Source organism: Paractinoplanes ovalisporus, assembly GCF_016834655.1.
GTDB lineage: Bacteria > Actinomycetota > Actinomycetes > Mycobacteriales > Micromonosporaceae > Actinoplanes > Actinoplanes ovalisporus.
This window is the reverse complement of sequence record NZ_JAENHP010000009.1, coordinates 1-115,343: the sequence shown is the minus strand read 5'-3', so window position 1 is coordinate 115,343 and position 115,343 is coordinate 1. Positions and strand designations below refer to the sequence as shown.

At 70.4% G+C, this 115,343-nt stretch carries 99 protein-coding genes, 1 tRNA gene and 1 riboswitch (1 of these 101 running past the window's edge); of the genes, 44 read left to right on the top strand and 56 right to left on the bottom strand.

Going from position 1 to position 115,343, the window contains the following annotated elements:
• Positions 1-1,127, top strand: the 3' portion of a protein-coding gene (locus JIG36_RS26380) for a class I SAM-dependent methyltransferase (RefSeq protein WP_203379096.1). It extends 160 nt beyond the left edge of the window; only the last 1,127 of its 1,287 coding nucleotides appear in the window; its start codon lies off the left edge, out of view; its stop codon occupies positions 1,125-1,127.
• Between the two features lie 245 nt (positions 1,128-1,372).
• Here JIG36_RS26380 and JIG36_RS26375 read toward each other — a convergent pair whose 3' ends face one another.
• From JIG36_RS26375 to JIG36_RS26360, 4 genes are all read right to left on the bottom strand, one after another.
• Positions 1,373-2,413: a DUF8832 domain-containing protein gene (locus JIG36_RS26375; protein ID WP_236048282.1), complete on the bottom strand. Its 1,041-nt coding sequence runs from the start codon at positions 2,411-2,413 to the stop codon at positions 1,373-1,375.
• A complete protein-coding gene (locus JIG36_RS26370) occupies positions 2,406-2,618 on the bottom strand; it encodes a heavy-metal-associated domain-containing protein (RefSeq protein ID WP_203379095.1) in 213 nt (70 codons plus the stop codon). The genes JIG36_RS26375 and JIG36_RS26370 overlap by 8 nt, the downstream gene beginning before the upstream one ends.
• Before the next feature lie 55 nt (positions 2,619-2,673).
• On the bottom strand, positions 2,674-2,979 hold the full coding sequence (locus JIG36_RS26365; RefSeq protein WP_184953800.1) for a metal-sensitive transcriptional regulator: 306 nt from the start codon (positions 2,977-2,979) through the stop codon (positions 2,674-2,676).
• A 163-nt stretch (positions 2,980-3,142) separates the two neighbouring features.
• Positions 3,143-5,302 (bottom strand): RecQ family ATP-dependent DNA helicase, encoded by a 2,160-nt coding sequence (locus JIG36_RS26360; protein ID WP_307872922.1) that lies wholly within the window; start codon positions 5,300-5,302, stop codon positions 3,143-3,145.
• A gap of 148 nt (positions 5,303-5,450) precedes the next feature.
• Here JIG36_RS26360 and JIG36_RS52215 point away from each other — a divergent pair, with 148 nt between their 5' ends.
• Entirely contained in the window at positions 5,451-6,335 is an 885-nt protein-coding gene (locus JIG36_RS52215; protein ID WP_236048281.1) for a hypothetical protein, read from the top strand.
• A 190-nt stretch (positions 6,336-6,525) separates the two neighbouring features.
• Here JIG36_RS52215 and JIG36_RS26350 read toward each other — a convergent pair whose 3' ends face one another.
• Positions 6,526-7,251, bottom strand: a complete 726-nt coding sequence (locus JIG36_RS26350) for an SDR family NAD(P)-dependent oxidoreductase (protein ID WP_203379094.1) — start codon at positions 7,249-7,251, stop codon at positions 6,526-6,528.
• 250 nt (positions 7,252-7,501) lie between these two features.
• Entirely contained in the window at positions 7,502-9,013 is a 1,512-nt protein-coding gene (locus JIG36_RS26345; protein WP_203379093.1) for an MFS transporter, read from the bottom strand.
• Positions 9,014-9,289: 276 nt separating this feature from the next.
• On the opposite strand from JIG36_RS26345, the gene JIG36_RS26340 reads away from it, so the two are divergent.
• Entirely contained in the window at positions 9,290-11,071 is a 1,782-nt protein-coding gene (locus tag JIG36_RS26340; RefSeq protein ID WP_203379092.1) for a serine/threonine-protein kinase, read from the top strand.
• On the opposite strand, the gene JIG36_RS26335 is transcribed toward JIG36_RS26340, so the two are convergent.
• The 8 genes from JIG36_RS26335 to JIG36_RS26300 all read right to left on the bottom strand — a co-directional run bounded on the left by JIG36_RS26335 (position 11,038) and on the right by JIG36_RS26300 (position 18,907).
• Positions 11,038-12,540, bottom strand: a complete 1,503-nt coding sequence (locus tag JIG36_RS26335) for a fused MFS/spermidine synthase (protein ID WP_203379091.1) — start codon at positions 12,538-12,540, stop codon at positions 11,038-11,040. The two genes, JIG36_RS26340 and JIG36_RS26335, sit on opposite strands and share 34 nt — an antisense overlap.
• 38 nt (positions 12,541-12,578) lie before the next feature.
• The gene (locus JIG36_RS26330; protein ID WP_236048316.1) at positions 12,579-13,526 is read right to left on the bottom strand and encodes a VldE C-terminal domain-containing protein; all 948 of its coding nucleotides are present in this window, start codon (positions 13,524-13,526) and stop codon (positions 12,579-12,581) included.
• 130 nt (positions 13,527-13,656) lie between these two features.
• Positions 13,657-14,382 carry an SDR family NAD(P)-dependent oxidoreductase gene (locus tag JIG36_RS26325; RefSeq protein WP_268919707.1) on the bottom strand — a complete coding sequence of 242 codons (726 nt, stop codon included), beginning with the start codon at positions 14,380-14,382 and terminating at the stop codon, positions 13,657-13,659.
• 47 nt (positions 14,383-14,429) lie between these two features.
• Positions 14,430-15,245: an inositol monophosphatase family protein gene (locus JIG36_RS26320; protein WP_203379088.1), complete on the bottom strand. Its 816-nt coding sequence runs from the start codon at positions 15,243-15,245 to the stop codon at positions 14,430-14,432.
• Positions 15,238-15,693: a response regulator gene (locus JIG36_RS26315; protein ID WP_203379087.1), complete on the bottom strand. Its 456-nt coding sequence runs from the start codon at positions 15,691-15,693 to the stop codon at positions 15,238-15,240. The genes JIG36_RS26320 and JIG36_RS26315 overlap by 8 nt, the downstream gene beginning before the upstream one ends.
• A complete protein-coding gene (locus tag JIG36_RS26310; protein WP_203379086.1) occupies positions 15,690-17,297 on the bottom strand; it encodes a sensor histidine kinase in 1,608 nt (535 codons plus the stop codon). Before JIG36_RS26310 ends, JIG36_RS26315 begins: the two co-directional genes overlap by 4 nt.
• Positions 17,294-18,496 (bottom strand): PP2C family protein-serine/threonine phosphatase, encoded by a 1,203-nt coding sequence (locus tag JIG36_RS26305; protein WP_203379085.1) that lies wholly within the window; start codon positions 18,494-18,496, stop codon positions 17,294-17,296. The genes JIG36_RS26310 and JIG36_RS26305 overlap by 4 nt, the downstream gene beginning before the upstream one ends.
• A 75-nt stretch (positions 18,497-18,571) precedes the next feature.
• Positions 18,572-18,907 (bottom strand): hypothetical protein, encoded by a 336-nt coding sequence (locus tag JIG36_RS26300; protein ID WP_203379084.1) that lies wholly within the window; start codon positions 18,905-18,907, stop codon positions 18,572-18,574.
• A 75-nt stretch (positions 18,908-18,982) separates the two neighbouring features.
• Here JIG36_RS26300 and JIG36_RS26295 point away from each other — a divergent pair, with 75 nt between their 5' ends.
• Entirely contained in the window at positions 18,983-21,340 is a 2,358-nt protein-coding gene (locus tag JIG36_RS26295; protein WP_203379083.1) for a M28 family peptidase, read from the top strand.
• A complete protein-coding gene (locus JIG36_RS26290; RefSeq protein WP_203379082.1) occupies positions 21,337-21,861 on the top strand; it encodes a GNAT family N-acetyltransferase in 525 nt (174 codons plus the stop codon). The genes JIG36_RS26295 and JIG36_RS26290 overlap by 4 nt, the downstream gene beginning before the upstream one ends.
• On the opposite strand, the gene JIG36_RS26285 is transcribed toward JIG36_RS26290, so the two are convergent.
• Both JIG36_RS26285 and JIG36_RS26280 read right to left on the bottom strand, forming a co-directional pair.
• The gene (locus JIG36_RS26285) at positions 21,858-22,142 is read right to left on the bottom strand and encodes a Smr/MutS family protein (RefSeq protein ID WP_127499863.1); all 285 of its coding nucleotides are present in this window, start codon (positions 22,140-22,142) and stop codon (positions 21,858-21,860) included. The genes JIG36_RS26290 and JIG36_RS26285 overlap by 4 nt on opposite strands.
• Positions 22,143-22,152: 10 nt before the next feature.
• Entirely contained in the window at positions 22,153-22,524 is a 372-nt protein-coding gene (locus tag JIG36_RS26280) for a tetratricopeptide repeat protein (protein ID WP_203379081.1), read from the bottom strand.
• Positions 22,525-22,661: 137 nt separating this feature from the next.
• Here JIG36_RS26280 and JIG36_RS26275 point away from each other — a divergent pair, with 137 nt between their 5' ends.
• On the top strand, positions 22,662-24,839 hold the full coding sequence (locus tag JIG36_RS26275) for a hypothetical protein (RefSeq protein WP_203379080.1): 2,178 nt from the start codon (positions 22,662-22,664) through the stop codon (positions 24,837-24,839).
• Here the strand turns inward: JIG36_RS26275 and JIG36_RS26270 are convergent.
• Together JIG36_RS26270 and JIG36_RS26265 are read right to left on the bottom strand one after the other, a co-directional pair.
• Complete coding sequence (locus JIG36_RS26270; protein ID WP_203379079.1) at positions 24,823-25,134, bottom strand: RCC1 domain-containing protein; 312 nt, start codon at positions 25,132-25,134, stop codon at positions 24,823-24,825. The genes JIG36_RS26275 and JIG36_RS26270 overlap by 17 nt on opposite strands.
• 18 nt (positions 25,135-25,152) lie before the next feature.
• Positions 25,153-25,395 carry a hypothetical protein gene (locus JIG36_RS26265; protein ID WP_203379078.1) on the bottom strand — a complete coding sequence of 81 codons (243 nt, stop codon included), beginning with the start codon at positions 25,393-25,395 and terminating at the stop codon, positions 25,153-25,155.
• Positions 25,396-25,654: 259 nt separating this feature from the next.
• Here JIG36_RS26265 and JIG36_RS26260 point away from each other — a divergent pair, with 259 nt between their 5' ends.
• The 5 genes from JIG36_RS26260 to JIG36_RS26240 all read left to right on the top strand — a co-directional run bounded on the left by JIG36_RS26260 (position 25,655) and on the right by JIG36_RS26240 (position 33,176).
• Entirely contained in the window at positions 25,655-26,392 is a 738-nt protein-coding gene (locus JIG36_RS26260) for a response regulator transcription factor (protein WP_203379077.1), read from the top strand.
• A 1-nt stretch (position 26,393) separates the two neighbouring features.
• Positions 26,394-27,926, top strand: a complete 1,533-nt coding sequence (locus tag JIG36_RS26255) for a sensor histidine kinase (RefSeq protein ID WP_236048279.1) — start codon at positions 26,394-26,396, stop codon at positions 27,924-27,926.
• 184 nt (positions 27,927-28,110) lie between these two features.
• Positions 28,111-29,178: a 3-deoxy-7-phosphoheptulonate synthase gene (locus JIG36_RS26250; protein WP_307872921.1), complete on the top strand. Its 1,068-nt coding sequence runs from the start codon at positions 28,111-28,113 to the stop codon at positions 29,176-29,178.
• A gap of 277 nt (positions 29,179-29,455) precedes the next feature.
• Entirely contained in the window at positions 29,456-31,654 is a 2,199-nt protein-coding gene (locus tag JIG36_RS26245) for an ArnT family glycosyltransferase (protein WP_203379074.1), read from the top strand.
• Between the two features lie 289 nt (positions 31,655-31,943).
• A complete protein-coding gene (locus tag JIG36_RS26240) occupies positions 31,944-33,176 on the top strand; it encodes a bifunctional glycosyltransferase family 2/GtrA family protein (protein WP_203379073.1) in 1,233 nt (410 codons plus the stop codon).
• Between the two features lie 551 nt (positions 33,177-33,727).
• Here the strand turns inward: JIG36_RS26240 and JIG36_RS26235 are convergent.
• The 3 genes from JIG36_RS26235 to JIG36_RS26225 form a co-directional block, all read right to left on the bottom strand.
• Positions 33,728-34,039 (bottom strand): DUF3040 domain-containing protein, encoded by a 312-nt coding sequence (locus JIG36_RS26235; protein ID WP_203379072.1) that lies wholly within the window; start codon positions 34,037-34,039, stop codon positions 33,728-33,730.
• Between the two features lie 399 nt (positions 34,040-34,438).
• A complete protein-coding gene (locus tag JIG36_RS26230; RefSeq protein WP_203379289.1) occupies positions 34,439-35,509 on the bottom strand; it encodes a winged helix DNA-binding domain-containing protein in 1,071 nt (356 codons plus the stop codon).
• A gap of 44 nt (positions 35,510-35,553) precedes the next feature.
• Positions 35,554-36,162 carry a GNAT family N-acetyltransferase gene (locus JIG36_RS26225; RefSeq protein ID WP_203379071.1) on the bottom strand — a complete coding sequence of 203 codons (609 nt, stop codon included), beginning with the start codon at positions 36,160-36,162 and terminating at the stop codon, positions 35,554-35,556.
• Positions 36,163-36,367: 205 nt separating this feature from the next.
• Here JIG36_RS26225 and JIG36_RS26220 point away from each other — a divergent pair, with 205 nt between their 5' ends.
• Entirely contained in the window at positions 36,368-37,003 is a 636-nt protein-coding gene (locus JIG36_RS26220) for a TetR/AcrR family transcriptional regulator (protein ID WP_307872920.1), read from the top strand.
• A gap of 79 nt (positions 37,004-37,082) precedes the next feature.
• Here the strand turns inward: JIG36_RS26220 and JIG36_RS26215 are convergent, their stop codons facing one another.
• On the bottom strand, positions 37,083-38,321 hold the full coding sequence (locus tag JIG36_RS26215) for a saccharopine dehydrogenase family protein (RefSeq protein WP_203379069.1): 1,239 nt from the start codon (positions 38,319-38,321) through the stop codon (positions 37,083-37,085).
• Between the two features lie 162 nt (positions 38,322-38,483).
• Positions 38,484-38,633, top strand: a riboswitch (cyclic di-AMP (ydaO/yuaA leader).
• Position 38,634: 1 nt separating this feature from the next.
• Between JIG36_RS26215 and JIG36_RS26210 the strand changes: the two genes are divergently transcribed.
• A complete protein-coding gene (locus JIG36_RS26210; protein WP_203379068.1) occupies positions 38,635-39,291 on the top strand; it encodes a LysM peptidoglycan-binding domain-containing protein in 657 nt (218 codons plus the stop codon).
• Positions 39,292-39,300: 9 nt separating this feature from the next.
• On the opposite strand, the gene JIG36_RS26205 is transcribed toward JIG36_RS26210, so the two are convergent.
• From JIG36_RS26205 to JIG36_RS26190, 4 genes are all read right to left on the bottom strand, one after another.
• The gene (locus JIG36_RS26205; protein ID WP_203379067.1) at positions 39,301-39,975 is read right to left on the bottom strand and encodes an FAD-binding oxidoreductase; all 675 of its coding nucleotides are present in this window, start codon (positions 39,973-39,975) and stop codon (positions 39,301-39,303) included.
• Positions 39,976-40,082: 107 nt separating this feature from the next.
• Complete coding sequence (locus JIG36_RS26200) at positions 40,083-41,276, bottom strand: NAD(P)/FAD-dependent oxidoreductase (RefSeq protein ID WP_203379066.1); 1,194 nt, start codon at positions 41,274-41,276, stop codon at positions 40,083-40,085.
• A gap of 4 nt (positions 41,277-41,280) precedes the next feature.
• Positions 41,281-42,285 carry a zinc-dependent alcohol dehydrogenase gene (locus tag JIG36_RS26195; RefSeq protein WP_203379065.1) on the bottom strand — a complete coding sequence of 335 codons (1,005 nt, stop codon included), beginning with the start codon at positions 42,283-42,285 and terminating at the stop codon, positions 41,281-41,283.
• 105 nt (positions 42,286-42,390) lie between these two features.
• Positions 42,391-42,951, bottom strand: coding sequence for a TetR/AcrR family transcriptional regulator (locus JIG36_RS26190; protein ID WP_203379064.1), 561 nt, complete (start codon positions 42,949-42,951; stop codon positions 42,391-42,393).
• A gap of 221 nt (positions 42,952-43,172) precedes the next feature.
• On the opposite strand from JIG36_RS26190, the gene JIG36_RS26185 reads away from it, so the two are divergent.
• Complete coding sequence (locus tag JIG36_RS26185; RefSeq protein WP_203379063.1) at positions 43,173-43,718, top strand: class I SAM-dependent methyltransferase; 546 nt, start codon at positions 43,173-43,175, stop codon at positions 43,716-43,718.
• 13 nt (positions 43,719-43,731) lie between these two features.
• On the opposite strand, the gene JIG36_RS26180 is transcribed toward JIG36_RS26185, so the two are convergent.
• On the bottom strand, positions 43,732-44,670 hold the full coding sequence (locus JIG36_RS26180) for an alpha/beta hydrolase family protein (protein ID WP_203379062.1): 939 nt from the start codon (positions 44,668-44,670) through the stop codon (positions 43,732-43,734).
• 134 nt (positions 44,671-44,804) lie between these two features.
• On the opposite strand from JIG36_RS26180, the gene JIG36_RS26175 reads away from it, so the two are divergent.
• Positions 44,805-45,185, top strand: coding sequence for a MerR family transcriptional regulator (locus tag JIG36_RS26175; protein ID WP_203379061.1), 381 nt, complete (start codon positions 44,805-44,807; stop codon positions 45,183-45,185).
• A gap of 27 nt (positions 45,186-45,212) precedes the next feature.
• Here JIG36_RS26175 and JIG36_RS26170 read toward each other — a convergent pair whose 3' ends face one another.
• Positions 45,213-46,403 (bottom strand): MFS transporter, encoded by a 1,191-nt coding sequence (locus JIG36_RS26170; RefSeq protein ID WP_236048278.1) that lies wholly within the window; start codon positions 46,401-46,403, stop codon positions 45,213-45,215.
• A gap of 99 nt (positions 46,404-46,502) precedes the next feature.
• Between JIG36_RS26170 and JIG36_RS26165 the strand changes: the two genes are divergently transcribed.
• Entirely contained in the window at positions 46,503-48,416 is a 1,914-nt protein-coding gene (locus JIG36_RS26165) for an NHL repeat-containing protein (RefSeq protein ID WP_203379060.1), read from the top strand.
• On the opposite strand, the gene JIG36_RS26160 is transcribed toward JIG36_RS26165, so the two are convergent.
• Positions 48,406-49,077 carry a TetR/AcrR family transcriptional regulator gene (locus JIG36_RS26160; RefSeq protein ID WP_307872919.1) on the bottom strand — a complete coding sequence of 224 codons (672 nt, stop codon included), beginning with the start codon at positions 49,075-49,077 and terminating at the stop codon, positions 48,406-48,408. The genes JIG36_RS26165 and JIG36_RS26160 overlap by 11 nt on opposite strands.
• A 90-nt stretch (positions 49,078-49,167) precedes the next feature.
• Here JIG36_RS26160 and JIG36_RS26155 point away from each other — a divergent pair, with 90 nt between their 5' ends.
• Positions 49,168-50,604, top strand: coding sequence for an MFS transporter (locus JIG36_RS26155; RefSeq protein ID WP_307872918.1), 1,437 nt, complete (start codon positions 49,168-49,170; stop codon positions 50,602-50,604).
• A 144-nt stretch (positions 50,605-50,748) separates the two neighbouring features.
• On the opposite strand, the gene JIG36_RS26150 is transcribed toward JIG36_RS26155, so the two are convergent.
• Positions 50,749-52,743, bottom strand: coding sequence for an AfsR/SARP family transcriptional regulator (locus JIG36_RS26150; protein WP_203379058.1), 1,995 nt, complete (start codon positions 52,741-52,743; stop codon positions 50,749-50,751).
• 122 nt (positions 52,744-52,865) lie between these two features.
• Between JIG36_RS26150 and JIG36_RS26145 the strand changes: the two genes are divergently transcribed.
• Entirely contained in the window at positions 52,866-54,230 is a 1,365-nt protein-coding gene (locus JIG36_RS26145) for an FAD-binding oxidoreductase (protein ID WP_203379057.1), read from the top strand.
• Positions 54,231-54,239: 9 nt separating this feature from the next.
• Positions 54,240-54,545 (top strand): Rdx family protein, encoded by a 306-nt coding sequence (locus tag JIG36_RS26140; protein ID WP_203379056.1) that lies wholly within the window; start codon positions 54,240-54,242, stop codon positions 54,543-54,545.
• A 109-nt stretch (positions 54,546-54,654) separates the two neighbouring features.
• On the opposite strand, the gene JIG36_RS26135 is transcribed toward JIG36_RS26140, so the two are convergent.
• From JIG36_RS26135 to JIG36_RS26085, 11 genes are all read right to left on the bottom strand, one after another.
• Positions 54,655-55,395, bottom strand: a complete 741-nt coding sequence (locus tag JIG36_RS26135; RefSeq protein WP_203379055.1) for a DinB family protein — start codon at positions 55,393-55,395, stop codon at positions 54,655-54,657.
• Between the two features lie 28 nt (positions 55,396-55,423).
• Positions 55,424-56,242, bottom strand: a complete 819-nt coding sequence (locus JIG36_RS26130; RefSeq protein WP_236048307.1) for an ABC transporter ATP-binding protein — start codon at positions 56,240-56,242, stop codon at positions 55,424-55,426.
• Positions 56,239-57,270 (bottom strand): FecCD family ABC transporter permease, encoded by a 1,032-nt coding sequence (locus JIG36_RS26125; protein ID WP_203379054.1) that lies wholly within the window; start codon positions 57,268-57,270, stop codon positions 56,239-56,241. Before JIG36_RS26125 ends, JIG36_RS26130 begins: the two co-directional genes overlap by 4 nt.
• Positions 57,267-58,286 carry a FecCD family ABC transporter permease gene (locus tag JIG36_RS26120; protein WP_203379053.1) on the bottom strand — a complete coding sequence of 340 codons (1,020 nt, stop codon included), beginning with the start codon at positions 58,284-58,286 and terminating at the stop codon, positions 57,267-57,269. Before JIG36_RS26120 ends, JIG36_RS26125 begins: the two co-directional genes overlap by 4 nt.
• Before the next feature lie 6 nt (positions 58,287-58,292).
• The gene (locus JIG36_RS26115) at positions 58,293-59,303 is read right to left on the bottom strand and encodes an iron-siderophore ABC transporter substrate-binding protein (protein ID WP_203379052.1); all 1,011 of its coding nucleotides are present in this window, start codon (positions 59,301-59,303) and stop codon (positions 58,293-58,295) included.
• A gap of 74 nt (positions 59,304-59,377) precedes the next feature.
• Complete coding sequence (locus JIG36_RS26110; protein WP_203379051.1) at positions 59,378-60,769, bottom strand: M14 family zinc carboxypeptidase; 1,392 nt, start codon at positions 60,767-60,769, stop codon at positions 59,378-59,380.
• 43 nt (positions 60,770-60,812) lie between these two features.
• The gene (locus JIG36_RS26105; RefSeq protein WP_203379050.1) at positions 60,813-62,966 is read right to left on the bottom strand and encodes an ABC transporter permease; all 2,154 of its coding nucleotides are present in this window, start codon (positions 62,964-62,966) and stop codon (positions 60,813-60,815) included.
• Positions 62,967-62,970: 4 nt separating this feature from the next.
• Entirely contained in the window at positions 62,971-63,705 is a 735-nt protein-coding gene (locus JIG36_RS26100) for an ABC transporter ATP-binding protein (RefSeq protein ID WP_203379049.1), read from the bottom strand.
• A 112-nt stretch (positions 63,706-63,817) separates the two neighbouring features.
• Positions 63,818-64,462, bottom strand: a complete 645-nt coding sequence (locus JIG36_RS26095; protein WP_203379048.1) for a response regulator — start codon at positions 64,460-64,462, stop codon at positions 63,818-63,820.
• Positions 64,450-65,649, bottom strand: coding sequence for a sensor histidine kinase (locus JIG36_RS26090; RefSeq protein WP_203379047.1), 1,200 nt, complete (start codon positions 65,647-65,649; stop codon positions 64,450-64,452). The genes JIG36_RS26095 and JIG36_RS26090 overlap by 13 nt, the downstream gene beginning before the upstream one ends.
• A gap of 6 nt (positions 65,650-65,655) precedes the next feature.
• Positions 65,656-66,999, bottom strand: coding sequence for a DedA family protein (locus tag JIG36_RS26085; RefSeq protein ID WP_203379046.1), 1,344 nt, complete (start codon positions 66,997-66,999; stop codon positions 65,656-65,658).
• Between the two features lie 128 nt (positions 67,000-67,127).
• On the opposite strand from JIG36_RS26085, the gene JIG36_RS26080 reads away from it, so the two are divergent.
• Complete coding sequence (locus tag JIG36_RS26080) at positions 67,128-67,724, top strand: copper resistance CopC family protein (RefSeq protein WP_203379045.1); 597 nt, start codon at positions 67,128-67,130, stop codon at positions 67,722-67,724.
• Positions 67,725-67,742: 18 nt separating this feature from the next.
• On the top strand, positions 67,743-68,849 hold the full coding sequence (locus JIG36_RS26075; RefSeq protein WP_203379044.1) for a Gfo/Idh/MocA family protein: 1,107 nt from the start codon (positions 67,743-67,745) through the stop codon (positions 68,847-68,849).
• 123 nt (positions 68,850-68,972) lie between these two features.
• Here JIG36_RS26075 and JIG36_RS26070 read toward each other — a convergent pair whose 3' ends face one another.
• Complete coding sequence (locus JIG36_RS26070; protein WP_203379043.1) at positions 68,973-69,413, bottom strand: SRPBCC family protein; 441 nt, start codon at positions 69,411-69,413, stop codon at positions 68,973-68,975.
• 106 nt (positions 69,414-69,519) lie between these two features.
• On the opposite strand from JIG36_RS26070, the gene JIG36_RS26065 reads away from it, so the two are divergent.
• The 3 genes from JIG36_RS26065 (at position 69,520) to JIG36_RS26055 (ending at position 72,734) form a co-directional block, all read left to right on the top strand.
• The gene (locus JIG36_RS26065) at positions 69,520-70,239 is read left to right on the top strand and encodes a hypothetical protein (protein WP_236048277.1); all 720 of its coding nucleotides are present in this window, start codon (positions 69,520-69,522) and stop codon (positions 70,237-70,239) included.
• Between the two features lie 114 nt (positions 70,240-70,353).
• Positions 70,354-72,069 carry a sensor histidine kinase gene (locus JIG36_RS26060; RefSeq protein ID WP_203379041.1) on the top strand — a complete coding sequence of 572 codons (1,716 nt, stop codon included), beginning with the start codon at positions 70,354-70,356 and terminating at the stop codon, positions 72,067-72,069.
• Positions 72,060-72,734: a response regulator transcription factor gene (locus tag JIG36_RS26055; RefSeq protein WP_203379040.1), complete on the top strand. Its 675-nt coding sequence runs from the start codon at positions 72,060-72,062 to the stop codon at positions 72,732-72,734. The genes JIG36_RS26060 and JIG36_RS26055 overlap by 10 nt, the downstream gene beginning before the upstream one ends.
• Here JIG36_RS26055 and JIG36_RS26050 read toward each other — a convergent pair.
• Positions 72,691-74,517, bottom strand: a complete 1,827-nt coding sequence (locus tag JIG36_RS26050) for a sensor histidine kinase (RefSeq protein WP_203379039.1) — start codon at positions 74,515-74,517, stop codon at positions 72,691-72,693. The two genes, JIG36_RS26055 and JIG36_RS26050, sit on opposite strands and share 44 nt — an antisense overlap.
• A 233-nt stretch (positions 74,518-74,750) precedes the next feature.
• Here JIG36_RS26050 and JIG36_RS26045 point away from each other — a divergent pair, with 233 nt between their 5' ends.
• Entirely contained in the window at positions 74,751-75,533 is a 783-nt protein-coding gene (locus JIG36_RS26045; RefSeq protein WP_203379038.1) for a polysaccharide lyase family 7 protein, read from the top strand.
• Here JIG36_RS26045 and JIG36_RS26040 read toward each other — a convergent pair.
• Together JIG36_RS26040 and JIG36_RS26035 are read right to left on the bottom strand one after the other, a co-directional pair.
• On the bottom strand, positions 75,465-76,106 hold the full coding sequence (locus tag JIG36_RS26040) for a uridine kinase family protein (protein ID WP_203379037.1): 642 nt from the start codon (positions 76,104-76,106) through the stop codon (positions 75,465-75,467). The genes JIG36_RS26045 and JIG36_RS26040 overlap by 69 nt on opposite strands.
• Before the next feature lie 41 nt (positions 76,107-76,147).
• Positions 76,148-77,008, bottom strand: coding sequence for an LLM class flavin-dependent oxidoreductase (locus JIG36_RS26035; protein ID WP_203379036.1), 861 nt, complete (start codon positions 77,006-77,008; stop codon positions 76,148-76,150).
• A gap of 103 nt (positions 77,009-77,111) precedes the next feature.
• On the opposite strand from JIG36_RS26035, the gene JIG36_RS26030 reads away from it, so the two are divergent.
• Positions 77,112-77,939 (top strand): LysR family transcriptional regulator, encoded by an 828-nt coding sequence (locus JIG36_RS26030; RefSeq protein WP_203379035.1) that lies wholly within the window; start codon positions 77,112-77,114, stop codon positions 77,937-77,939.
• Between the two features lie 102 nt (positions 77,940-78,041).
• Positions 78,042-78,623 (top strand): hypothetical protein, encoded by a 582-nt coding sequence (locus JIG36_RS26025; RefSeq protein ID WP_203379034.1) that lies wholly within the window; start codon positions 78,042-78,044, stop codon positions 78,621-78,623.
• A gap of 32 nt (positions 78,624-78,655) precedes the next feature.
• Here JIG36_RS26025 and JIG36_RS26020 read toward each other — a convergent pair whose 3' ends face one another.
• The 3 genes from JIG36_RS26020 to JIG36_RS26010 are packed head-to-tail and all read right to left on the bottom strand — an operon-like array spanning position 78,656 to position 81,527.
• Positions 78,656-79,819 (bottom strand): ABC transporter permease, encoded by a 1,164-nt coding sequence (locus tag JIG36_RS26020; protein WP_203379033.1) that lies wholly within the window; start codon positions 79,817-79,819, stop codon positions 78,656-78,658.
• A complete protein-coding gene (locus tag JIG36_RS26015) occupies positions 79,816-80,448 on the bottom strand; it encodes an ABC transporter ATP-binding protein (protein ID WP_203379285.1) in 633 nt (210 codons plus the stop codon). Before JIG36_RS26015 ends, JIG36_RS26020 begins: the two co-directional genes overlap by 4 nt.
• A gap of 26 nt (positions 80,449-80,474) precedes the next feature.
• Positions 80,475-81,527 (bottom strand): peptidoglycan-binding protein, encoded by a 1,053-nt coding sequence (locus tag JIG36_RS26010; RefSeq protein ID WP_203379032.1) that lies wholly within the window; start codon positions 81,525-81,527, stop codon positions 80,475-80,477.
• A gap of 92 nt (positions 81,528-81,619) precedes the next feature.
• Between JIG36_RS26010 and JIG36_RS26005 the strand changes: the two genes are divergently transcribed.
• From JIG36_RS26005 to JIG36_RS25995, 3 genes are read left to right on the top strand one after another with little or no spacing between them, the layout of a single operon-like run.
• Positions 81,620-82,309: a response regulator gene (locus JIG36_RS26005; RefSeq protein ID WP_203379031.1), complete on the top strand. Its 690-nt coding sequence runs from the start codon at positions 81,620-81,622 to the stop codon at positions 82,307-82,309.
• The gene (locus JIG36_RS26000; protein ID WP_307872917.1) at positions 82,306-84,093 is read left to right on the top strand and encodes a sensor histidine kinase; all 1,788 of its coding nucleotides are present in this window, start codon (positions 82,306-82,308) and stop codon (positions 84,091-84,093) included. Before JIG36_RS26005 ends, JIG36_RS26000 begins: the two co-directional genes overlap by 4 nt.
• Positions 84,094-84,128: 35 nt before the next feature.
• Positions 84,129-84,797, top strand: coding sequence for a hypothetical protein (locus JIG36_RS25995; protein ID WP_203379030.1), 669 nt, complete (start codon positions 84,129-84,131; stop codon positions 84,795-84,797).
• On the opposite strand, the gene JIG36_RS25990 is transcribed toward JIG36_RS25995, so the two are convergent.
• Complete coding sequence (locus JIG36_RS25990; protein WP_203379029.1) at positions 84,787-88,281, bottom strand: ATP-binding protein; 3,495 nt, start codon at positions 88,279-88,281, stop codon at positions 84,787-84,789. The two genes, JIG36_RS25995 and JIG36_RS25990, sit on opposite strands and share 11 nt — an antisense overlap.
• A gap of 177 nt (positions 88,282-88,458) precedes the next feature.
• A complete protein-coding gene (locus JIG36_RS25985) occupies positions 88,459-89,064 on the bottom strand; it encodes a TetR/AcrR family transcriptional regulator (RefSeq protein ID WP_307872916.1) in 606 nt (201 codons plus the stop codon).
• A gap of 61 nt (positions 89,065-89,125) precedes the next feature.
• Here JIG36_RS25985 and JIG36_RS25980 point away from each other — a divergent pair, with 61 nt between their 5' ends.
• Positions 89,126-90,439, top strand: coding sequence for an ABC transporter transmembrane domain-containing protein (locus tag JIG36_RS25980; protein ID WP_236048276.1), 1,314 nt, complete (start codon positions 89,126-89,128; stop codon positions 90,437-90,439).
• Positions 90,433-90,843 (top strand): ATP-binding cassette domain-containing protein, encoded by a 411-nt coding sequence (locus JIG36_RS52210; protein ID WP_369076883.1) that lies wholly within the window; start codon positions 90,433-90,435, stop codon positions 90,841-90,843. The genes JIG36_RS25980 and JIG36_RS52210 overlap by 7 nt, the downstream gene beginning before the upstream one ends.
• Here JIG36_RS52210 and JIG36_RS25975 read toward each other — a convergent pair.
• A complete protein-coding gene (locus JIG36_RS25975; protein WP_203379027.1) occupies positions 90,783-92,954 on the bottom strand; it encodes a hypothetical protein in 2,172 nt (723 codons plus the stop codon). The two genes, JIG36_RS52210 and JIG36_RS25975, sit on opposite strands and share 61 nt — an antisense overlap.
• Before the next feature lie 217 nt (positions 92,955-93,171).
• On the opposite strand from JIG36_RS25975, the gene JIG36_RS25970 reads away from it, so the two are divergent.
• The 4 genes from JIG36_RS25970 to JIG36_RS25955 all read left to right on the top strand — a co-directional run bounded on the left by JIG36_RS25970 (position 93,172) and on the right by JIG36_RS25955 (position 100,548).
• On the top strand, positions 93,172-94,713 hold the full coding sequence (locus JIG36_RS25970) for a DEAD/DEAH box helicase (protein ID WP_203379026.1): 1,542 nt from the start codon (positions 93,172-93,174) through the stop codon (positions 94,711-94,713).
• 29 nt (positions 94,714-94,742) lie between these two features.
• Positions 94,743-97,505, top strand: coding sequence for an FtsX-like permease family protein (locus tag JIG36_RS25965; RefSeq protein ID WP_203379025.1), 2,763 nt, complete (start codon positions 94,743-94,745; stop codon positions 97,503-97,505).
• Positions 97,495-98,304 carry an ATP-binding cassette domain-containing protein gene (locus tag JIG36_RS25960; protein WP_203379024.1) on the top strand — a complete coding sequence of 270 codons (810 nt, stop codon included), beginning with the start codon at positions 97,495-97,497 and terminating at the stop codon, positions 98,302-98,304. Before JIG36_RS25965 ends, JIG36_RS25960 begins: the two co-directional genes overlap by 11 nt.
• 135 nt (positions 98,305-98,439) lie before the next feature.
• Positions 98,440-100,548 carry an AIPR family protein gene (locus JIG36_RS25955; RefSeq protein WP_203379023.1) on the top strand — a complete coding sequence of 703 codons (2,109 nt, stop codon included), beginning with the start codon at positions 98,440-98,442 and terminating at the stop codon, positions 100,546-100,548.
• Between the two features lie 68 nt (positions 100,549-100,616).
• On the opposite strand, the gene JIG36_RS25950 is transcribed toward JIG36_RS25955, so the two are convergent.
• The 3 genes from JIG36_RS25950 to JIG36_RS25940 all read right to left on the bottom strand — a co-directional run bounded on the left by JIG36_RS25950 (position 100,617) and on the right by JIG36_RS25940 (position 104,978).
• Positions 100,617-101,546 (bottom strand): restriction endonuclease subunit S domain-containing protein, encoded by a 930-nt coding sequence (locus tag JIG36_RS25950; RefSeq protein WP_203379022.1) that lies wholly within the window; start codon positions 101,544-101,546, stop codon positions 100,617-100,619.
• Between the two features lie 43 nt (positions 101,547-101,589).
• A complete protein-coding gene (locus tag JIG36_RS54195; protein WP_203379021.1) occupies positions 101,590-103,194 on the bottom strand; it encodes an HsdM family class I SAM-dependent methyltransferase in 1,605 nt (534 codons plus the stop codon).
• 167 nt (positions 103,195-103,361) lie between these two features.
• Entirely contained in the window at positions 103,362-104,978 is a 1,617-nt protein-coding gene (locus JIG36_RS25940) for a chitinase (RefSeq protein WP_236048275.1), read from the bottom strand.
• 339 nt (positions 104,979-105,317) lie between these two features.
• Here JIG36_RS25940 and JIG36_RS25935 point away from each other — a divergent pair, with 339 nt between their 5' ends.
• From JIG36_RS25935 to JIG36_RS52200, 6 genes are all read left to right on the top strand, one after another.
• A complete protein-coding gene (locus JIG36_RS25935; protein ID WP_307872915.1) occupies positions 105,318-108,200 on the top strand; it encodes an EAL domain-containing protein in 2,883 nt (960 codons plus the stop codon).
• Between the two features lie 190 nt (positions 108,201-108,390).
• Positions 108,391-108,846 (top strand): hypothetical protein, encoded by a 456-nt coding sequence (locus JIG36_RS25930; protein WP_203379019.1) that lies wholly within the window; start codon positions 108,391-108,393, stop codon positions 108,844-108,846.
• A 94-nt stretch (positions 108,847-108,940) separates the two neighbouring features.
• Positions 108,941-109,402, top strand: a complete 462-nt coding sequence (locus JIG36_RS25925) for a DUF8821 family protein (protein WP_203379018.1) — start codon at positions 108,941-108,943, stop codon at positions 109,400-109,402.
• Positions 109,403-109,867: 465 nt separating this feature from the next.
• Complete coding sequence (locus JIG36_RS25920) at positions 109,868-110,725, top strand: helix-turn-helix domain-containing protein (RefSeq protein WP_203379017.1); 858 nt, start codon at positions 109,868-109,870, stop codon at positions 110,723-110,725.
• Positions 110,722-110,922: a DUF397 domain-containing protein gene (locus JIG36_RS25915; RefSeq protein WP_203379016.1), complete on the top strand. Its 201-nt coding sequence runs from the start codon at positions 110,722-110,724 to the stop codon at positions 110,920-110,922. The genes JIG36_RS25920 and JIG36_RS25915 overlap by 4 nt, the downstream gene beginning before the upstream one ends.
• A 390-nt stretch (positions 110,923-111,312) precedes the next feature.
• On the top strand, positions 111,313-111,531 hold the full coding sequence (locus tag JIG36_RS52200; protein WP_236048274.1) for a hypothetical protein: 219 nt from the start codon (positions 111,313-111,315) through the stop codon (positions 111,529-111,531).
• A gap of 31 nt (positions 111,532-111,562) precedes the next feature.
• On the opposite strand, the gene JIG36_RS25905 is transcribed toward JIG36_RS52200, so the two are convergent.
• A complete protein-coding gene (locus JIG36_RS25905) occupies positions 111,563-113,911 on the bottom strand; it encodes a DEAD/DEAH box helicase (protein WP_203379015.1) in 2,349 nt (782 codons plus the stop codon).
• 60 nt (positions 113,912-113,971) lie between these two features.
• On the opposite strand from JIG36_RS25905, the gene JIG36_RS25900 reads away from it, so the two are divergent.
• Positions 113,972-114,409, top strand: a complete 438-nt coding sequence (locus tag JIG36_RS25900) for a calcium-binding protein (RefSeq protein WP_236048273.1) — start codon at positions 113,972-113,974, stop codon at positions 114,407-114,409.
• Positions 114,410-114,931: 522 nt separating this feature from the next.
• Positions 114,932-115,004: transfer RNA gene (locus JIG36_RS25895), tRNA-Arg, on the top strand.
• Positions 115,005-115,055: 51 nt separating this feature from the next.
• On the opposite strand, the gene JIG36_RS25890 is transcribed toward JIG36_RS25895, so the two are convergent.
• Positions 115,056-115,343: hypothetical protein (locus tag JIG36_RS25890; RefSeq protein ID WP_438870760.1), on the bottom strand; the 288-nt coding region annotated here is incomplete at its 5' end.

Below are 115,343 nucleotides of genomic sequence, written 5' to 3'. Positions count from 1 at the left end.
AGATCGTGACGAACGACGGGGTTCGGCCCTATACCCGGAACGTCGCTTCCGGAGGGGAGGCGTCGGCGGCGGTGGATGAGCTGCTGGCCGAGCCGTTCGCGAACTGGCACGTGGAGACCGGTGCCGTGACGCTGCAACTCCGCGTAACCAAGAAGGGTGACGCTCAGGTGCACCGGGCGGCTGCTGCCCCCGCCGTTGTGCCGTCCGCCGCGCCCTCGTCCTCCCCTGTCGGCGCGTCTTCGTCTTCGTCCGCCGGTCGCGCGTCTTCTGGCGGCGCGTCCTCGTCCGCCGTCGGCGCGTCTCCGTCCGCTTTCGCCGCGTCTTCACCCTCGCTTGATCCCTCTTTGCCGGCGCTGGGCCATGATCGGCAGAAGCAGTGGCTGCTCGATCCGGGTGACCCGCTCTTCCGGGTGATCGGCGGCAACGCGGCCAAGCGACGCCAGATCGACGCCTTCCTGCGGGCGCTGGCCGCCACGCTGCCCAAGACGCTGCCGCCGACGCTGCGGGTGGTCGACCTGGGCTGCGGAAACGCATACCTGACGTTCGCCGCCTACCGCTACCTGGCCGGGCGGGGCGCGTCGGTGCGGGTCGTGGGGGTCGACGTCCGCGAGGACCAGCGCGTACGCAACACGGCCGTCGCCACCGAGCTGGGCTGCGCCGAAGAGGTGACGTTCGTCGCAGGCACGATCGAGGACGCCGAACTGCCCTTCGCCCCCGACCTGGTGCTCGCGCTGCACGCCTGCGACACCGCCACCGACCAGGCGCTGGCCCGCGCCGTGGAGTGGAAGGCCGAGTGGGTGCTGGCCGCGCCCTGCTGCCACCACGACATCGCGGCCCAGCTCAAGGGCCGTCCCGCCCCCGCCCCGTTCGGCGAGCTGACCCGCCACGCGATCATGCGGGAGCGTTTCGCCGACGTCCTGACCGACTCCTTGCGGGCCGCGCTGCTGCGCCTGAACGGTTACAAGGTCGAGGTCGTCGAGTTCATCGACTCGGCCCACACCCCACGCAACCTGCTGCTGCGCTCACGCCGCACAGCCACACCCCCCACCGAGGCCCAACGAGCCGACTACGAGGCTCTGACCTCGGAGTGGGGCGTGACGCCGGCTCTGGAGAAGATGCTGACCTAGCTGCTCGCGCCTAGCTGCTCGCGCCTAGCTGCTCGCGCAGCGCGAGACCCGCTGAGCCCGCATCTACGCGGGAAACCCACCCCCGCGCGCGCGACCCCTCGTCCACACGGCGGGCGCTCCCTCGCGCGGAACCCAGCCCCACTCGGAGACTGGCTCACACGGGAACCCCACCACCCACTTGGGAATTCGCACGCACGGAAGGCGCCCCTCACGCGAAACCCCACGCACGCAACTCGCGGTGCGGATTACTCGATGCGAGCGGTCCATGCGGCGGTGTGGACCTGGCCGGCCACCTGGAAGTCGAAGAACATGCGGTAGGTGCCGCTGCTGGGCGCCGTCAGCCAGAACTTCACCTTGCCGTCGACAAGGGTCGCCTCCGGGTGGACGTGCACGTAGGCGAGGTCGCCCTCACGCATCACGACCAGGTGGCCGAACGCGCCCAGGTAGGGGTCGAGCTTCGCGATCTTGCCGTCCGCACCGGTGACCGTCACCAGCAGGGGCTGGGTGGCCTGGGTGTTCGGCGTCCCCTCGTAGGAGACCGTGAACCCGCTCGGTTTGTCGGTCCGCCCCGGCGCGGGCAGGGCCTGCGGCGCGTAGTTGCCGGCCACGGTCAGATCCCCGCCGAGCGTGGTCGCAAGCTGCTGCCCACCGACGATCGCGGTGAAGTCGGCGATCATGCGATAGATCCCCGGCTCGGCCAGCGTGAGGTCGATCCCCCACGTGCCGTCCGCGCTCATGGTCGGGTGCAGATGCTGAAAACCGGTCAGATCCCTCCGTACGACGATGAGGTGCAGAGGCTTGTCGTGCACCACCGCGTACGTGGTGATCGGCGCCCCGCCCGCCCCCGCAACCCGGAAACTGAGTCGTTGCGCGCGCCCGGCCGTGAAGGTGGTCTGCTCCGGAACCAGCGTGAGCCCGCCCGAACTGAGCGACAACCCACCGACCGCGGCCCCCATGGGCATGGTGGTGCCGCTCTGCGTGGCCGCCCCCGCCGAGTCGTGCGAATGCGGCTGGCTCTCGTCCATGACCATGCCCGGCATGGCCGCACCACTGGAGGTCGCCCCCACCGGAGGCGCCGAAGCCGAGGCCGTCGAGTTGTTCAACCGCCCAAGCCCGTACCCCGCGAACAGAACAACAACGAGCACAGCCCCGAACGCAGCCAGCCGAAACCCGGCCTTGTCCCCCACCGGCGCTTCCGCCGCGGTCGTCAACTTCTCCGGGTCTTCCCCATCCACGCCCGCGTCGGCCGGCTGGGCGTGGTCGTCGCGGGGTGGCTCGTCAGGCATTCGCGAGCTCGTAGCCGGCCTCGTCCACCGCCGCGCGCACGGCTTCGTCCTCGAGCGGGGCCTCACTGGTCACGGTCACCGCACCCGACGCGAGATCAACCTGCACGGCGCCCACGCCCGGAAGCGCGGACAGCTCGCCGGTCACCGCTTGCACGCAGTGCCCGCAGGTCATGCCGGTCACGGTGTAGGTGCTGGTCACAGCCATGGCAGAAGCCTTTCAGGACGGTACTGGCAACGACGAACCGCAGGCGCGGCCACCGTCAGGAGCGAACAAGCCGGGCAATCGCGTCCGACGCCTCTTTGACCTTCGCGGTCGGATCCCCCGCACGCGCCGCGTCAACCACGCAGTGGGCCAGGTGATCCTCGAGCAGCCCGACCGCCACCGCCTGCAGCGCACTCTTGGCCGCCGAGATCTGCGTCAGAACGTCAATGCAGTACGTGTCCTCGTCGACCATCCGCTGAAGCCCGCGGATCTGCCCCTCAATACGCCGGAGGCGCCCAAGCAGAGCCGCCTTGTCCCCCGAATACCCATGCGGACCATGCTGCGGCGTCGACTCATCGGACATGTCGCCAGCATACCCCCTCCCCGTATATCGCCCACCCCCACCCACCACGCCCGCATCGAATACCACCCGGCGCTGCTCAAACGCGCCGCTGAGCGGCCGGTGCCCAAGCTGACCCTCCTACCAGCGGCTCGTTGTTGCACGGGGGACGCGCGGGGGTGGCTGGTCAGCCGGCGACTGCCAAGGCCAGCGGCAGCACCCCCTCGGCGCCGGCCTGGCGCAGGGCTCGGCCGGCCAGCGTCATGGTCCAGCCGGAGTCGACCAGGTCGTCGACCAGCAGGACCGGGCCGGAAAGGGCTGGCAGCTCGGCGGCCACGGCGGGCGGGACCGTGAACGCGTCGTGCAGCGCGCGAACCCTCTGGGCACTGTTGCCGCGGCCCTCGGCTTCGGCGCTGGGGGCGGCCTGGACCGTGCCGAGCAGGGGCAGGCGGCCGACCTGGGCGATGTGGGCGGCCAGTGTGCTGATCAGCTCGGGATGGCGGGTGGAGGAGACCGCCACGACCGCGGCGGGGCGCTGGGACCAGGCGTCGTCGCCGTGTGCCCAGTCTTTGAGGATCTCGACCACGGCGGCCGCGAGGTCGTCGGGGATCGGCGCGTCGGGTGTCTCGGGGGCGACGCGGCTGCGCAGGCCGGCGCCCCAACCGAGGTCGGAGAGACGGCCGACGGCACGGCCGGGCTCGGTCTGCTCGCCTGCGGGGATCTTGCCCTTGAGCGAGACCCCGACCGCGGCCAGGCCGGTCGGCCACATCTTCTTCGGGGCGACCACAACTCCCGGGTGGCCCAGGAAAGCGTCGGCCGCGGCCAGCGAGGCGGCCGACACCTCGGCGTCGAACAGCGGGCCGGCGCAGTTGTCGCATCGTCCGCACGGCTCGGCCTCGGGGTCGTCGAGGCACCGGCGCAGGAATTCCATGCGGCAGGCGGGGGTCGAAGCGTACTCAATCATGGTCTTCTGCTCGTCGGCCCGCGCCTCGGCGACGCGGCGCAACCGGGCGGCGTCGTACGTCCAGGGTTCGCCTGTGGAGAGCCAACCGCCGCGCGCCCGGCGGACCGCGCCGTCGACGTCGAGGACCTTCAGCATCATCTCGAGGCGGTTGCGGCGCAGGTCGACCATCGGTTCGAGGGCCTGGGTGGAGGTCGGGCGGTCGGGCCACAGGTTGGCCAGCACCGAACGCACCTGATCTTCCGGAGGGAAGGCCAGCGAGGCGAAATAGCGCCAGATCGCCGCGTCTTCCTTGCCGGGCAGCAGCACGACCTCGGCGTGCTCGACGGCACGGCCGGCCCGGCCGACCTGCTGGTAATACGCGATCGGGGAGGGTGGCGCGCCGAGGTGCACGACGAAGCCGAGGTCGGGCTTGTCGAACCCCATGCCGAGCGCGGATGTCGCCACCAGCGCCTTGATCTTGTTGTCGAGCAGGTCCTGTTCGGCGGCGCGGCGATCGGCGTCTTCGACCTGGCCCGTGTATGACGCCACGGCGAACCCTCGCGACCGCAGGAAGTCAGCGGTCTCGGTCGCCGCGGCGACGGTGAGCGTGTAGACGATGCCGGAGCCGGGCAACCGGTCGAGGTGGTCGGCCAGCCAGGCCAGCCGCTGCGCCGGGGTGGGCAGGTCGAGCACGGCCAGGCGCAGCGAGTCGCGGTCGAGCGGGCCGCGCAGCACCAGCGCGTCACCCAGCTGATCGGCCACGTCGGCGGTCACGCGGGCGTTGGCCGTCGCGGTGGTGGCGAGCACGGGCGTACGGCTGGGAAGGCCGGCCAGGAACGTGCGGAGGCGCCGATAGTCGGGGCGGAAATCGTGGCCCCAGTCGGAGACACAGTGTGCCTCGTCGACCACCAGAAGACCGGTCTCGGAGGCCAGGCCGGGCAGCACGTTGTCGCGGAAGTCGGGGTTGTTGAGCCGCTCGGGACTGATCAGCAGCACGTCGACCTCACCGGCGCGGATCTCGGCCTCGATCTCGGACCACTCGTCGAGATTGGCCGAGTTGATCGTGCGGGCGCGGATGCCGGCACGAGCGGCCGCGTCGACCTGGTTGCGCATGAGGGCGAGCAGCGGGGACACGATCACCGTGGGCCCGGCGGCCGCGCCCTCACGCAACAGGGCAGTGGCCACGAAATAGACCGCGGACTTGCCCCATCCCGTACGTTGCACGCACAGCACCCGCCGGCGGTCGACGGTGAGCGCCTCGATCGCACGCCACTGATCTTCACGGAGTTTGGCCTGGTCACCGGCGAGACGGCGCAACACCGCCTCGGCCCGCTCGCGCACGGCGGCACGATCGGCTGCGGAGGCGGGCCCGGCTGAGGTGGTTGTCGCTGGTGTCTCGGTCACCCGGCATGTCTATCAGCCCGGTCCGACAGAACTCGCGTTATCCACAGGCGGCTTCGTTGTCCACAGGCGGCGAAGAAAATCCGGCGGCGCGGGATCGGATCGGCTCAGAATCGGGCTCGCTCACGCACCCACGTCGAAGGAGCGAACCATGCGACCCCGTCCTTCTTTCCCGGCATCGCAACCACAAGGCCTCGACCTGATCCGCGACACCAATCGCGCCGCCCGGCGACGGCGGCGCCGGATCCGGGGCCGCCGCCGGCTCGGTGCGGCGCTGATGACTTCCGGCCTGTTCGACAGCGCCGGCAACCCGCTGCCGCTCGGGCCCGCCTGGTGGCGTGCGGGCGCTTCCGTCCGGCCGCCCGACCCGAAGCGTCGCCTGCGGCTGATCCAGCGGGACGACGACCACCCGGCCCCTCGCCTCGTCGAACCCGATGAGGACGCCTGCCCCGACCCTCGGCACGCCGAAACCGAGAAGGCCGGGCGGGCCGAGGCGGAGGACGGCGGCGGCCACGGTCCGCGGGGCGCGGCGACTGGGTCCCCGACACCCACGGGCAGGCGCGACGACAGGATCTCGGTGGTCTTGAATGCCTGGTCATTCCTTGACAACTTTTCTTGTCGGTGCCAGGCTCGGACCATGTCGAAGACGATTGCCGAGAAGCTGCTGATCAAGCCGAACTCCACGGTCTGGCTGTCGGACTCCACGCATCTGCCGATCCTGACGCCGATGCCGGACGGGGTCCGCGAGGCCGACATGCTGGCCACGGCGAGCACGGCGGTGCTCTTCGTCGAGGACGCGGCGAGCACGCGTAAACAGCTCGACGAGCACCGCGCCGACCTGGCGAAGCCGGGCGTGTTCTGGGTTGCCTACCCGAAGGGCAACAAGGCCGACATCAACCGGGACACGTTGTGGCCGATCGTCGCCGACTACGACATGCGCCCGTGCGGGCAGGTCGCGATCGACAACGAGTGGTCGGGCCTGCGCTTCCGGCCGAACCGCGAGGGTGAGGGCCGCTTCACGGGCGGCGCGAAGTAGAGGCAGCGGGACGGCCGAGGGCGACGCGATCGGAACGGCTGTCCAGCGCGGCCGAGACCGACGGCCGCGTGGCCGAAAAGATGCGCAGGCGAGGAACGACTGTCCGGCGCGGCCGAGACCGACGGCGCGTGGCGGTAGGGATGCGCAGGCGAGGAACAGGTGGCCGCGCGGGCGTCTCTGGTGGGAGGTGTCAGCGGCCCAGCACCGAGCCGCCGTTGACGTTGATGATCTGGCCGGTCACGTAGCGGCCGCCGGGGCCGGCCAGCCAGCGGACGGCCTCGGCGATGTCGTCGGGCTCGCCGGGGCGCTTGAGCAGGGTCAGGTCGACGCGGGCGCGATGGCCCTCGGGGGTCATCCGGTCGGCGAAGAACTCGCTGTCGGTGACGTAACCGGGGGCGATGACGTTGGCGGTGATGCCCTCCGTGCCCAGGTCGCTGGCCAGGTCGAGGACGTAACCGTGGAGGGCGGCTTTCGCGGCCGAGTACGGGCCGCCGCCCCCGCGCTGGGCGGCGATCGAGCTGGTCAGGACGATCCGGCCGCCGGGGCGGCGCATGGACGGCACCAGGGCGGTGGTCAGCAGGACGGCGGTGAGGACGTTCGAGTCGAAGTTGGCCCGCCACTGGGCGGCTACCTCGTCGAGTGTGGAACCGGAACCGGGCACGAAGGCGCCGGCGTTGTTGACCAGGACGTCGAGCGGGCGGTCGCCGATCGCGGCCACCACCGCGGCGACCTGGGCCGGGTCGGAGACGTCGGCGGTGACCGCGGACGCCTGCGGGCCGATCCAGGCGACCGCCTTGTCGAGCACTTCGGGGCGGCGGCCGACGATGATCACGTCGTAGCCCTCCCCGGCGAGCATGCCCGCCGTCGACCGGCCGATTCCGGTTCCGCCGCCGCTGACCACCGCAAGCCTCGACATGCCCCAACCCTATCGGCGACCGGGATCGTCTACGGCCGGGAGTGAGGGAGGCCGTCCCCGCTCGCGTCACGTTGCCCGACCCACCGGGAGCACCCACGGCCGGGAGCACGAAGGGCGGCACGTGACCCGAGCAACCAGAAGCACCCACGGCCGGGAGCACGAAGGGCGGCACGTGACCCGAGCAACCAGAAGCACCCACGGCCGGGAGCACGGGAGGCCAACCCCCGCGCTCCCGGTCGATGGGAGGGCGTCAGGTGGTTCCGGCTGGGGCGCGAAGTGTGGCGGAGCGGAGGGGACGCCAGGCCATGGCCGCCACCACGGTCATCGCTGCGGCGGCGGACCAATAGGTGGCCACCAGGCCGTATGCGGTGGCTACCGCGCCTCCGAGGAGGGAACCCAGGGCGGCGCCGCCCAGCTCCAGGAAGGAGTAGACGCTGGTGACCCGGCCGAACATGGTGGATGGGATGTCGCGCTGGCCGAGGGTGGTGACGACCACGCCCCAGACCGTGGTGTGGATGCCGAAGACGACGATCATCGTGGCCGCCGTGAACGGGCTCGTCGTGGAAGCCAGGGTGGCGTGCAAGGCCACCTCGATCAGCAAACCGACCCGCAGCAGCACGGACGCGCCGACCCGGCGAATCAGCGAAGGCGACAGCAGCGTGCCCAGGAGGCCGCCGACGGCGAAGGCAACCAGCAGCACGCCGTAGCCGACCTCGGTCAGGCCCAGGCGCTGTTCGGCGTAGAGCACGAAGACCGCGAACGCCGCGCAGAAGACCACGTTGCCGGCCGCCATCGTGAACGCCAGGCTGCGGAGCAGACGGTGCCGCATCAGCCACCGCACCCCGTCGGCGATCTCGGCCCGCAGGCCGGGCCGAGCGTCCCCATCCACGCCGGCCGAAACAGCACGACCCAAGACCGCATCATCGGCCGGACCCACGCCGTCGGGAGCGCCAGAACCAGGACCAGCGTCGGAAACACCAGAGCCAAGACCAGCGTCGGAAACACCAGAACCAAGACCAGCGGCGGGAACGCCAGAACCAGAACCGTCGGCGGGAGAGCCAGAACCAGGACCAGCGGCGGGAACGCCAGAACCAGAACCGTCGGCGGGAGAGCCAGAACCAGGACCAGCGGCGGGAACGCCAGAACCAAGGCCAGCGGCGGGGACGGCGGAAGACCGCGGGGAGACGGCTCGGATCATGGAGATCAGGGCCGCCGAAACGGCGAACGTCACGGCGTTGACCGCGAACGGCACCGCCCCCGCCACGACGAACAACCAACCGCCCAGCGGCTTGGCCGCGAACTGGTTGAGGACGTTGACATTGGCATACATGAGGGAATTCGCCCTGGGCCGCAGCGGCTCCGGCACGATCGCGGGAACGAAGGCCGCCGACGCCGTGTCGGCCAGGGTCTCACCGGTTCCGAGCAGGAAGAACACGGCCAGAATCAGCGGCACCGAGGCAAGACCGGCCGCCACCGCGACGGCGAGCACGGTCAGCGCGGCCACCCGCATCAGGTTGACCGTGACGACCAGGCGGCGCCGGTCCAGACGGTCCGCCCAGGCGCCGCTGACCAGGGCGAACAGCAACCATGGCAGCTGCTGGGCGAAGACCGCCCCGGCGACCGCGGCGGGATTCGAGGTGATCGAGGCGACCAGCAGGGGGCCGGCCACCATGGTGATGCCGTCGCCCAGGTTGGTGACGGCGGACGAGGTCCAGAGTTTCCAGAAGTCCGCACCCAGCGGTGCGGCGGAGAGGGCACGCAAAAGAACTCCTCGAGCGAGGGAAACAGTCGAAGGCGACTGCCCCGAGGCGAGGAGTGACGAGGGCTGAGGCCCTAACGTCCTCGCGTCGAGGCGAAGACCTTCACCGAGGTGCGTTGCATGCGAACCTCCAGAAACGGGAACGGGAACGGGAAACGGGCGCGGGAACCGGAAGCGGGATGCCGCCCAGGTTAGCGGGAATCCCGGCATCTGGGCACGAGCGTTACAGGTTTCCCCGGACGCCTCCGGGCGGCCCGTCCCTCGGGTCACAATCGGCACATGGGGCGGACGGAGCGAAACGGTCAGATCGGCTCGCTTCGTCTCGCCGGGCGCTACCGGCTCGTCGAGAAGCTGGGCACCGGCGGCATGTCCGAGGTCTGGCGCGGCTACGACGAGCGGCTCGGACGGTCGGTGGCGGTCAAGGTGCTCTCGCCACGCCTGGCCGACGACCAGATGTTCCGGGACCGCATGCGGCAGGAAGCGCTCGCCGCCGCGCGCCTCAGCCACCCCCACATCACGGGCATTTTCGACTTCGGCGAGTCCCCTCTCGACGAGCGATCCACCCTCCCGTACGTCGTCATGGAGCTCAACGACGGCGAATCGGTGGCCGCCCGGATCACCCGGCACGGGCCGCTGCCCTGGCGCCAGGCGGTCACCGTGGCCGTCGAGGTGGCGTCGGCGCTGGCCACGGCCCACGCCCGCGGGGTCGTGCACCGGGACGTCACCCCGGCCAACGTCATGCTCACCGGCGGCGGCGCCAAGGTGGTCGACTTCGGCATCTCGGCGATCGTCGGGCAGCGCGACGCCGCCCCGGACGGCAGCCTGCTCGGCACGCCCGCCTACCTCGCACCCGAGCGGCTCGGCGGCGCCCAGGTCTCGGCGACGGCCGACGTCTACGCGCTGGGGCTGCTGCTCTACCGCTCGCTCTGCGGCCGGCTCCCCTGGCCCGCCGAGACCACGTCCGAGGCGCTGCGCGCGCACCTGTACGCCGATCCGGAGCCATTGCCCACCATCGACGGCATGCCTCCGGCCGTCGCCGATCTGTGTCTGCGGTGCCTGACCAAGGATCCCGCCGACCGTCCCGGCGCGTCCGAGGTGGCCCGGGAACTGGCCGCCTTCGTCGGGGTGCAGCCGATCATCCCGCCGGTCGTCGAGCGGGCGCCCGACGCGCCGGAAGCGGTCCGGGGCGCCGCCTATCCGCCGTCGGTCGATCCGCGGCCCCGCCCCGGCGTGGGCCGGATCCTGCTCGCCTATCTCGGTCTGCCCGGCGGCGTGCCGGGCCCGCGGCCGGCCGCCCGCGCGCTGCGGCTGCGCGCCGGGCTGAGGATCGGGGCCGCGCTGCGGCTCGGCGGGGCGAAGCCGCTGGGTGGCGGGCTCTTCGTGGGCGGCCGGATCGGCGGCGACGCGCTCGGGTTCCTGCGCGGCCGGCACCGGGCGCAGACCGCCATGGTGACGCTGGCGGTGGTCGCCGCGGCCGGGGCCGGCTGGTCGCTGACCCGGAACACGCCGGACGTGCAGGAGGCCCAGGCGGCCGGTACGGGCGTGGTGGCCGCCGGGCCGAGCGACGACGCACGCTGTGCCGTGCGCTATCAGCTGCGACGCGACTCGGGCCGGGACTACGAGGCTCAGTTGACCGTGGCGACAACCGAGGAGCTGGCGCAGAGCTCGTGGCGGGTGCAGTTTCTCTATCCCGGCACCCAGAAGCTGACCGGATCATCCCGGGCGGTCACGCAGAAGGGTCGCAAGGTGACCGCGAAGGGTCACGGCGAGCTCAAGTCCTTCACCTTGCGTGGTGAATACCGCGACTACAACCCGTTGCCGTTGGCGTTCGCGGTCGACGGCGTGAAGTGCCGCGCCGAGGTGCTGGCCGCGCTGCCGGCAAGCCGCCACGACCGCTCCCGCCCCCCGCGCATCGGCACAGCGGCCGAGATCAGCGAGCACGGCGCGAGCGGCACAACAGCCAAGATCATCGAACGCGACACGAACAGCACGGCGGCCGAGATCAGCGAGCACGGCGCGAGCGGAAGTCAGCCGGCGAGCAGCTGGTCGACCGGAGCGTAGTCGTCGGTCAGGACCCGGGCGTCCCCGACGAAGTCGGTCAGCTCCTCCCCCGACAGCATCACCCCGACCTCCTCCACGGCCGCGATCCGCCGGGAGATCTCGGCCGTGGGCAGCGGACTGGCCGACGCCACGATGACGAAGTTCGCCCCCACCTCCCCGTCCAGCGCCTCCCGGCTGCTGATCACCGCGACGTGCGGAAACGCCGCCGCCACGGTCGCCAGCTCGGCCCGGATGAACCGCCCCGGCGGATAGTCGATCACGTTCTGCACGTAGATCCCGGACGGCCGGGTGACGCGGGCGATGTCCTGCGCCATCTCCCGCGTGGCCAGGTGCCACGGCACGATCAGATGGCCGAACGCGTCGCCGACCACGAAGTCGTACGACCCGGTCGGCTGCTCGGCCACCCCCACGCGCGCGTCCCCCACCCGTACGCGCAGATCAGGCCCCGTGGTCAGGCCGAGCTTCTCCCGGTCGAGGTCGACCAGCCCCCCGTCGAGCTCCAGCACCAGCTGATCACTGCCGGGCCGGGTCGCCCGCACGTAGTCGGGCATGGTGAACCCGCCCCCACCCAGGTGCAGCGCGTCGACCGGCCCGCTGGGCAGCACGTCGGCCACCGCGCCGATCCACTGGATGTAGGCGAACTCGAGGTGCCGCGGGTTGTTCAGGTCGACGTACGAATGCCGCGCCGAGTTCAGGATCAGGTCGCGCCCGCTCGGGTTGGCCGGGTCTTCCCGCACCTGGGCGCAGTGGTACGCCGTCTCCACGTCACACGGGTTGGGCGACGCCACCCCCAGCCCGGCCCCGACCAGCCCGATCGTCGCCAGCGCGGCCCGGGTGCGCGGCTTGCCCGGCAGCGGGGCCGTTCCCCCGCTGCGCCGCAGCCACCAGGCCAGGGCCGCGCCGGAGAGCGCCAGCGCGACCGCCAGCGAGATGACGATCCAGCTCGACGGCACCGCCGCCACGAAGATGAACCCGGTGGCCAGCGTGGCCGTGATCGCGCCGAGCGTGCCCATGCTGGACAGCCGCCCGACCACCGAACCGGTGCGGTTCAGGTCGCTGAGCTGCAGCTTGACCACCAGCGGGGTGACCGCCGAGAGGATGAACGCGGGCAGGAAGACGGCCAGGGCGGCGAGCAGCAGCACGGCCGGCGCGGCCCCACCCCGCAGCCACTCCCCGCCGAAGCGGACCAGCGGCAGTGTCACGGCCGTGCCGATCGCCCCGAGCAGCAGCGCCGGCACGAGCAACGCGCGCGGGTCGAACCGGTCGGCGAGGCGGCCACCGAGCCACGTGCCGTACGCGATGGCGGCCAGCGCGATGCCGATGACCGAGCTGCTGACCTGGAGGGTGACGCCCACATAGGGCCCGACCAGTCGCAGCGCGACGATCTCGAGGACGAGGACGGCGCCGCTGGATCCGAAGACCAGGGCGGTGGCGAGACCGGACGGCAGGGCGCGCGGCGGGTTGTCCATTCGCGCGATGCTATCCGGCCCGCCCTGAGAAACAGCTGCTAGAGCATGGACACGTGGACGTGGTTCGTATGCTCCGCCGACGCGCCGCCGCTGCCGCTGTAACTGCGCCAGCCGTCGCCGGGCATCCAGATCTGGCGGAACCAGATCACGTACATCACGCCCAGCCGGTCGGCGTTCTTCACGAAGTAGGCGGCGAGGCGGTTCCCGTAGTCCTTGTCGTCGCCCGTCGCCGGCGAGGTCTTGTAGGTCGTCTCGTTCGACGACATGTCACACGCCCGGCCCTTGGGATGCTCGCCCGAGTTCCGCTGGCTCCAGCACACCGTGTAGCGCGTGAAGCCGTCCGACTTGGCCTCCTGGAAGGCGTGCAGCGTGCGCGGCGTCAGGCAGCCCGAGCTGGTCGGGTCGTTGATCGTGCACTTCTCGTCGGGCCACGACCCGTCGGAGTTGCGCGGCGCCGGCTTGGCCAGCGGCGAGTTGACCGAGACGAAACCGCCCGCGACCTGGCCGCCGCCGACGCTGGCCAGCGCGACCTCGGCCTCTTTCTTCTTCTTGGTCAGGGCCGCGACCTGCTTGGTCTGCTCGCGGATCTCCTTGTCGATGGCCGCCTTGGCCGCCGCCGCCTTGTCGAGCGAGCCCCGGTACTGCGTGAGGATCTGGCTGTCGAGCTGGGCCATCATGTCGAGGCGCTCGATGCGCTCGAGGAAGATGTCGGGCGAGGTCGAGTCGAGCAGCATCGACATCGTGCTGGGCCGGCCCAGCCGATAGGAGCGGCTGGCGATCTCGTTGACCTGGCTCTCCATGGCCTTGGCCCCGGCCTGCGCCTGCTTGACCGTGGCCTGCAGCTGCACGGCCCGCTTCTTCGACGCGTTCAGCTTCTGGATCGCGACCGCCTGGCCCTTGGCCGCGGACTCGAGCGCGCTGCGCAGCGTCTTGTCGTCACCCTCGTCGGGATCGGCGTGCGCCACCCCCGAAGTGGCCGCCAGCATAAGCGTGCACGCGGCCAGGATCAGCACGAGCACACCACTGAGCCGGCGCTGGAAAACCGCCGCCACGGATACCTCCCCATCGTCAGCGCGGGCAGACTCTACCGTGATACGCAGGGGAGCGGCAGATCGATCAACTGGCGGAGTAACCACCGTCGACGAAGAGTGTCTGGCCCGTCACGGCGACGGCGGCATTGCTGGACAGAAAGACCGCACAAGCACCGAAATCTTCCGGTACGCCGTTTCTGCCGATCATCGTGCGGGCCGCGTGCTTCGCGACGGTCGCCGGATCCGCGAACACCGGTTCGGTCAGTGGCGTGTGCACCACTCCGGGTGCGATCGCGTTGCAACAGACACCCTGGGCAGACCACGCCTCGGCCTGTGACCTGGTCAAACCGACCAGTCCGGCCTTGGACGCACCGTAGGCGCCGCTGTTGCCGTACGCGCGGAACGCCTGTTGCGACGCCACATTGATGATCCGTCCCCAGCCGCGCTCGGCCATTTTCGGCCCGAAGGCCTGACCGAGCAGAAACGGGGCTGTGAGGTTGGCCGCGATCGTGACGTCCCAGTCGTCCTCGGTGAGATCGGTCAGGGGTGGACGCCGATTCACTGCGGCCGAGTTGACCAGGATGTCCGGAACGCCGTACCGGGAAATCGTCTGTTCGATGAGGACGGCGACGGCTGTGCGCTCGGCGAGATCGGCCTCGATCGCGTGCCCCTCGGCGCCGAAGCCGCGCAGCTCCTCGACCACTTCGGCCATCAGCGACGGACGACGGGCGACCAGCAGCACCCGCGCGCCGGCCCGTCCGAGCGCGACGGCCATGGCGCGGCCGATGCCCGAGCTGCCCCCGGTCACCATCGCGGTGCGGCCGGACAGACCGAAGATGCTTTCCAGGTACGCCGTCATCAGCGCTGCAGCACGGAGATGTCGGGGAAGATCGTGTCGCGGACCGTCCGCCAGATGTCGTCGTTGGCGGCGACCAGCACGCCGCGTTCGCTGTCCGTCGGGCGGTAGGGCGAACCGTCGAGGTGCAGGACCGTCCCACCCGCCTCGCGCACGATCAGCGAGCCCGGCACGTGGTCCCACGGCAGGATCCGCCAGAACAGCGCGAACTGCTGCTCGTCGAGGGCCACGGCCGGATATTCGTAACCGGCGCAGTGACGGCCGCGGGTCACCTCGCCGAGGGCACCCGCGTTGGCCGAGGCGATCTCGCGCAGGCCGGCAGGGAGGTAGTGGGTGGCGACGACGCCGCGCACGGCACCCGCGCCCGGGTCGTCGGTGCGGGTCTTCACCCGTACGCCGTCGTGGTAGGCGCCCGACCCGGCCTCGGCCACCGTGAGGTGGTCGCCGACCACGTCGAGGATCCACGAGGCGGCCGGCTCGCCGTCGCGCAGCAGGGCCACCATCACCGCGAACGGGGTCTTGCCGGCGGCGAAGTTGTTGGTGCCGTCGACCGGGTCGACGATCCAGACCGCGCCCGGCTCGCCCACCCGCTCGAGCACCTTCGGGTCGGCCGCCACCGCCTCTTCGCCGACCACGATCGAGCCGGGCAGCAGCGCGGTCAGGCCGCGGGTCAACGCCGCCTCGGACTCCTTGTCGGCGATGGTGACCAGGTCACCGGGCGCCTTCTGGACGATCTCGTCGGTGGACAGGTGACGCCAGCGCGGCAGCACGATCGTGGCCGCGACCTCGCGGATGAGCTCGCCGACCTGATCAAGCACGCGGCGGCAGCTTCACGACGCTGACGAAGAACTCGTCGATCTGCCGGATGACCGTGATGAACCGCTCGAAGTCGACCGGCTTGGTCACGTAAGCGTTGGCGTGCAGCTGGTAGCTGCGCAGGATGTCCTCGTCGGCGGCCGACGTGGTGAGCACGACCACCGGGATGCGGCCCAGCTCGTCGTCCTTCTTGATCTCTTCGAGCACCTCGCGGCCGTCCCGCTTGGGCAGGTTGAGGTCGAGCAGGATCAGGTCGGGGCGGGTGGCGTCGGCGTATTCGCCCTCGCGGCGCAGGTAGGCCAGCGCCTCGGCGCCGTCGGAGACGACGTTGAGCCGGTTGCGGACCTTGTGCTCCTCGAACGCCTCCTGGGTCATCAGCACGTCACCGGGGTCGTCCTCGACCAGCAGCACCTCGATCGGGGTGCCGTCGGCCCGGATGGGAGCCGTCATGCTGTGACCTCTTTCCTCGTCTCCTGTGCCGGCAGCTGGGGCTCCGCGTCGGGAGCACCCGGCAGCACCGGGAGGGTGAACCAGATCGACGTGCCGTCCTCGACGTCGAGGTCGAGCCAGATCCGCCCGCCATGATATTCGACGATCTTCTTGACGATCGCCAGACCAATTCCGGTTCCCTCGTACGCATCCCGCGCGTGCAGCCGCTGGAAGATGACGAAGACCTTGTCGGCGAACTCCGCCTCGATCCCGATCCCGTTGTCGCGCACGTTGATGCGCCACTCGTCGTCCCCGCGCGTGGCCGAGACCCGGATCACGGGCGGCACCTCGGGCCGCCGGAACTTCAGCGAATTGCCGATCAGGTTGACGAACAGGGTGGTGAGCAGCGGCTCCTCGCCCTCGACGACCGGCAGCTCGGACCAGCTGATCTCGGCGTCCTCGCCCGCCCGCACCTCGAGCTGCGACTTCACCTCGGTCAGCACCCGGTCGAGCGGCACCTCGGTGAACCCGGCGGTGAGCCGGCCGATGCGCGAGAACGCGAGCAGGTCGTTGATCAGGCGCTGCATGCGCTGGGCGCCGTCGACCGCGAACGCGATGTACTGGTCGGCGCGTCCGTCGAGCTGACCGGAGTAGCGGCGCTGCAGCAGCTGGCAGAAGCTGGCCACCTTGCGCAGCGGCTCCTGCAGGTCGTGCGAGGCGACGTACGCGAACTGCTCGAGGTCGCGGTTGGACCGGGTCAGCTCCTCGGCCTGCACCTTGAGCTGGTCGTTGACCCACTCGATCTGGGCCCGGGCCTCGCGCACCTCGGTCAGCTCGGCCGCGATCTTCTGCCGCATGCCCTCGACGTCGTCGGCCAGGCTCGCCAGCTCGGGTGAGCCGGTGCTGGAGATGTGCTTGTCGTAGTCGCCGTCGGCCACCTCGCGCACCTGTCCGGCGAGCTCGGTCACCGGGCGGCTGACCATGCGGTCGAGCAGCAGGAGCAGCGCCGAACCGGCCAGGATGATGATCGCGGCGGCGGCGATCTGGATCGCCACCATCGTGCGGCTGCTCTGCTTGGCGGCGTCGGCCGACTGCGTACGCAGGACCTGGATGTCGTCCTGCATGGTGGCGATCGCGCCGCGCAGGGCGTCGAACCGCTCGGTCGAGGTGCCCTTGAGACGGTCCTGACCGGCCTGGGTGCCCTCACTCCGGATGACCGCGATCACCGGCTCCGCCACCTCGCGGTGCCAGTCGTCGGCCCGCTGCTGAACGACCTGCAGCGCCTCGCGGATCTCGGTGTCGTCGGGGTTCAGCAGATCGTCGATGCGGGCGATCAGCCGTTTCTCGTCCTCGACACCCTTCGTGTACGGGGTGAGGTTGGCCTCGTTCCCGGTGATCGCGAACCCGCGGATACCGGTCTCCTGGTCGACGTACGCCGTGTTGAGCGTCTCGCCCGCCGCCCGCATCGGGCTGGCCCGGTTGAGCACGTCATCGAGCTGGCGGTTGTTGCCGGCGGCGGTGATCGCGGCGAACACACCGAGCGCGCTGAGGATCACCCCGACCGCGACGCAGAGGGCGACGATGCGCCGCCGCAGGGTCCAGGTGCGCGGGTCGAACAGGCTCATCGGCCACTTCCCCGCGAGATCAGCAGCATCGCGACGTCGTCGGCGAGCGGGCCGCCGTTGGCGTGCTCGGCCCGGCCGACCAGCCAGGCCGGCAGCGCGGGCAGCGGCACCGTGCGGGCGGCCGGCTCCTCGAGCAGATCGCACAGGCCGGACACGTCGAGTCGTTCGTTCCCGACGCCGGTGTGGCCCTCGATCAGGCCGTCGGTGTACATCAGCAAGGACCAGTCATCTCCCGGAAGCTCCACCTCGGTGGCGGGCGTCGGTCTCGGGCTTACCCCCAGGACGATTCCGGTACGCGCCTCGACCGGCCCGGCCCGGCCGTCGCCGAGCAGCACGGGCGGAGGGTGACCGGCGATGCGGACGACCGCCTTGTTGGTGGCCAGGTCGAGGGTGATCGAGGCCACCGTCGCGAAGACCTCGCGGGCCCGGCGTTCGCTCATCAGCACCTGTTCCAGGGAGGCCAGGATCTGCTCGTCGGGCACGCCGGCCAGCACCAGCGCCCGCCAGGCGACCCGGAGCTCGACGCCGAGCGCCGCCTCGTCGACACCGTGGCCGCAGACATCGCCCACGATCACGTGCAGGGTGTTGTCGCCGACCTGGACGACGTCGAAGAAGTCGCCGCCGAGCAGACCCATCGCCCGGCCCGAGCGATAGAACGTGTGCACCGCCACCCGATCGGTGGACATCAGGGGCTGGGGCAGCAGACCGCGTTCGAGGCGGGCCGACTCGGCCTGGCGCAGCTCGACCTCACGCAGGCGCTGGGCGTTCTCGTCGGCCCGCTTGCGCTCGACCGCGTAACGCAGGGCGCGGGTCAGCAGGACGCCGTCGACCTGGCCCTTGACCAGGTAGTCCTGGGCGCCCTCGGCCACCGCGGCGACCCCGAGGTGCTCGTCGGAGCGGCCGGTGAGCACGCAGACCGCGGCACTGCCCGCGACCGCGAGAAGTTTGCGCAGGCCGTCGATGCCCTCGGCGTCGGGCAGGCCGAGGTCGAGCAGCACACAGTGGATGCCGGCGATCAGGCCGCGGGCCTCGCGCAGGCTGGTCGCGACCCGCAGGTCGAACGGCGCGTCGGCCTCGTGCAACAGCTCCCGGACGAGGAAGGCGTCGCCCTCGTCGTCCTCGACCAGCAGCACCCGCAGACGTTCCTGGGCCACCTGACCGCCGGGCCGGGCGCGTGGCGCGACGGAGCGTTCAGTCATGCCGACACCCCACCCGTCTCCCGCCCACCCCTGACCCGCTGATGGTGTACCACCACGTGCGGGGGCACAACACTCTCACGGGGCCTCCTCGGCGGCCACTCGCCGGGCGTGCTGCGCGATCACCTGGCCAAGAATCCCGTGCAGCCGCCCGCACTCCTGGCAGTGCAGATTCTCGTCCAGGTGGCGGCCGCCGCACTCGACGCAGGTTCCCCTGTCCTCGGGGTCGCGGTAGGCCGCGAGCGCCTTGCACATGGCCCGGATCACATGATCGCTGACCGGGAAGACAGCCTCGCCCAGCGCGGTGCGCACCCCGACCATCGCGACCGGGTCGGCCTCGGGCTGCCGGTCGTAGGGGGCGACCGCGTCGATGAACGCGGCCATGACGGCGGCGGGGTCGAAGGGCGTGCTCACCCCGACAACGCTAGGGCACGCCGGAAACGATCTTCCGGCTACCCGGCGTCCGGCCCAGGCGCTTAGATATCACCCATGCGTGCACCCGCGATGACCGACCCGGCGCACCGGGCCCTGGCCGCGCTCGGCGCCGTCGTGGTGCTGGTCCTGGCCGGTTACGCCGGTCTGGCGGCGGTCCGGCCGCCGGAGTCGCGGCCGGCCTCGGCTCCGGAGTCGGAGTTCAGCGCCGAGCGCGCGTTCCAGCAGGTCCAGGCGATCGCCGGGCGGCCCCACCCGGTCGGCAGCCCGGCCAACGACGAGGTGCGCGAACACCTGCTCACCACGCTGCGCGGCCTGGGACTGAACCCCGAGGTGCAGGACACGGTGTCGATCGAGGGCGCCGGGCTGTCGTCCAGCGCGGGCGGTTCCGGCCTGGCCCGCGTCCGCAACGTGGTCACCGTGATTCCGGGCACCGCCTCGACCGGCCGCATCTTCCTGGTCGCCCACTACGACTCGGTGCAGGTCGGCCCGGGCGGCAACGACGACGCGGCCGGCACCTCGGCGGTGCTCGAGACGGCCCGGGCGCTGCTGGCCGGCGACCGGCCCCGCAACGACGTGGTGCTGGTGCTCACCGACGGCGAGGAGGCCTGCCTCTGCGGGGCCAAGGCCTTCGTCGACCAGCACCCGCTCGCGCGGGACGGCGGCGTGGTGCTCAACCTCGAGGCCCGCGGCAGCAGCGGCCCGGCGATCATGTTCGAGACCTCGGCCGGCAACGGGCGGCTGGTCGCGGCGTACGGGCACGCCCCGAAGCCGGTCGGCACGTCGTTCGCCGTCGAGATCTACCGGCTGCTGCCCAACGACACCGACTTCACGGCGTTCCGCGAGTCGGGCTTCGCGGGGCTGAACGCGGCGTACATCGACGGCGCGGCGGTCTATCACGGGCCGACCGACACCCCGGCCGCCATGGACCGCGACAGCCTGCAGCACCACGGCGAGAACACCCTGGCCGTCGTCCGCGAGCTGGGCCGGCAGGATCTGGCCGCGCTCGAGGCGACCGACGGGGACGACGCCACCTATTTCCCCGCGGCCGGCCTGCTGGTGCGCTACCCGGGCTCGCTGGTCTGGCCGATCGCGCTGCTGGCCCTGGTCGCGGTGGCGGCGCTGGCCGGGCTGGCCCGCCGCCGCGGGGTGATCACGGCCCGGCGCGGCCTGTTCGCCGGCGCGCTGGCCCTGGTGCCGATCCTGCTCGCGCCCGTGCTGGCCCAGGTGCTGTGGTTCCTGCTCAAACTGATCCGGCCCGAGTACGGCGCGATGCCCATCGACCCGTACCGCCCGGGCTGGTACCGGCTGGCCGTCGTCCTCCTGGCCGCGGCGGTGGTGATCGGCTGGTTCGCGCTGCTGCGCCGCCGGCTCGGCCCGGCCGCCCTGGCCGTCGCCGGGCTCGCCTGGCTGGCCGTGCTGGGCGTGGTCCTCGCCGCCTTCGTGCCCGGCGGCTCCTACCTGGCCGCCCTGCCCGCGCTGGCCGGCGCGCTGATGGGCCTGGTCGCGCTGGTCACCCGGGGCTGGCTGCCGGTGATCGCGGTGACGCTCAGCGGCGCGGTCGCCACCGTGATCCTGCTGCCGACCGTGGTCATGCTGTTCCCGGCGCTGGGCATGGGCCTGGGCGCGGCCGGCGCGTTCCTGACCGTGCTGCTCGGGCTGGCCCTGCTGCCGGTGATCGATCTGCTGCACCCCCGGGCCTGGGGTCAGCGCGGTCTCGAGGCGCTGCGCGGCCGTCGCCGGGGTGCGCTACCCACGCTGGCCACGGCCGTCGCCGTGCTGGTCTGCGCGGGCGTGGGCCTGGCGGTCGACCGGTTCGACGCCCAGCGGCCGGCCCTGACCCAGCTCATGTATGCGCTCGACGCCGACACCGGCACCGCCCGCTGGATCAGCGACGAGACGGCGGTGCAGAAGTGGACCGGCCACTACGTCCGGGGCGACCGGCACCGCGTCGACGACACCCTGCCGTCGTTCGGTCCCGAACAGGTGCGCACCGGCGACGCCCAGGCCGCCGATCTGCCCGCCCCGATGCTGACGGTCGAGTCCGACACGAGCTCCGGCGGCGTCCGCGCGCTCACGCTCCGGCTGAAGCCGCAACGCCCGGTCCGCCTGGTCACGCTGCACGTGGCGGCCGGAGCGCCGGTGGACTCGGCCACCGTGGGCGGCCGCCCGGTGCCGGTCACGAACGCCACCGACCGGGCGTGGGGCTGGGGTTTCGTCTTCCACGCCCCGCCCGCCGACGGGGTCGAGATCAAACTGACCGTCCGCGCGGCCGGGCCGGTGAAGGTCCGGGTGACCGACGGCAGCGACGGGCTGAGCGACCTGCCCGGGTTCCAGGCCCGGCCGCCCGGCGTGGGCATCGTCGGTTCGCACACCAGCGAGCTGGTGGCCGTGGCGAAGACGTACACGCTGTGACCGGGATCCGGATCGAGCCGAGCGGCCCGGCCGACGCCGAGGCGCTGGGGGCCGTCTACGCCGACGCGTTCGGCCGGCCGCCGTTCGACGAGGGTCCCGAGGTCGTCGCCGCCTGGCGTGACGAGTCCCTCCCGCAACACGCCGCCCGCGCCGGTTTCCGCTGCCTGGCCGCCTGGGACGACGACCTGGTGGTGGGTTTCACCTACGGCTACACGGGCGAGTACGGCCAGTGGTGGACCGACCAGATCGCCGCCGTGGTGCCGCCCGCGCTCGCCGCCGAGTGGCTGGGCGGGCATTTCGAGCTGGTCGAGCTGGCCGTACGGCCGTCGCACGAGCGGCGCGGCATCGGCGCCGGCCTGCACGACCGGCTGCTCGACGGCCTGTCGCACCGGGTCGCCCTGCTCACCGCCACCGACGACGCCACCGCGCCGGCCCGGCGGCTCTATCACCGCAAGGGGTGGGAGCCGCTGGCCGACCACGTGTTCGAGGGCTCGACCCTGATGGGCAAGCGCCTCAGCTAACGGCCGCGACCGCGGCGGCCGGTCGACTCGTTGTGACGGAAGTGCACGAAGAGGCGGCCCCAGTTGTCGCCGTCCTTCTCGACCCGGTGATAGAGCTGCTTGATCTCTTTCTGGTCGAGGAAGCGCAGCACCTTCTTCTTCAGGGCGCCGCTGCCCTTGCCCGGGATGATCTCGACGGTGCTGGCCTTCTTCTGCACGGCCTCGTCGATGATCTCGCGCAGCGCACGGTCGATCTGCTGCCCCTTGTTGAAGATGTCGTGCAGGTCGAGCTTCAGCTTCACGATGCCGACCCTATGCGGTCTCGGACTTGCCGAGCCACTGCTCGACCCGATGGACGGCCTCGGAGTACTCCGGTTGCTGCTTCATCGCGGCGGCCAGGCGCAGGTGCGGCAGGGCCTCGCGGAAGCGCCCGTCGCGCTCCAGCGTGCGGCCCAGCACGTGGTGGGCGTAGTGGTCGGACGGGTCGTGCTCGACCAGCGCCCGCAGCTGCGTCTCGGCCCGCTTGAGCTGGGCCGAGTTGAAATAGGCACGGGCCAGCAACTGGCGTACGGCGGTGTTGTGCGGCTCGGCCTCGACTATCGGCTCCAGCAGCTTGGAGGCGCCGAGCGGATCCCCGGACTCGAAGAAGAACGTTGCCCTGCGGTACTCCTCGAGAAGATCCACGCGCCGACTCCCCACGCTCGTGCCGCCCCAGCCTCACCAACGCTGGCACAACAACGCGCCAACGGCGAGTGTTCCGATCACCCAAGCTTCCCGACAAATCGCCGCATAAGGCAACCCTGTCGTCAGACAATGCCTGCGTGGGGGATTATCCGAGCCATCTCGTGACCGCACCGGCCCGTCCACGATCCGGGCGGTTCCGGGCGTCCGTGATCGGGGTGTTCGTGCTCGGCCTCTGCGCCCTGCTCGCGGGCGGGGCGGCCGCGCCCGCGCTCGACTCGCCGGCCTTCCTGATCTCGGGCATGAACGAGATCCCGTCGCCGCCGCAGGGCACCTCGTGGGCGCCGGCCCCGCGCGAGGCGGGTGGGCTGCGGATGGTCGCCAGCTCGGACGGGCAGGAGTTCGAGCTGCACACGTCCGGGGGCGACCGGACCTTCCTGCCCGGCGTCGACCTGGGCGACACCACCCCGGGCCACCTGCCCGGCGAGGGCGCAATCTCGGCCGCGCAGTATCGGGCGTGGTTCGCGGCGATGAGCTGGCTGGGCCTGCGCGTGGTGCGGATCTACCAGATCCACCCGCCGGCGTTCTATGAGCAGCTGGCGGCGTGGAACGAGGCGAACCCGGACCGCCCGCTCTACTTCGTGCAGGGGGTGGGACTGCCCGACCAGACGTACGTGGCCAAGCGGAACCTGTTCGACAAGCGGGTGACCACCGCGTTCCGGCAGGAGCTGCAGGCGGCGGCCCAGGTGGTGGCGGGCGACTACCGCCGTACGACGGTGCCCGGTCGCGCCGGCGGCACCTGGACCACCGACGTCACACGCTGGCTGGCCGGCTGGATCGTCGGCGACGAGATCGACCCGGCCGCGGCCGCCGCCTCGGACAAGCGCAACGCCGACGTCCCGCGATTCGCCGGCAAATATTTCCGTAACACCCCGAAGTCGACGCCGACCGAGCGCTGGCTCGCCGCGCGGATGAACGACCTGGCCGGGTTCGTCGCCAAGCACGGCGTGAGTCAGCCGGTCGCGTTCGTCAACTGGCCCACCACCGACCCGCTGCGCCACCCCGAGGAGCCGCTCGCACAGGAGGACCTGGTCGGCATCGACGCCAACCACGTGCTGCCCACGGCGGACTGGCCCGCCGGCACGTTCGCGAGCTACCACGCGTTCCCGTTCTATCCGGACTTCCTGCGCCACGAGCCCGACCTGCTGGCCTATGAGTTCGCGGGCAACCGGGACCCGTACGCGGGATATCTGGCCGACCTGCGCAAACACCACTCGACGATGCCGACGCTGATCACCGAGTTCGGCGTGCCGTCGTCGATCGGCTCGGCCCACAACGCGCCGCTCGGCCGCTCCCAGGGTGACCACAGCGAGCAGGACGCGATGCGGATCAACGCCGACCTGCTGCGGATGATCCGTGACCAGGGCCTGGGCGCCGGGTTCGTGTTCAGCTGGGCCGACGAGTGGTGGCGTTACACGTGGAACACGGCCGGGGCGCAGGATCCGGAGCGCCGCCAGCTCTGGCACGACCCGATGACCAACGAGCAGGGCTTCGGCGTGCTCGCGATGGACGCGCAGGGGCAGCCGGACGCCGGGGACCAGCAGCTGCTCGACGGCGACGGCTGGCCGGCCAAGGACGTCGACGCGCGGGTCGACGAGGAGTACCTGAACCTGAGGATCGAACTCGCGGACTCGGCGCCGGGGACGATGATGGTCGGCTTCGACGTGCTGCCGGGGGTCACCGGCGCGCCGATGCCGGGCAGCAGCGACCGGCGGACGGACGCCGTCTTCGCGCTCAATCTGGTGGGGCACAGCGGTCAGGCGTACGTACGCAATCAGATCGACCCGATGAAGCTGGACTTCCCGGTGCCGGCCGCCGAACGTGGCCCCGCCCCGGACGGCTGGAAGCCCTTCGAACTCGTCGTCAACCGCGCCCTGACCGTGCCCAGGCTGCGCGCCAAGCTCCCGGTCGAGCTGCAGAACGCGGGGCAGCTGCGGCACGGAACCTGGTCGCCCGACGATGACGAGGCGGACAGCCGCGCGCTCTGGCACCTCGACGGCGACAAGCTGAGCGTGCGGGTGCCGTGGGCGATGCTGGGCTTCGCCGACCCCTCCGCCCACCGGGTGGCCGTGCCGAAGAACGGCAAGCTGACCACCCAGATCAGTCCCGGGGTGACGGTCTCGCTCACCGCCTCGGGCACCGATCAGGCGGTGGGCCAGGTGCGGTGGACCGACTGGACGCGGCCCTACTACGCCGAACGGCTCAAGCAGGGGGCCGGAAAGTTGCGCGACGCGGCTCTGGCTACGACCGGCGGCTGACCGTCAGGAGACCCACGCCGCCCGCGACCAGCAGGGCTCCGACCGCCACCAGCAGCATGGGGCTACGACCCGGCCGGTACGGCTGGGGATAGCTCGCGCCCCAGCAGAACACCTCGCCGTCCTCGGTCAGCGCACAGGTGCTGTCGCCGTCGGCGACCAGCTGGACGACCTTGCCGTTGAGGCCGACCTCGACCAGCCCGTCGCCGGCCCGTCCGTCGGCGTTGGCCGGGGCCGCGGCCAGCGACAACGTCACGACGACGGCCAAGATCGCCATTACCCGTCGCGTGATCATCATGCAAGCATTATGGGCGTTTTATACGCTTTCGTGGGTCTTCGACACGCGGCCGGGCGCGGCGACCTCGGCCAGCACCGACGTGGCCGTGATCGTGTCGGCGGCGGTCACCGTCGCGAAACCGGCCACCTCGCTCGCGCCGAGCCGGGAGGTGCCGAGCGTGCCCGGCCCGAAGGTCGCGGCCATCGCGATCGCCGCCCCGAGCGCCACCAGGCCGGTGCGCCGCGGCCAGCCGGCCGTCAGGTGCTTCGTCATCTGCGTCATGACCACGACCTTCCCGGCGTACGGTGTCAGGCGGCTGTGCGATTTTGATGCCGTTCCTGTGAGCCGGCGCCCGGTTCCCGTCTCACGCGGTGGCCCGGTGCCCGGCTCCCGTGCTCGCGCGGTGACCCGGTGCCCGGCTTCCCGCGCTCGCGCGGTGACCCGGCGCCCGGCTTCCCGCGCTCGCGCGATAAGCAAGAGTCACAGGTGGTACACAGGAATCGAAAAGGAAGCGCATAGCGTGGCCCATGACAGTAGGGGCATGACGATGGCGAACTCAGATTCCAGCACCGACCTCCGCCGGCCCGACGGGGGTCCCGTCCGGGTCCTCGTGGTCGACGACGAGCCGACGCTGGCCGAGCTTCTCTCGATGGCGCTGCGCTACGAGGGCTGGGACGTCAAGAGCGCGGGCGACGGGCAGACCGCCGTACGCACCGCCCGGGAGTTCCGTCCCGACGCCGTCGTCCTTGACATGATGCTGCCCGACATCGACGGGCTCGAGGTGCTGCGCCGGCTGCGCGGCGAGACGCCCGAGGTGCCGGTGCTGTTCCTCACCGCGAAGGACTCGGTGGAGGACCGCATCACCGGCCTGACCGCGGGCGGCGACGACTACGTGACCAAGCCGTTCAGCCTGGAAGAGGTGGTCGCCCGGCTGCGTGGGCTGATGCGCCGGATGGGCCACTCCCCCATGCGTACGGACTCGCAGTTGATCGTCGGCGACCTCACGCTCGACGAGGACAGCCACGAGGTGCGCCGCGGCGGCGACCTGGTCACGCTCACCGCCACCGAGTTCGAGCTGCTGCGCTACCTCATGCGCAACCCGCGCCGGGTGCTGAGCAAGAGCCAGATCCTCGACCGGGTGTGGAACTACGACTTCGGCGGCCAGGCCAACGTGGTCGAGCTGTACATCTCGTACCTCCGCAAGAAGATCGACGCGGGTCGCGCCCCGATGATCCACACCATGCGCGGGGCCGGGTATGTCCTCAAGCCAGCGGACTGAGATGGCGGTCATCCACCCCTCGCGCTGGCGCAGCCCCGCGGGCTGGCCGCTGCGTACCCGGATCGTGGCCATCATCATGGTGCTGCTCACGGTCCTGGGCCTGGCGGTCGGCGGCACCGCATACTTCTTCCTCCGCAACACGCTCTACACCCAGGTCGACGCCAAGCTGGACACGGCCGGGCGCCCCGGCCCGGGCGGCGGCAAGTTCCAGTTCCCGTTCGACGACACCCACCCCTACCGCGGCGCCGAGCCCGGGTCGATCACGATCACCTACACGGGCGTGAGCGACATCGAGGGCGGCGTGGTCGAGGCGTTCACCAACACCGAGGGCTTCCCCGACACCCGCTACAAGACGCTCAGCGACGTGGCGAACGCCCAGCTGCTGGCCGTGCCCGCCGACGGCGTGAAGACCGACGTGAGCGTGGACGGCTACGGGTCCTACCGGGTCGTCGCCGAGACCACGAACGAGGGCACGATCCGGGTCACCGCGATCTCGCTCAAGAACACGAACTTCACGCTGCTGCGGGTGGCCCTGGTGACCGGCGGGGCGGTGCTGATCGCGCTCGGCATCGCCGGGTGGGCCGGCGCCCTGATCGTGCGCCGCACCCTGGCCCCGCTCGACCGGGTCGCGGCCACCGCCACCAAGGTCTCCGAGCTCAAGCTCGACCGCGGCGAGGTGCAGCTGGTCCAGCGCGTGCCCGACCGCGACACCGACCCCCGTACGGAGGTCGGGCAGGTCGGCGCCGCCCTCAACCAGATGCTCGACCACGTCGGCAACGCCCTCGAGGCCCGGCACGCCAGCGAGATGCAGGTCCGCCAGTTCGTCGCCGACGCCAGCCACGAACTGCGCACGCCGCTGGCCGCCATCCGCGGATACGCCGAGCTGAGCCGCCGCAGCCGCGCCCCGATCTCCGACGAGATCGCGCACGTGCTCAACCGGGTCGAGTCCGAGGCCAAGCGCATGACCGGCCTGGTCGAGGACCTGCTGCTGCTGGCCCGCATCGACGCCGGCCGCCCGCTCGCCCACGACCCGGTCGACCTCAGCATGCTGGTCGTCGACACGGTCAGCGACGCGCACGCCGCCGGTCCGCGCCACTACTGGCAGCTCGACCTGCCCGAAGAACCGGTCATCGTGATCGGCGACGGCGCCCGGCTGCACCAGGTGCTGGCCAATCTGCTGGCCAACGCCCGTACGCACACCCCCGAGGGCACCGCCGTCACGGTCGCGGTCACCTCGACCCTCGACTCGGCCGTGGTGCACGTCATCGACAACGGCCCGGGCATCCCGGCCGAGTTGCAGCCGAAGATCTTCGAGCGGTTCGCCCGCGGTGACAGCTCGCGCTCACGGGCCGCCGGCAGCACCGGCCTCGGCCTGTCGATCGTGCACGCCGTCGTGCAGTCGCACCGCGGCCGCGTCGCGGTCGAGAGCGCCCCGGGCCGCACGGTCTTCACCGTCGTACTGCCGCTGGGCCGGTCCGCGGCCGTCATCCCACCAGCTGAGCAGTTCGCTCAGATTGCTCCGCCCGCCGGCTGAGGCGCTATGCTGTCCGACGTGTCCCGTTGGTTTTATTGGTTTATGGAGCCGGCTCCCGCCGGTGCCTCAGCCATGACCAACGACTGAGACACCACGCCAGAGCCGGCCGGGCAGCGACATGACGTCGCTGCCTTTTTGTTTGCCGGCACTCGTGGTGGGCGCCGGCGGAGAAGTGGAGACCACCGTGACTGCCCCCGAGGTTCAGCGCGTTCGTGACCAGCGCATCGAGGCCGTCGTACCGCTGATGAGCCCCGCGCTGCTGCACCACGAGCTGCCGCTGACGAGCGAGTTGCACGACACCGTGCTGGAGGGCCGCCGCCAGGTCGAGGACGTGCTGAACGGCCGAGATCCGCGGCTGCTGGTCGTCGTCGGCCCGTGTTCCGTGCACGACCCGGTCGCCGCCGGCGAATACGCCTCGCTGCTGGCCGGCGCCACCGAGCGGTTCTCCGACGACCTGCTGATCGTGATGCGCGTCTACTTCGAGAAGCCGCGCTCGACCGTCGGCTGGAAGGGCCTGATCAACGACCCCGCCCTCGACGGCACCGGCGACGTCGGCACCGGCCTGCGCATCGCCCGCCGCCTGCTGCTCGACATCGTCGGGCGGGGGCTGCCGACCGCGGTCGAATTCCTCGACCCGATCACGCCGCAATACATCGCCGACACCGTGAGCTGGGGCGCGATCGGAGCCCGTACGGTGGAATCGCAGGTGCACCGGCAGCTCGCGTCCGGCCTGTCGATGCCGATCGGCATGAAGAACCGCCCCGACGGCAGCATCGCGACCGCGATCGACGCGATCCACGCGGCCGAGGTGCCGCACGTCTTCCCGGGCATCGACTACTCGGGCACCCCGGCGATCCTGCACACCACCGGCAACCCGGACACCCACCTGGTGCTGCGCGGCGGCGGGGGCAAGCCGAACTACAGCGCGGACGACGTCAACGCCGCCCTTTCCCTCCTGCGTCAGGCCTCGCTCCCCGAGCGCCTGGTGATCGACTGCTCGCACGGCAACAGCGGCAAGGACCACCTGCGCCAGCCCGTCGTCGCCGACGACGTGGCCCAGCAGATGGAGGCCGGTCAGCGCGGGATCAGCGGGGTCATGCTGGAGAGCTTCCTCGTGCCCGGGCGGCAGAACCTGGGCGGCGAGCTCACGTACGGCCAGTCGGTGACCGACGCCTGCATGGGCTGGGACCCGACCGTCGGTGTGCTGGAGCGGCTCGCCGCAGCCGCCGCCAAGCGGCGCGCGCTGATCTGACTCTTCTTCCGGCTCTCGTGTGGCGCGCGCTCCTTCCGGGGCGCGCGTCTTCTTTCCCGTTCCTTCCGGCGGCTTTCCCGTTCCGGCGGCTTCCCGCTGCGGCGGCTTCCCGCTGCGGCGGCTTCCCGCTGCGGCGGCTTTCCTGTTCCTTCCCGGCGACACTTTCCGGGCGGCAACGGGGATTCACAGCTGGGGAACAGGAAGGGCATAACGGCCGGACAGGGGCCGCGCCGAAAGTTACCGAGGTAAAGATCCGCCCTGTCTGTGGAGAGCCTCGATGACGACGACGTTGCCCGTCCCCCCGACGGTTACGCCGGACCTTCCGCCGCCGCCGGCGCGGCACCGCTCCCGCGTGGGGCGGTTCTTCCAGGGCCCGGTCGAAGACGCGCCCTGGGTCCGCCCCTCGCTGATCGCGCTGCTGGTCGTCACCGGCGTCCTCTACATCTGGGGGCTCGGGAAGAACGGCTGGGCCAACGCGTTCTACTCGGCCGCGGTGCAGGCCGGGTCGGAGAGCTGGAAGGCGTTCTTCTTCGGCTCCTCCGACGCGGCCAACTCGATCACGGTCGACAAGACGCCGGCCGCGCTGTGGGTGATGGCGCTGTCGGCCCGGGTCTTCGGCGTCAACGCATGGAGCATCCTGGTGCCGCAGGCGCTGATGGGTGTGGCCAGTGTCGGCCTGTTGTTCGCCACGGTGAAGCGCTGGTTCGGACCGGCGGCGGGCCTGATCGCGGGCGCGGTTCTGGCCCTCACCCCGATCGCGGTGCTGATGTTCCGGTTCAACAACCCGGACGCGCTGCTCGTGCTGCTGATGGTGGCCGGGGCCTACGCGACCGTACGGGCGATCGAGAACGGCTCGACCAAGTGGATCGTGCTGGCCGGGGTGTTCGTCGGGTTCGGCTTCCTCGCCAAGATGCTCCAGGCGCTGCTCGTGGTGCCCGCGTTCGCGCTGGCCTACCTGTTCGCCGGTCCGCCCAAGCTGGGCAAGCGCATCTGGCAGCTGCTGCTCTCGGGTGTGGCCGTGGTCGTCTCGGCCGGCTGGTACATCGCGATCGTCGAACTGGTTCCGGCGTCGATGCGCCCGTACATCGGCGGCTCGCAGAACAACAGCATCCTCGAGCTCACCCTCGGCTACAACGGTCTGGGCCGGCTCAACGGCGACGAGACCGGCAGCGTCGGCGGCGGCGGCATGGGCGGCGGGGGCATGTGGGGGTCGACCGGCCTGACCCGCATGTTCGACAGCGAGCAGGGCGGGCAGATCTCCTGGCTGCTGCCGGCGGCGCTGATCATGCTGGTCGCGGGCCTGGTCATCACGGCCCGCCGAGCCCGCACCGACCGGCAGCGGGCCGGGCTGATCCTGTGGGGCGGCTGGCTGCTGATAACCGGCCTGGTGTTCAGCTTCATGCAGGGCATCTTCCACGCGTACTACACGGTGGCGCTGGCCCCGGCGATCGGCGCGGTGGTCGGCATGGGAGTGGCGCTGCTCTGGAAGCACCGGCGCAACGTGGCGGCGGCGGTGACGCTGGCGGCGACGGTGGCGGTCAGCGCCTGGTGGTCGTATCACCTGCTGGCCCGGAGCGCGGACTTCCTGCCCTGGCTGCGGTGGGTGGTGCTGATCGGCGGGCTCGTCGGTGCGGTGGCGCTGCTCGGCGCGTTGCGTCTGCCGGCCCGGGTGGCGGCACTGGCGGCGGGGGTCTCGCTGGCCGCGGTGCTTGCGGGCCCGGCCGCGTACGCGGTGCAGACCGCCTCCGAGGCGCACACCGGGTCGATCCCGTCGGCCGGGCCGGCCACGTCCGGTGGTTTCGGAGGCGGTCCCGGGCGGGGCGGCTTCCGGGGCGGGCGCGGCAACGGGGGTGGCGGCCAGGGTGGCTTCCCCGGCGGCGGGTTCCCGGGTGGCGGTTTCCCCGGTGGCACCGGCCAGGGTGGCAACACGCAGGGCGGCACGGCTCAGGGTGGCGGCACGGCTCCGGGCGGCACCGCTCAGGGCGGCGGCACGGCTCAGGGCGGCACCGCTCAGGGTGGCGGCACGGCTCAGGGCGGCGGCTTCCCCGGTGGCAACGGTGGCGGCGGGATGCGCGGCGGGGGCGGCATGGGCGGCCTGCTCGACGCCGCGACGGTCAGCGACGAGATGAAGGCGCTGCTGGAGGCCGACGCCGACCAATACACCTGGGTCGCGGCCGCGGTCGGATCGCAGAGCGCTTCGGGCTACCAGCTGGCCACCGGCGACCCGGTCATGGCGGTGGGCGGCTTCAACGGCAGCGACCCGTCCCCCACGCTGGCCCAGTTCCAGCAGTACGTCGCCGAAGGCAAGATCCACTACTTCATCGGAGGCGGCGGCTTCGGTGGCCGCAGCTCGGGCGGCAGCAGCGCCAGCTCCGAGATCGCCACCTGGGTGTCCGAGAACTTCACGGCCCAGACCGTAGGCAGCACGACCGTCTACGACCTGACCCAGTCCGCCACTGGTTCCACGACCGCCTGACCTCACTCAACCCCCACGGTGGGCCGGTTCCCTCTCGGGAGCCGGCCCACCTCTTTACCTCGCGGGTCGCCCCACACATCTCCCGCTACTCGCCCCTACGGCGGCTGGGCACTTCGCTTCCCACGCCGGTTCGGGCACTGCGGCTCGGGCTCCGGGTTCGCGGCTCGATGGGGAACGGTCAGTTCCTCCGTACGGGAAACCGGTCTTGGGTTTTGGGGTCGGACGGGTTCACAGGGGCGGCACAGGATCGCCACAAAACGCCCTCAGTTGGGGGGATCATCGTGAGCGCATGAGCCTTTCGACGCAGCCCTCGTTCGCCGCGGCCCGGAACCGCGTGGATGCCCCGGTGCTCGACGTGGTCGTGCCGGTCTACAACGAGGAGATCGATCTCGAGCCGTGCGTGCGGCGGCTGCACGCGTACCTGGGGGCCAACTTTCCTTACCGGTTCCGCATCACGATCGCCGACAACGCGAGCACCGACTCGACGGCGAACGTGGCGCACTGGCTGGCCGGCGAGCTCGCCGAGGTCGAATGGGTGCACCTGCCGGAGAAGGGCCGCGGACGGGCGCTGAAGCACGTGTGGACACACTCCGACGCGGCGGTCCTCGCCTACATGGACGTCGACCTGTCGACCGACCTGGGCGCACTGCTGCCGCTGGTCGCGCCGCTGATCAGTGGGCATTCCGATCTGGCCATCGGGTCGCGGCTGGCGCGCGGCTCGCGGGTCGTCCGGGGTGCGAAGCGGGAGTTCATCTCGCGCAGCTACAACCTGATCCTGCGCGGCACCCTGGCCGCCCGTTTCTCCGACGCCCAGTGCGGCTTCAAGGCGATCCGGTCGGACGTGGCGGAACGCCTGCTGCCGATGGTCGAGGACACGGGCTGGTTCTTCGACACCGAGATGCTGGTGCTGGCCGAGCGGGCCGGCCTGCGCATCCACGAGGTTCCGGTCGACTGGGTGGACGACCCCGACAGCCGGGTCGACATCGTCGCGACCGCACTGGCCGACCTGCGCGGCATCGTCCGCCTGCTGCGGGCGTTCGGTTCGGGCCGCCTGCCCCTGGCCACCCTGCGCGAGCAGCTGGGCCGCAACCCGCTGCCGGTCGAAGGCGTCCCCGCCGGTCTGACCGGTCAGCTGATCCGCTTCGCGGCCGTCGGCGTGGCGAGCACCCTCGCCTACCTTGCCCTCTATGCCCTGCTACGCGCGGGCATGGGTCCACAGTGGGCCAACTTCGTCGCCCTGCTGGTCACGGCGATTGCCAACACCGCTGCCAACCGTCGCGTCACTTTCCACGTACGGGGGAACGACGGCGCATGGCGTCACCAGGCCCAAGGTCTGATCGTCTTCGGCATCGGTCTGGGCCTGACAAGCGGCGCGCTGGCCCTGCTGGGCGCGCTGCACTCGGCCCCCGCCAAGCCCGTCGAGCTGGCCGTCCTGATCCTGGCCAACCTGCTGGCCACCGCGGTCCGTTTCCTGCTGCTGCGCATCTGGGTCTTCCGCTCCCGCCGCCCCGCAACCACGTAAGCAACGTCCACCCCCGCCGCCCAGCGATCGCCCACTCCTGCCGCCCCGCAACAAACGCAAGCAATCGCCCACTGCCGACGCCCCGCAACAACGCAAGCAATCGCCCACTGCTGCCGCCCCGCAACAACGCAAGCAATCGCCCACTGCTGCCGCCCCGCAACAACGCAAGCAATCGCCCACTGCTGCCGCTCCACAACAACGCAAGCAATCGGTCGGCCGCGATACGGACCCGACCGTCCGGCCAGGGCTGAACGCCGCCGAAGCCGCGCCCGCGGCCGAGGGAATCCCCGGTATTCAGCCCTCCTCAGGAAAGGCGGCGCCGGCCCCCGGCGTCGCCTTTCCGCATCAAGCCACCGCCAAGTCGGCTCTCGCAACGCACACCAGGATTCGGCGCGCACGCGAGATTTCGGCGCGCATATAGACGGTATCCGTGCACGTCTGCTCCCCCGCGCACGCCAGCACTCGCCGCGCATGTCGGCGGCGCCTGCCGCGTCGGCTCAAGCGTCGGGCGGCGAGGTCGCGCAGGGCGGCACTCGACGGTGGGGACGGAGTCAGAACCCCGGCGGGAGCTGGTCGGGGGTGATGCGGCGCGGGCGGCCCGGCGGGCGGCGCAGCAGGGCTACGGCGATCACCAGGGTGGCGAAGAAGGCGGCCGCAGCGGCGGCGATCCACCAGCCGAGCACGGCGAGGATCACGGCCGCGGTCCAGATGACCACCGCGGTGAGGATCAGCGACAGGGACGGGCGTTTGGGGCGGGGCGGTTCCAGGCGGCCGCTGGTCATGCGGGCACAGAACTCGGGGTCGTCACGCCTGAGCTGACGCTCCAACTGCGCCAGCCGACGGCTGTCTTCCCTGCTCAACATGTCGCCACCTCCGGTCGGGTCGCGGCCAAACCTCGATCGAACGGCACGCACTCCGATCAATGCCATTGTTACCTACGTGTTGCCTTTCGGATACCTCCAGAATTCCCGCGTGCCCAAACACCGGGAACTCACACCCCGGTGAACCCCCGAACGCCCCGCGCCGGATCTCACCCCATGGGCCGCCATGCGGGCCCGGGCTCAACTCGCCGATCGTCTCGGGCGACGCGGCTCTGATCACGGTGCCGGCAGCGACCCGGCCGCAAGTCTCGCTACGGCCGGCGCCGGCCGTGCGGTGACCGAGCCGACGATCGTCGCGCTCCGGTGGTTCGCCAGACGCGCCTCAGCACCTTTCGCAGCTCAGACGGGTCTGCCGCACGCACGCCGGCTACGACAAAATCGCTAGCCGAACGCGACCGTAGCCTCGGAAACCTCTCGAGCCCGGGCCACCTCGGCCGACTCCTTCTCGATCTGTTTTCGCTTGGCGGCCGGAAGCGCGCCGAACGTCGTGACGGTCAGGTCCACCCGCTTCTTGCCGGTCATCTTGGCCCGCCAGACACCGGCGATCTCGCCGTCGATCAGCAGGGCGCCGGGATTGCCCAGAATGCGCCAGACCTCCTTCTGACGGTCGCGGTCGGGCACAAGGATGTCGCGGTCGCGGGATTGCAGAAGCTGGTCCATCGGCGGGACGAAACGGACGCCCGACGGCGGCGACGCCGACTTGAGATCGTCTAGCGAGGCGGTCGGGAGCCAGGCCTTGCGGCCCTCCACTGTGACCTGGGTGAGGCGGTCTTCGGGCCAGACCGACTTCATCTCGGCGGTCGAACTGCCCAGGTATTTACCCATTTCCAGCGGACCGGCGGGGCCCAGGAAACGCAGATAGGTCAGGATCAGTTCGTCGATGCCCTCGTTCCCGGTGGGCAGCGGAGGCGCGTCGGGCAGCGGGCCGAGCATGGCGTCGCGGCCGCGGGACTGGACCTCGACGCCGCCGGCCAGGCCGGAATGCTGCCAGACGTTGCCGGCGATGTGCCGCGCCTGGCAGCTGCGACAGTCGTACGTCAGGGATTTCGGCACCCGCTTGCTGACCTCGGTGCTCACCTCGCCACGCGGCATCGGCTCGCGCACCACCTCGCGGAACGCCTCGGCGGTGACCCGGAACGCCTCGATGCCGAGTTTCATGCCGTCGGGGATCTGGCCGCTCTTGATGCGGGCCGAAGCGTCGGCCTCGCTGATCGGCCACAGCTGCTTGACCAGGGCGGGCAGGTCGGCGCGGCGATGCAGGTGGGGTGCGCCGCGGGCCGCCCAGACCATGACCAGACGGTCGTCGGCGAGCTCGGCGTCGGTGCGGGCGGCGAGCGCGACCTGGACCGAGCCGGGCGTGTATTCCTGCACGCCGAGGTCGAGCGCGGGCAGGTCGGCGGGACGGGCTGAGCTGCGCTCGGCCAGGCCCAGCGCGGCAACCCGGTAGGCCATGACTTGGGCACGGTCGACGTCGACCACGGCACCCCCTGAGGTTCTTAGGTGCGACGACCGTACCGCCGGGCTGCGACATTTTTCAGCCGATCACGGCGGCTGTCGGACTGGCCCTCGACCAGCTCCCAGGTGTCCAACCGGCTCGACCCGTGCGGCCCTTCCTGCAGGATCGGCGGCTCGCCGGTGAGACGGTAGCCGCAGCGCCGGGCCACGGCGGTGCTGCCGGTGTTGCTCGGGTCGATGCGCAGCAGGAGCCGGCTCAGGTGAAGGCTGCTCTGGGCGTACGCCGAAAGAAGTGACAATGCGCCCGACGCGAGCCCGCGCCGGCGCTCGTGCGCGTCGACCAGATAGCCCAGCTCGGCCTCCTTGAGGCCGAGGTCGACGCCGAAGAGCGTGACCTCGCCCAGGGGCCGCACGCCGTCGGTCGTGATCGCGAGCTGGATGCGCTGGCCGCTCACGCGGTTCTGATAGCAGCGCTTGAGGTACGCGATGCCGGCCTCGACGTCGAACGGCGACGGCATCGGCGACCAGCGGGCGATCTCGGGTTCGTCGAGCATCCGCACCAGGTCATCGAGGTCTTCGGACCGCCATTCGCGCAGGGTGATGTCGTCCCCCGTCAGTGTGAGCGGATAGGGCAGACGGCTGGCGGCCATGATTGAATCCTGCCCGTAAGGACCGGTTGCGGCCAGTAGCGCTGGATATGAAGCCGATGAGTGATTGGTCATGCCGCGAACGTCGGATAGGTGCTATCGCCCGCGACGCGTTCGAGGGATGATGTGCGGATCTTGAACTGGGCTCCGGTGACCAATGTGGAGGGTTGCCGGGTGGGATGATCGGTGGAGACGTAACGTTAACGGCGTGGAGGAACAGACCACGACGACCCGGCGGGGCGAGACGTACGCCGGACGATCTCGCGAGCAGCGGGCCAGTGAGCGGCGCGTGCGGATCGTGGCGTCGGCCGTGCACCTGTTCGGGACCCGTGACTACGACGACGTCACGGTGGCCGACATCTGCACCGACGCCCGGGTGTCTAAAAGGTACTTTTACGAGCATTTTGACGATCGCGCCGACCTGCTGCTGAGGGTGAACCGCGAGCAGAACGAGTGGCTGCTGCGGGGCGTGGCGGCGGCCGTTCCCGAGCGGCCGAAAACCCTGGAAGAGCTCTTCCGGCCCGCGCTGCACACGCTGGTCCACCTGCTGAAGAAGAACCCCGAGAGCGCACGCGTGATCTATGTGAACGCGCCCCGGATGGAGACCCGGCGTCGCGGGGTGCTTCGCGAGGACGCTCAGTTCGTGGCCGGCATGCTGCGTCGCGCGGGCGGCACCCCGCAAGATCCGGTCGCCTACCACCGTACGTTGCTCGCGCTGGTGGCCGGCCTCAGCGAAGTGATCATCGATTGGATCTCGCACGACATGGCCGGCGACCCCGATCAGCTGGCCGACCATCTGACCGGCATCGCCCTGGCCCTCACCGGCCGCGCCATGTCCTCCTGACCCCGTCACCTTCCCGGCTACGCGGCGTCCGATCAGTCGCGGCAGCTCACAAACCCGTTTCCCGTACGGGGTGAGGTGTTCACAGACGCCGGGCGGTGATCTCGACTCCGGCCGCTCGTAGCCGGTTGACCAGGGCGTCGCCCAGCGCTGTGGCCGGGGTCAGCACGCCGCCCGGTGCGGGAGGCAGGTCGTCGCGGTTGTGGACCAGGGCCAGGGCCGACTCGCCGAGCATCACGGCCGTCGCCGCGTATCCGGGGTCACCCTTGGCCCGGAAGCGAGCCGTGTAGCGGGCGCCGGTGGTCGTGGTCGTGTAGAAGTCCATGGTGAAGTGGCCGCCACGCTGGGAATCCTCGCTGGGACCACTGCCCGGCTTGGGCAGCAGCCGGTCGAGCACGAACCGGGCCGGCGGCAGCAGCATCCCCGCCACCAGCGCGCCGAAGCCCAGCTTGACGCCGTTGGCCACCAGCGGGGAGAGCGGCGAGGCGCCGACGCTCATCAGCTCGCGGTAACGGAACCGGCGGCCGTACGACCAGTCGTTCAGGGCGTTGCTGCGGCGGACGACCCGCGTGTTGTAGGAGGCCATGAAGAACGGCGCGAGGGTGCCGCGCAGCTTCGGGTGCACGTCGGAGCCCCGTACGGTCGCCACGTCGCCCTGCCGGCCCAGATCGGGCTCGGCGGCACGGTCGGGGCTCAGCGAGTACGGGCTGGCGGCGACCCGGCGCAACTGGCGATCGGCCTTGACCGCGTCGAGCTGCTGGCGCATCGAATCGATCGTGCCGCCGCTGACGCCGCCCTTCATGCTGGTCACGACCATCGTGGTGTCGGTGAGCCGGCCGGCGCCGTCGGCCGCGACCTGCTGCGCCAGCACGTGCACACCGAGGTCGGACGGGATCGAGTCGAAGCCGCACGAGTGCACGACCCGGGCGCCCGTACGCGTGGCCGTCTCGTGGTTGGTGTCGATGCTGTGGCGGGCGAAGAGCACCTCACCGGTCAGGTCGACGTAGTCGGTGCCGGCCTCGGCACAGGCCTGGGCCAGCGCCTTGCCGTATTTGAGGTAGGGCCCGACGGTGGTGACCACGACGCGGGTGGAGGCGGCCAGCCGGGCGAGCGCCTCGGGGTCGGCGGCGTCGGCCACGACGATCGGCCAGTCGACGCCCAGCTTGTCGCGGACGGCGGCCAGCCGCGGCTCGGAGCGGCCACCCAGGGCCAGACGGGTGCCGGCCGGGGCGTGTTCGGCGAGGTAGCGGGCGGTCACCACGCCGACGAACCCGGAGGCACCGTAGACGACAATATCGTGATCCCGGATGGCGTCGGTCATGGTTCTGGATTCTGCATCAGCGCTCCAGAAAGCGCTCGGCGGGTTTAGTCTCAAGCCGTTTGTTCCTCTACCGATCCGGCCGGTGCCGGGCCCGCCGAGGCCCAGGTCCGGCCCGTCCGCGCACCGCGGACACCGCGGGCGGAACGCCGAGTCCTGCCGCCGCCCGACGGGACACGAACTCACGGCATGGAGCGGGGGACCCACGTTCCTCGGCGCGTCCGCGCGCCTCGGGGTGAAGCCGCCACACACGTGCGGCCGGGCACCTCAGCCCGAACCCGACAGCTGACCTCGTAGGCGTGGAGGGTTCACTGTCATGGCACGAGTCTGCAATTCCGCTCGCGTCGCGCTGGTTCTCGCCGCGGCGGGGATCACCGGCGCCACCGCCCTGGTCGGACCGCTCGCCGAGGCACCGGCGGCCGCCGCCCCGTCGCCGACCACCGACGTCAACTGGGACGCCATCGCCCAGTGCGAATCGGGCGGCAACTGGAGCATCAACACGGGTAACGGCTATTACGGCGGTCTCCAGTTCAGCCGCAGCACCTGGCGGGCGTACGGCGGATCACGGTTCGCGGCCACCGCCGACCAAGCGAGCCGCACCGAACAGATCGCCATCGCCGAGCGCGTACGCGACGGTCAGGGTCTGGGCGCCTGGCCGACCTGCGGCCGCCGCGCCTCTTCCACCAAGCAGTACGCGGCGGCCAGAATCGCCGCTGCCCAAGCCCGCGCCGCCGCCCAGGATGCTGCCGCGGACGCCGTCGCAGCGCCACCGGCCGCCGCTGCCGTGGCCGTCGCCCCGACCGCCCCAGTCAGGACGGCACGGCGTGTCTACGTCGTCCGCTCCGGAGACACCCTCGCGCTGATCGCGGCCCGCCTGAAGTACCCGGGCGGCTGGCGTGCGCTGCACCGGCTCAACCGGGCGGCGGTGCCCCATGCGAGCCGGATCTACCCCGGGCAGCCGCTCCAGCTGTGACGGCGGCGGCTACCGGAGCGCCGCGACGTCGTAGTGGATCCGGGAGGCCGGGGTTCGCGAACTCTCCAACCGGCGCGCGGTCGCGGCGACCATGCCGGCCGGGCCACAGAGATAGATGTCGTGGTCGGGCCAGGGCCCGTGGGCGGCCACCAGATCGCCCACGTCGCCCACCGACCGGGTCACCGTCAGCCACGGATGCCGGCGGGTGAGCCGGTCGAGGGCGTCCCGGTCATAGAAGCCGGCCTCGTCCCGCTCACCCCGGAAGAGGTGGATCCAGCGGGTCCGGTTGAAGCGGGAGAGCTCGTCGATCAGCGCCTTCGCGGCGGCCAGACCCGTCCCGGCGGTCACGAAGACCACATCCCGGCGGGAGTACGGGTCGAGGGTCAGCGAGCCTCGGGGCGGGCCGAGCCGGAGCGTGTCGCCGGGTTTCAGCCGTTCGACCAGGGCCGCCGAGACCCCGTCGGGCTTGGCCGCCCGCACGTGGAACTCGAGCACCCGATCGGGCCGGGGTGCGTTGGCCATCGAATATTCGGCCGAGCGCCACGGCAGGTAGGGGCACTCGACGGTCACGTGTTGCCCGGCCCGGAACGGCAGGGGCCGCTGGGTGCGGCAGGTGAACACAGCGATGTCGGGGCGGCGCCGGTCGTGGCGCAGAACCTCGGCTGACCAGAAGTCGGTCGACATCGTTCGCCCTTCGATGTCGGTCGTAGTGAACGCCGGTCTTGACAGTTGCCCAGCCAGCGTCGGCGAAGCGATCGGGCGACGACGGACAGCCGGTGCGAGCGGGCCGGTCAATCGCGCAATGCGGCCAGATCAATGCTCGGATCGGCCAGCCGTCGCGGATCGATGACGGCGCGCGACCGGACCAGCGATTCGATCTGGTCGGCGACGTCCCAGATGTTGACGTTCATGCCCGCGGCGACCCGGCCGTCGACGAGCCAGAAGGCGATGAACTCACGGTTGGTGAGATCACCGCGGACGACCACCTCGGCGTCGGGCGGCGCTGAGCCGGTGTATTCCATGCCGAGGTCGTACTGGTCGGTGAAGAAATAGGGGAGGCGGTCGTACGCCACCTCCTGCCCGAGCATCGCGCGGGCGGCCGCCTGACCGGTGTGGATGGCGACGTCCCAGTGCTCGACACGCACCCGGCGGCCGAGGCAAGCGTGATCCACATTGGCGATGTCGCCCGCCGCGAAGATGTCGGGGTCGCTGGTCGCGAGGCTCCCCGAGACCAGCACGCCGTCGTCGGTCGCGAGGCCGGCGTCGGCGGCGAGCGCGACGTTCGGGGTCACGCCGATGCCGGCGATCACCACGTCGGCCGGCAGGCGGGTGCCGTCGGCGAGCACCACCTCGGTCGGGGTGACCTCGGTGACGTGGGTGCCGAGGCGGAGGCCGGTTCCGTTCGCCCGGTGCAGGTCGGCGAAGAACTGACCCATCCGGTCGCCGAGAACCTTCTGCAGGGGCAAGGCGGTGGAGCCGACCACGGTCACCTCGGCGCCCCGGCTGCTCGCGGCGGCGGCGACCTCGAGACCGATCCAGCCCGCCCCCACGACCACGACCTTCGACGAGGCCGTCACGGCGGCCGAGATGCGGCGGGAGTCTTCGAGCGTACGAAGGAGAAGTGCTCTTTCGCCGCCGGGAACCGGGACGGGGCGCGGGCTCGAACCGGTCGAGAGCAACAGGCGCTCGTACGCGACCTCGTCGTCACCGGCAAGCCGGACCACTTTGGCATCTCGGTCGATCGCGGTCGCCGTGGCGCCGAGCCGCAGGTCGACGTTGTGCTCCGCGTACCACTCCATGGTGTGCACGAAGACGCTGTCGGGCTTGTCGGTGCCGAGCAGCAGGCCCTTGGAGAGCGGCGGACGCTCGTACGGGCGCTCGGTCTCGGCCCCGATCAGCGTGATCGGGCCGTCGAAGCCCTCGCCGCGCAGGGTCTCCACTGCCTTGGCGCCGGCCAGGCCGCCGCCTACCACAACGTAGGTCATAGCCTCATCCTCGCGGGTCGATGTGAATCTTGGGAGCCGATCCGCGCCGCCCTCCGGCGAGCACATCGGCCGCCTCGTCCAGCCCGACGGTCTCGGCAACCAGCGGTCGCGGATCAACGGCGCCCGAGGCGTACGTCTCGATGGTCTCACCGAGTCCGCCCGACGCGCTCAGAATGCCCACGACGGTGAGGTCTTTGAGGACGGCCTGACGAGTGTCCACGAGGGACGGCTCGCCCGCGATGCCGATGCCGACGACGCGGCCGCCGGGCTCGACGCGGTCGACGGCGAAGGCGGGAAGCGAGGCCGCGTTGGTGGCGTCGATGATCGAGTCGAACGGGACGGCGGGCAGGTCGTCGCGGGTCCAGGCGTCGGCGAAGCCCAGCTCACGGGCGAACGCGAGCGATTCGGTGGTCGCGCCAAGCAGGTGGACGTCGGCGCCCCGGGCGCGGGCGAACATGGCGGCCAGCAGACCGATGGTGCCCGGGCCCATGATCAGCACCGTGCGCCCCGGGGCAAGGTCGGCCGCCTGGACCGCGCGGAGAGCGTTGCCGCCGGGCTCGACCAGGGCGCCGAGCGTGGAGTCGACCGAGTCGGGCAGCGCGAAGAGGGCCTTCGCGGGCACGGGCAGGCTCTCGGCGAGCGCGCCCGGCCAGCCGTGGCGGATGCCGATCTCGTAGCGGTCGGCGCACAGGTGCTGCCGGCCGTTGGTGCAGCGCGCGCAGTGGCCGCAGCCGAGCATCGTGTCGCCGGTGACGCGCCGGCCGAGCCACGACGGGTCGACGCCGGCACCGACGGCCGACACGACGCCGCACCATTCGTGGCCGATGCGCACCGGGTACGTGGCGTCGCCGCTGGCCAGGTAGGCCATGTCGCCGCTGAGGAACTCCATGTCGGTGCCGCAGACGCCGGCCCGTTCCACGTCGACGACCACCTCACCGGCACCGGCGACGGGCGGGTCGACCTCGACGACCTCGGACCGCCCCGGTCCGGTGATCACGAATGCGCGCATGCCGACAGTCTGCCGCTTCCCGCGATCGGGCGGCCGTGATGCCGCTGACAATGCCGTCGCCGCTCCTCTGGCGGTGCCCCCGGGGCGACCCCTCGGCGGCGGCCTTCAGCCGGCGGCCGCCTCGTGGCGGCGCCGGGCCATTCCGCCCACGGTCAGTTCGCGGATCATGCGGGCCATGTCGTGCGGGCTGTGCGGGAAGTTGTTGCGGACCCACCAGCCGAGGATCCCGACCAGAGCGCTGGCGTGGTATTCGGCGGCGACGTCGACCGGGAGCCCGAGGTCGTCGTGGGTGCAGAGGTGGTCGCGCATGACCTCGAAGATCATCTGGTGCAGATGGCTCGTGCCGACCGCGCGGTAGATCTGCGGATGCCGGTGGGCGTGCTCGAAGATCACGCTGATCGGCTTGAACGGGTCGCCGGGCCGGCCGTCGGTGCCGAGCAGGCCCATCTCGCGCTTCAGGTCGTCGCGCAGGTCTTCGAAACACGACGCGAACAGGGCTTCCTTGTCGCGGTAGTGCGCATAGAAGGTCGAGCGGCCGATGTCGGCGCGGTCGAGCACGTCCCGTACGGTCACCCGGTCGTAGCCGCGCTCGACCACCAGCTCGACCAGCGCCTCCCGGAGCGCCGCCCTGGTGCGCCGGACCCTGCGGTCCTCCACCGTCGCCATCCCGGCCCCTCCGCATCTGCTCTGTTGTCGCACTCGTTCCCACCCGTCCATCCGGCCCGCTCTTGGGGCGGGCGCGACTTTCGGTCTACGAGGGCGGTGCGTTTCCGGCCACTTCCCGGCATGTGTTCGGTACCGGACTGATGGCCGTTTCCGCGCGTTGACCCCTCCCACCGTAACCGAACACGATGTTCGGAAGCGAACTTAATGTCCGGGAGTGGATCATGCACATGTTCACGCACGCCGAGCAGTACGACCGTCACGCCCAACGCGCGGGCCGCAAGCTCTACGACCGCGTGGTGGCCGACGCCCACGCCGCGGGCCTGCCGACCGACACGAGAGTCCTCGACGTCGGAACCGGCCCCGGCCGCATCCCACGAGCGCTGACCGCCGTCGAGCCCGCCTGGACCATCGACGGCCTCGACCTGTCACCCCAGATGATCGAGTACGCCCGCCGGCAGTCCCCCGAAGCCGACCGGGTCACCTTCACGGTCGGCGACGTGGCCGCCCTCCCCTACCCCGACGACACCTTCGACCTGGTCGTCTCGTCCCTGAGCCAGCACCACTGGTCGAACGTGGACGGCGGCATCCGCGACCTGGCCCGGGTGCTCCGCCCCGGCGGCCGCCTGTGGATCTACGACGTGCGCTGGAGCCTGTTCCGAGCCACCCGAGTGGCTGAACGCTGTCTCACCGACGTACGCCGGGAGCCGGTTCGCCTGACCCGTTGGCCCATCCCCCTCATCGCCCGCCTCCACGCTCGAGCCACCTGACCCGCAGCCAGGGTCACTTGGAGTCGAGGTGCCCCAGGGGGTGGCTGCCCGTGAGGACGGTATGGGCGGTGACCCAGTCGGCGGAGTCGATGCCGGTGACGTGTCGCAGGAAGGCGAGAGTGACCTGCTGGACGAGGGCGACACGGTCGGGGTTCTCGTCGGTGGTCTCCGCGACTTGGTAACCGGAGACGCCGCCGAGGAAGTGTTCGCCGCCGCGGACGATCAGAAGGCTCTTGTCGCCGCGGCTGAAGGTGTAGGGGTCGGTCGTCCAGGCTGGGCCTCGGGTGCTGAGCGGAAGGTCGTCCTCGTCTCCGGCGACGACGAGGCCAGGCGCCGTGATCTGGGAGAAGTCCTGATCGCGGAGCCAAGGAAGGTTGTCGTGGGCGAAGGGAGTCAGCTCGCCGCCGCCCTTGCCTGCGGTGGCCAACTGGATGCTGGCCATGATCCGGGCATCAGACAGGTCCTCGGCGGCACCGCTCTGCGGATCGGTGACGCGCAGGCCGACCAGGATTCCGGCGGTCTGCCCGCCGAACGAATGCCCGGCCGCTACGACGCGGCTGCGATCCATACGGCCGGTCAGGCCCGGCACGGCCGCCTCCAGGGTGGTGAGCCCATCGAGGATGCGCCGCAGGTCCTGGACGCGGTAGCGCCACATCTGGGGACGGCGAGGGTCGTCAGCGGGGAGATCGAACCGATGGGAATCCAGATGGGTGGTCTGGATCACGATGAAGCCGCCGCCCGCCCAGTGGTCGACCAGCGGGGCGTAGCCGTCCAGATTCGAACCGAAACCGTGAGCGAAAAGCACCACAGGCAGGCCGGAGCCCGCCGTGGGAGCGGTGACACGAACGTGCAGGTCCGCACCGCGATACGGCGCGTTCAGCGCAAGAGATCTGACGGACACGGTCGGATTGAGGGCGGGACCGGAAAGGCCGGTTGCGGGATACGTGGTCACGTGTGTCTGCCTTCAAGGAGTTGACGGGCCGCGGGGAGACGGCCCCTGACGGACGTGAGAGTTACCGTAAAAGTTGACGTTGACGTCAAAGGCAAGGGCGCGTGACGCGCAGCACTGACCGGAGAGAGGCAGGAATGCGGATCGGTGAGCTCGCGCATCGCACGGGTGTCACCACCCGGGCCCTGCGCTACTACGAGGAACAGAACCTGCTCACCGCCGAGCGCAGCAGCAGCGGTCAGCGCCACTACGCGGAAGATGCGGTCGAACGGATTCGCCTCATCCGCCAGCTCTACGCCGCCGGGCTGAACAGCAAGACCGTCGCCGAGCTGACGCCCGACGTGGTTGACGGCCGGGCCACCCCCCAACTTCTTCAGCGCCTGGATGCGGAGCGTGACGATCTCGACCAACGGATCACGGACCTGATCCGCACCCGGGACAGGCTCGACTCCGTCATCAGGGGCGCTTCAGCGAACATGCACACCGGCGCCCGCTGTCCCCGGATCGCCGACGCATGAATGCTGCGGCCACCGCAAGACCCTCGGTCAGTGGGCGGGCTCGGGCTGGGCGGCTTGGGCGCGGCGGGCGGTGGACCAGCGGGGTTCGGACAGGACGGCCAGCACGGCTACTGCGGTCAGGGCGGCGCCGGCCAGAGCGGGCGCCCGCGGGCCGGAACTGGTGAGCAGGGCGCTGCCCAGGAGGGCGCCGCCGGTGATGCCGACGTTGAAGGCCGTGGACGTGCCGGCGGAGGCCATGTCGGTGCTCGCGGGGGCCACCTCGAGGACGCGGGCGCCGAGCACCGAAGCCATGCCGGACAGGGCGAAACCGGCCACGGCGGTGGTCACCACGGCGGTGATCCGGTCGGTGCCGAAGGCGAACTGGGCGGCCAGCGCCACGGCCTGGATGACGGTGACGACCAGGAGGCTCGGCCAGCCCCAACGGCCCACGACCAGGCCCGCGACGACGACGCCGAGCAGGCCGGCGACGCCGCGCAGCAGCAGGATCGGGCCCAGGGCCGAGGGGTCGAAACCGCTGACCCGGGTGAGGAACGGGTCGATGTAGGTGAAAGCGGCGAACGCCCCGGAAACCGTGATCGCGATGGCGACCACGAGCGCGCGGTAGCGGCCCGCGTCGGGGGCCGTGCCGCGGTCGGCGTCGCTCTCGCCGCGCGGTGTCTCGGGCAGCAGCGTCAGCACCACCACCAGGACGGCCACGCCCAGCGCGCCCAGGGCCAGGAACGGCATGCGCCAGTTGGACTGCTGGCCCAGCCACGTGCCCAGGGGGACGCCGACCAGCGGCGCGGTGGAGCTTCCGGCGTACACCATGGAGAGTGCGCGGCCCCGCAGATGTTGCGGGAACAGGCCGGCCGCGGCGGGAGTGATCACGGCCCAGAAGACGGACTGGCTCACGGCGATCGCGACCCGGGCCGCCAGCAGCGACGGATAGTTCGCGGCCAGGGCGGACAGGGCGGTCGAGACCACGAAGACCGCCAGCAGCACGGCCAGCAGACGGCGGCGTGGCCACGACGCGGTCAGCCTGGTCAGCGGCAGCGTGACAGCCACGACGACGAGCCCGTACGCCGTGACGAGCAGACCGATCGAGGACTCGCTGACGCCGAGGTCGCCGGCCATGGCGGCGAGCAGGCCGATCGGCAGGGTCTCGACCGTGACGTAGAGAAAGGCGCCGAGCGACAGCGCCGCCAGGGCGACCCATGCACGCGTGCGGCTCATTTCCATGGGTTCGACGCTATCGAGCGGGTCCGACAGAAATCCGCCGGTACGGAGAGTCCGTTCGTATGATCAGACGGCACCGCCTGCGCCTTTACGATGCGCGACGTGTCGAAACGGATCGCTCGCGCCACGCTGTCGGTCGCCCTCGTCGCGGGATCGACCGCGCTCGTTCTGAGCCCGGCCGGCGCCGCCCACGCGATCGACCTGGTGAAGCCCCTGCCGATCGCCTCGTTCGGCGACATCGCGGTCGACCCTGCCAACGAGCGGATCTTCATCACCGACCCGGTCGGCGGCAAGCTCGTCACCACCGACTTCACGGGCACGGTGAAGCGGACCGAGGACAAGATGCCGAGCATCAGCGGGCTGGTCATCGCCAAGGACGGCGACGTCTACGCCGCGGTGCCGGATCAGAAGTCGATCGTCGTCTTCAACGAGACGGGCACGCGCCTCGACACCTATCAGGCCACCACCGCGGTCAAGCCGACCACTCTGGCCGAGGCCGCCGGCAGCATCTGGTTCGGCGAGGCCGACGGCGGGCTCGGCCGGCTGGTCAAGGGCGAGGAGCCCGACCTGATCCCCGACATCGTGGCCACTCCGTTCGGTTCGGCTCCGGTGCTGGCCTCGGCCGGCAACCTGATCGCGGCCACCGACCCGTCGGCCACTCCCGGAACCGTGACGGTCGTGAACGCCGCGGGCGAGACGCCGGCCCCGATCGTCTCGGCCGGGGTGCACACCGGTCAGGTCAAGGATCTCGTGTTCAACGCGGACGGCTCGCGGCTGCTCGTGGCCGGCACTCAGAACCTGGCCCGCGCCGTCAAGCCGCAGGATCTGGCGGCCCTCCAGAGTTACACCGCGGCGGCCGACAACAACGCCATCGCCGTACGGGGGGATGGAACTGTCGCCGTGGGAACCGGCAACGCCGTGTCGGTCTTCGCCGCCGGATCGGCCGGCGCGAGCAGGAAGTTCACGCTCAAGAGCGCCGGCAGCCTGCAGCCCGGCGGTCTGGCGTGGCAACCCGGTGGCCCCCGCGTCTTCGGCGTCTCGGGCGGCAACGGCAGTTTCGACCTGCAGATCTTCGGCGACCCGGCCACCCTGACCACGAAGCTGGCCGTGACCGTCCCGGCCAAGCTCGATCTCGGGAAGACCGCGGCGATCTCGGCCGTGTTCACCGATCCGATCCCCGCCGGGCTGCCGGTCAAGATCACCCGCAAGGACGCCGCCGGCAGCCGCCAGGTCTCGCCGAGCACCGTGCCCGCGAACGGCACAATCTCCATCTCGGACAAACCGACCCGCACCGGCACGGTGACCTACACCGTCGCCTTCGCGGGCAACGACGACTACGTTCCGGTGACGGTCACCAAGTCGTTCACGGTCGGCACGACCAGGGCCACAACGCTCACGCTCGACCGGAACGGCAGCGTCCATTCGTACGGGGCCACGGTCACCCTCACCGCGAAGCTCGGAGCCACCTATTCGAACCGGAGCGTGGAGATCTGGGCCGACCCGTTCGGCTCCGACCAGGTCGACCGGCTCGTCCGCAAGGCGGCCGTGAACAGCAAGGGCGTGATGACCGCGTCGTTCAAGGTCACCCGCAACACGACGTTCTCGGCGGTCTTCCGCGGCGACCTGTTCACCACCACGCGCACGGTCAAGTCGACGGTCTCGACGAAGGCCAGCGTCTCGACCACGATCTCGAAGCACTACAAGGTCGCCAAGATCGGGTCGGTGAGCTACCACCACGTACGCAAGACGGTGCGCCCCGAGTTCACGACGCGGATCCCGTCCTACCCCGGCCGTACGGCGTACCTGACGCTCGAGGTCTTCAACGGCAAGGTGTGGAAGCTGTGGCAGGCCGGCTACTACCCGCTCTATCAGGGCCGGCTGGTCAACGCGCTGAACGGCACCCACACGGTCGGCGTGAAATACCGGATCCGGGCCGCCTACCAGTACGGCAAGTCGGGCGACACGCTGAACGCCACGAACTGGGGCACCTACCAGTACTTCACCTTCACGAACTAGCGCCCGTGCGGGCCGCCATCGACTCGACGGCGGTCATCAGGAGCTCGATCCCGAACGCGTAATAGCCTTCCGGGTCGGGCTCCTCGGCGTAGGTGGCGCCGAACCGCACCGTCATCGGGAACTGGTCGGCCGGCAGGCACTCGAACTCGATGCGCCGCTGCCGGCGCCACTCGTTGACCTCCCACTTGTCGTTCGGCGGGGGCGTTTCGAGCTGCCCGTGGACCAGGCCGATCACGCCGTGCAGCAGGTAGGTGCCGACCCAGTAGGCCTGCTGCGGGGTGAAGCCGGCCCCGGTGAGCAGGGTGAGCGCGTCTTCGGTGGCGCGGGTGAAGCTGGTCGCGCGGGCCTTGTCGGACTGGTGGAGCAGGTCGGGCAGGATCGGGTGCCGCCGCATGGCGCCGACCAGCGACTCGACCATGGCCTTGAGCTGTTTCGGCCACGGATCGCCGGTGTCGCGGTCGGCCCGCACGTCGGCCAGCGCGTGATCGACGACGCCCAGGAACAGCTCGTCCTTGTTCTTGAAATGCCAGTAGAGCGCCATCGGAGTGACGCCCAGCTCCTGCGCGAGCCGCCGGATCGTCACCGCTTCGAGGCCCTGCTCGTCGCCGAGGCGCAACGCCGTCTCGGCGACCGTCGCTTTGCTCAGTCTTTCCCCTGCCACTTGACAACCATACAACGTACAGGTCTCATGTACGAAGTACATGTACGGCGTACAGTGACGCCGTACAAGGACACTGTATAGGAGCCGACGGTGGGGACTCAGACCGTTCAAACCCGCAGATGGTGGGCGCTGGTAGCGGTGGCGCTCGGCACCTTCATGACCTACCTCGACAACAACGTGGTCAACGTGGCCCTCCCCTCGATCCAGCGCGATCTGCAGCTGAGCATCGAGGGCCTGGAGTGGATCGCGAGCTCATACATCCTGGTCTTCGCGGGCCTGTTACTGGCCGGTGGCCGCATCGCCGACGTCATCGGCATGCGTGGCGTGTTCTTCGGCGGGCTCGCGGTCTTCACCGTGGCCTCGGTGATCGCCGGCCTCGCCCAGAACCAGGAGATGCTGATCGGCGCCCGGGCCCTGCAGGGCGTGGGTGCGGCGCTGCTCACGCCGGCCTCGCTGGCGTTGCTGACACAGCTGTTCCCCGACGCGCGCGAACGCGCCACGGCGATCGGCATCTGGGGCGGTGTCGGCGCGCTCGCGCTGGCCATCGGCCCGCTGACCGGCGGCTGGCTCAGCGAACACGTCTCCTGGGGCTGGATCTTCCTGATCAACGTTCCGATCGGTGTGGCGACCGCGGCGATCGGCGCGACCAGCATCCCGGCCGGCATCCGCGGCCGCACGAAGGGGCTCGACCTGCCCGGCCTGGTCGCCTCGTCCCTCGCCCTGTTCGCGCTGACCTACGCCCTGATCGAGGGCGAGTCCCGCGGGTGGACAAGCGGCAGCATCCTGGCCGGTTTCGCCGTCGCCGCGGCCGGCGCGATCGCGTTCGTGGTCATCGAGTCGCGCTCGGCCAACCCGATGATGGACCTCAGCTTCTTCCGCATGCGGGTCTTCAGCGGTGGCCTGCTCGCGATGGGCCTGTGGGCGTTCGGCGTGTTCGGCATCTACTTCTACACGGCGATCTACATGCAGAACGTCCTCGGTTTCTCGCCCACCGCGGCGGGGGCCGCGTTCGTGCCGATGGCGCTGGTCATGGCCGTGATGGCAACGGTGGCGCCCCGGCTCGAGGCCCGCTTCGGCGCCGGGCGCACGGTGGCGGCGGCGCTCGCGCTCATGGCCGTCTCGATCGCGGGCATTTCCTCGTACGGGGAGGGCACGACCTACCTCGATCTGCTGCCCTGGTTCCTGGTCTACGGCGTGGGTGGCGGCATGCTCGTGCCGCTGAACAACGTGGTGGTCGGTGCGCTGCCCGCCGGACGGGCTGGGATCGCGTCGGGCATGCTCAACGTCTCGCGTGAGGTGTTCGGGCTGCTCGGCATCACGATCCTCGGCGCCATCCTGACCAACCGCTCGAACGCGGCCGCCGGCACCGAGCTGCACCGCTACCTCGAGGGCTACCAGTTCTCGCTGGTCGTGGCGGCGGTCCTGGTCGGCGTCGGCGTGCCGGTGAGCCTCTGGGCGTTGCGCTCGGTGCACCCGGCCGAGCCCGCCCCGACCCCCGACGAGGAGCCCGCGCTGGAACCGGCCTGAGCAAAAGGAAGTCGACTCGAACCGGCCTGAGCGAAGGGAGTCGACTCGAACCGGCCTGAGCGAAGGGAGTCGACTCGAACCGGCTCGAGCGACGAGGAAGCCTGCTGGAGCCGGCCAGAGCGAGAGGGAGTCGGCGCTTCCGGCTCAGGCGACGAGGGCGGCCGAGCGCAGGGCCAGCCGGCGGAGCACATCTAAATAGCGGTAGCGCTGGAAGCCGCACGGTTCCAGCAGGTGCATGTCGACGAGGTGCTCCAGAAGGCGTCCGGCCTCGAGGTCGGGCAGGCCGAGCCGGGGCGCCACGTCGGCCACCACCACCTCGGGGCGGCCGGTGAGGGCACCGAGCACGAAGGCCTCGGCGGCCAGGGGTTCGGCGGCGCGCACCTCGTCGAGGCGGCGTTCGTGCGGACGGTAGGCCCGGCGGCAGTCGTCGTGAGCCACCACGGGGTGATCGAGTTCGCTGCGGAGGTGGTCGGCGGTCTCGGTGAGCGTCCAGTTCGGACGGGCGTTCAGGCGCTCGGCGCCCATCCGGATGGCGAGCGGGATGTGGGAACACATCTCGGCGAGCCGGCGGGCCGCCTCGGGTTCGGCCCCGATGCGGGCGGCGCCGACGGACCGGGAGAGCAGTTCGACGGACTCCTCGGGGGTGAACAAGGGGGCGGTGGCCCATTCGTCGACGGCCACCGAGGGCACCCGCCGGCTGCCGGTCATGATCGCGGCTGCGCCGGGGGTGACGGGCAGGAGCATCGCCAGTTCGTCGGAGGGTGGTGCGTGATCGAGAACGACGAGGATGCGGCGGCCGTTCGCCACGCTCCGCCACAGCGCCGAGCGCTCGGGCACGGCAGCCGGGATGTCGGGGCCCGCGATGCCGAACGCGCGCAGGAAGCCGGAGAGCACCTGGCCGACCTCGGTGTCGCGCAGGTCGGCATAGAGCTGGCCCTCGGGGAAGGCGTGCCGGATGCGGTGCGCCAGACGGATTGCGAGGGCGCTGGTTCCGGCCCCGGCGATCCCCACGATCCCGACGACCGGCGCGGCCACCGCCCCGAGGCCATCGGCATCACCGGCGGCGAGGTGGCTGACGCCGGCCTGACCCGCGCCGGGGTGTGCGGTGGGGCGAGCGGCGTGACCCGCGGCGGAATGTGCAGTGGGGTGAGCGGCGTCGCGGGTGAGAACGGCGGCCAGCCGGTCGAGCAGATGGTCGCGGCCGACGAAGTCGCGGATGGCGGCAGGCAGTTGCGCCGGCACGACGAGTCGCGCGGGTGGCATCGCAGTCGGTGCGGCTTGGACGACGGGAACGGCGTCCGTGGTGGCGAACGGCGCGCCATGGAGCGGCCGCGCAACGGACGAATCGGGGGCGAGCGGCGCGCCGTGGGGAGGCCGCACGGCATGCGCGAGCGAAGAAGCGGGCGCGGTGGCCGGCGGCGATGAGGGTGGGTTGAGCAGGCCCTGGTAGGTCCGCTGCAACTCGGGCCCGGGGTCCAGACCGAGCTCGTCGGCGAGCCGGGCGCGGATCTCGTGGTACTGCGTCACGGCCAGGGCCTGACGGCCGGAACCGGAGAGGGCGGTCATCAGCAGACCGCGCAGGCCCTCGTCCAGGGGGTGGGCGGCGACCAGGGCGGTCAGCTCGGCGACGGCCGCGCCGTGGTGGCCGGCGGCCAGGCCGAGGGCGATCCTCTCGCGTACGGCGGCCTGCCGTTCGCTCTGGAGACGCACGCGCTGGGCCTCGGCCCACCCACCGGCCACATCGGCCAGCGGCTCTCCCTGCCAGAGGGATTCCGCGCGGGCCAGGGCGGCCGCGTCACCACCGGAGAGGGCGTCGGCCACCGCCCGCGTGTAGACCGCCGCGTCGAGTGCGTCGGGGGCCAGCGCCAGCGCGTAACCGCCGGTGACGGTGCGGATCGTCTCGTCGCCGAGGATCTTGCGCAGACGGAAGACGTACGTGCGGAGGGTGAGCACCGCCGTCCGTGGTGGGTCGTCGCCCCAGACCGACGCGATCAGCGTGTCGGCGCCGGCCGGGCGGCCCTCGTGCAGCAGGAGCACAGCCAGAACCGCGCGCTGCTGCGGCGACCCGAGCTCCAGCTCCTCGGTTCCTCGCCACGCGCGCACCGGTCCCAGCACCGAATACCGCACCACCCCGTTCATCCGCACCATCAAACCCGGCTTCCACCTGCGCGACTATGTTTTGTCAACTCTCCGTCGATCGGCATGCGGCCTGATGAAGCTCAGCCCGGCACCCCGGGAACGAATCAGAAGGGTCAAAAACGGTGAATCTCGCCGGCCTGCGTACGGAAGTCATCGGTCCCGTCCTCACCCCGGACGACGATGCGTACGCCCAGGAACTGTCCACTTTCAACCTGACCGTCCGCCACACACCGCTCGTCGTGGTCGGCGCCACCGGCCCGTCCGACGTGCAGGCCGCCGTCCGGTTCGCTGCCGCGCACGGCCTGCCGGTCGCTGTGCTCGCCGCGGGGCACGGCAGCACCACCCCGTCGGCCGGCTCGGTGCTGATCACCACCCGCCGCATGACCGGGCTGAACATCGACGAGAGCGGCCGCACGGCCCGGGTCGAGGCCGGTGTGCGCTGGGCCGAACTCATCGAGCAGGCCGGCAAGCTGGGCCTGGGCGCGCTGAACGGCTCCTCCCCCACGGTCTCCGTGATCGGTTACACGCTCGGTGGCGGCCTCGGGCCGTTCGGCCGCAAATACGGGTACGCCGCTGACCACGTACGGTCGATGGACGTCGTCACCGCCGACGGAGAGCTACGAACCGTCACCGCGCAGAGCGACCCCGACCTGTTCTGGGCCCTGCTCGGCACCAAGGGCAACTTCGGCGTGGTCGTCGCGATGGAGTTCGGCCTCTTCCCGATCGCCTCGTTCTACGGCGGCGGGCTGTTCCTGCCGGGCGAGCTCGCGGGCGACGTGTTCCACCTGTTCCGCGAGTGGGTGGCCGACGTGCCGGACGAGATGTCGGCCTCGGTGTGCCTGCTCAACCTGCCCCCGGCGCCGTTCGTGCCCGAGCCGCTGCGTGGTCGCCTGGTCGCGCACATCCGGTTCGCGTTCCTCGGCGACGTCGCCGAGGGTGAACGGCTGGTCGCCCCGTTCCGTGCTCTCGGTGAGCCGGTCATCGACGCGGTGACCGAGCTTCCGTACGCCGCGGTGGCCGCCGTCCACTCCGACCCGGTCGACCCGATGCCGGTCGTCGAGCAGGCGACGCTGCTGCGGGAGCTGCCGGCCGAGGCGGTCGACACCATCCTGCGGTTCGCCGGCCCGGGTTCGGACGCTCCCCTGGTCATGGCCGAGGTGCGGCACCTCGGCGGCGCGCTGGCCCGCCCGCCCGCGACCCCGAACGCGGTCGAGATCCGCCACGACGCCCGGTTCAGCTTCTTCGTGGCCGCGGTCGGCCCGCCCACCGACGACCTGACGAACTATCAGCGGGCCTTCGTCGGCGCGCTCGACCCGTGGACCACCGGCCGCCGCTACCTGAACTTCATGTTCGCCGGCGACACCGCACCCGCGACGGTGGCGCTGGCCTACACCGACGAGTCGTTCCGCCGTCTGCGTGAGGTCAAGCGACGTCACGACCCGTCGAACGTGTTCCGGATCAACCACAACATCGAACCGGCCGCATAGTCTCGGGGAGTGACGAGAACACCCCGGTTGGAGATCGAATATTGCACGCAGTGCCGCTGGCTGCTGCGGGCCGCGTGGACGGCGCAGGAGCTGCTCACCACGTTCCAGAAGGAGCTGGGCGAGGTGGCTCTGGCGCCGGGCACGGGCGGGGTGTTCGAGATCAGGCTCGACGGCGAGCTGCTCTGGTCCCGCAAGGAGCAGGGCGGCTTTCCCGAGCTGCCTGAGTTGAAGCGGCTGGTGCGTGACCGCGTCGCGCCCGGCCGCTCCCTCGGCCACACCGACCGGGCCGGCTCAGCGACCACTGAGGACAACTAGGCCGCGCCGGCTCAGCGCCAAAAGGCCCGGCTCAGCGCCAAACGTTCGGTTCAGCGCCAAAAGGCCCGGCTCAGCGCCAAACGTTCGGTTCAGCGCCAAAAGGGCCGGCTCAGCGCCCGAAAAGGACAGCCAGGTCACGCTCGGCGAACAACCGGTGATGCCATTCCTCGTTCAGAACGATCAGGAGGCATTTCCGTACGGGGTAAGCCCGCGGCAACGGCCATCCCGGCCCCTCGACCGGAGTCGTGTCGGCCGCCAGCGTCTCGGAAGTGAGCCCGTCGATCACCCGGCGGACCGTCGCCATCCGGTCGTGCCGCACGGCCAGCACCTCGTCGAGCGACGGCCGCGCCGAACGGTCGCGCGGCACCTCGGGCGTGTCCGGCATCCCGTCCCACGGCAGTGACAACGCATCCCAGGGTGTCGGGTCACCGAGGATCGCCCGCAGCACCCACGAGTCGGCCACAAAGATCATGTGCCGCAGCGTCTCGATGAACGACCACTCGCCGTCCACCGATTCGTGCAGCTGCTCGGGCGGCAGTTGGCGGGCCCGCTCGACCGTGCCCGCCCACCGCTGCTCGACGATGTCCCACGCGACGCGGAAGCCGTCGGCGGTGTCGGGTCTCATGCGAGCCCGGTCCGGGTCGCGCCGGTCGAGTTCGGCCTCGATCAGCGGCACCACGTCGACCCCGTTGATCACGAGGTTGTGCACGTCGCCGTCGATGCTCACATCCCGCAGCTCGACGCCCCGCATCGTCGAGCGGGAGAAGTCGGTGTCGCGGAACACCGATCCGGTGAGGTCGGTGAACGAGAAGCGCGATCCGTTCAGGTCCTGCCGATGGAAGTCAGCCATGGCAGGACCGTAGTCGGAGATCCGGACGTCAGGCTTCCGGATTGCCGGGCCCGACCCGGTGCCGGCCGATCGGGACGATCATCGGGGTGTTCGAGATCGGGTCGTTGACGAGCTCGCACCGCATCCCGAAGACGTCCCCGATGATCTCGGCGTCGAGCACCTCGTTCGGGTTGCCGGCCGTCACCACCGCGCCGTCCTTCATCACGACCAGGTGGTCGGCGTAGCGGAAGGCCAGGTTGAGCTCGTGCAGCACGATCACGACGGTGGTGCCCTCGGCCTCGTTCAGGTCGGTCAGCAGGTCGAGAACCTCGACCTGGTGACTGATGTCGAGATAGGTCGTGGGCTCGTCGAGCAGCAGGATGCCGGTACGCTGGGCCAGCGCCATCGCGATCCACACGCGCTGCCGCTGACCGCCGGAGAGCTCGTCGACCGGCCGGGCCGCCAGCGGCAGGGTGCCGGTCGCGGTGAGCGCCGCCGTCACCGCCTCGTCGTCGTCGCTGCTCCACCGCCGGAACCAGCCCTGGTGCACGTGCCGGCCGCGGCTGACCAGGTCGGTGACCGTGATGCCGTCCGGCGCGATCGGGCCCTGGGGCAGGATGCCCAGTTCGAGCGCGACCTCGCGGCTGGGCGTGGAGTGGATCGACTTGCCGTCGAGCAGCACGCTCCCCGAGGCGGGCGGCAGCAGCCGGGCCATGCCACGCAGGAACGTCGACTTCCCGCACGCGTTGGGTCCGACGATGATGGTGACCTTGCCGGTCGGCAGCTGCATGCTGAGGTCGTTGACGATGGTGCGCTCGCCGTATCCCAGCGAGAGCCGTTCTGCCTGCAGAGTCAGGGGCACGGTCAGCCTCCTCGGCCGGAGCGGTTGGCCGTGGCGAGCAGCCACAGCAGGTAGGGGGCGCCGATCACGCCGGTGACGACGCCGACCGGGAACTGACGGGATCCGAGCAGGTGCGACCCGATGAAGTCGGAGACCAGCACCAGCAGCGCGCCGACCAGGGCGGCCTGGAGCAGGACGGGCCGTCCCCCGCCGACCAGCCGGGCCGCGATCGGCCCGGACATGAAGGCGACGAACGCGATCGGACCGGCCGCCGAGGTCGCCATGCCGGCCAGGCACACCGCCACGATCAGCAACGCGAAGCGGCTCCACTGCACCCGTACGCCGAAAGCGGTAGCCAGGTCGTCACCGAGCTGCATGCCGGTCAGCACCCGCCCGAGGATGAGGGCCAGCGGCAGCAGGATGAGCAGGGCGACCGCGAGCGGGATGATCTGCGGCCAGGTGCGGCCGTTGACGCTGCCGGTCAGCCAGATCATCGCCTCGGCCGCGACCTTCACGTCCGACCGGGTCAGGATGTAGGAGGTGATGCTGGTCAGCACCGTGCCGATGCCGATGCCGACCAGGATGAAGCGGTAACCGCCCACGCCCTTGCGCCACGAGAGCGCATAGATGGCCAGGGCCGTGACCACCGCGCCGGTCAGACCGGCGGCGGCGACGATGCCGCCGTCGAGCCCGAGCACCATGACCATGACGATCCCGGCCGTGGTCGCGCCCTGGCTGACGCCGATCACGTCGGGGCTGGCCAGCGGGTTGCGCAGCAGCTGCTGGAACAGCGCGCCGGCCAGGCCGAACGCCAGCCCGGTCAGCACCGAGACCGAGGCCCGGGGCAGGCGCAGGTCGTGCATGATGTAGTCGACCCCGGCCGGTGTGGGCTGCCCGAGCAGCGACCGCACCACGTCGGGCAGGGAGATCTGGAAATCGCCGTAGGACAGGGCCAGCGCGAACATCGCGATCACCGCGACGAACAGGACCACGGCCACCGTACGGGCCCGGGCCGACTCGCGGCGCCGGGTCGTCTCGACCACCCCGGCGCTCACAGCTCGGCCAGTTTCTCGCGACGGGCCATGGCCACGAAGATCGGCGCCCCGATGATCGCGGTGACGATGCCGACCTGCACCTCGCCCGGGCGGGCGACGACCCGGCCGATCACGTCGGCGATGAGCAGCAGGAGCGGCGCCAGCAGCATCGAGTAGGGCAGCAGCCAGCGGTGGTCGGGCCCGGTGATGGCCCGCGCGATGTGCGGGATGACCAGGCCGATGAACACGAGCGGACCGGCCATCGAGGTGGCCGTGCCGCAGAGCAGGACGACCGCGCCGGCCGCGATGAGCCGGGCCACGATCACGTTCTGGCCGAACGAGGTGGCCACGTCGTCGCCGAGGGCCAGCGCGTTGAGGGCACGCGCCGAACAGAGCGCCAGTGCCGCCCCGGCGACCAGGAACGGGATGCTCTGCACGGCGACATCGGTGCCGCGGCCGGCCAGCGATCCGACCTGCCAGAAGCGGAACTGGTCGTACGCGTCGACGTCGGTGATGAGCACGGCGGTGGTGAACGAGACCAGGGCCGCGGTGACCGCCGCGCCGGCCAGGGCGAGTTTCACCGGGGTGGCGCCGCCCCGGCCGATCGAACCGATCGTGTAGACGAGCACCGAGGTGATCGCGGCGCCGAGGAAGCCGAACCAGACGTACCCGGTCAGGCTCGTGATGCCGAAGAAGCTGATCGCGATGACGATGAACAGCCCGGCGCCGGCGTTGACGCCGAGGATGCCGGGGTCGGCCAGGGGGTTGCGGGTGACGCCCTGGACCACCGCGCCGGCCAGGCCGAACGCGGCGCCGGCGAGCAGACCGACGATCGTGCGGGGGACGCGCGACTCGGTGACGATGAGGTCGAGAGTGGAGTTCGGGTCCGGGTTCACGAGGGCGTGAAGCACCGTGCCGAAGGGCACGGCCCGGGCGCCGACGGCGAGGCTCAGCAGCGCAGCTCCAGCGAGGGCCGCCGCGATCACCACCAGTCCGGTGGTGAGTACGGCGGCCCTGCGGTGACGGTGGTCCGGCACCGGTCGTCAGCCGGCGGCGGTGGCCAGCAGCGGGGTGACCTTGTCCACGGCGTAGGACAGGCCGGCGACGGACGCACTCGAGAACGCGTTCGAGATGTCCTTGTCGTCCATGTAGGCGACGTGCCCGGCCTTGACCGACGGCACGGCCTGGAACAGCTTGTCGCTCTTGACCTGGTCGAGCGTGGCCTGGATGAGGAACACCACGGTGACGTCGGCGTTGGCCAGGTCGAGCTGCTCGTTGGAGAGCGTGATGTAGAACGAGTCCTTCTTCAGGGCCTCGATCGCCGGGGCGTTCTTGAAGCCCAGCTTGGTGAGGAAGTCGACCCGGCCGTCGCCGGTGACGTACGCGCCCCAGCCGTCGCCGGTGCGGGCGACCGCGGCGATGGTCTTGTCCTTGAAGCCCGGGTTGGCCGCGGCGGCCGCGGTGAACTTGGCGTCGAGGTCGCTCTTCAGCTTGGCCGCCTCGGTCTGCTTGCCGAGGGCCTTGCCGATCATGTCGAGCTGCTGCTCCCAGGTGGTCAGGTACATCTCGCCACCCTGGGGGACGTCGACCACCGGGACGCCGAGCTTGGCCAGCGAGTCGTGCCGGGCCTTCTCGCCGCTGCCGCGGGTGTCGAGGATCAGGTCGGGCTTGAGGGCCGCCACCTTCTCCATGTCTAGCTCGAGGGTGCCCAGGATCTCGGGGGCCGTCGTGTACTTGCCCGCGTTCCACGGACCCTGGCCGTCGCCGCCGAAGGCCAGCCAGTCGGACGCGCCCACGGGCTGCACGCCCAGCGACAACGCGACGTCGGCGTCGCTCCAGCCCAGAGCGACGACCCGCTCGGGCTGCTTCTCGACGGTCACGTCACCGAACGCGGTCGTGATGGTGACCGGGAAAGCGGCGGCGGCCGACGAGCCCGCCTCGGGCGAGGCGTTGTCGTCCTCCGTGCCGGTCGTCGAGCAGCCGGCGAGAACAACCGCGGCGCTCAGGATGGCGGCCGGCAGCAGCCGGCGTGCACGCGAAAACGGGAAATGCATGAAGGCTCCAGTATCTCCAAAGGTGAGCCTAACCTAACGACCACCACCATATCCGCAAGTCAGAGCCATCAAGGTCACAATTCCAAACGTCCTGACAAATGGGCTGCGGCCGCGATGGTGGCCGCGTACTGCACGCCGACCAGACGCCGGATCTCGATCGGTTCGAGCTCGGCGACGCGGGCGTCCTCGTCCAGCCAGGCGGCGTACCGCTGCTCCACCTCGGCCAGTGCGGAACGGACCGAAGCCCGTACGTTGCCCACCGCGGCCTCGCCTTGGAGAGCGCGAAGAAGGATTCCGCCGTAGCGCAGCCGCCACTCGTGGAAGTTCAACTCCAGCGAGTTCGCCTCGGCCACGGTGGCCGGTCGCTGCGACGCCGGGTCCTTGCTGCGCGCGAGCCGTTCGTGCCCCGCGCCCTCGACCACGGTGGCGTAGAAGCGGGCTGCCCTCCAGTACGGCGACGTCGGTGCGATCAGGCAGCTCTCGACCGCGGCAAGCGTCCGGCTCAGCAGCTCGGCCAGATCGGCCATCGCCACGGCATTGGCGGCCAGGGCTTCCGCGTACGTCACCCCGGCCTCGGACGTGTCACCGGCGCGCGCATCCAGCCAGTACGGCAGCTCGCTGACCAGAATGAGCGCGCCCCACCGCTCGGCGTACCAGGTGGTGCTGCCGCCCTCGAAGATCCACGGCTGGTTGCGGGCCATCGTGCGCTCATAGACGGTGGCCAGCGGCGTGGCCTCGTAGATGGCGTCGTCGAGCATCTCGAGGTCGGGGGCCTCGGGCTCGCCGCGGTCGAGCGGGATGCCCAGATGCTCGGGCACGCGCTTGAGCACCGGGTGCAGGGCGGGCTCGGCGCGGCTCATCCAGTAGTAGGCGCCGCCCAGCTCGCTGTTGTGCAGCGAGGCGACCAGGGCCGGCCGGTGCGCGTCGATGAGCCGCATCAGCGCCTGCGTCTCGGGGATCGGCTCGTCGAAGTACGCGTCGCCGTGGTTCACCGGGAACGTCCACTCGACCTGGTCGCGGCCGGCCGGGCGGTAGAAGTGCCGCGCGTAGTGGCTGCGGGTGAACGGGCCGCGCAGCCAGCCCTCGTTGAGCCGCAGCCCGTCCGGGTCGACGCAGTCCACGATCTGCCATCGGTGTCCGAGGCGTTCCCGCAGCTCCCGGTCGGTGCACAGGCGTTCGGCCAGGTGCAGCGCGGTCAGGCCGCCGATCGGCTCGTTGGGGTGGGGCAGGCCGAACGCCAGGGCCTCGGGGGCGTGGTCGGCGGGCCCGTCGACGGTCAGGCACCAGAGGGGGTTGCCCTGCCGGGAACTGCCGCACCGGCGCAACGACGCGACGCCGGGGTGACGATCCGCGATCCGCCGCAGTCCGGCGTGCAGTTCGTCCACCCCGGCGAAGGCCTCGTACGCCGGCACGGTCTCGATCTCGGCGAGGAGCCAGGAGGGGAGCCCGGCGGGAAGGGTGTCCATCCCGCCATCCTCCCTGCTCCCGCTCGGGGCCGCCGTCGGACGGCTATTCCTTGGTGCCCGCGGCCTGCACCGGGGGAACCCGCAGGAGGCGGCCCACCGGCAGGATCGTGGTGACCAGGGCCAGCGCCGTCGCGCCACCGAGCACGACCGCCCAACCCATCGGCGGCACGTAGGGCACCAGCTGGCCGGTCAGCGCCCGCACCACGGCCACCAGCGTCATCCCGGCGATCACCACGCCGACCGTCAGCGCCGCCCCGAGCAGACCGACCTGTTCGGCGTTGACCATCCGCCGCACCTGGCGCCGGGTGACCCCGGACAGCCGCAGCAGAGCCAGCTCGCGGCCGCGGGCCAGGGCCGCCATCACCATCGTGTTGCCGGCGGCGAGGGCCGCGTACGCGACCATCACGGTGATCAGCAGCTTGTTGAGCCAGGCGCTGATGGCCAGGTCGCGGCCGAGCTGCCCGGTCAGGTCGTCGGCCGTGCGCACCTGCCCGAGGGCAGCCAGTGCCGGGTCGGCCCGGCCGTCGGTGCGCACCAGGATCTCGTCGTACGGGCCCGACGCGTACGGCATCACCACGTCACCGAAGCCCAAGCCGCGGTCGTAGATCGCGACCACCGAGCGCTTGACCAGGGTGCCGTCGGCGAGCCACATCTCGGCCTGGTCACCGACCTTCCACCCCGACGACGACGCCTGCAGGGCCGACACCGCCATCGTGTCGCCGGTGAGCCCGGCCAGGCTGCCCTCGCGCACCCCGAGGTCCATCGTGGACCCCAGCTGGGACGGCTCGACCGTGCGGGCCACCACCGTCTCGGCGCCGTCGAAGACCCGGACCACCACCGACGTGTGCTGCACGCCGGTCGCCGCCTCGACTCCCCCGGTACGCCGTACGCGGTCGGCGGTGGTCGCGGGCAGGCCCTGCGGATCGGCCAGGACCCGGTCGGCCAGCATGCCGTCCCGGCTCTGGGTGACGGTCTGGCGTTGCAGGTTGTCCTGCAGGAACCAGACCGAGCCGCCGAACCCGACCGACAGCACGAGCGCGCTCAGCACGGCGGCCATGCCCCGGGCGTTGGCCCGCAGGTTGGCCACGGCGAGCTCACCCGAGACGCCCCACACCCGGCGCAGCGCCGGAGCGAGCAGCCGGGCCGCGAACTCGTTGATCCACGGGGCGAGCAGGGCCACCGCCAGCACGAACAGATAGAGCATGCCGACCGCGGCCGCCATCGCCGCCGTGCCCGAGGTGCCGGCCGCGAAGAACGTGGACGTGACCCCGGCGGCCAGCGTGAACAGACCGGAGGCGAGCCGGATGCGGCCACCGCGGGGCGGCTCGACCGCGATCTCGCCGAGCGCCTCGGCCGGGCGGATCTTCGCAACGCGGCGGGCGGCGATCCGGGCCGCGAGCACGGCGATCAGCATCGTGGTCACGGTCGCGACGGCGGCGGCGATGCCGGGCGCGGCGATCGGAAACTCGGCGGGGAGGAAGCCGCGAGTCACCAGCTGGTCGTGCACCCAGTGGGTCGACCAGAGCCCGGCCGGGATGCCGATCGCGGCCGAGGCCAGGCCCACGACGGCGGCCTCGGCGACGACCAGCGAGCGGACCTGGCGCGGGGTGGCGGCGACGGCCCGGAGCAGGGCCAGGTCGCGACGGCGGTGCCGGACGGACAGGCCGACGGTTCCGGCCACCACGAAGACGATCAGCATCACCACGTAGCCGCCGAACGCACTGCCCGCTTCGAGCAGCAGCGAACGGGCCTCGATCGAGGCGGACGACTCGGCCCAGCCGCGGTCCTTCCCGGCGTACGCCTCGACTCCGGCCTCCTCGGCCAGGGCGTCGACCTGGGTGATCGCATCGGGGGAGGCGACCTTGACGGCGATCGCCTGGGGGCCGGCCTGGACGTCGGTCACGCCCGGCACGGCGCGGATCTTGTCGGCCAGCCCGGCCGGGACCTTGCCCTCGGGCAGCGGCACCTGCGAGGTGCTGACCTCGCCGTCGAACTCCTTGGTCGAGATGGTGATGTGCTGGTGGGCGACCACCACGTCGGCCGCCGCGTACCGCCCGGGGTCGGGCTGGAACCGCAGGCCCGACTCGACGAACACGGCCAGCGTCATCAGGATCATCACGCCGCCGGCCAGGGCGACCAGGGTGGCGATCGAGGTTCCGGGGCGCTGCCGCAGCAGGCGCATCGCGAGCTTGAGCATCGGTTCAGCCCTTCCAGCGGGTCGCCAGCACTTCGGCGATCTTCTCGGCGCCCAGTTGCGGCAGGTCACGGACGATGCGGCCGTCAGCCAGCACGAGCACCCGGTCGGCGTAGGAGGCGGCGACCGGGTCGTGGGTCACCATCACCACGGTCTGGCCGAACTCGTCGACCATCGAGCGCAGCAGGGCCAGCACCTCGCCCGCGGTGTTGGTGTCGAGGGCGCCGGTCGGCTCGTCGGCGAAGACCACGTCGGGGCGTACGGCCAGCGCCCGGGCGATCGCGACCCGCTGCTGCTGGCCGCCGGAGAGCTGGGCCGGCCGGTGCTGCAACCGCTGGGTCAGGCCTACCCGCTCGATCACGCTCGCCAGCCACTGCCGGTCGGGCTGCTCCCCCGAGAGCTTCGAGGGCAGCAGGATGTTCTCCTCGACGGTGAGCGCGCCGATCAGGTTGAACGCCTGGAAGACGAAGCCGACGCGGTTGCGCCGCAGCTCGGTCAGCCTGGTCTCGGAGAGCTTGGAGAGCTCGGTGTCGCCGATCCAGACCCGGCCCGCCGAGGGCCGGTCGAGGCCGGCCGCGGTCTGCAGCAGGGTGCTCTTGCCGGAGCCGGACGGGCCCATCACCGCGGTGAACGTGCCGCGGGCGAACGCCGCGTCCACCCCGGCCAGGGCCGCGACCTGCTGCCCGTCGGTGGCGTACGTCCGGGTGAGTCCCTCGACCCGGACCGCGAGCAAGTCGTTCATCACTGCGCCTCTCGGTGTGCTCTTCGCTGACACCGGAAACGCTATTTTTCGCAGCGGTCAAGATCGATGAAGCCAGCGGGCCTCTTCGCGGTACAGCTAGCTGTACCCGGCGCTATTTCTCCAGGTAGCGCAGCACCGCGGTGACCCGGCGGTCGGCCCGGTCGCTGGGCGCGAGGTCGAGCTTGGCGAAGATGCTGCGGATGTGTTTGTGCACGGCGCCCTCAGTGACCACGAGCCGCTCGGCGATCGCCACGTTGCCCAGCCCCTCGGCCATCAGCGCCAGCACGTCCCGTTCGCGCGGGCTGAGCCGTTCCAGGCCGTTGTCCGCGCGGTTGCGCGAGAGCAGCAGCCCGACCACCTCGGGGTCGACCGCCGTGCCGCCGTCGGCCACGCGGTGCAGCGCCGTCAGGAACTCCTCGACCCGCCCCACCCGCTCCTTCAGCAGATAGCCGAGCCCCGCCGCGCCACCGCTGAGCAGATCGGTGGCAAAAGCCTGTTCCACGTACGCCGAGAGGACGAGCACGGCCAGGCCGGGCAACCGCCGGCGGGCCTCGACGGCGGCGACGATGCCCTCGTCGGTGTGCGTGGGCGGCATCCGGACGTCGACGATCGCCACATCCGGCTTGTGCTCGTCGACGGCGGCCAGGAACGGGGCGGGACCGTCGGCGGTGGCGACCACCTCGAGCCCCTCGGCCCGCAGCAGCAGGGCCAGGCCCTCGCGCAGCAGCGGCTCGTCCTCGGCGATCACGATCCGCACGGCAGCTCCACTCGCATGGTCGTCGGCCCACCGGCCGGGCTGGTCAGGGTGAGGGTTCCGTCGTACGCCTCGACCCGGCGCCGGATGCCGGTGAGCCCGGACCCGCCGTCCTCGTCGGCGCCGCCGCGCCCGTCGTCGCTGACGGTCAGGATCAGCCGGTCACCGGCGACGGTCGCCCGCACCGAAGCGGTCGTGGCGCCGCTGTGTTTGTTGATGTTCGTGAGCGCCTCGGCCACCACAAAATAGGCGGTCGCCTCGACCGAGGCCGCGCACCGCCGGGGCAGGTCGACCTCGAGCCGGCAGGGCACCCCGGAGTCGCCGGCCAGCCCGGCCAGCGCGCCGTCGAGCCCGCGGCCGTCGAGCACGGGCGGGAGGATGCCGCGCACGACCGTCCGCAGCTCGGCCAGGGCCAGCTCGGCGGCGTCCTGGGCCCGGTCGAGCATCTCGCCGGCCGCGGCCGGGTCGCGGGCCACCGCCCGCCGGGCCGCGCCGAGCAGCACGCTGACCGCGACCAGGCGGTTCTGGGCGCCGTCGTGCAGCGAACGTTCGATGCGGCGCAGCTCGGCCGCGTGCGCGTCGAGGGCGGCGGCCCGGGTCGCGGTCAGCTCGGCGACGCGCAGGCTGAGGTCGGTGCCGGGCGGCGGGGAGAGCAGGCGACGGCCGGGCCAGGCCTGCAACCGGGCCAGCTTCGGCGCGAGATAGAGGCCGAGCAGCACCCAGGCGAGACCGTAGAGGCCCACCAGGATCGCGTCGCGCTGGTTGTGGACCGGCCAGAAGACCAGCCCGGGGACGGAGTCGGGCGGGACGAGCCACCAGTAGAACGGGTAGACGATGTCCTGCACGGACGAGAGCGGGACGATCAGGCCGAACGCGCTGATGAAGAAGCCGGCGGTGGCGTGCTCGACGAGCCAGAGCAGTTCCCGCCCGCTGGGCCGCTCCGAGAGCGGGCCCAGAACCTCGGGACCCCAGCGTGACAACCGGGCCCGCTCACGGTCGGCCACCGCACGGACGGCGCTACGGGCGTACGGGAAAAGCAGTAATCCGATGCCGACCAGGCAGAGAATCGCCACGATGGCGATCCAGAAGAGGGTGGCCAGCGCGAGAGCCGACGTGCCGAAGCCGCCGAGCAGCCTCCGCAGGCCGTCGATGGTGGCGTGCGCACGGCGGCGCAGGCCATCGGCGTTCATAGCCCGTCAGACTAGCGCCTGGACGCGGACGGGCCCGGGTGTCCGGGACGCCCAGATCGCGGCATTCAGCACGGCCCAGGCCCCGCCGAGCAGCACGGCGGCGATGGTCTCGCTCAGGCGGCTCCAGCCCAGATAGACCCACGAGCCCGAGCAGAGGACGAGACCGGCCGCGGCCAGGGTGCCCACGGTGACCCGCTGCGGCCAGGTCAGGCGGCGCGACACCAGCCAGGCCAGCAGACCGACCACGGCCGCCAGCTGGGCCGTCTGCACCGACGCCAGTGAGGCGAGCGCCGGACCGGCCTCGGCCAGGGGCAGCGGGCCGTCGTACTCGGCGGCGGACGGGAAGAACAGGTCGGGCGGGCCCTCCCACGAGGGCGGATTCAGGACGGCGAGGATCAGGGTCAGGACGACCATGGGAACCAGCGGAGCCAGGGCGTCGAGCACGCCCTCGCGGCGCCACCAGGCCCGCAGCAGCACGGCCAACGCGGCGACGCCGAGCAGGATCTCGGGGCTGACCGAGGTGGCGAGTTCGAGCGCGAACCGGTAGCCGTCGGAGCTCCACTGCCCGCGGGCCCAGGTGGTGACGGCGTCGTCGGCCGCGGACAGGCCGCTCAGCTTGACGATCAGCGGGATGACGACGATCAGCACCGCCGCCAGAGCCACCAGCGCGCCCAGGCTGATCAGCACCCGGGTGGCACGGCTGCCGGTCAGCGGAGGCCAGGCCGGCTGGCTGAACAGGTGCCGGCCGCTGGTTGAGTTGAGCGGGTGCCGCCCCAGCCAGCGGCCGGCCAGCACCAGCGCGATGAGCAGGCCGGTGAGCACGGCCAGGGCACCCCCGGCCCGACCGGCCCGGGCGGCCAGCACGTCGTAGGAGGCGCCGGCCAGATAGCTGCCGACGACCAGCCACAGCGACCAGCCGACCGCCGCCGGGATCTGCCCGGCCGCGAACCGGCGGTAGGGCACGCCGTTCATCCCGGCCAGGCGGGGTACGAGCGTACGGGCCCCGGCCACCCACTGTCCGAAGAAGACGGCCCGGCCGCCGTGCCGCTCGAAGATCCGCTCGGCCCGCTGCCAGTGCCGCTCCTTGACGAACCGGGCGCGTGGCCCCCGGCGGCGCCCGGCGAAATAGCCCCCCGTTCCGCCGAGCACCGCCGCCCCCACCGCGACCAGCGCGGCCGGAACGATGCCCACCACCCCCTCGTTGGCGAGCAGTCCCAGCGCGACGAGCGCGGTCGCTGACGGCAGCACCAGCCCGGCCAGGACGGCCGCCTCGGAGACCACGAGAGCGGCCACCACCAGCAGCACGAGGCCGGCCGGCAGCGAGCCGAGCAGGTCGTCGAGCCATTGCACGATCGAAGCCTATGAACGCGCTTCCCCCAGGCGGATCGGTGAGATTCCCCTAAGCTCGGGCGGGAACTTTCTCAGGCCGGGGAGCGACCAACCACTCCCCGGCATCGGACAGAAGGACCTGTGAACCCATGACCAAGCCCGTGACCCGCCTGCTCGTCGCCCTGGCCGCGGTGCTGGCGGTGCTTCTGCCCGGCGCACCGGCGTTGGCCCACAACGCGCTGGCCGAGGCGACCCCGGCCAAGGGCTCGACGGTCAAGAAGGCGCCGACCAGCGTCAAGCTGAAGTTCCTGCAGAAGCTGAACCCCGAGTACACGACGATCGCCGTCTCCTCCGGGTCCACCAAGATCGACGCGTCCGACCCCGAGGTGGCGGGCGCGACCGGCACGATCACCTTCGAGCCGCTGGCCAACGGCGCCTACACGGTGGCGTACCGGGTGGTCTCGCAGGACGGCCACACCGTGCAGGGCTCCTACAAGTTCACCGTGGCCGACCCGGCCGCCACCGCCGCCCCGAGCTCCGAGCCCGCCCCGGCGCCGGACGAGTCGCTGGTCGAGGTTCCGCCGACGGCCACCAGCGCCGCGCCCTCGGCCCCGGCCGCCGACCTGGCGTCCGCCGAGAGCGACGACTCCGGCAACACCACCATGTTCGTCGTCATCGGGGCGATCGTCGTGGCCCTGCTCGCGTTCGCCGGGTTCCTCTTCGCGCGCAACCGGAGGGCCGGCTGACGGGGTTATGCTCCGTCGATGGATGGGCTGGGCGTCGCCGTCGTCGGGTTCGGCTGGATGGGGCGGGTGCACGCCCAGGCGTACGCCCGGGTCCCGCACCACTTTCCCTCGGTGAGCCCGGTCCGCCTCGTCTCCGTCGCCGATGACGTTCCCGGCCGCGCCGACGAGGCCGCCCGGCGCTACGGCTTCGAGGAATCGACCCGGGACTGGCGCTCGCTCGTGGGCGACCCACGGGTGGGCGCGGTCAGCATCACCGCCCCCAACTTCCTGCACCGCGAGATCGGCAGCGCGTTCGCGGCCGCCGGGCAGCACATCTGGATCGAGAAACCGGTCGGGCTCAGCGCCGCCGACGCCCGGGCCATCGTCGGCGACGTCCAGGTGGCCGTGGGCTTCAACTACCGCAACGCGCCCGCCGTCGAGAAGGCCCGCCTGCTCATCGCGGAGGGTGGGATCGGCGACGTCACGCACGCCCGGTTCCGGTTCCTGAGCGACTATGCGGCCCACCCCGACGACGCCCTGAGCTGGCGCTTCGAGCGGGCCCGGGGCGGCAACGGCGTCCTCGGCGACCTCGGGGCGCACGGCGTCGACCTGATCCGCTACCTGCTCGGCGAGATCGACTCTTTGGTCGCCGACACCGCGATCTTCATCCGGGAGAGACCGCGCCCGACCGCCGCCACGGCCGGGCACGAACGGGGCCGCGGCGAGCCGGGTCCGGTCGAGAACGACGACTACTTCGGCAGCCTGCTGCGGATGGCCTCCGGGGCGCGGGTGATCCTCGACTGCAGCCGCGTCGCCGTGGGCGAACAGAACAGCTACGGCTTCGAGATCCACGGCACCCGGGGCGCGCTCTTCTGGGACTTCCGCCGCATGGGCGAACTGGGCATCGGCACCGACACCCAGTTCGTCGGCCCCTCCGACGGGGACTTCGGGGCGTTCCAGCCGGGGGCCGGCATCCCGATGGGCTACGACGACCTCAAGGTGATCGAGGCGGCGCGCTTTCTGCAGTCGGTCGCGGAGGGGATCCCGTACGGCGCAACGCTTGTCGACGCGATCCGCGCGGCCGAGGCGCTGGACGCCCTGGAACAGTCGGCAGTCTCGGGAGCCTGGATCACGCTGAACCCGTAGCGGGCTCCACCACCTTCCCGACCCGCAGGGGCAGCACGAACGCACCCCGCTCGGGGCCCGAGCCGACCACCGAGACGCAGACCAGAACCGCACCGAGCTGGCCGGCCGCCGCTCCCACTTCGACTAGGGCCGGCTGAAGCGGCGGGCCAGTTCGGCCAAGCGGGACTTCTGGACGGAACTGGCCTGCTTGACGACAAACCCGCGCAACAGAGCCGGAAACTCGACCTCGATCGACTCGGTCAGCGTGGTGGCGCCGCCATCGGGGGCGAGATCCACGGTCGACTCGAGCCGGACGGCGCCCGGGCTGACAACGTCGCTGACTACGCGAAGGTCGGGCCGCACACCGGTGAGGGTGACGCGGATCAGGTTGTCCCAGTGGAACGGCCCTAGCCGGAAACGCTCAACCGCAACGTAGGCGGTCGATTCCCCCGCCGGGCGGACGTCGCGAACAGCCACGATGAGCGGCGACAGTCCGATGTAGTTGTGCGGGTCGAGCAGGTGCTCATAGATCACCGCAGCCGGCGCGGCGATCCGGACGCTGTCACTGAACCGGTCGGTCGGCATGGCCAGGATCGTATGCGGGACGAGGGCAGGCACTCGTCTCCCCCGGTGGATCCCCTGGTTTGTCGCAGGGATCGCCCACTGCCCGGGCCCGGTGCGGGAGCCGACGATGAGTACACATCCGGCCCGTACGAGGGCCGGCACCGGAGGGGGATGTCAGGTGCACATCAGTTGGCCGCGCCGCGTGGCGCTCATAGCTTCCGCGCTTGTCGGTGTTCTCGGAACCGCGTTCGTCGCCGCCCCGGCCTCGGCCACCGATCCCGAGGACCGGATCCTCATCACGGCCGGAGAGCTCAACTGCGTGGACTACAGCCAGGGCAAGATCTGGCAGACGTCCCTGAACTTCGCCCGCGCCCGGTATCGCTTCTGCCTGTCGGAGAGCTCCGACGGCACTGTGGTGAAGCCGATCGTGCAGGTCCAGTTCGACTGGCCGATCGGTGACTGCAGTCTGGCCATCGGCTTCCCGAGGTCGGCCGAGGTCAGCTGCCCGGCCGGGGCCACGCGCAAGCGCACGATCATCAAGTTCCAGGCCTACAAGAGCATCAACAACAAGCCGATCGTCTTCCGCATCCCGCTCACCGTCACGCGGCCGAACGGCCGGACGTACACCGGGTGGTGCAACTTCACCCCGCAGAACACGTCGACCAACACGACCCAGTTCGCCCTGGGCAAGCAGGACCACCCGACCCTGACGTGCAGTGGACCGCAGTACAAGCGGCTGCGGGGGATCTACACCATCAGCACGTTCGGCCCGCGCGGTGACGTGGCCGACGACGGCGCCCCGGAGCGCATCCTCCCCGGCGGCAGCTTCCAGTACATCTCGCAGTAAGGGAGCAGGGCGCCTGGCATTCCGGAGGGGGGAGGCCAGGCGCCCGCACGGCCTCTGCCGGATCCGAGGGTGTGCACTCTTTCCGATCGGGCCCGCAGACGATAGGCAGGTCAGGTGGCAGACATCCTCCGGGGCAGGCTGACGCTGGCGTCCCCGGCGACGGCGGAGTGGCGTCTGCTCCGGTTCTGCCTTGCGCCTGCCTTCACGGCGACCGTGATCGCCGTGGTTGTCCAAGGTCAGGTGTGGCAGTCCGATCCCCGGAACGCCACTCTGAACGTGCTGTTGTCGGCTTTGCTGGCCACAGCTGCGGGGCTGCTGACCTATCCGGTTGTCGTTCCGCGCCGGCCCCTCTGCTGGACGCTCCTGGCCGGCGCGGTGCTCTGGCCGGCCACCTGGGCCGGATCATGGGGCGGCAGCTTCGCCACCCGGGCCGGCGAGTTCAGCAACGTCCTCTTCTGGTTCGCGGTCACCTGCGCCGTCCTGCTTCACCTCGACGGCGGTGCGTGGCGGTGGCCGGTACGGGTCTTTGTCGCCGCGTCGGCGTTCGTCCTGCCGGTCGGCGAGGTGGTCCTGGCGATGGCCGGCCGGACCTATCGCGACGCCGCGACACTGCTGGCCGTGGCCGACGCCGCCATCGTCCTGCTGTTCGCCACGGTGGTCGGACTCCACCTGCGGCGGGTCCCGGGCCGGGAACGCTGGGCGGCGCTCGGCGTGATCGTTCCGGTCGTGGCGGCCGCGGCGCTGACCGCTGCGGAGGGTCCCCGATCCGTGCCCGAGCCCAGCTACTGGGTCGCGGCGAGTACGGCCGGCCTGATCCTGTTCCCTCTCGCGCTGATCGCCCAGGCCTGGCGGAGCCGGGCTCTCGGGGCCCGGCTCGCGGACGAGATCGCCCGGATGCCGATGCTGACCGGGGCCGTGGTGCGCGACGGCCTGCGCCGCGCTGTCGGGGACGAGAGCCTGGACGTGTTCTACCGCCTGACGGATCAGAAGCTGTTCGTCAACGAGTCGGGCGACGAGCGATGTGACCGGCCACCGGCCGAAGGGCGATACGTGATCACCGTCGACGACCCGACCGAACCCGCCGGCTCGGGCCCGGTGGCGATGGTCGAGGTGGACGCCCGGTTCCGCCACTGGCCACAGGCCGAACGTCTGCGCACGGTGGCGATGCTCTCCAGCCGCGATCTGGCCATGGCCCGGCTCGACACCGTGACGAAGGTGTGGAGCAAGCGGATCCGCGCCGGAGACCTGGCCCAGCGCCGTGAACTCGAACAGGTTCTGCACGAGCAGGTGCAGCAGCGGGTGAGTGCCATCTCGATGACCCTCGGCCGGCTGGGGCTGCGGACAGCGTCGGACGCGACCGCCACGGCTTCGGTACGGCTGGCCCAGCAGGAGCTGAGCGTCGCCCTCGACCAGCTGCGGTCGGTCGCCGAGGCGCTCTACTCACCGTTGCTGCGCGAGTCCGGCCTGGCTCCCGCCCTGGAGCATCTCGGCCGCTCGGTCGACCTTCCGGTCCGGGTGACGGTCGCGAACGAGGCCGAACTGGACGACACGATGCGGGCCGCGGCCATGACCGCGGCCCAGGACATCGTCGGCGACGCCGCCACGATCCTGGACGGCATCCGGCAGCCGCCGGGCCTGCACATCGATGTCTCCGCGGCCGGCAAGACCCTCGTCGTCCGGGTCGTCACCGACCAGGCCGATCTGATGGCTCCCGGCAACCGCCGTATCCGGCTGCTCTCGGCCCGGGCGGCGGAGGCCGGCGGCGGCATCCAGTTGGAACCACGGCCGGGACCCGGCACGACCATGACGGTGAGGATTCCATGCGGGTAGCAGTGGCCGACGACACTTTCCTGTTCCGGGAGGCCTTCTGCCTTCTGCTCGAGGACATGGGAATCGAGGTCTCCCACCGGGCGGCCAACGGACTCGACATGGTGGAGGCCGTCCGGAAGGACCGTCCCGACGTCGCCATCGTCGACATCCGGATGCCGCCCGGCGAGACCGGTGGGCTCGACGCGGCCGAGCGTCTGCGAGCGGATTTCCCCGACCTGGCGATCCTGGCCCTGTCGCAGTATGTGCAGGCGCCCTATCTCAAGCGGCTGCTGAGCGTCCAGGCCCGCGCCACCGGCTATCGCCTCAAGGACAAGGTGGCGGACGGGGGCTCACTGCGTGACTGCCTCGACCGCCTGGTGGCCGGTGAGACGGTCATCGAGCCCGAGATGGTGGAGATGCTGATGGCGCCGCGTACGGAGGCCGTGGCCGGACCCCTGGGCCGTCTGACACCGGCCGAGCTGCGGGTGCTGCAGCTGATGGCCGAAGGCTACGCCAACCGTCGGATCGCCGGGCTGCTCAGGATCAGCGTGCGAGCCGTGGAGAACCGGGTCGGCGCGATCTTCGCCAAGCTGGAACTCACCTCCGACGCCGCCGATCTCGACCGCCGGGTGAAGGCGGTGCTCACGTTCCTGCGGGAGGACCGCCGGGACCAGAGTCAGATGTAGCCGCGGGCCGGGGCAACGTCACGGTCAGGATGGTCCGGTAACCGTCGGAGCAGCCGACCTCCAGAGAGCCGCCCAGCTCACCGATCCGATCGCGTAGCCCGGTGAGCCCTCCGGCCGGCGTGAACCTCGCGCCGCCCTGCCCGTCGTCGGCGACGGTCGCCGCTATCGCCCGGGCGTCGGACGTGACACGGACCTCGATCCGGGTGGGCCGCCCGTGCCGGACGGCGTTCTGCATGCCTTCCTTGACGCAGAAGTAGACGGCGACCTCGGTCGCCAGGTCGAAGCGGCCGCCGACGACGTCGAGGGTGACCGGAACCGGCGATCGGCGGGCCTCCACCTCCAGTACCGGTCGCAGGCCATGCGCCTGCAACGCGGCCGGAACCCCGCCCCGTACGTACGTGCGCAGGTCCTCGTTCGACTCGGCGATCTGCTCGCGGATCCGGTCGAGCAGAGTCCGCACGTACGGGTCGGTGGCCCGCCGCGACTCCCGGCTGATCAGGAACTGCAGGGCGGTCAGGTTGCCTTGGACGCCGTCGTGGAGATCGCGGCGGATCCGATCGCGGGCGCGTTCCTCCGCGGTCCGGGCCGCGGCCTGCGCCGCTCGGGTCCGTTCGAGCTGGGCTCGCAGTTCCGCGTGGAGACGCGCGTTCTGAAGAGCGGGCCGCACCGCAGTGACGGCCGCTTCGAGATGCTGCGGATAGTGTCCCAGCTCGGCATCGGTGTCGAGGAGGGCAAGCGGCTCGCCGACCGGCCCGGTCACCGGGATCCAGACCCGTCCCGGCGGCGCCGAAGCGGGATCACCCACGCCGATCGTGTCCACGGGATCGCCGTACGCGTCGACGAAGACGCCGTGCGGCACCGACCAGAAGTACACCACCAGCGTCTCGTCGCGCAGCGTCCGGGCGAGAGCCTCACGAACACGGTCCTCGGTCGCGGGGTTGACCATCGGAACGATCCGGCTGGTGATGGCGGCGGATCGCAGCCGATCGAGGATGGTGCCGCTCATCAGCGCGATGGGGACGAGCAGCGCGGTGGTGCCTTGGATGACGTAGGCGCGCAGCGCGGCTTGCGCGTCTGTCATCGCGTCACCCTGTTGCGCGACCGCGGACACCAGCCCGATCAACGCGACGCCGGCGATGAGGGGAGCTATCCGCAACCGGGTGAAGCCCCGTGCGGTCCGGAACTGCACGACCAGGGTGATCGCGTAGGTCGCGGCCAGCAGCAGATACAGATACGTGGTCAGGCGGATCACCAGGTCGAACAGGTTCCGGTCGGCGTGCAGCGTCGGCCAGATCGACGAGGCGCTGAACCCGCTCCACTCCGGCTCGCCGAACACGGTGAGCATGAGCTGAGTGCCGCCGAGCACAATCACTGCCGCGGCGGTCCAGAGCCGGGCCGCCGCGTTCTGCAGGCGCCCGGTCGGATAGAGCAGCACGCCGATCCCCAGCAAGGCGAAGTAGACGGCGTTGCCCCAGTTGCCGGCCAGCGGAAAGATGCCGCTGTCACGCGCGGTCAGCCAGTTCGCGCTCCAGGCGAAGGCGCCGCCGATCATGAACAGACCCGTCCGGCGAGTGGACCGGCCGGACGCCAGCACGCCGCCCGCCGTCGCCAGGGCGGCACAGTCCACGATGACGATCACCGCTGCTACCGGGTGGTTCCTCCAGTACGGCGCTCCCGCGACGCCGACTGCCGCGCCGGCGAGAAGACCGAGGAGCAAGGCCGGCAGGAGGGGATCGGTGACGGTGAACGCATCGCGCGGGCGCCATCTCAGGCCGGGGGACATCGGCGAAGCGTATGCGTCACGTGACGGCACGTACCTGGGCTGGACGACCGACCCCACCCGGGACGATCGCCACGCGGCGCCCGACGTACGCCCGACCGGTTCCGTACCACCGCAAGCAGTTGATTTAAGGTTCTTTAAAAATCTGACCTGCGGTTTTCGTTGACAAGGGATCGATGGACGGCTTTATTGTTAACCGTCTTGCCAATCCCCCTGAGGCAAACGAGGTCATCGGAATGAGAAAGCGCACCCTGCTCGTCGCCGCACTGTCCACTGTGGTTGCCGGTGGGCTTGGTCTCCTCGGCGTTCAGAACGCCCACGCCGCCGCCCTCAACCCCGACGTGGCGCCGGGCGGCAACTTCAACCTCTCCGCCTGGTCGCTCCAACTGCCCATCGGCTCGCCGGGCAGCCCCGAGACGATCTCGCCGGCCCGGCTCAAGGGCGCCAACGGCTACACCAACCCGGCGTACTTCTGGACCGACAAGAACGACGGCTCGATGACATTTTGGGCGCCCGAGAAGGGCGTGACCACGCCCAACTCGAACTATGCCCGCTCCGAACTGCGCGAGATGAACGCCAACGGCTCGGCCGCCGACTGGGCGCTGGCCGGCAACCACACGCTCAGCGCCGACCTGCGGATCGTCTCGGTGACCAAGAATGTCGCGGTCGGTCAGGTGAAGCTCGGCACCGGCGGCACCTCGACCAAGCCGCTGCTCGAGCTCTACTACCGGGCCAACGGCGACATCTACCTGGGCCAGCAGCGCAGCCCCACCGACGGGCAGACGCTGCACAAACTCGGCAACGTGCCGCTCGGCCAGCGGTGGACCTACGTCATCAACGTCTCGGGCAACAAGGCCAGCCTGACGATCAACGGCGCGCGGACGAACTACACGATTCCGGCGTCCTTCAACCCGTACAAGCAGTATTTCAAGGCCGGCTCGTACAACCAGTCATCCTCGGACAGCACCACCAACGGGGCCAAGGTGAAGTTCTACGGCCTCACGATCCAACACAATTGACCGTACGACGTAACCGGCGCGCTGCCACGGGCGGTCCTCCAGGAAGAACGGCACCTCCTCGACCTCCCACTCGTCCCATTCGCGCAGCGCGCCGGCCTCGTCGACGCCCTTCTCGGCCATGTCCCGGCGGATGCCGCGGGCCTTGGCCTCCTCGTAGTCGGACTGCACCCAGACCACCGAATCGAGGTACGGGGTGAGCTCCCGGCGCGACGCCCCGACCCCCTCGACGATGACGAGCGGAGCCGACGCGGGCACCTCGACGAAGCCGTCCCGCCCGTGCGCCGGCCAGGCCGGTGGCTGATAGCGGACGTCGCCGCCGGCCAGCCAGGGCCGCAGCACGCCGTCGACCATCAGGTCGGCCCACCCGAAACGCGAGTGCCACCAGGCGATGTCGTCGGTGTGCACGACCACGCTGCCCGGGTGGGCCCGGCCGATCCGTTCGGCCAGCGTCGTCTTCCCGCTGCCACCCCGGCCGTCGACGGCGATCACCCGCCCGGTCAGCCGCCGTACGAAGGTCGTGAACGGCTCGACCTGCCACGAATCGGCTTCCGGCTCCCCCGGCCCCAGCTTCATCCCCGCAGTGTCGCGCAGATCCGGGCAACCCGCCGTGGAGGTCAGCGCAGAACGACCTCGGCCAGCCGTTCGATCTCGGCCGGGTCGTCGGTGGTGGGGTGCAGGATGAGATCGTCGGTGCCGATCGCGGCGAACGCCTGCACGGTTTCGCGAATCTGCGCGGCCGTGGCGGAGACGCTGTCGAGCACCAGCTTCGTCATCTGCTCGGGCGCGTAGGGGCCGTAATACGTACGGATGTTGGACAAGCCCTTTCCGGGGTCGCCCAGCGCGAAGTACATCATCGCCACCAGCCGCGGCCGTCCGGCACGACCGGCCGCCCGCCAGGCGTCGCGGGCGGCGTCGAACCCGCCGGCGACCATGGGGCCGGGCACACCACCGCTGGTGTAGCCGTCGCCCCACCTGGCCATGCGGGCGAACGAGGCCGCCACCGTGCCGCCGAAGATCAGGGGAACTGGGCGGGTGCCGGTGGGCACGGCGGGGTTCTCGCCGCCACCGGTCGGCTCGCCTTTCCATACGCGGTGATAGATCTCGAGGTCGGCATCGAGGCGCCGGCCCAGCCCCTTCGCCGGATAGCCCTCGGCGACGTAGTCGTCCGGCCGCCCGCCGAGCCCGACGCCCACGGTGAGCCGGCCGCCGGAGACCGCGTCGATGCCGGCCAGCTCCTTGGCCAGCAGCACCGGCGGCCAGACCGGCGTGATCGTCACCGTGCTGAACAGGTCGACCCGGCTGGTCGCGGCGGCCGCGGCGGCCAGCGCCACGGTGTCCATCAGAGCGGGGTAGGACACGCGCCCGAGCGTGCCGACCGAACTGAACCCGGCCTCCTCGGCCCGGCGCGCCCATCCCGGGATGACGGCCGGATTCATCTCGTGGACCTGGTTGGGAAGCCCGACACCGATTCGCATGTCCGAAAGTCTGGCCGCGCCCCACGAAGGCCGTCCAAGACCAGTTCCGGGCGATCTCATGCCGCATCGGCATGAGCGGCCCGGCCCGTGCCACTATCGGGGAATGGCTGACGTCGACCTGCGCCGGCTGCGGCAGTTCGTGACGCTCGCCGACACGCTCAACTACGGCCGCGCCGCCGAGAGCCTGCACATCGCGCAACCGGCGCTGAGCCGCTCGATCGCCGCCTTCGAGCGGGAACTCGGGGTCCGGCTCTTCGACCGCTCCCGGGCCGGCACCACGCTGACCCCGGCCGGGGAACTGCTGCGCGACGAGGCGCGGACTTTGCTGCACAGCTCCGAGACTCTGCACCGGCGGCTGCTGCGGGCCGACCGTGAAGGGCAGAGCATCACCGTCGGCTTCCTGCCCGGCACCACCGTCGCCCCGATGATCCAGCATTTGGAGAAGGCCTTCCCCGGCATCCGGGTCGACGGCGTCCGCACGTCGCAGGCCGACCAGATCTCCGGGCTGCGCGACGGCCACTTCGACGCCGGCCTCGCGATCCGCCCGTTCGACGGAACCGGCCTGACCGTGGTCGACCTCTATGCCGAGCCCCGCGCGGTCATCCTGCCGGCCGACCACCGCTGCGCCGGCAAGGAGGAGGTCACCCTGGCCGATCTCGCCGGCGAGGTGCTGCTTCACCCGGCCGGCGGAGTCGGCGCCGTCGAGGAGTTAAGCGAGCAGGTCGCCGCCGGGCGGGGCGTTGTTCTGGTCCCCGAGTCGGCCGCCCGCTTCTACCACCATCCCGGGCTGACCTGGTCCCTCGTGAGCGACGCCCCCCACGCGCGGATATGCCTGGTGGTCGAGAGCCACCGGAGGTCCGCCGTGCTCGACGAACTGCTGCGCAGCGCCCGGGCCATCAGCGGCACCTGCGTGACGTCGGTCAAAAGCTGAACCGGGCGGGTCAACCTGACAGCATCCTGACTTCTCCTCGCCAGGCTGGCCGTTCGCCACGGTGCATTCGGGTGCCGGGGCTGTGGACGGGAGGCAGGTTTCATGCGGAGAAGTCGTGCGCTGGTGGTGGCGGCGATCGCGCTCACGGCGCTGACGGCGTGTGGGGGCGGGGGCGAGAAGACGGAGAGCAGCGACGCCAAGGTGGCCACGTTGACCAGCACGGCGCCGGAGAAAGCGGCACCGACGTCCAAGGCGGCTCAGCGGCCGCGGGAACGACTCGACACGACGCCCGAGGAGTTCGAGGCGTTGCTCGGGCCGTACAACAAATGCCTCAAGGACCGTGGCTACGACCCGGATGACGCCAAGCGGAAGGCCGTCTCCGACGCGGGAGCGCAGGCGGCGACCGGGCCCGAGGCCGAAGCCATGGACGAGGCCTTCCGGGTGTGTGAGCAGCAGTTCTATCCGCTGCCGCCGTGGGAGAAGGACCCGGCCAACCCGGACGCGCGCGACTTCGCGGTCGACGTCGTGAAGTGCCTCAAGGGCAAGGGCGTCAAGTACGTCGAGGTCTCCGAGGACGGCATCAGCATCGCGCTCGGCGGCGACCAGAACGATTCGCGGTCGATCAGCATGGGCATGGACCTGATCCCGGACTGCGAACGTTCGGTAGCGGCGAAGAACAAATGACCGAGACCCCGCCCCCAGATTGGGGGCGGGGTTCATACGGTTGCCAGGGCCTGGGTGGGGGTCAGGCGGGCGGCCCGGACACTGGGGTAGAGCCCGGCCAACACGCCGATGACGACCGCTCCCCCGGCGCCGGCCAGCGCGGAATCAACCGGCACGACCAACGGCCAGTGCTGCCACGAGGCGTACCCCACGGTCGCGGCCAGGCCCAGCGCGGAACCCGCGAGCCCGCCGAACGTGGCCAGCACGACCGATTCGGTGAGGAACTGCAGGCGGATCTGCCCCCGGGTGGCGCCCAGGGCCCGGCGCAGACCGATCTCGGAACGGCGCTCGAGCACGGCGACGACCATGGTGTTGGCGACCCCGATCCCACCGACCACCAGCGCCACCGCGGCCAGGGCCAGGAACAGCACCGAGAAACTGCTCTCGGTGGCGCGCTTGGCCGCGAGCGCGTCCGACGGGCGGGTGACGTTGACCTGGCCGGGGCGTTCGGGATAGATGGTCTCGGCCAGGACCGCGCGGACCTCCTCCAGTTCGGACTCCTCCGACTGGACGTACAGCACCGTGGGGTGGCCGTCGAACTTCAGCGCGTCGCGGGCCGCCTCCCAGCCGACCAGCACCGAGCGGTCGATGTCGGGGGCGAGCGGCGTGGTGGCGAGGATCCCGACGACGGTGAACCTCGTTTCGGCGACGACGACCTGCGGGCCGGGGGCGGTGATGCCCAGGCGGGCGGCCGCGACCGAACCCAGCACGACGGCCGGGAAGTGGGCGGTGGCCTCGTTCAGCCACGAACCCGCCTGCATCCGCGCGTTGATCGTCGGAAGCAGGTCGAGCCGGCTCGCGAGAACCGTCAGCCCCGAGCCGTTGGACGCGGCGATGCGGTCGTTACGGCGTACGAGGGAATGGGTGTTGGCCACGGCGCTGACCGCGGTGACCGGACCGATGCGGCGCACCATCTCGACCGCCGACTCGGGGATGCGGGCCGGCGGATCCTGGTCGGGGACGGCCGTGGCCTGCAGCGTGTTCGTGCCGAGCTTGCTCAGTTCGTCGAGCAGCGCGGCCTGGCTGGAGGCGGGGATGCCGGTCACCACGATCATCGTGGCGATGCCGATCGCGATGCCCAGGGCCGAGAGCGCGGCCCGGGCCGGTCGGGTGCGCAGGCCGAGGAAGCCCAGGTCGAGCACGTCGAGCGGGCTCATGAGCGCACCACCCGGCCGTCGCGGATCTCGACCTGCCGGGGCATCGACGCCGCGATGTCCCGGTCATGGGTGATCACCACGATCGTCGTGCCCTCGTCGTTGAGCCGGCGCAGCAGGGCCAGCACGGCCTGCCCGTTCGCCGTGTCCAGGGCGCCCGTCGGCTCGTCCGCCAGCACGAGCGACGGGCGGTTGACCAGGGCGCGGGCGATCGCCACGCGCTGCCGCTCGCCGCCCGACAACTGCTGCGGGCGGTGACCGGCGCGATGTCCGAGGCCGACCCGCTCCAACGCGCCCAGGGCGAGCTCCCGGCGGTGGCGGCGCGGCGTTCCGGCGTACAGGAGCCCGGTTGTCACGTTGTCGACCGCGCTCAGCCCGTCGGTGAGGTGGAACTGCTGGAAGACGAAGCCGATCTCGCGGGCCCGCAGGCGGGACAGTTGCCGGTCGCGCAGCTGGGCGACGTCCTGCCCCGAGATCAGCACGGTGCCCGAGGTGGGCCGGTCGAGGGTGCCGATGATGTTGAGCAGGGTCGACTTGCCCGAGCCGGACGGCCCCACGATCGCCACCAGCTCGCCGGCCTCGATGTCGAGGGTCACGCCGGCCAGCGCGGTCACGTCACCGGGATAGACCATGCTCGCGTCGCGTACGGACAGGACGCTCACGACGCGACCACCACCTCGGTGCCCTCGTCGAGCCCGTCCCCGGTGATCTCGACCCAGCCGTCGGCGAACATGCCGGTCTCCACGGCGACCAGACCTCCGGGGCCCTGAACGGCATATCCACCCTCGCTGAGGGCTACGAGCGCTTCGATCGGCGCGGTGAGGACCCCTTCCCTCGTACGGCCGGGGAAGTTGATCTCGACTTCGGCCGAGTCGAGCTTGGCCACGGTGGCCGGGTCGTCGACGGTCACCGTCACGGTCAGCTTGGGCGGGCCGGAGACTCCGCCCGCCTCGGACGGCACCAGTTCACGGCCGACGGAGAGGACCCGGGCTTTCGCCGTACGGTCGTCGGGCAGGCTGACGGTGACGTGGGCGCCCCGCTGGATGGCCGCGGCGTCGGCCGGCTCGGCGGCCACGGTGATCACCTTGCGGGTCGACGTCACGGTCATCAGCGGCGCCTTGGCCGGTGAGCCCGGCTGCACCGCGATCGTCTCCACCCGTACGGCGCCGGACTGCACCTCGATGTCACCCACCGCGATCGTCCCGGTGACCGGAAGCTCCTGGTCCTTCTGCCATTTCTTGATCGCGTCGATCAGCCCGGGGGTGAGCTCGCCCTCCTCGCGGCTGCGCTGCGAGCCCGTGCGGTAGCCGAGGGCACGCAGGTTGTCGACGATGATCCGCACGTCCCGGCCGGTCATCTTCGGGGTCGCGATGGGCCGGTAGAGCGGCATGCTGCCATAGAACAGGGTGACCGGTTTGTCGTCGGCGCGGAACAGCTGGTGACCGCGCCGGATCGTCGTGCCGACCGCCGGCAGCCAGGTCACGGTCGCCTCGGTGTGCCCCTCGAGCGGGCGCGCCGCCCCGAACCCGAGGCTGCCGGGCAGCTTCCGGACCGTGGAGAGGGTGCGGCGTTCGAGCTTGGCCGTCTCGGCCGCGACCGTCTCGCGGGGCACGGGTTCGCGATCGGCGGCCCGGTATCTCGTCACCAGGACCGTCGCGCCGGCTCCCAGACCGGCCAGAACCAGGGCCGTGATCAGCCATCGTTTCCACATGGCGAACGAGCGTGGCCGGGGCCTGTTAGGAAACCGTCAGGTATCGCGGAAAGTGGCGATCAACCGTGCGCGGCGGACCTATCATCGCCGCCATGTGTGCTCAGGTGCTGGTCGCCGACGACGACCCTCGTCAGGCCGAGGTGGTGCGGCGCTACCTGACCGCGGAGGGTCACGAGGCGGTGGTGGTGCACGACGGGCGGGAGGCCCTGGACAGCGCCCGGAAGCTGCGGCCCGACCTGCTGGTCCTCGACGTGATGATGCCCGGGATGGACGGGTTGCAGGTGTGCCGGACGCTGCGGCAGGAATCGGACGTTCTGGTGCTGATGCTGACCGCCCGGACGACCGAGGACGATCTGCTGCTCGGGCTGGAGCTCGGGGCCGACGACTACCTGACCAAGCCGTACAGCCCGCGGGAGCTGATGGCCCGGGTGCGGACACTGCTGCGGCGCGCTCCCCGAGTTTCCGCGCCCGTCTTGAGCCGGCAGATCGGGCGGATCGGCGTCGACACCCAGCGCCACATCGTGACCGTGGACGGGTCGGAGATCGAATGCACCCGGGGTGAGTTCGCCATCCTGGCCGCGATGTCGGAGCAGCCGGACCGGGTCTTCACCCGCGCCCAGCTGCTGCACCACACGCGCGGCATCGACCGCAGCTCGACCGAGCGCACGATCGACGTGCACGTGATGAACCTGCGCCGCAAGATCGAGGTCGATCCGCGGCGGCCCGTGCTGCTGATGACCGTGCACGGCGTCGGCTACAAGCTGGCCTCGGGCCCGTCGTGAGCCGCCGGGTGCCGCTGCGGCACAGCCTGGTCACGCGGCTGCTGGTCACCTCGGTGCTGATCGCGATCGCGGCCATCGCCTCGACGGCGTGGCTCGCCACCCGCACCGTGACCCGCGCGATCAGCCAGGAACAGGGCCGGGCGCTCACCGACGACAAGGGCGTCTACGACATGCTCGTCACGTACGCGGCCACCCACGCCGACTGGACGGGCGCGCCGGCCCTGATCCAGCAGCGGGCGGCCAAGCTGGGCCGGCGGATCACGCTGATGACCGAGGACCGGGCGGTGATCGCCGACTCGGGTTCGGGTCCCTCCCTGCGTACGGCCCGTCCTTCGGCCGCGGTCGACCCGCTCAACCTGGACCTGAGCCTCACCGGGGGCAGCCGGCGCATCGACCCCCGGATCGCCGGCCCGTTCCTGGTCCCGCCGGCCGAACGGGCCCGTCTGCGCAAGGTGGCCGACGACGATCTCAACTGCCTGCGCAAAATGCGGATCGACGGCAAGATCGGCACGGCGGTGAACGGGCGGCCGACGCTCACGGTCACCACGCCCGGCGCCGTGCTGGATCCGCAGTGCACACAACTGGCCGACGCGGTCAGCCCGACCGAGGAGAAGGCACTGCTCTCGCTCGAACGGCTGGCCTCCCGCTGCCTGGGCCTCGACCCGGGACCCTTCATCCTCAAGATCCGCCCCGACTTCACCGTCTACACGGGCAAGACGGATTCTCCGATCGACGTCCGCCAGCGCCCGACCGCCGTGGCCGAGGAGCTGCTGTTCGCCACTGACTCGTCCCAGTCGGCCCGCATCAACGGCTGCGTCGAGAAGTCACGGCGGACACTTCTCCGTCCGTACGTGGCCCCACCCGCCCTGCTGTTCGTCACGAACCCGACGTCCCCCTCGGACCCGTTCACGCTCTCGCGGGCCAACACCGTACGGATCCTGACCGTGACCGGCGCCGTGCTGCTGGCCACGATCGTCGTCACCGTGCTCGTCGGCCGCCGCCTGGTGGGTCCGTTGCGCGCCTTGACCGACTCGGCCGACCGGCACGTGCCCGCCGCGGTCTCGACCAAGGACGAGATCGGCCGCCTGGCCCGCGCCCTGAACGACTCGGCCGAACGCCGGGACCAGGCCGAGGCGCAGCGCCGGGCCATGGTCAGCGACGTGGCGCACGAGTTGCGCACGCCGCTCACGAACATCCGCAGCTGGCTGGAGGCGGCCCAGGACGACCTCGCCCCGACCGACGCCCAGCTGCTGGGCCTGCTGCACGAGGAGGCGGTGCAGCTGCAGCACATCATCGACGACCTCAGCGACCTGGCCGCGGCCGACGCCGGCACGCTGCGCATCCACCCCGAGCCGATCTATCTGCGCGACGTGCTGACCCAGGTCGTCGACAGCCACCGCGGCACGGCGGCCGACATCGAGCTGACCCTGCGGGTCGACGGTGATCCGGTGGTGACGGCCGACGCCGTGCGGCTGCGCCAGCTGGTCGGCAACCTGGTCTCCAACGCGATCCGCCACACCCCGGCCGGCGGTTCGGTCACGGTGAGCGGGAGTTCGGCCGAGATCACCGTACGGGACACCGGGGTCGGCATCTCCCCCGACGACCTGCCCCGCATCTTCGACCGTTTCTGGCGGGCCGACGAGTCACGGAGCCGGGCCACCGGCGGCAGCGGCCTGGGCCTGGCCATCGCCCGCAAGATCGCCGAGGCCCACGACGCCACGATCAGCGTCGAGAGCACGCTCGGCGAGGGCACCCGGTTCACGGTGGCGTTTAGTCGGCGTTGAGTGGGCCGGAAGAGGCCGGCCGCAGAGTTCGGGGCATGACAAGCAACGCGCTCTACAAGGTCACCGGAGCCGCACTGATCGGCTCGTTCGTTCTCTCCCTGGCCGGTGGGGTCAGCCACCCGATCGTCGACGGGCAGTCGCACTCGGTGGAGTCGCTGACCGCGGCCGCCTCGCCCTGGGCCCAGCTGCTCATCTACTTCGGGGCGATCGCCCTGATGGTGGGTCTGCCCGGCATGTTCGTCAAGCTCAAGGGTCACGTCGGCCGGATCGGGCTGATCGGCATCGGGCTCTACTTCATCGGCAACGCGCTCAGCGCCCAGGGCCACCTGGTCGTCGAGGCCCTGGTCGCGCCGGCCATCGCCGAGGATCCGGCCGCCCGGCACCTGATCCCGGCCGACGGGTCGATCATCGACTCGCCGCTGTTCATGACGTTCCAGGTCGTGGGCGGTCTGATCCTGGTCCTCGGGCTCATCCTCACCGGGGTCGGGCTGTTCCGCTCGGGTTTCGTGCCGCGCTGGGTCGGTGTGCTGGCGATCGTCGGCGGCCTGCTCACCTTCGTGCCCTTCCCCGAGATCCCGGTCTTCACCGGGCTGCTCATCGAACTGCCCCGCGGCCTCACCGTGGCGGTCGTCGGCTACCTGATGTGGCGCGACGCCGCCCGAGCCGAGGCCGAGCCCCGCGAACTCGTCGGGGTCAGCCGTTGATCATGAGGGCCGTCGCTACCTGTTCCAGCAGGTCAGCGGCGGCCTTTCGGCGTTCGGCGGCCTCGGCGGGGCGGCCCAGCGCCTCGGCCAGCCAGGCGAGCGCGTCGTCGACCGGGCCGGCATAGAGGGTGCCCGAGTCGAGTCCGGCGATTCTTCCCGCGTACGGAAGCAATTGGCCGTAAAGCGCCGAAGCCTCAACCTTGTCCCCGAGCCGGCCCGCCACGTGGGCCCGCAGGGCCGTGAAGCCGAGCCAGTAGTAGTCCCCGGGCCGCGGCTGCCGGGTCGCCCACATGCGGCGCGCATCCTCGGCCCGGCCCTCGTCGAGCAGCGCCAGCGCGATCAGGTCACCGAGGCCACCCGGGTGCAGGCTCTCCACATACTCCAGCTCGGGCCGCAACGGGCTCAGATCACCCCGCCGTACGGCCACCCCGACCCGCCCGACCATCGCCATCAACCCGCCGTTGACCGCGCCGTGCTCGATCAGCCGCCGCGACACCTCCTCGTAGCGGGCCGTCGCCGCGTCGAGCCGGCCGGCCAGGATCTCGAGCAGCCCCTGGAAGATGGCGAGGATGCCGAGCAGGGCGCCGAGCTGCCCGGTTCCGGCCCGGGTGACCGCGAGCTCCATCTCGGTGCGGGCCGCCACGAGGTCCGTACGGGAGGAGGCCTCGAGGAACAGGAGCCAGTGCGCGACCGCCTCGTGGTCGACCTCGCCCGCCCGGACGGCGACCGTGAGCAGCTCGTCCTCCAGCTCGCGGCGCTGGGCGTGCAGGTCAGGCCCGAGCGCCATGTACGCGCGGGCGTTCAGCGCCAGGCACAGCAACCGGTCGTCGCCGATCGTGCGGGCCAGCGTCAACGCCTCGCCGGTGACGTCGAGCGCGGCCGGGACGTCGATGCCCTCGTACTCGCGGAACCGGGCCAGCAGCAACCGGATCCGGGTCGCGGCGGGCAGATCGGGCTCGGCCAGGAACTCCGTCGTCGCCGCCAGCACCGTCGGGTCGGGTTCCGCCGTGTCGCGAATGGACCAGATCATCGGCGCGTCCCAGGCGCACAGAACGTCGAGCCGGTCCCGGCCCCGGGCGGTTCTCGAGGCTTTCCCGTACGCCGTCCGCGCGCCTGCGGTGTTGCCGGCGCGCGCCATCGCGGTCACGGCCGGCGCGAGCAGAGCGGTCGGGTCGGCCGCCTTTCCCGTACGCCGTTCCGCCATCTCCTGGAGGCGCAGCGCGGCGGTCCACTGGCGGGCCGACTCACCCCACGCCCCGACCGCCTCGGCCTCACGGGCAGCGCGGACCGCGTAAGGGACGGCATCACCGGCCGTGGCTGGACCGGCCGCCGCCGTCGCGTGGTGGGCGAGCGTCGCCGCGTCGGCCCGTCCTTCGAGCACCCGCAGGGCCGCCGTGTGCAGCCGGGCCCGGCGCAGGAGCGGCGTGTCCTCATAGAGCGTGTCGCGCACCAAGGCATGCGTGAACCGCACCTGCCCCGGCTCGGGCTCGTCGAGCAGCCCCGCCAGCACGGCCACTTCGAGCGCGTCGATCAGATCGTCCGGTTCCTTGCCGGCCACCTCGGCCAGCACGTCGACATCCGCGTCCCGCCCGAGCACGGCGGCCTGTCGCAGCACGGTGGTCGCCGCCGCCGGCAGCCGCGCCACCCGCCGCCGCAGCGTCTCCCGCACACCCGCGGGCACCACGCTGCGTGCCGCCGCGGCGCCTTCGGCGGAGATCAGACGAGCCAGTTCCCGTACGAACAAAGGGTTGCCCCCGGTCCGCTCGACCAACGTGGCCAGCACGTCGGGCGCGGCGTCGACCAGGCCGTGCTCATGCGCGAGCACCCGGGCGGCGGCCGCGTCGAGCCCACCGAGCGTGAGGTGGGCCGCCGTCACCCCGAGCAGCGCCCCGATCGTGGCCGCCAGTTCGTCGGACGCCTCGGTCCCCCGGTAGGTCCCGACGACCAGCAGGGGCCGCGCCGCCAGCTCAACCGCCACTTGCCGAAGCAGCCGCAGGGTGAGGTCGTCGGCGCGGTGCACATCATCCAGCAACACCAAGGCCGGCGCGGCGGCGTCGATGTGCCCGGCCAGCACCCGCCCCAGCCGGAACGGGCTGGTCTCACCCGCCGGCGGCTCTCCGACGGCCTCGAACCACGGCCATCCCGGCGGTGCGCCCTCGACCTCGGGACATCGGCCGCGGAAGATCCGCCAGCCCTCGCCGGCCAGGCCGGCCGCCGCCGTCTCGGCCAGCGTGGTCTTGCCGCCGCCGGCTTCGCCCACGATCCAGACGATGCGGGTGCCGCCGTTTTCCGCTTCGCCGGCCGCAGCCCGGATGGCCCGCAACTCGTTGGCACGCCCCAGCGTGGTCGCCCCGGCCCGCCTCGTATTTGTCCAGCTCGAAGCCTTGCCTGCCACTCCTGCGGTCTGGCTGCCCGCTCTTCGCGTCGCCGTATCGGTCGCCACTTCGCGCGACGCCGCCGGATGCGGCCCTTCGTGCGACGCCATTTCCCGCGTCACGGCTTCCCGCGCCCCACCGCGCGTCTCGGCCTCCCGCGCCCCGCCGCGTGCCTCTTCCCGCGCCTCACTGCTCACCGCCGCATCCCGCGCTGCTTCGTGCGTCACAGCCTCCCGCGTCGCGTCGCGTGTCCCGGCTTCCCGCGCCCCATCGCGCGCCGCGGCTTCCCACGCACTCTCGCGGGCTGCGGCATCCCGCGCTGCTTCCCGCGTCTCCCGCGTCGGGCCGTCCAAAGTGGCCGCCTGCGCGAGCACGTCGGCCTCCAACGCCCGCAACGCCGGCCCCGGATCCACGCCCAGCTCCTCGGCCAGGTGTTCCCGGGCGCGCCGCAGCACCCCGAGCGCGTCCCCTTGCCGGCCCGAGCGATAGAGGCCCAGAGCCAGCAGCCGTACGGACTCCTCCCGCGCCGGATGGTCGTGCAGCTGCCGCTCCAACTCGGGCACGGCCACCGCCGCCCGCCCCAGCTCGATCGCTGCCGCGGCCCGCAACTCGACTGCGGTCAGTCGCAGCTCGGCCAGCCGGGCGGCCTCGGGAGACGCCCACTCCTCGTCCACCACTTCGGCATACGCCCCACCGCGCCAACAGCCGAGGGCCTCGGTCAACCGCCGGTGCCGCTCCCCCGCATCAGGCCCGTCGGCCTCGAGCACCAGATCCTCGAACCGGCGAGCGTCGAGTCCGTCGCCGACCCGCAGCGCATAACCCGGCGCGGCGCTGACCAGAACGGTCGCCGGCGCCCGCCGGGCCCGCCCGGGTTCGAGCACGCGGCGCAGGTTCGACACATGCACCTGCAGCACGGCGAGGGCCTTGGCCGGCGCCTCCGCCTCGTCCCACAGGTCGTGCACGAGCCGGTCGGTCGACACCACCTCACCACCGGCCACGGCCAGCCGCGCGAGCACAGCCCGCTGCCGCGGCCCGCCGAGGTCTACGGCCTCCCCCGCGACGCTCGCGACCACCGGCCCGAGCACCCCGACCGTGACTCTCCCCTGCACGAGCCCACGCTACAGCCGCCTGATCAGCGAAAACCTCGTCCACTCGGCCGGTGTCCACCACTCCCTTTCCGACTCGCCCCCACGTCCCTGCTGCCCGGAAGTGTGGCCGATCGAGCCGATCTCTGCCCGCCGAAAACCTCCGCCTGTGGATAACTCCGGACTGTGGATAACCAACGGTTACCGGTCGCGCCCAGCCTCGCCGCGCCCAGCCTCGCCGCGTACGGGCTCGGTCGCGGTTGGCGTTCGTGGGCCGAAGGAGTGCGACAGCGTGCGGGTGAGCAGGTCGAGAACGTGGTGGCGGGACGATTCGGGGCGCTCGCCCAGATAGGCCCACGCCGCGTAGAGCTGGGACCAGAGCACGCTGAGCACCCAGTCACTCGGCAGCACGGGATCGATCGAGCCGTCGCGGTGACCGCGTTCGATCACCGCCACGAGCGACCCCTCGTCCTGCTCCTCCCAGCACTCACCGGCCTGCTCGCTGAAGATCAGCGACAGCAGCGGGCCGAGGTCGAAATACTCCCGGCAGAGCCGCAGCAACGCCTCGCCCCCGGTGCCGCGATCGAGCTCGGCCAGACGCGCCGCCCGTACGAGACGCTGACCGCCCTCGACCGCGACGGCCGACATCAGATCGGCGCGCTCGGCGAAATAGCGGTGCAGCGTGGTGCGCCCGACCTGCGCGGCGGCGGCGATGTCGCCCAGCGAACACGCCGGGTTGTCGGCCAGGAGACCGATCGCGGCGTCGAGGATCGCCTGCCGCGTGCGGTTCTTCACTCCGGAGGTCACCGGCATACTGTACGGGAATTGGCATTGCCCGTCATGGAACAGTTGTGTTCCACTACGAATCATGCAGATTCTGCTGCGCCTTCTCCGCCCGCACCTCCCGGTCCTGATCCTGGGCCTGGTCCTCGGGCTGATCTCCAACGCGGCCAACCTCGCCGCCCCACTCGCCACCAAGCGGATCATCGACACCCTCGGCACCGGCGACGCCCTGGCCGGCCCGATCACGCTGCTGCTGGTGCTGGTCGTGATCGGCGCGGTCATCGGGCTCTGGCAGTGGATCCTCATGGGCACGCTCGCCGAACAGGTCGTTCTCGACGCGCGCCTGTCGGTGATCCAGCGCTACTTCCGGGCCCGGCTGGCCGAGCTGACCGGCCGCCCAACCGGCGAGCTGGTCACCCGCGTCACCGCCGACCCCGGGCTGCTGCATCAGGCCTCGTCCAGCATCGTCGGCCTGATCAACGCGTCGCTGGCGTTCATCGCGACCCTGGTGCTGATGGGGACGCTCGACGTCGTGCTGCTGCTGTGCACCCTGGCCGCGGTCGCGATCGTGGGTGCGGTGATGGCCGTGCTGCTGCCCACGATCAGCAAGGCGCAGAAGGCGGCGCAGGACGCGGTGGGCGATCTCGGAGGCGAGCTCGAGGGAACCCTCCGGGCCATGCGTACGGTGAAAGCGAGCCGCGCCGAGGACCGCCAGGGTGGCCGCATCGAGGCCGACGCCCGGCGCGCCGCCGCCCACAACGTACGTGCCGCACGCCGCGCCGCCTGGGTGTGGACGGTGTCGTGGAGCGGCGTGTCGCTGGCCGTGATCGCGGTGCTGGGCGTCGGCGCGTGGCGGGCGGACGCCGGCCTGCTCGAGGTCAGCAGCCTGATCGCGTTCCTGCTCTACGCGTTCCAGCTGATGGGCCCGATCGGCGAGCTGACCCAGAACGTGACGGCCTTGCAGTCCGGGATCGCCGCCGCGAGGCGCATCAGCGAGGTGTATGCGATGGAGTCGGAGACCTCGACGCCCACGCCCGGAAGCCGGGTCCCCGACGCGCCCGTGCTGGCCGTCCGGAATGTGACTCTGCGCTACACCGAGGAGGGTCCGGCCGCCCTCGACGACGTCTCCCTGACCATCCCGTCGCGCGGCCACACCGCGGTCGTCGGACCGTCCGGAGCCGGCAAGACCTCGCTGTTCTCCCTTCTGCTGCGCTTCCTCGACCCCGGTTCGGGCGAGATCACCCTGCACGGGCGGCCCTATCGCTCGCTCACCCACAGCGAGATCAGAGGCGAGCTGGCGTACGTGGAACAGGAGGCCCCGGTCGTGCCCGGCACCATTCGCGAGAACATCCTGTTCAGCCACCCGAGGCCACCGACGGCGAACTGGAGGCGGTGCTGACCCGGGTCCACCTCTCCGACAAGGTCGCCACGCTGCCGCAGGGTGTCGACACCCCGATCTCCGGGGCCGAGCTCTCGGGCGGCGAACGCCAGCGGATCGCCCTGGCCCGAGCTCTGATCCGCACACCCGCGGTGCTGCTGCTCGACGAGGCGACGGCCCAGATGGACGCCCTGACCGAGGCCGCGGTCCAGGATTCCGTACGGGAGAGGGCCGCCACCGGTGCCGTGGTGACGATCGCCCACCGCTTGTCCACAGTGGTCGAGGCCGACCGCATCATCGTCCTCGACCGGGGCCGCGTCCGCGCCGTCGGAACCCACGAGTCCCTGCTGGCCTCGGACGACCTCTACCGGGGCCTGGTCGAGGCGCTACGCATCGCCGTCCCCACCGCCCCCGCGGGCCTCTGACCGGTCAGCTCCGCCCCGGCCGCTGCCCCCGAACGTGCGGCCGGACAAAGGTGTAACCCCTCCCGGAGCGGCTGACGCACGATCCCGGCCGCGACAGCCGCTTCCCGGTGCAGGTCGATCTGCTCGTCCGACGCCTGAGCACCGTCCGGCAGCCGTCGGACAAACCCCGCGACCTCGTGCCCCCGCCGCGATTCGTGACCCCCGAGGGCCCGATCCGCGTCCTGCTCCACAACGCGGACCGGCGGCACATACCGCAACAGATCAACCCGGACCTGCCCGGGCCGAGCCGGAAACCACGGCCGGTCCTCGGTGTCCCGACTGCCTTCCACATGCTGCAGCACACCGGCGTCACAGAGCTTCCGTACGGCCCCCGGCAGCCGTCCCGCCATCGACCGCGGCATACCGAGTTCCAGGCAGTTACGAACCAGGTCGTGCTCGGCCAGAACGGCAACTCCTTCGGGGCTCAGGTAGCCCAGCCGCCGGACGGTTCGCACGACCCAGCTCGCGTCCGACAGATCAGGAACGGCCCGATCCTGGTCGACGCCGGGCACCAATTCGCGAGTGACCACCTGCTGGTCGTACTCATGGCGGAACACAACGCCCTCGACAACAACCGGTTGAGCGAGCTTGACCGTGCGCGCCGTCACAACCGAGCCACCCCGAGGCCAGTCGAAGGTGACGATCACACCCGGCCCGAAGTCTTCCGGCCAGCGGATGCCGCTGATCTCCCACTCCCCGCCGCGCCGGCGCAGGACGACCTTCTGCCGCCGCAACGACGGTTCCAGACCCTCCCCTTCGACCAACAAGGTCAGCCGGCGATCGTCCGAACCCTCGGGAAGGGGCCCGCCGGGCAGAGCACACCAGCCACCGTCGACATGAAACGGGAGCAGAGCCGTACGCCATCTCAGGACGCGACGCCCACCATCGGTCGGCAGCCACCACGCATGCTCGTCGTCCTCGTCCGGCCCGGCCAACGGCCGATCCACTTCAGCCGGCGCCGGTTCCCGGCCAGTGGCCCGCACAGTCTCGGCCCACGCGGCTACTCCGGCCAGAAAATCCGCCGGGGTTTCGAATGTCGAGGCTTCAACTCGGTCGGCCACCGCGGCGATGCAGTCCTGACAGTCCGATGACGGGCTTTCCTCCGAGCAGACGGCCCGATGCTCGGCGCTGGCGTGAACGACAGATCCGGCCAGCTCCCGATCGATAGAGACAAACTGTGCCGTCGCCTCGATCAGCCAACCCGAGCGGCGCTCCTGATGGATCGCCAAGGTCTGCTCGCGCAGGTCGCGGAGCAAGAGCTGCGCTGTCATGTTCTGGGCGACAGCTCTTGTGTACGCGCGTACGGCGTTTTTCAAGGCTCTGATACGTCGCATGCCGGCGCGGGTCTTCGGTGAGCTTCCCTTTGCCTCCACGGCCCGGGAACGATCGTCGAGCAGAACGGCCATCGCCGCCCCGCTGTGCGTGGCCCAGCGCTCGACGACCGCTGGGTGAGCGAGGGCCGGATTCGGCACGGAGCCCCGGCAATCGGTCAGCAACGCCTGGACGAAGGCATTGTCGTCGAGCAGGCGGAGCCTGGCCACGTCGTCGGGCAGCGCCTCACGCCGGTCCAGCCAACCCCAGAAGTCTCCGACCGGAACATCGATCGCATCCGGACGGACACCCCGGTCGGTCAGCACCTCGCGCAGAACGGTCGCGAACGCGTCGCCGCCGATCTCGCGCAGCACCAGGGGTGCAAGTGGCTCAGGCCGGGTTTCCCTTTCCGTTTCGGGCTCGCGACGAAGGGCCGGCTCGGCGTCGGCACGCTGATCGGCCAGGAGCACTCTGAGATCGGCCAGGTGCCTGGACGACTGTCCGGTGCGGGCCGCCACCAGCGCCTCGCCCTCGACCAGCGTTTCGGCGTACTGCAAAGCGAAGACGAAAACCTGCTCGTGTGCGAGAGCTTTGACCGCTTGGACCTCGTCGAGGCCCAGCGGCACCCCCTCGGCCCGGGCGCGGAGGATGCCGGCCAGAACGGGAACGTTGCTGCGCAGGTCATCCGGCTTGCCGTGCCAGGAAATGTGGCCGGACAAAGGCACCTCCGTACGCGCGCTCATCTGATCCCGGAACTCCACCCGGTTCGAGCATCCATCCGTTCAGAACCCTTGAACCGATCGGTGTCGTGGCCATTTCGGCGGACCAATCATCGGGCCTGTGCCTGTGCGGCCCGAGCAACGACTCGGACCGTTTCGGGCCGCCCGAATGCCGCCGCATCGGGGCCGAACGGCTCATGCGAAACGGACATTTCTGTCATTACGGTTGGGTCCATAAACGAGGGAAAGGTGTGCCGGCGTGTGGGAACTTGCTCGTTCGGGGCTGCGGCAACTGCTGGCCGCGCGACCGGGGCAGACGAAGCACGACCTTCTGCCCGCGCTTCTGCGCAGCGGATTCTCGGGGCTGACCGCGAGCGACGTGAACCGGCTGCTCTACGGTGACCGGTCGGCCTTCACCCACGACGGAAGCGCCCTGCCCCGATGGCGCCTGAATTCGGCCGAGCACGTCACGCACGGGACTTACGCCGGCCCGCAACCTCGCGCATGGCAGATCGAGGCATTGGCCGCATGGAATGCCGCCGGGCGGCGCGGGATCGTGGAAGCGGTCACCGGCACCGGAAAAACCACCGTCGGCGTTCTGGCCGCGGCCGAAGCCGTCGACCGGGGCGAACGGGTGCTCGTTCTGGTCCCCGGCCGGGAACTGCTCGACCAATGGCACGAAATTCTGCAACGGGAGCTCCGCACGGTCCGCGTCGGCCGCCTCACCAGCGGCCACGACGATTCCTTCCTCACCCATTCCGTGCTGGTCGCCACCGTGCAGACCGCCGCCCGGTGCTCGGTCTTCCCGATCGGCCGGGCCGGCCTGCTGATCGCGGACGAGGTTCACCGTTACGGCGCCCGCACTTATGCCATGGCCTTGGACAACCGCTTCGAGGCGCGCCTCGGACTGACCGCCACCTATGCGCGCGAGGACAACGGCCTCGACGAGCATCTGAAGCCCTATTTCGGTGACGTGGTGGCCCGTTGCTCGTACGAACGCGGACTGGCCGACGGCATTCTGGCGCCGTTCCGGGTCGCCTTCGTCGAGACCGCATTCCGGCCGGACGAACGCGCGCTCTACGAGGAATGTGACCAGCGCGTCCGCGCTTTGCGTCACCGTCTGGTCGTCCAGCACGGCTGCCCGCCCGAGCCGTTCGGCGAATTCCTGGCCGAGGTCGCCCGGCTCGGTCATGGCGGCCACATCGCAACCCGGGACGCCCGCCGTTACCTCAACGCCTTCAGCGAGCGGCGGCAGTTGCTGGCCAATTGCGCGGGCAAATACGACGCCCTCGAACGGCTGGTTCCGGCGACGCGGGCGAGCGATCGCGGGCTCGTTTTCGGCGAGACCAAGGAATGCGCCACCGACGTGGCCGAGATCCTGCGGCGACACGGCGTCGAGGCGCACGCTTTGACGAGCGAGATGCCTTCCCCCGTACGCAGGAAGGTCCTCACGTCCTTCAAGAACGGCGAGATCCGGATGATTGCGGCGCCCCGGTTGCTGGACGAGGGAATCGACGTGCCGGAGGCGGATCTCGGCATCGTCTTCGCGGCGAGCCGGAGCCGGCGCCAGATGATTCAGCGTATGGGACGGGTCATCCGGCCCAAGCGGGACGGGCGCCCGGCGACATTTGTGGTGCTGTTCGTGGGCGGCACGTCCGAGGACCCGGAATTCGGTGCGCACGCGGACTTTGTGGACGAACTGATCGGCGTGGCCGAGGACGTGTCGGTGTTCCGCTCGAACACGTCGGGCCAGGAGCTGCTGGACTGGTACGGAACGGGGTCGTGGGAGCGCGCCCAGTGAGATAGCTTCAAGGCGACCTGAGGAGGCCGATGGCGCCCGGTGGCCGGCTCGTGTTCGCGGCGCTGACCGGTGGGTTCCGGCAGCGGGCCTCGACGGTTCTCACGCTGTGCGCGTTTCTGGTGCTGGCGGCGGCCGCGGCGGCGGGGCCGATGTTCGCCGAGGCCTCCGACAACGCGGCCTTCCAGGTGCGGCGCGATCAGATTCCGGCGACGGCCCGGCAGAACGACGCGGCCGTCGTGCGGTTGTCGGCCAACGTCGGGCCCAGCAGCCTCGACCAGCAGAAGGTCGTCGCCGACCTGCGCGAGGTCGACGGGCTCACCGAGCCCGACCTTACCGGCGGCTCGATCGGGGCCGAGCTGGCCAAGCCGAAGTTCTGGGGGTCCACGGTCAGTGCCGGCGGCCGGACTGAGCGGGGCCGATTGTTCGCCGTCGGGCGGCCTGCCGAGGAACTCGTCGCGGTCGGTAATGCCGCCGGCAATGACGGGCTGTGGCTGCCGGCGCCGGTGGCCGAGGAGCTCGGTGCGGGCCCGGGCGACGAGATCGTGCTCGCCGTGGTCACCGGCAACCGAGGCAAGCCGCGGCGGGCGACGGCCAGGGTCAGCGGCATCTACGCCGTCGACCGGGGCGGACGGCTGCCGGCCGACCCCGCGGGCAGCACAAAATGGGCGCTGCGGAACGGCGACACACCCGGCGACACCGAGTACCACACCCTCCCGGCGTACCTCCTGATCGGCGATGTCGCGACGGTCGAGCGCCTGGCCCAGACCGTTGATGATCAGATCTTGTGGGCGGTCGAAGCCGCGCTCGAGCGCGGCGCCACCCTGAGCGAGGCGCGGCGGACCGCGGAGGGTGTCGACTACAAGCGGCGGTACTACGCGACCGTGCAGTCGGCCGACGGCGACGATCCCCTCGCGGTGAACTTCGCGAGCGGCATCGGCCGGATCGTCGCCACCGCGCAGGCGACAACCGAGGCCGTACGCCAACGGACCCGGCCCGTGGAATGGGCCGCGATCGGCGTCGGGTTCGCATCGGTGCTGGCCGTGGCCCTGTTGTCGGCCCGCCGCCGCGAGCGGGAGCTAAGACACGCCGCCGCCGTCGGCATGTCGCCGGTCAGCGTGGGCGGCCTGTGGCTGCTCGAAAACCTGCTGCCGGCGGCGGTCGGCACCGGTCTCGGGTGGCTCGCCGCCTGGCAACTCGTGGCGAGGCTGGGCCCGCCCGGCGTGATCGAGGAGTCATGGGAACCGGCCGCCGTGACCGCGGCCGGTGCGACCGGGGCCGGCCTGATCATGGTGGCGCTCGTCGGCGCGGCCGCGGCCGCCCGTCGCGTACGCCCGGCGCCGCCCGCCACGACGAAGCGCTCGATCCCCTGGGGTCCGGTTCTGATCATTGTGGCCCTGGTCGGCGCGGCCGGTCTGTCGCAGGCCGACGGCGTGCGCGGCGTCGATCTGCTCGTCCCGCTGCTGGTGCTCGTCGCGGCCGGGGTACTCGCCGGTTGGCTGCCGGCCCTGCTGAGCGGAGGCGGCCGGATCCCGTCGTCACCGGCGCGGGCCGTCGTCTGGCTGGCCCGACGACGGCTCGGATCGGGTGGCACCGAACGCCGTCTCGCCGTACTCGTGGTGACCGCCGGTCTGGGCATGTTGCTCTTCGCACTGTCCGCCGTTCACTCCACGGAGTTGTCGGCCGACGACCGGGTCGCGGTGGCCGCCGGCGCCGAGGGTGTCGCCAAACTGCAGGGATCGTGGGAGCTGGACGACCAGGCGCCGTCGCCGCCGCCCGAAGATCCGGACAAGCCGCGTCCGGTGGGGCTCGTTCCCGGCGTACGGGTGCCGCCTCTGCCCCCGGGAAACACGGCGGTGTGGCAGATGGACGTCACGACCCCGCTCGACGACGGCCGGCGCGATCTGCTGGTCATCGATCCCGCGCGCTTCCTTTCGGTGGCGTTGTGGGGCAATGGCCCCGACCTGGCCGCGGCCCGGTCCGCCGTTTCCGCGCTGGCCGCGCGCCCCGCCGAGGACGACGGGACGCCCCGGGCGATCGTCGTCGCGGACCCGGCAACGGAAGACGTCACCCTCGTACGGGTGACCGCGGGTTATGACGCCAAGAACCTGACGATTGCGGAGCGTGTGAACGCGTTCCCCGGCATGCGGGGGCGGCCCATGTACGTGGTCGCCGCCGACCCGATGTTCGCGCTGCTCGGCGCCGACGATCCCCGGCTCCGGCCGCGCACCGAACTGGGCACCAGCCTGTTCTTCATCCAGACGTTCCTGTGGAGCTCAGGCGGCGAACCCGGCGTCCTCGCGGTCACCGGCCCCAGGGGCGTGCAGCCCGAACGGATCACCACCGCGGCCACCTTGCGGGAAGACGCCGCGTACGTCGCCACGAGTCGCGCTCGCGGCTACCAACTCGCCATCGCCGGTTACCTGGCGTTGCTGGCGATCCTGACCCTGTGTATCTATGCGCAGCGAACAGCGGTGCTGCGCCGCCCGACCGACCTCATGCTGGCCCGCATCGGCCTCGGCCGGGCCCGGGTCCGCCGCGCCCGCACGTTCGAGTTCGTGCTGCTGGCCACGCTTTCCCTCACGTTCGCGGTGGCCGGCGTGGCCGCGTTGATCCCCCTCGGCGGTCGCCTGCTCGACGACCAGCCCGGCTTGCTGCCTGCTTTCGCGTTCCAGCTTTCCCCGTACGGCGTGGGAATCGCCGCCGGGGCTGCGGCGGTGGCCGTCGTCCTGGCAGTCTTGGTCACCGCGGCGCGTGCGCCCGGTCTCGAGGAGGAGGCCTACCGTGACAACTGACCTGCTGGTGGGTCGCGAGCTCCTTCAGCTGTACGCCGCCCGCACCGGACCGACGCAGGCCCTGCGCGGCGTCGACGTCTCGGTCGTGGCGGGCCGGGTCAGCGCGATCACCGGCCCGTCCGGCAGCGGCAAGTCCACCCTGCTGGCCGTGCTGGCCCTGCGCGAACGCCCCGCCGGCGGCGAGCTGCGCCACCGCGGCCGCCTGGTCTCGTCCCTGTCCCGCCGCGAGCTGCAACGTCTGCGCCGCCGCGAGATCGGCTGGGTCGCCCAGCGCCCCACCCACAGCCTGTTCCCCCAGCTGGACGCCCGCGGCCAGATCTCCCAGGTGGCCCAGTTGCGCAAGGTCAAGGTCGACGTGGAGGCGGCCCTGGCCGAGGTCTCCCTGACGTCCCGAGCCACCGCCCACCCCACAACCATGTCGGGCGGCGAACAACAACGCTTGGCCGTGGCCGCCGCCGGCGTAGGCCCACCCGCGCTCCTGATAGCCGACGAGCCCACAGCCGAGTTGGACGACGAGTCGGCAGCCTTGGTGCTGCGCTTGTTACGGGCCCGAGCCGCAGCCGGCAGCGCAGTGGTGATGGCAACGCACGACGCCCGAGCCATAGCCGCCGCCGACACGGTCCTGCGCCTACGCCACGGCGTCCTATCCGGCGAACACACATCCGGCGAGGACAGAACCGTAAGCATCGACGGTTTGGGCCGCCTCCAACTTCCCGAGGAGGCCCTCCCCTTGTTCCCCGACGGCCGAGCAGTGGTCACAGTCACCGACGGCCACGTCGAGCTGCACCCCCCGACATAGAGTGCCGACCCGCGCCCGCCGAATTGACCACGGAGTCGTCAACCATCCGAATAGGACTGCCGAGTTCTGCGTCGGTCGATGGCCGCCACGACCCAGGTAGAGTCGTGAATCTCGGATGGACGGTAAGGGGCACATGTGAGCGTTGTTCAGGTCAGATACGTGCAGCGGGCCATCGAAGAGCGGTTCAAGGGCCTCATTGATCTCTCCGACGTCGAGACGCAGCCGGCCGGGAAGCAGCATGAGCACTTTCTCACTCGGGGCCTGGCTGCGCTCGCTCGCCAATCCGAGCAGCCTTGCACCAATCAGGTCGCGGCCAATTCCGTATTCGACGGCTCCGACGACAAGGGCCTCGATGCCGTCAGCGTCGAACGAACCGCGACCGGCACCGTGATCCGCCTCTATCAGGCGAAATGGAGCGACAAGGGCAAAGGGCAGTTCGGCGAGGCCGAGGTCCACAAGATGATCGAAGGTCTGGAGCTGATTCTGGACCTCGAGTTCTCAGCGTTCAACCGTCGTTTCCAGCGTCACGTGCCCGAGATCGAGTCTGCCTTCGAAGACCCGAACGGCACACCTAAGATCATCCTGGTCCTGGCATTGCTGCGGGTGGAACCCCTGAGTTCGGGCGTACGGACACTTCTCGAGAAGAAGATCGCACAGTTCAACCAGGTCGAAGAGATGGTTGACTACGAGCTCCTCGACCTCCGTGACTTTCACCGGACCACTCTGGGCGATGCGGCGTCCCCGAAAATCAACGCTTCGCTCCGCCTCGAGGGATTCGGCCAGGAGGTGAGTCCTTACAAGGCGCTCTACGGCACAGTCACGGTGCCGCACGTGGCGGAACTTTACTCGAAGCACCGCCGCGGCCTCTTCGCGCGAAACATCCGCGCCTCACTGGACACTTCGGACGTCAACGTCAAGATCCGTGGCACCCTGCTGAACGAGGCCCGGCATTTCTGGTACTTCAGCAACGGAATCACGATGTTGTGCGAGTCCATCAAGCCGGCGGGCAAGGCGGTGCCGGGTGGCGTCGGGGACTTCCAGTTGTCCGGAGTCAGCGTCGTCAACGGCGCGCAGACCGTCAGCGCGATCCACAAAGCCTATGAGGCAGATCCGACAGCCGCCGAGCACGGCCGCGTTCTGGTTCGTCTCATATCTCTCGAAGACTGTCCGCCCGGATTCGGCGACCAGGTAACCATCAACACGAACACGCAGAACCCCGTCGAGGACAGGGACTTCAAGTCTCTGAACGCGATACAGACCACTCTCAGGGACGCCTTCGCCACCGAACTCAGCCTGAGCTACGTCTTGAAGCGCGGCGAGCCGCTGCCGGACCCCGAGCACGGTACGTCCATCACCGAGGTTGCTGAAGCTCTCGCCGCAACTCATCCGGACGCCACCTATGCGGCCGTCGCCAAGAAGGACCTCAAGGATGTCTGGCACGACGACGTGTACCAGCAGCTGTTCGGCGAGGAACCCGATGTGCTCGTCGTCTGGAGAAAGGTCAAGTTGCTCCGGGCCGTCAGGGCGCGGTTGTCCGACCTGCAAGAGGGGTTGCTGGGACGGGCCAACGCGATGGCCGTTTACGGTGATCTGCTGATCACTCACGTCACTTTCAGTCAGCTCGCCACAAGTAATCTGAGCGACCCGAAGTTCGACTGGGACGAGCAGATCCGAAAGGTTGCGACAGTCGCCCAGAACGCCTTTGAGTGGTCTCTGTACGCCATCGACGCCGAGTACAGCATTTCCAGTCATATCATCGCGGCGGTCCGGAATCCGGAACGGATTCAACGAGTGGCCCGAGTGGCAATCAAGGGCGTTTCCGACGGAGGCGAACCTCCACGGCTCCGCACTGATTACCAGCCTGTCACCGCAGAAGACCGAGGACGCCAAGTCGACGCGGTGAGGACTCTGGTGCAAAGCGGGCGTATCCCGGACGGCACCCTGCTGGAGTTCAGACCGGCGACGCGGTCGGAACGCAGGGTCATGTCCGGTTGGCTGGCCGAGGACGAGAAACGCAGCCTGGCCTCGTGGCGGAATGACCCCCGCAACCCGCTGACATGGCACTACGACGGGCAGGATTACTCACCGTCAGGCCTGGTGCGAAAGATGCGCACGATCGCGACCGGCAAGGGTGTCAACGTACGAGGGACGCTCTACTGGCACGTCCCGAACGAGGGATCGCTGAAGGATCTGGCCGAGAATGTCCGGACCGAGCGCGACGTCGAGGCCGGCGAGGACGATTAGCCGACGAAGGGCAGGGATCGGGCACCGTCAGGCCCTCCCGATCCCCTGCCCCAGCCGGTTCGATCGGGTCAGTCCGGCAGCTCTTCCAGCTCCTCTTCGATTTCTTCCTCGACTGCTTCGGCGCTCGACAGGAAGATGTGATATCTGTCCGACTCGGTCAGGTGATCGAGGAACTTCTGGCGTAGTTCCTGCATGCCCAGGTAGTAGTCGCGGAAGGGCTTGCTGACCTCGTCGGCCCTTTCCCGGCTCGGCGCGACCGGGATTTTGATCTGCCGGTAGCGCGAACCCACGTCCTCCCGGTTCGTCTGCATGAAGACGATCCGGTCCCACTGCCGGCGCACTGTTCGCAGGCTCATCGCCCACAGCAGATAGAAGTTGTCGAACTCCGAGGTTTCCGCGGCGTGGAGAACCAGAACCTCCTTCGTCAGCACCAGCCGCTCCTGGCCGGGCATCAGAACCGCGAAGTCGCCGATGTTCTTACTGGTCCGGATCGGCGTCAGGATGTCGTACGCCGCCAGCCCCGACTCTTTGCCCCGCCAGAACTTCTTGGCGACGACCTCGGTGACCCGGTTGGTGGGGTTGATGTTCACCTGGCCGGCGCGCAGATCCGACACCTTGATGTAGGGCACCGTGCCGGTACGCAGGTCGGCACTGGGACTGCCGTGACCCGGACGCGCGATCACCCGGCCGTCGTCGATGAGCTCACCCAGCGTCGCAGACTCGAACCCCTCGAATTCGGCCTCGCCCAGGACCTCGTCGAACCTCTCGTTGGACCGGTCGTCGAAGTAGACCGGGACCGCCAGAAGGCCCGGCTGAAGCGCCTCCTGAGTCACCCACCGGGAAGTCGAGGTGGTCATTTTTTCGCTGAGCAATGCGTCGACATCCGCAAGAACCTGGTCGTCGAGGACGTCCGTGCGAGTGCCTGTCGCCGGATTGACGACGTAGAGATCCTCACCGTCCTTGTTGATACCTACGGTGGGGGCGAACGAGACGAACACAGAACCGTCTCTGAACCAGCTCGGCCGGTGAACCATGCGGTGCCTACTTCTTCTCGAAGATGTACAGGTTGGTCTTGGCCCGGCAGAACCCTTGGAAGGCCTCCATCGGAATGTTGACGACACCGCGCAGGGTGAACCGGTCTTCCAACCACTCCGGCAGCCAGCTGTAGGTCGCCGAGAAGAAGTACGTCTCGGGCAGGATGATGCCGAGACGTCCCCCGCTCGCCAACAGCCGATGCGCGCGTTCCAGAAAGATCAGGCCGATTTCCAAGGCTCGGTATTGGCCGTCGGCCCGACGGGCGATCGTGTACTTGTTTCGGCGCGCATCAGTGCTGCTGACCTTCAGGCCCTGGCCGAACGGCGGGTTGGTCAGCACCACCGAGAAGCGGCCGTCGGCCAATGGCATGACCAGATGCTCGTAGTCCGTATTCCAGCGGTCTTCACGAACCGAGTCGCCGGCGTGGATGTTTGACGCGTCGCTGCTCAGGCTGAGCATGATCGCGCGGGCGAGCTTGACGTTGATCGCGTCTTTGTCGACGCCGTAAATCCGCTGGGCAGCAAGGCTGCGGGCTCTGTCGTCACTCATGGCGCCGCTGGCCTTGGCGTAATCGATCATCGCCAGGAACGCTTCGACCAGGAATCCACCTGTTCCACAGGCGGGATCGATGACCGTGTCGTCGGGGCGGATCTCCATGATCTTGACCGCCGCCTCGATGACCCGATGCGGAGTGAAGTATTGCCCCTCGCCGGCCTTGAGGTTGGCCCGGCGGAAGACCTGGAAGGCGGATGAGATCGCCTCCGGGCTCATGCTCACGAGGTCGAGCCCGGAGAGCTCGTAGACCACGTCCTGAATGGTGTGGTCGTCAAGGTTGAGGCTGACCTCGTTCGAATCCGCGAAAACCTGCGGGCGCGACTTCGTCAGCTTGTGGAAGTCCGCTCGGATTCGTTTTGCGGTCTCGGTTTCGCCGTCGGGGGCAAGCTGAAACTCGAGGGGCTGGTCGGGGCTGAACTGCCCGAAGGTATCTGACTCGATCTTGAGCAGCAGGAGATTGCACAGCTCGTTGAGCTGCGCCTCGGACCTCGTGGCACGGCTGTCACGAGCCACCACGACGTCGAGCAGCCGCTTGAAGACCGACTTCAGCTGCCCGTTCTGCGGGGCTTGGAGATCGTTGTAAGTAAGCGGCTTCTCGGAGGGAAGCTCGAGCTCCTCGCCCGGTCTGGGGATGCCACGGTTGCGCTCGTGCCGGAAATTGCCGTCTGGCAGCTTGTAGATCCGGACGTCTTCCGTGCCGTTCGTCCAGAACCCGAGCTTCGCCCGGGGCTCGCGCGCGAGGTAAGTCTCGAGCTGTGAGGTGCCTCCACGAAGGTCGGGCGCCTTGAACTCGAAAAGGACGACGACGTGGCGCCAGTCGTCCATCTGCGCCGGGTCGTCGAAGAGGGCGAGGTCGACCGGCCACGAGCTGAAGGACTTCCCCTCTTCTCGCAGCGCTGCGCCATGGGGCGCTTGGGGCACTCGCCACTCAGGCTGCCAGCGAATCTGGTCGCGGCTCCACCCGGCCTCGACCAGCTTTTCGATGACCGGCAGACGCACCTGCTGGTGCTCGGGGCCGCTGAGCGTGCGGTTGTATTCGATGTTCTCGGCTGGCACGCGGCCATCCTATGGTCGCGGTCTGACATAACCTCGGAGCGACCCGGGTTGGCACCGCCAAACACCCTGCTCACGTGGCCCGCATCCGGTTCACGGAGTGGTCCTGACGGCCACCCCGTACGCACGTCGACCGTGGCCGGCCGCGGGTGACGTGCGTACGGGAAATGTCAGTTTGTTGCCGGCTCCCCTGGAATGCGGAACAAGGGCTTCCACGGGTCGTCGGCGTCGACGGGGAACTCGGTCGACGGGGTCTCGTCCTTCGTGGTCCATTGGGCCTCGTAAGGCAGACCGCCGAACAGGACCCGGCTGCCGCGGCGGTAAATGGTTCCGGCCGCCCACGGATCGGTTACTCCGCTGACCAGAGGAATGGGTTTGGGCGCCTTTTCGACCGGGCTCACCGGGCCGATCACCGACCACGCGCTCTGGGTTCCCGCAGGCGGCGCCGCCGACGGGTCCTGGCCCGAGTTGGCCCACTTGGCCTCGTAGACGACGCCGCGCCAGACGACCTTGTAGCCGGTCACGTAGAGGGCGGTCATCCGCCAGACGGGGTACGGGCTGGTCTTCGGGTCGTCGGTCGTCGTCACGCGGTTCGGGATCTCGACCGAACCCTGCGCGTCGCTGTTCGCGGCCTTGCCGGGCAGGCCGGCGAAGACCTTCGAGAACGCTAGCGCCTCCTGGTCGACGCCGCTGCACGTGTTGGAGTGCACGACGACGTTGGCGAACGTGCCGCGGCAGGGGGCGTCCCGGTTCAGTGACCACATCGAGACCCGGCCCAGGCCGTTGTCGACGGCGAACCTGCGCAGGCCCTCGGCGTCGTCGAGGGTGAACCGCTCGGTGTCGATGTCGTTCTGGCCGATCATCGGGGTGGCGCCGATCCGCGACCACACCTGCGGTGAGGTGAGCTTGTGGCCGAGCTGCAGGTAGAGATCGCTGAGCTGCTTGTGGGTGCCGTTGAGGGCGCTGAGGCTGAGCGCCAGCATGTCCGGGTCGGCGTCGCCGTTGTTGTAGTCCATCGTCATCACGTTGACGCCGCGCAGGTCCACGCCGCCCTCGATCATGCCGCGGACGACACCGACGCCGTCCTGGGTCAGGCCGCTCGGGGCGACGGGCAGCGTCAGCCACACCGCGAGCGGCTTGCCCGCGGCCTTGCGTTCCTTCTGTACGGCGGCCACGGCCTCGACGCGCCGCTGCAGGGACGCCTGGTCGGCGACGGCGGCGCCTTCGATGTCGAGGTCGAGCGTCTTCACGTCGTACCGGTTGACCAGGTAGCGGTAGGCCGCGTCCAGCTTGGTCTGGTCGGTGCAGGCGACGGCCAGCTCGGAGTTGTTGAGCCCGCCCAGGCTGAGCGTGATGTCGCCGCCGGCCTGGCGCAGCTGGTCGATGCGACGGTCCAGCTCGAGCGCGGAGGCCGCCTGGTCCGTCGTGTACGCCCCGCCCCAGCTCGGGATGCAGGCGTTCTTCGGGTGGGCGACGACGAAGCCCAGCGCGACGTCGTTGGCCGGGTTCGCGGTGGGGTCCTGGAACTGGAACGTCGGGGTCAGCGTGACGTCGACGTACGGCACCGCCCACGATTTCGCCGTCGGGCCGGCCGTGTTCCGCAGGTGCATCACGCCGAGGGTGCCGCCGGCGCCGGCCAGGCCGAGCACGAGCAGCAGGATCAACAGTCTGGTCCACGAGAGCTTGCTGCGCGGCTGCTCCGGCTCCTGCCAGTTCGGATCGGCCAGCGGGTCAGCGCGCGGATCGTAATCGGGCCGCACGGCTACAGGTGTGGCGCGGTCCGTCATGAAAGCCCTTTCGTTTTCCGAGTCGCCACACGCTGGCCTACGGCGGCGGCTTTCGCGATCGGGTGAAAGGACGAGACCGGTGGGGCGCGAGGGACGGTTCTTTCGGCCGGAATCGGGAGCGCCAAACCCGGATCTTGGACTGACAATTCCGCGGACATCGCCTCGCGGTGTCGCCGCAAATCGCACCGAAAGGCCCAGACACGCATGCCACGCACCAAGGCGGAACCGCGAAAACGGGACGGCCAGCGCCAATGGGGAGCCGACCGAAGGACCGATCCTCACCCGATCGTCCCGCCGCCGATCTCCGAAGGCAGGATCACCCGGGGCCGGCTCGCGATCGTGGTGACCATCACGGTCTGGGCGTGTTACATCACATACACGATCATCCAGCAGTTCATCGCGGGTCACGCGTACACCGTGAAACTCGCGATCGAGGCGATTGTGTACATGCTGGTGGTCACCGGCCTGGCCGCGTCCGCTATCGCCTACCTCATCACGCGAATCGGATATTTCTATCGGGCGCGTGGTCACCAGCGGGCGCCGCGCATCATGCTGGACGAGTTCATCGGCGGGAAAATGCCGTCGGTGGCGGTTCTGGTCCCGTCCTATCAGGAGGATGAGCGGACCAACCGCACCACGCTTTTGTCGGCCGCGCTCCAGGAATATCCCGGCCTGCGCGTGACCCTGCTGATCGACGACCCACGCCGGCCGAAGACCCGGGCCGCGCGCGACATGTTGCTGGCCGCCCGCGCGTTGCCGGCTCAGATCGAAGCAGAGCTCCAGGTCCCGTACGGGAGAGCCTCCAACGCCTTTGCCTATTTCGACGAGCAGGTCCGTATGCGTGGCGGATACCTCGTGGTGCTCGAGGACATGCGCCGGCTCGCCGAGGAATACCGGTTCGCTTCGGACTGGCTGTACGACCTCGGTGCGCGGCAGGAAATGGTCGACCACACCGACACGTTCTTCGTCGAGCACATCGTGAACCCGCTCGCCGCCGAACTGGGCCAGATCAGCGCCGCGCTCACGAAGGGCGCCGAGGAACACGTCACGCTCCCGATCGCGCGGATGAACCAGTTCTACAAGCGGCTGCTCGCCATTTTCGACGTGCAGATCACCAGTTTCGAACGCAAGAAGTACGTGTCCCTGTCGCACGAGCCGAACAAGGCCATGAACCTGAACAGCTACATCGGGCTCATGGGCGGCGCGTATCAGGAGGTCAGCACGCCGCTGGGTACCGCGCTGGTCACGGCCGGTCCCAACCGCGCCGACCTGGTCGTCCCGAACCCGGACTACGTGCTGACCCTCGACGCGGACAGCGTTCTCCTTCCCGAGTACGCATTACGCCTCGTGCATCTGCTCGAGCAGGGCGCGTACGCGAATCACGCCGTGGCCCAGACGCCGTACAGTGCCTATCCCGGTTCGGCCACGCGGATCGAGCGCATTTCCGGCGCGACGACCGACATCCAGTACATCGTGCATCAGGGCATGACCCATTACGGCGCCACTTTCTGGGTGGGCGCCAACGCCGTACTGCGCAAGAAGGCCCTGGACGAGATCTGCGAGGTCTCGTACGAGGGTGACTGGGAAATCCGCCGCTACATCCAGGACCGGACGGTCATCGAGGACACCGAATCGACGATCGACCTCGGCGTACGGGGGTGGCTGCTGCACAACTACCCGGAGCGGCTGGCCTACAGCGCGACTCCGCCCGACTTCGGTTCACTGGCCATTCAGCGGCAGCGCTGGGCCAACGGCGGTCTGCTGATTCTGTCACGCTTGAAGGACCAGTTCCGGGCGAAGGCGAGGCGCGAGGACAAGAACCGCTTCGGCGAGTACTTCCTGCGGGTCAACTACATGGCCTCCATTTTCTGGAGTTCCGTGTGCCTGGTCGTCATGCTCGCCTACCCGTTCAACAACGAGCTGCTGAACCCGATCCTGCTGCTGGTCTCGGTGCCGTACTTCTTCATGATGGCGGCCGACCTCAAGCACCTGGGTTACAAGCGGTCGGACATGTTGCGCATCTACGGCTTCAACCTGATTCTGCTGCCGGTCAACCTGTCGGGCAGCATCGCCTCGCTGCTCCAGTTGCTGACCGGTGAGAAGAGCGCCTTCAAACGTACGCCGAAGGTCCGCAACCGCACGACGGCCGCGACCAGCTACCTGATTCTCCCGCTCGCGCTGATCGCCCTTTGTGCCTACACGATCTGGGTCGACATCGAGCACCAGCTGTGGAACAACCTGGTCTTCGCCGTCCTCAACCTGACCCTTTCCCTGTACGCGATGGTGGCGTTCGTCGGTCTCGGAAACACCGTGGTCGACCTGTTCACGCACCTGCGCAACTGGCTGATCCGACCGGTCACACCGAAGAAGACCCGGCGCACGTCTTCACGGAAGAAGAAAGCAGCCGTGGCGGCCCCCGCTCCGGCCGGCGATTGGGCCCAGGTGCTGCATTACCGGCACGAGCACGGGGCAACCGCGGGCCAGACCACCGTACGGCTTCAGCGCACCGAAGCCGGCTGGAAGTCCTCGTCCCCGTCGTCGTCCTCGTCGCAGGCGCACGCGTTCGAGGAGTTCAGCTTCTTCACCGTCTTCCAGCCCATCTACAACATGATCAACGGTCATGTGGTCGGCTACGAGGCCCTGACCCGCTTCGCCGACGGCAGCAGCCCGCGCGAGGGCCTGGCGTCGGCCGAGTCCCGCGGCGTGCACATCGCCCTGGACGCGGCCCTGATCCAGGCCGCCATCGCGTCGTCCAAGTCCCTGCCCAACGGCACCTGGCTGTCGGTCAACGTGACGGCCGACCTGCTGCGCCGCCCCCACGACCTGGCTCCGCTGCTGGCTGCGTCCCGCCGCCCCCTGGTGCTGGAGGTCGGCGACGCGACGCCGCCCGAGCTGGCGCAGTTGGGCGGGGTGGCCCTGGCCGTGGACGACCTGGGCGCCGGTTACGAGACGCTGGCCGTGATCGAGTCTTTGCGGCCGGCTTTCCTCAAGCTGGGCGTCGCCGCCCTGTCCGACATCGACCGTTCCTTGGCCCGCCAGGCCGCGATCCGTTCGCTGGTCCAGTTCGCCGAACAGCACGGTTGCACCATCATCGCCGAGGGCATCGAAACCCCCGCCCAGAGGGACGCCCTGGTGGCGTGCGGGGTGCCTTTCGGCCAGGGCTTCTTCTTGGGCAAGCCGGTCCCGGTAGAACGAGTCCTGGCCGGCGTCGGAGGCTGGTAACCACCGGAATGCGAGGAGCGACGCTCCCCGCATTCCCCGGCCCACTCGACTCCCATCGATACGATCGGCGCTTCCTCGCCGCACAACGACTGGCTCGCTGTCGGAATCAAAGCCCTCAACGCGGCAGCGGCTGACCCCACTCAACGCCACCCGCTGAAGACCTGCCGCATTGGGAGCTACAAGGCGACGCATGACCTACGGAATCTATTTCGACAGCAGGACGTCCGCCGAAGCACTGCGACAAGCGCTGCACACCGTCTACAACGTGCCGCTCGACCTGGTCTACGCCGGCCCCTATGAGGAACTCAACGACCACCCCGGTCCGGATCCGATCGCACTGATCACGCCGGTCGACGGCGAATTCGGACACGAACTCAGCGCCGGCGACAAGCTCCGGACATTGACCGAGGCGAGCGAACTCGAACTCGCCCAGGCGATCTGCCGGACCGCCCGAACGCGTGCACTGCTGGACGACGGTGGTCCCGCCCCGGACTACTGGTTCCTCGTCGCCGCGGACGGCAGTTACGGACGCGTGCAGACCGATCCCGACAGTGAAGACCTCACCATTCTGTACGCCCTGGAGCCGATCGCCGGCGAGCCGGATCTCCCGGTCGTGCCGCCGCCGGATTGGGCCCGAACCTGGTAGAGCGGCCGGCATGACTCTTCGGGGAGGACACACGGGGGCTGCCGGAAGGTGGAGAATGCGCTGGTGAACTCGTTCGGCGGATGGGGGTACCGCTATGACCTACGCAGTTGACTTCAACACCGTCTCCACCGTCGGCCTGGAGTCGTCACCGGTTGCGGAGGCGCTGGCCGGTCTGCGGGCCAACGAGGCCCGCTATTTCAAGAACAAGTACGACCACACGTTCACGGTTGTGCCGGCGAGCGAGGCCGAGAAGACCATCGCCTGGATCAACCGCATCCTTTCCGAGGAACGCGGCCTCGTCATCGCGTCGCCGGTTCTGGAGGCCACCGAGTTCCAGGTCGAGAACATCAAGATGGCGTACGTGTTCTACGAAAGCGGCCTGTCCATCAACGTGATGTACGCGCTCGACGACGGCGGAAAGCGCGCGGTCGGCTTCAAACTGTCCGACGGCATGGAAATCCCCGACGAGCTCGGCGCGTTCAAGTTCGCACGCCAGAAGTCGAAGCTGGCGGGCACCATCCGCGGCTCATACTTCGTCATCAAGAACGATTACTGACCCCCGTACGTACGTGGTGGTCCGTGTGTGCCCGGATGCAGTCATCGGGTCGGCACTGTCACCAGCGCATCCGCGGCAACTCCCACCCTCGAGTGCGGGTCCGGCCAGAGCCGGTTCGTCTGCTCCATCACCTCCGGCGTCACCGCGACATCAATCCGCTGGTACGTCAACAGCGCCGTGATGTCGCCCTGGGACGACAAGCGCGCGGTGTCGGGCGGCTGCAACGATCGCCGTGGTCGTCACGACCCCCCACCGGCACGCTCCGGGGCGGCCCGCGGCGGGCCTGCAACAGCGGCCCCCGGCTGTGACCTGCCGTTAAACCCGCGCCGGCCGCGCTGCGCATCATCGGCGCGACGGACCCGGAGTGCGACTCGTATTTGAGCAGACTGCACAAACTTGGCCCCGACGTAGACGAGCGACTAGTAGGCGCGAGACTATGTCGGGACTAGGGATGGAGCGAAGCCGATGCGAACGCGTAAGACACCGACGGTAAGACGACGCCGCTTGGCCGCGGACCTGTTCGCGCTCCGGATCGATGCCGGCCTCACCCGGGAACAGGTGAACGAACGTACCGGCATATCCGAGGGTGCCCTCTTCAAGATGGAGAGGGGCAAGACCCGCCCGCAGCCTCGTACGCTCCGCGCTCTGCTCGATCTCTACGGCATCATCGACCAGGCTCGCCGCGACGAGATGGAGGCCATCCTCCGCCGGTCCGATGAGGTCGGCTGGATCCAGCCCTTCGAGGGCAACCTGGTCGACAGCTACGCGACGCTGATCAGCTTCGAGTCCGAGGCCGAGCGCCAGTCGGTCTTCGAGCTGACCTTCATCCCCGGCCTGCTCCAGACCCCGGAGTACGCACGGACGATCATCACCACGCTCATGCCCGACGCCGACCAGGAGGCGATCGACCGGCGCGTCGAGGTCCGCATGAGGCGCCAGGAGTCGAAGTCCGCGGTCTGGGCGATCCTCGACGAGGGCGTGATCCGGCGCAACGTCGGAGGCTGCAAAGTCATGCAGGGCCAGCTGGAGCATCTTCTGACCGCGGCCGGCCACCCGTCGGTCACCCTCCAGATCATGCCGTACGCATCAGGGGCGCACCTCGGCATGCCCGGCAGTTTCCTCATTCTGGAGTTCGCCGAACCCGACCCCGCGATCGTCTACACCGAACACACCGGCGGTGGTCTGTTCCTCGAACACGATGCCGCGATAGCGCGATATCGCGACAACTTCCAACGGCTCGCGGCTCAAGCATCGAGCCCGGCCGACACCATCAGGTTGATCCAGGACGCGGCATCCGCCGCACGGAAAGGAGCACAAGAATGACTGATCTGACCGGTGCCCGCTGGCACAAGGCAACGCGCAGTGGCTCGGACGGCAACTGCGTCGAGGTAGCCGAAAACCTGCCCGACATCGTCGCGGTCCGAGACACAAAGAACCGCAACGGCGCCACGCTGATCTTCACCGACGCGGAATGGCAGGCGTTCATCGGCAGCGTCAAGGACGGCGAGTTCGACCTCTGACGAGCGCCAAAGGCCCGGTCTCCGCTCCCGGAGGCTGGGCCTTTGGACCCGGCGCTTTCGAAAGGCACCGATGCGCAGTGACTGGGCCGCCTTGCCCGAAGCCGTCACAAGACCGATCGCCGACCGTATCGGCGGATCCGCTGTAGTCCCAGCCGCCGGCGGCGACCACGCGGAATTCGCCGCAACGGTCACCGGGCCCAACGGGTCGGTATTCGTCAAAGCGGCCCGGAGCGACCTGGGCGTCCGGTCACTGCGCTACGAACTGCGGGTGGGCGAGACTGTCCGGCCACCTCGCTCACCCGCGGTCCAGTGGCAGTTCGAGTCCGGCGGCTGGCTGGTGGCAGGCACTGGGCGTACGCGACCAAGGCAGCACCCTGGCTGGAACTAGCCATGCTCGTTCCGTGGCTCATCAGAAGCGGCCACACACCAGAACAGGCCGAAAACTGGCTGGCCCAGTTCCCCGACTGGTCCTCGGCCGGCACCGACGTCTTGAATCAATTCGCGACCAGCAATGCCGCCAAGGCTCAGACAGGCTCGCCGTCGTGGATGCATGAGCTGGCCGCTCGGACCAGCATTTGGGCCCAGTTCAGAGAAAAACAGAACCGATGACGCTGTTCGGCTGGGCGGGGTCGTGGAGGTTCTATGCCGCCGTGAATCCGAGTGTCCGGTATCCGGGCATGCGGCGTTGCAGTGAGGCGGCAAGGACGGGAGTGGCAACGTCGTGGTAGTCGTGGACCTCGGCGATGTCCTTGCCTGGTGAGGCTCGGATGACGCGGCCGGCGCATTGGACAAGCAGGCCGTCGTAGGAAATCGGTCCGGCGAGGAAGAGCGCATCGAGGGCCGGGGCGTCGAAGCCTTCGCCGATGAACGGCGTGGTGCCGATGACCAGCAGGCCCTCACCGGCTTTGGCGGTGTCCAGGCGTTCGACAACCGCCCGGCGGTCGGTGGTGCTCATTGCTCCTTGGAGCACGAGTGGCTGATGTCCCCGTGCGGCGAGCATTGTGGCCAGAGCCTCGACGTGGGCGACCCGTCGGGTGAGGACCAGACAGTTGCGGCCACGCGTCAAGGCCGCGACAACGTCATCGGCGATCAGCGTGTTGCGTGGCTCGTCGAGGGCCAATCTCCGGTGCACCTCGGCCAGCCCGCCCGGCACGTCTAGGTCGACGTCGCCGGCCCTGAACTCCGTGTCGTGCTGGAACAGCACGCGCCTCGGTCCGGTGCCGGCGTTCATGGCAGCGGCGAGAGTGCCCTGTTCCTCGTCGGTCAGGGTGTGCCGCACGGGGCCGAGTTGCCAGGTGACGAGTTGACCGAGGCCGTCTCGCCGGGTGGGCGTGGCGGTGAGGCCGAGCCAGAACTGGGCGGCGATCGCTTTGACCGAGTGCTCGTACGCGGCTGCGCCGAGATGATGGCACTCGTCGACGATCACATGCCCGTACGCGTCAGTGAGGGTGGCTATGTCATCGCGTCTGGCCAGCGACGGCAGCAGCGCGATGTCCACGGTACCGGTGAGCTTGCGCCGCCCGCCGCCGAGTTGCCCGGGTTTGATGCCCAGGAACTGCTCGACGCGCATGCGCCACTGGTCGGCAAGAGCTTTGCGGTCGACGAGGATCAGGGTGGAAGTGCCACGCTCGGCGATCACGGCGCAGCCCATGACGGTCTTGCCGGATCCGGGCGGGGCGACGAGCAGCCCGTCGTCGTGAGCGAGGACAGCGCCGACTGCGGTCCCCTGCTTGGCAGTGAGTTCACCGGTGAACGCGACGTCGATCTCCTGGCCGGGGTTTCGCGCGTCGGTGACGGAGAGCCGCGAACCCGCGTGTTCGACGATGGAGTTGATGGTGTGTCGTAGCCCGCGGGGCAGGACCAGGCGGTCGTCGAGGGTGAGGTCGTAGCCGCGGATAAATCGCGGAGTGTCCCAGGTCGATTTCCGCAGGCGTTGCAGTTCGTAGAACTTCGGGTTGGCCATGGCAGCCGCGTGTTTGAACGTCGCGAGCGCGGCCGGAGTGAGTTGACCGATGTCAATGTTCAACCCGGCGCTGAGTTCCGCGTGGACCACCGCAGGCAATGCCGGATGGACCCGCGTTGCGGCGGACCTGCTGATCGTGGCGACGTCGGTTCCGGTGGCGGAGCGGCTCGCATTACGGACAAGCCGTTCCGCGTCGCCGGGGCTGAGCCGGTCCAGCGTCGAGAGGAACACCCACTGGTCCTCGTACGGTTCGAGCGTGCCGAGATCAAGGAAGGTGGTAAGGCCCTCCTTACGACGGCGGCCGTACAGCGGCGCGGCGATGAGGTTGCCGAACCCGCCGTCGGGCAGGACGTCTTGGTTGGGAAAGAGCCGGTCATACGACCGCAGGTCCATGGATCCGCGCAGCACCATCGCCTCGTGCAACAGCGCGGTACCGACAGCTCGCGCCGTCGCAGCCGGGAGGGCCTCCGTGAAGAAAATCCACACATGGGCACCCCGGCCCGACTGGGAGATCTCCAGCGCGGCCGGCACAACACTGGCCCTCGCCGCCTTGACGTAGGCGAGCGCGTCGAGCATCGCCGTCGCACCGTCGAAGTCGGCGACGACGAACTGACACAGGTTTCTGGGTAACAGCGGGTAGAGGCCCATGAACACGTCACCGACGAGATGAGCCGCCACAACTTGCGGCGTACAGCGAAGATGAGCGGCAGTGCGTCGGTCCATGCCCTTGCGCCAGCCGCCGGCGACGGCCGGCGACCACCCAGATGCACCCGTGCGAGTGTTTTCCCAGCGGACGGCGTACACATCGGTACGGGCCCGGAACCGGTCGGCGAACAAAGCCAGCTTGTCCGCCACCGGCGAAGCCATGGTGACCATGCCCGGCACGGCAACCGGAGCGCACAGCTGCTCCGGAGACGGAGCCGTGTCCTGACCACGCAATTCCAACAGCCGCGACAGCCTGGCGTTCTCGGCCTGTAAGCGCTGCACCTCCCGGCGCAGGTCGGCGTGCTCAGCCGTCACATCCACCGGATCATTCTGACGTATCGGGCCTCGAGCCTCTGACGACCAGCTCGCTATCCTCCGCCGATGGCACCGAAGCGGAACGCGGCGCTCGAAGCGATGATCGTAGAAGCCACGGTCGACGCGTACAACGACGACGAACAGCTCACCGGTCTGTTCACCATGCTCGAAGAACACCTGGTCGTACCGTTTGCCACCATGGCCCTCGGTGTCGAGGTCACTGTGAAGAAGGTCGACTTGATCGGCGACAGCATCGTCGCCATCTGCGCCGAGGCCGCGACCGGCAGCGGATCGACCTGCTCGAGCTGCAACTACCCACCCCACCACCGGGCGGTTCAGCATGGATCGATGCCTACCGGTACTGGGCAGGACGGTAGACCACGGGGGTGCATACCGGCCGGCTCCGGCGCGGCTCGACACCAAGCAGCCTCCGTCCCGCGGGACGGTCATTCCGGCCGCAAGAACGAAGGTCGGCGGGAGTTCTGTCAGCTCTCGCACGGATAAAATCCTGGGCATGTCACCTTCGGATGACAAGTTATCTATCTAAGGGTTGCGAGGCTTGACCGCACGCGTCCTGTGCGATGCAAAGCTGGGCTGCCGGTAGTGCGACGAGCGCTCCAGTCTTCGCCGTGGTTGGCACGCCCTACTGCCAGGAAGCCACGCGCCGGGCACCTCGTGCGCGAGGTGCCCGGCGACGCTGCCGCAGGAGGCGCACCACGCGGTACCGGTGACACGAACCATCGCCTGACCCCGCACGAACATCAAGTCGTCCGCCAAAGACGTTTTTCCAGCTCAGAGGCTGCCCCGAGTGCTCCGTACGTGCTCGGCGAGTGAATAGCACCCGTCATCGTGGGGCACCCGCGGTCACCGCCAGACACACCGAGTCGCGTGTGCGCGGAATTTGCTCGGCGCGTGCTCCGACCAGCGACGGAACCGCCGCCGGTGCACCGGACGGGCCCGTTCGGCACTCGATGGGACGCCCGCGCACTCATGAGTATCCCCAGCTAGGTACGATATGGGCCGTAGGCCCTCGTAGCTCAGGGGATAGAGCATCGGTTTCCTAAACCGTGTGTCGTAGGTTCGATTCCTACCGGGGGCACCCTGTGATGTCTCAGGACATCGGAATAGCCTGAACCTGCGTTTCGCAGGTTCAGGCTTTTTGTTTGGTGGGTGTGGGTCCGGGTGGGCGTCCGGTGGGCTGGTAGTCGCGTCGGGGGTCGATGGTGAGCTCGCGCAGGAGTTCGCCGGTGCTGGCGTGGATGACGCGGACGTGCAGGTCTTGGACGAGTAGCAGGACGTAGGTTCCGGCGGAGGTTTTGCCGATGCCGATGTGGCGTAGCTGGCCGTGGACGCGCAGGGTGACGGTGCCGGCTTTGCTGATTTTGTCGTGGCGGACCCGGTCGTGGGTGTCGGCGGTGCGGTCGGTGCCGGGGCTGGC

Bases quoted from the DNA above. Each gene is read 5' to 3' on its own strand.
- JIG36_RS26070 (WP_203379043.1), bottom strand. From the start codon at position 69,413: ATGCCGACCGACCGGTTCAGTGACAGCGTCCGGATCGCCGCGCCGGCT.
- JIG36_RS26030 (WP_203379035.1), top strand. From the start codon at position 77,112: ATGGCTGACGTCGACCTGCGCCGGCTGCGGCAGTTCGTGACGCTCGCC.
- JIG36_RS26365 (WP_184953800.1), bottom strand. From the start codon at position 2,979: ATGTCCGATGAGTCGACGCCGCAGCATGGTCCGCATGGGTATTCGGGG.
- JIG36_RS26205 (WP_203379067.1), bottom strand. From the start codon at position 39,975: ATGTCGACCGACTTCTGGTCAGCCGAGGTTCTGCGCCACGACCGGCGC.
- JIG36_RS26135 (WP_203379055.1), bottom strand. From the start codon at position 55,395: ATGGCTGACTTCCATCGGCAGGACCTGAACGGATCGCGCTTCTCGTTC.
- JIG36_RS26350 (WP_203379094.1), bottom strand. From the start codon at position 7,251: ATGTCGAGGCTTGCGGTGGTCAGCGGCGGCGGAACCGGAATCGGCCGG.
- JIG36_RS52200 (WP_236048274.1), top strand. From the start codon at position 111,313: ATGCTCGTTCCGTGGCTCATCAGAAGCGGCCACACACCAGAACAGGCC.
- JIG36_RS26225 (WP_203379071.1), bottom strand. From the start codon at position 36,162: ATGGCCGCCAGCCGTCTGCCCTATCCGCTCACACTGACGGGGGACGAC.
- JIG36_RS26105 (WP_203379050.1), bottom strand. From the start codon at position 62,966: ATGCTCAAGCTCGCGATGCGCCTGCTGCGGCAGCGCCCCGGAACCTCG.
- JIG36_RS25925 (WP_203379018.1), top strand. From the start codon at position 108,941: ATGACCTACGCAGTTGACTTCAACACCGTCTCCACCGTCGGCCTGGAG.
- JIG36_RS26020 (WP_203379033.1), bottom strand. From the start codon at position 79,819: ATGAGCCCGCTCGACGTGCTCGACCTGGGCTTCCTCGGCCTGCGCACC.
- JIG36_RS26150 (WP_203379058.1), bottom strand. From the start codon at position 52,743: ATGAACGGGGTGGTGCGGTATTCGGTGCTGGGACCGGTGCGCGCGTGG.
- JIG36_RS26045 (WP_203379038.1), top strand. From the start codon at position 74,751: ATGAGAAAGCGCACCCTGCTCGTCGCCGCACTGTCCACTGTGGTTGCC.
- JIG36_RS26315 (WP_203379087.1), bottom strand. From the start codon at position 15,693: ATGACGGCTCCCATCCGGGCCGACGGCACCCCGATCGAGGTGCTGCTG.
- JIG36_RS26080 (WP_203379045.1), top strand. From the start codon at position 67,128: ATGACCAAGCCCGTGACCCGCCTGCTCGTCGCCCTGGCCGCGGTGCTG.
- JIG36_RS25920 (WP_203379017.1), top strand. From the start codon at position 109,868: ATGCGAACGCGTAAGACACCGACGGTAAGACGACGCCGCTTGGCCGCG.
- JIG36_RS25940 (WP_236048275.1), bottom strand. From the start codon at position 104,978: ATGACGGACCGCGCCACACCTGTAGCCGTGCGGCCCGATTACGATCCG.
- JIG36_RS26110 (WP_203379051.1), bottom strand. From the start codon at position 60,769: ATGGACACCCTTCCCGCCGGGCTCCCCTCCTGGCTCCTCGCCGAGATC.
- JIG36_RS26025 (WP_203379034.1), top strand. From the start codon at position 78,042: ATGCGGAGAAGTCGTGCGCTGGTGGTGGCGGCGATCGCGCTCACGGCG.
- JIG36_RS26005 (WP_203379031.1), top strand. From the start codon at position 81,620: ATGTGTGCTCAGGTGCTGGTCGCCGACGACGACCCTCGTCAGGCCGAG.
- JIG36_RS26170 (WP_236048278.1), bottom strand. From the start codon at position 46,403: ATGGAAATGAGCCGCACGCGTGCATGGGTCGCCCTGGCGGCGCTGTCG.
- JIG36_RS26190 (WP_203379064.1), bottom strand. From the start codon at position 42,951: ATGGCGACGGTGGAGGACCGCAGGGTCCGGCGCACCAGGGCGGCGCTC.
- JIG36_RS26330 (WP_236048316.1), bottom strand. From the start codon at position 13,526: ATGCTGGCGGCCACTTCGGGGGTGGCGCACGCCGATCCCGACGAGGGT.
- JIG36_RS26175 (WP_203379061.1), top strand. From the start codon at position 44,805: ATGCGGATCGGTGAGCTCGCGCATCGCACGGGTGTCACCACCCGGGCC.
- JIG36_RS26245 (WP_203379074.1), top strand. From the start codon at position 29,456: ATGACGACGACGTTGCCCGTCCCCCCGACGGTTACGCCGGACCTTCCG.
- JIG36_RS26200 (WP_203379066.1), bottom strand. From the start codon at position 41,276: ATGACCTACGTTGTGGTAGGCGGCGGCCTGGCCGGCGCCAAGGCAGTG.
- JIG36_RS25915 (WP_203379016.1), top strand. From the start codon at position 110,722: ATGACTGATCTGACCGGTGCCCGCTGGCACAAGGCAACGCGCAGTGGC.
- JIG36_RS26115 (WP_203379052.1), bottom strand. From the start codon at position 59,303: ATGCATTTCCCGTTTTCGCGTGCACGCCGGCTGCTGCCGGCCGCCATC.
- JIG36_RS25995 (WP_203379030.1), top strand. From the start codon at position 84,129: ATGACAAGCAACGCGCTCTACAAGGTCACCGGAGCCGCACTGATCGGC.
- JIG36_RS25980 (WP_236048276.1), top strand. From the start codon at position 89,126: ATGCAGATTCTGCTGCGCCTTCTCCGCCCGCACCTCCCGGTCCTGATC.
- JIG36_RS26040 (WP_203379037.1), bottom strand. From the start codon at position 76,106: ATGAAGCTGGGGCCGGGGGAGCCGGAAGCCGATTCGTGGCAGGTCGAG.
- JIG36_RS26215 (WP_203379069.1), bottom strand. From the start codon at position 38,321: ATGACCGACGCCATCCGGGATCACGATATTGTCGTCTACGGTGCCTCC.
- JIG36_RS26340 (WP_203379092.1), top strand. From the start codon at position 9,290: ATGGGGCGGACGGAGCGAAACGGTCAGATCGGCTCGCTTCGTCTCGCC.
- JIG36_RS26305 (WP_203379085.1), bottom strand. From the start codon at position 18,496: ATGACTGAACGCTCCGTCGCGCCACGCGCCCGGCCCGGCGGTCAGGTG.
- JIG36_RS25965 (WP_203379025.1), top strand. From the start codon at position 94,743: ATGGCGCCCGGTGGCCGGCTCGTGTTCGCGGCGCTGACCGGTGGGTTC.
- JIG36_RS26195 (WP_203379065.1), bottom strand. From the start codon at position 42,285: ATGCGCGCATTCGTGATCACCGGACCGGGGCGGTCCGAGGTCGTCGAG.
- JIG36_RS26090 (WP_203379047.1), bottom strand. From the start codon at position 65,649: ATGAACGCCGATGGCCTGCGCCGCCGTGCGCACGCCACCATCGACGGC.
- JIG36_RS26015 (WP_203379285.1), bottom strand. From the start codon at position 80,448: ATGGTCTATCCCGGTGACGTGACCGCGCTGGCCGGCGTGACCCTCGAC.
- JIG36_RS26260 (WP_203379077.1), top strand. From the start codon at position 25,655: ATGACGATGGCGAACTCAGATTCCAGCACCGACCTCCGCCGGCCCGAC.
- JIG36_RS26335 (WP_203379091.1), bottom strand. From the start codon at position 12,540: ATGGACAACCCGCCGCGCGCCCTGCCGTCCGGTCTCGCCACCGCCCTG.
- JIG36_RS25900 (WP_236048273.1), top strand. From the start codon at position 113,972: ATGGCACCGAAGCGGAACGCGGCGCTCGAAGCGATGATCGTAGAAGCC.
- JIG36_RS26325 (WP_268919707.1), bottom strand. From the start codon at position 14,382: ATGGTGACCGGGGGCAGCTCGGGCATCGGCCGCGCCATGGCCGTCGCG.
- JIG36_RS26210 (WP_203379068.1), top strand. From the start codon at position 38,635: ATGGCACGAGTCTGCAATTCCGCTCGCGTCGCGCTGGTTCTCGCCGCG.
- JIG36_RS26035 (WP_203379036.1), bottom strand. From the start codon at position 77,008: ATGCGAATCGGTGTCGGGCTTCCCAACCAGGTCCACGAGATGAATCCG.
- JIG36_RS26265 (WP_203379078.1), bottom strand. From the start codon at position 25,395: ATGACGCAGATGACGAAGCACCTGACGGCCGGCTGGCCGCGGCGCACC.
- JIG36_RS26240 (WP_203379073.1), top strand. From the start codon at position 31,944: ATGAGCCTTTCGACGCAGCCCTCGTTCGCCGCGGCCCGGAACCGCGTG.
- JIG36_RS26185 (WP_203379063.1), top strand. From the start codon at position 43,173: ATGCACATGTTCACGCACGCCGAGCAGTACGACCGTCACGCCCAACGC.
- JIG36_RS26050 (WP_203379039.1), bottom strand. From the start codon at position 74,517: ATGTCCCCCGGCCTGAGATGGCGCCCGCGCGATGCGTTCACCGTCACC.
- JIG36_RS26370 (WP_203379095.1), bottom strand. From the start codon at position 2,618: ATGGCTGTGACCAGCACCTACACCGTGACCGGCATGACCTGCGGGCAC.
- JIG36_RS26235 (WP_203379072.1), bottom strand. From the start codon at position 34,039: ATGTTGAGCAGGGAAGACAGCCGTCGGCTGGCGCAGTTGGAGCGTCAG.
- JIG36_RS26010 (WP_203379032.1), bottom strand. From the start codon at position 81,527: ATGTGGAAACGATGGCTGATCACGGCCCTGGTTCTGGCCGGTCTGGGA.
- JIG36_RS52215 (WP_236048281.1), top strand. From the start codon at position 5,451: ATGCGACCCCGTCCTTCTTTCCCGGCATCGCAACCACAAGGCCTCGAC.
- JIG36_RS26255 (WP_236048279.1), top strand. From the start codon at position 26,394: ATGGCGGTCATCCACCCCTCGCGCTGGCGCAGCCCCGCGGGCTGGCCG.
- JIG36_RS26230 (WP_203379289.1), bottom strand. From the start codon at position 35,509: ATGGCCTACCGGGTTGCCGCGCTGGGCCTGGCCGAGCGCAGCTCAGCC.
- JIG36_RS26100 (WP_203379049.1), bottom strand. From the start codon at position 63,705: ATGAACGACTTGCTCGCGGTCCGGGTCGAGGGACTCACCCGGACGTAC.
- JIG36_RS26075 (WP_203379044.1), top strand. From the start codon at position 67,743: ATGGATGGGCTGGGCGTCGCCGTCGTCGGGTTCGGCTGGATGGGGCGG.
- JIG36_RS26375 (WP_236048282.1), bottom strand. From the start codon at position 2,413: ATGCCTGACGAGCCACCCCGCGACGACCACGCCCAGCCGGCCGACGCG.
- JIG36_RS26065 (WP_236048277.1), top strand. From the start codon at position 69,520: ATGAGTACACATCCGGCCCGTACGAGGGCCGGCACCGGAGGGGGATGT.
- JIG36_RS26270 (WP_203379079.1), bottom strand. From the start codon at position 25,134: ATGATGATCACGCGACGGGTAATGGCGATCTTGGCCGTCGTCGTGACG.
- JIG36_RS26055 (WP_203379040.1), top strand. From the start codon at position 72,060: ATGCGGGTAGCAGTGGCCGACGACACTTTCCTGTTCCGGGAGGCCTTC.
- JIG36_RS26295 (WP_203379083.1), top strand. From the start codon at position 18,983: ATGCGTGCACCCGCGATGACCGACCCGGCGCACCGGGCCCTGGCCGCG.
- JIG36_RS25930 (WP_203379019.1), top strand. From the start codon at position 108,391: ATGACCTACGGAATCTATTTCGACAGCAGGACGTCCGCCGAAGCACTG.
- JIG36_RS26310 (WP_203379086.1), bottom strand. From the start codon at position 17,297: ATGAGCCTGTTCGACCCGCGCACCTGGACCCTGCGGCGGCGCATCGTC.